This window comes from Sutcliffiella horikoshii (assembly GCF_020524325.1).
Lineage (GTDB): Bacteria > Bacillota > Bacilli > Bacillales > Bacillaceae_I > Sutcliffiella_A > Sutcliffiella_A horikoshii_D.
This window is the reverse complement of the sequence record NZ_JAIVKY010000006.1, coordinates 286,134-392,406: the sequence shown is the minus strand read 5'-3', so window position 1 is coordinate 392,406 and position 106,273 is coordinate 286,134. Positions and strand designations below refer to the sequence as shown.

General features: G+C 39.4%; 110 protein-coding genes (1 of these 110 running past the window's edge). 91 read left to right on the top strand and 19 right to left on the bottom strand.

Features of this window, described 5'->3' with window-relative positions:
• The first annotated feature begins 568 nt into the window (after window positions 1-568).
• The 14 genes from LC091_RS08995 to LC091_RS08930 all read left to right on the top strand — a co-directional run bounded on the left by LC091_RS08995 (window position 569) and on the right by LC091_RS08930 (window position 12,669).
• The gene (locus tag LC091_RS08995; RefSeq protein WP_226681681.1) at window positions 569-1,198 is read left to right on the top strand and encodes an HD domain-containing protein; all 630 of its coding nucleotides are present in this window, start codon (window positions 569-571) and stop codon (window positions 1,196-1,198) included.
• Between the two features lie 4 nt (window positions 1,199-1,202).
• Complete coding sequence (locus LC091_RS08990; RefSeq protein ID WP_226681680.1) at window positions 1,203-3,110, top strand: ABC-F family ATP-binding cassette domain-containing protein; 1,908 nt, start codon at window positions 1,203-1,205, stop codon at window positions 3,108-3,110.
• 21 nt (window positions 3,111-3,131) lie between these two features.
• On the top strand, window positions 3,132-4,253 hold the full coding sequence (locus LC091_RS08985) for a conserved virulence factor C family protein (protein ID WP_226681679.1): 1,122 nt from the start codon (window positions 3,132-3,134) through the stop codon (window positions 4,251-4,253).
• A 174-nt stretch (window positions 4,254-4,427) separates the two neighbouring features.
• Window positions 4,428-4,862, top strand: a complete 435-nt coding sequence (locus LC091_RS08980; protein WP_226681678.1) for a BrxA/BrxB family bacilliredoxin — start codon at window positions 4,428-4,430, stop codon at window positions 4,860-4,862.
• Between the two features lie 58 nt (window positions 4,863-4,920).
• Window positions 4,921-5,694 carry a class I SAM-dependent methyltransferase gene (locus tag LC091_RS08975; protein WP_226681677.1) on the top strand — a complete coding sequence of 258 codons (774 nt, stop codon included), beginning with the start codon at window positions 4,921-4,923 and terminating at the stop codon, window positions 5,692-5,694.
• Between the two features lie 404 nt (window positions 5,695-6,098).
• The gene (locus LC091_RS08970; protein ID WP_226681699.1) at window positions 6,099-6,680 is read left to right on the top strand and encodes a YpjP family protein; all 582 of its coding nucleotides are present in this window, start codon (window positions 6,099-6,101) and stop codon (window positions 6,678-6,680) included.
• 19 nt (window positions 6,681-6,699) lie between these two features.
• On the top strand, window positions 6,700-7,230 hold the full coding sequence (locus tag LC091_RS08965) for a phosphatidylglycerophosphatase A family protein (RefSeq protein WP_223489464.1): 531 nt from the start codon (window positions 6,700-6,702) through the stop codon (window positions 7,228-7,230).
• 516 nt (window positions 7,231-7,746) lie between these two features.
• On the top strand, window positions 7,747-8,496 hold the full coding sequence (locus LC091_RS08960) for an anthrax toxin lethal factor-related metalloendopeptidase (protein ID WP_226681676.1): 750 nt from the start codon (window positions 7,747-7,749) through the stop codon (window positions 8,494-8,496).
• 103 nt (window positions 8,497-8,599) lie between these two features.
• Window positions 8,600-9,394: a thymidylate synthase gene (locus tag LC091_RS08955; protein WP_226681675.1), complete on the top strand. Its 795-nt coding sequence runs from the start codon at window positions 8,600-8,602 to the stop codon at window positions 9,392-9,394.
• Complete coding sequence (locus LC091_RS08950) at window positions 9,391-9,873, top strand: dihydrofolate reductase (RefSeq protein WP_226681674.1); 483 nt, start codon at window positions 9,391-9,393, stop codon at window positions 9,871-9,873. Before LC091_RS08955 ends, LC091_RS08950 begins: the two co-directional genes overlap by 4 nt.
• A 36-nt stretch (window positions 9,874-9,909) precedes the next feature.
• Window positions 9,910-10,617, top strand: a complete 708-nt coding sequence (locus tag LC091_RS08945; protein ID WP_226681673.1) for a lysophospholipid acyltransferase family protein — start codon at window positions 9,910-9,912, stop codon at window positions 10,615-10,617.
• Between the two features lie 78 nt (window positions 10,618-10,695).
• Window positions 10,696-11,361 (top strand): SOS response-associated peptidase, encoded by a 666-nt coding sequence (locus LC091_RS08940; RefSeq protein ID WP_226681672.1) that lies wholly within the window; start codon window positions 10,696-10,698, stop codon window positions 11,359-11,361.
• Between the two features lie 91 nt (window positions 11,362-11,452).
• On the top strand, window positions 11,453-11,704 hold the full coding sequence (locus LC091_RS08935) for a DUF2535 family protein (protein ID WP_226681671.1): 252 nt from the start codon (window positions 11,453-11,455) through the stop codon (window positions 11,702-11,704).
• Between the two features lie 122 nt (window positions 11,705-11,826).
• Window positions 11,827-12,669 (top strand): DegV family protein, encoded by an 843-nt coding sequence (locus tag LC091_RS08930; protein ID WP_226681670.1) that lies wholly within the window; start codon window positions 11,827-11,829, stop codon window positions 12,667-12,669.
• 45 nt (window positions 12,670-12,714) lie between these two features.
• Here the strand turns inward: LC091_RS08930 and LC091_RS08925 are convergent, their stop codons facing one another.
• Window positions 12,715-13,230 carry a PCYCGC domain-containing protein gene (locus tag LC091_RS08925; protein ID WP_226681669.1) on the bottom strand — a complete coding sequence of 172 codons (516 nt, stop codon included), beginning with the start codon at window positions 13,228-13,230 and terminating at the stop codon, window positions 12,715-12,717.
• A gap of 124 nt (window positions 13,231-13,354) precedes the next feature.
• On the bottom strand, window positions 13,355-13,615 hold the full coding sequence (locus tag LC091_RS08920; protein ID WP_226681668.1) for a hypothetical protein: 261 nt from the start codon (window positions 13,613-13,615) through the stop codon (window positions 13,355-13,357).
• 132 nt (window positions 13,616-13,747) lie between these two features.
• Between LC091_RS08920 and LC091_RS08915 the strand changes: the two genes are divergently transcribed.
• The 12 genes from LC091_RS08915 to LC091_RS08860 all read left to right on the top strand — a co-directional run bounded on the left by LC091_RS08915 (window position 13,748) and on the right by LC091_RS08860 (window position 30,927).
• On the top strand, window positions 13,748-14,728 hold the full coding sequence (locus LC091_RS08915; protein WP_226681667.1) for a nucleoside hydrolase: 981 nt from the start codon (window positions 13,748-13,750) through the stop codon (window positions 14,726-14,728).
• 108 nt (window positions 14,729-14,836) lie between these two features.
• Window positions 14,837-16,309, top strand: a complete 1,473-nt coding sequence (locus LC091_RS08910) for a spore germination protein (protein ID WP_226681666.1) — start codon at window positions 14,837-14,839, stop codon at window positions 16,307-16,309.
• Window positions 16,310-16,318: 9 nt separating this feature from the next.
• Window positions 16,319-17,425 (top strand): GerAB/ArcD/ProY family transporter, encoded by a 1,107-nt coding sequence (locus LC091_RS08905; RefSeq protein WP_226681665.1) that lies wholly within the window; start codon window positions 16,319-16,321, stop codon window positions 17,423-17,425.
• Window positions 17,422-18,546, top strand: coding sequence for a Ger(x)C family spore germination protein (locus LC091_RS08900; RefSeq protein WP_226681664.1), 1,125 nt, complete (start codon window positions 17,422-17,424; stop codon window positions 18,544-18,546). Before LC091_RS08905 ends, LC091_RS08900 begins: the two co-directional genes overlap by 4 nt.
• A gap of 127 nt (window positions 18,547-18,673) precedes the next feature.
• A complete protein-coding gene (locus LC091_RS08895; RefSeq protein WP_226681663.1) occupies window positions 18,674-21,115 on the top strand; it encodes a hypothetical protein in 2,442 nt (813 codons plus the stop codon).
• Complete coding sequence (locus LC091_RS08890; protein WP_226681662.1) at window positions 21,112-22,044, top strand: ABC transporter ATP-binding protein; 933 nt, start codon at window positions 21,112-21,114, stop codon at window positions 22,042-22,044. Before LC091_RS08895 ends, LC091_RS08890 begins: the two co-directional genes overlap by 4 nt.
• Window positions 22,044-22,889 (top strand): ABC transporter permease, encoded by an 846-nt coding sequence (locus LC091_RS08885; protein WP_226681661.1) that lies wholly within the window; start codon window positions 22,044-22,046, stop codon window positions 22,887-22,889. Before LC091_RS08890 ends, LC091_RS08885 begins: the two co-directional genes overlap by 1 nt.
• Window positions 22,890-22,935: 46 nt before the next feature.
• Window positions 22,936-24,489 (top strand): AAA family ATPase, encoded by a 1,554-nt coding sequence (locus tag LC091_RS08880; protein WP_226681660.1) that lies wholly within the window; start codon window positions 22,936-22,938, stop codon window positions 24,487-24,489.
• Window positions 24,490-25,497 carry an AAA family ATPase gene (locus LC091_RS08875; RefSeq protein WP_226681659.1) on the top strand — a complete coding sequence of 336 codons (1,008 nt, stop codon included), beginning with the start codon at window positions 24,490-24,492 and terminating at the stop codon, window positions 25,495-25,497.
• A 6-nt stretch (window positions 25,498-25,503) separates the two neighbouring features.
• A complete protein-coding gene (locus LC091_RS08870; protein WP_226681658.1) occupies window positions 25,504-26,367 on the top strand; it encodes a DUF58 domain-containing protein in 864 nt (287 codons plus the stop codon).
• A gap of 5 nt (window positions 26,368-26,372) precedes the next feature.
• Window positions 26,373-28,178, top strand: a complete 1,806-nt coding sequence (locus LC091_RS08865; RefSeq protein WP_226681657.1) for a vWA domain-containing protein — start codon at window positions 26,373-26,375, stop codon at window positions 28,176-28,178.
• On the top strand, window positions 28,162-30,927 hold the full coding sequence (locus tag LC091_RS08860; RefSeq protein ID WP_226681656.1) for a VWA domain-containing protein: 2,766 nt from the start codon (window positions 28,162-28,164) through the stop codon (window positions 30,925-30,927). Before LC091_RS08865 ends, LC091_RS08860 begins: the two co-directional genes overlap by 17 nt.
• 22 nt (window positions 30,928-30,949) lie before the next feature.
• On the opposite strand, the gene LC091_RS08855 is transcribed toward LC091_RS08860, so the two are convergent.
• Window positions 30,950-32,218 carry an MFS transporter gene (locus tag LC091_RS08855; RefSeq protein WP_226681655.1) on the bottom strand — a complete coding sequence of 423 codons (1,269 nt, stop codon included), beginning with the start codon at window positions 32,216-32,218 and terminating at the stop codon, window positions 30,950-30,952.
• Between the two features lie 129 nt (window positions 32,219-32,347).
• Here LC091_RS08855 and LC091_RS08850 point away from each other — a divergent pair, with 129 nt between their 5' ends.
• Window positions 32,348-32,923: an SCO family protein gene (locus LC091_RS08850; protein WP_404819674.1), complete on the top strand. Its 576-nt coding sequence runs from the start codon at window positions 32,348-32,350 to the stop codon at window positions 32,921-32,923.
• Window positions 32,924-32,949: 26 nt separating this feature from the next.
• Here LC091_RS08850 and LC091_RS08845 read toward each other — a convergent pair whose 3' ends face one another.
• Entirely contained in the window at window positions 32,950-33,096 is a 147-nt protein-coding gene (locus LC091_RS08845) for a hypothetical protein (RefSeq protein WP_226681653.1), read from the bottom strand.
• Between the two features lie 119 nt (window positions 33,097-33,215).
• Here LC091_RS08845 and LC091_RS08840 point away from each other — a divergent pair, with 119 nt between their 5' ends.
• From LC091_RS08840 to LC091_RS08825, 4 genes are all read left to right on the top strand, one after another.
• Window positions 33,216-34,118 carry an SGNH/GDSL hydrolase family protein gene (locus LC091_RS08840; RefSeq protein WP_226681652.1) on the top strand — a complete coding sequence of 301 codons (903 nt, stop codon included), beginning with the start codon at window positions 33,216-33,218 and terminating at the stop codon, window positions 34,116-34,118.
• Window positions 34,119-34,129: 11 nt separating this feature from the next.
• Window positions 34,130-34,717 (top strand): YpmS family protein, encoded by a 588-nt coding sequence (locus LC091_RS08835; protein WP_226681651.1) that lies wholly within the window; start codon window positions 34,130-34,132, stop codon window positions 34,715-34,717.
• A 619-nt stretch (window positions 34,718-35,336) separates the two neighbouring features.
• On the top strand, window positions 35,337-35,429 hold the full coding sequence (locus LC091_RS08830) for a YjcZ family sporulation protein (protein WP_010193868.1): 93 nt from the start codon (window positions 35,337-35,339) through the stop codon (window positions 35,427-35,429).
• Window positions 35,430-35,472: 43 nt separating this feature from the next.
• Complete coding sequence (locus tag LC091_RS08825; RefSeq protein ID WP_082380721.1) at window positions 35,473-35,601, top strand: YjcZ family sporulation protein; 129 nt, start codon at window positions 35,473-35,475, stop codon at window positions 35,599-35,601.
• A 587-nt stretch (window positions 35,602-36,188) separates the two neighbouring features.
• Here LC091_RS08825 and LC091_RS08820 read toward each other — a convergent pair.
• The 6 genes from LC091_RS08820 to LC091_RS08795 form a co-directional block, all read right to left on the bottom strand.
• Window positions 36,189-36,929, bottom strand: coding sequence for a DUF4397 domain-containing protein (locus LC091_RS08820; RefSeq protein ID WP_226681650.1), 741 nt, complete (start codon window positions 36,927-36,929; stop codon window positions 36,189-36,191).
• Window positions 36,930-37,043: 114 nt separating this feature from the next.
• Window positions 37,044-37,292 (bottom strand): hypothetical protein, encoded by a 249-nt coding sequence (locus LC091_RS08815; RefSeq protein WP_010193873.1) that lies wholly within the window; start codon window positions 37,290-37,292, stop codon window positions 37,044-37,046.
• Window positions 37,293-37,387: 95 nt separating this feature from the next.
• A complete protein-coding gene (locus tag LC091_RS08810; RefSeq protein WP_226681649.1) occupies window positions 37,388-38,839 on the bottom strand; it encodes a carbon starvation CstA family protein in 1,452 nt (483 codons plus the stop codon).
• A gap of 122 nt (window positions 38,840-38,961) precedes the next feature.
• Window positions 38,962-39,690, bottom strand: coding sequence for a LytR/AlgR family response regulator transcription factor (locus LC091_RS08805; protein ID WP_226681648.1), 729 nt, complete (start codon window positions 39,688-39,690; stop codon window positions 38,962-38,964).
• Window positions 39,677-41,443: a sensor histidine kinase gene (locus tag LC091_RS08800; protein ID WP_226681647.1), complete on the bottom strand. Its 1,767-nt coding sequence runs from the start codon at window positions 41,441-41,443 to the stop codon at window positions 39,677-39,679. Before LC091_RS08800 ends, LC091_RS08805 begins: the two co-directional genes overlap by 14 nt.
• 117 nt (window positions 41,444-41,560) lie before the next feature.
• Entirely contained in the window at window positions 41,561-41,884 is a 324-nt protein-coding gene (locus LC091_RS08795; protein WP_010193881.1) for a MerR family transcriptional regulator, read from the bottom strand.
• 189 nt (window positions 41,885-42,073) lie between these two features.
• Here LC091_RS08795 and LC091_RS08790 point away from each other — a divergent pair, with 189 nt between their 5' ends.
• Window positions 42,074-42,235: a Fur-regulated basic protein FbpA gene (locus LC091_RS08790; protein ID WP_226681646.1), complete on the top strand. Its 162-nt coding sequence runs from the start codon at window positions 42,074-42,076 to the stop codon at window positions 42,233-42,235.
• 183 nt (window positions 42,236-42,418) lie between these two features.
• Here the strand turns inward: LC091_RS08790 and LC091_RS08785 are convergent, their stop codons facing one another.
• Window positions 42,419-43,264, bottom strand: a complete 846-nt coding sequence (locus LC091_RS08785; protein ID WP_226681645.1) for a protein-glutamine gamma-glutamyltransferase — start codon at window positions 43,262-43,264, stop codon at window positions 42,419-42,421.
• 129 nt (window positions 43,265-43,393) lie between these two features.
• On the bottom strand, window positions 43,394-44,320 hold the full coding sequence (locus LC091_RS08780; protein ID WP_226681644.1) for a CobW family GTP-binding protein: 927 nt from the start codon (window positions 44,318-44,320) through the stop codon (window positions 43,394-43,396).
• Window positions 44,321-44,457: 137 nt separating this feature from the next.
• Between LC091_RS08780 and msrA the strand changes: the two genes are divergently transcribed.
• The 18 genes from msrA (at window position 44,458) to LC091_RS08690 (ending at window position 62,512) form a co-directional block, all read left to right on the top strand.
• Window positions 44,458-45,414, top strand: a complete 957-nt coding sequence (gene msrA / locus LC091_RS08775; RefSeq protein ID WP_226681643.1) for a peptide-methionine (S)-S-oxide reductase MsrA — start codon at window positions 44,458-44,460, stop codon at window positions 45,412-45,414.
• Between the two features lie 515 nt (window positions 45,415-45,929).
• A complete protein-coding gene (locus LC091_RS08770; protein WP_226681642.1) occupies window positions 45,930-46,079 on the top strand; it encodes a hypothetical protein in 150 nt (49 codons plus the stop codon).
• Between the two features lie 186 nt (window positions 46,080-46,265).
• Window positions 46,266-47,750: a methyl-accepting chemotaxis protein gene (locus LC091_RS08765; protein ID WP_226681641.1), complete on the top strand. Its 1,485-nt coding sequence runs from the start codon at window positions 46,266-46,268 to the stop codon at window positions 47,748-47,750.
• An 86-nt stretch (window positions 47,751-47,836) separates the two neighbouring features.
• Window positions 47,837-47,980, top strand: a complete 144-nt coding sequence (locus LC091_RS08760; RefSeq protein ID WP_168865651.1) for a YjcZ family sporulation protein — start codon at window positions 47,837-47,839, stop codon at window positions 47,978-47,980.
• Window positions 47,981-48,515: 535 nt separating this feature from the next.
• Window positions 48,516-49,847 (top strand): aspartate aminotransferase family protein, encoded by a 1,332-nt coding sequence (locus LC091_RS08755; RefSeq protein WP_226681640.1) that lies wholly within the window; start codon window positions 48,516-48,518, stop codon window positions 49,845-49,847.
• 13 nt (window positions 49,848-49,860) lie between these two features.
• A complete protein-coding gene (locus LC091_RS08750) occupies window positions 49,861-50,577 on the top strand; it encodes a CoA transferase subunit A (RefSeq protein WP_226681639.1) in 717 nt (238 codons plus the stop codon).
• Entirely contained in the window at window positions 50,547-51,197 is a 651-nt protein-coding gene (locus tag LC091_RS08745; RefSeq protein ID WP_226681638.1) for a 3-oxoacid CoA-transferase subunit B, read from the top strand. Before LC091_RS08750 ends, LC091_RS08745 begins: the two co-directional genes overlap by 31 nt.
• A gap of 22 nt (window positions 51,198-51,219) precedes the next feature.
• A complete protein-coding gene (locus LC091_RS08740; RefSeq protein WP_226681637.1) occupies window positions 51,220-52,488 on the top strand; it encodes a peptidase in 1,269 nt (422 codons plus the stop codon).
• A gap of 304 nt (window positions 52,489-52,792) precedes the next feature.
• Entirely contained in the window at window positions 52,793-53,032 is a 240-nt protein-coding gene (locus tag LC091_RS08735) for a hypothetical protein (protein ID WP_226681636.1), read from the top strand.
• Window positions 53,022-54,149, top strand: a complete 1,128-nt coding sequence (locus LC091_RS08730) for a GerAB/ArcD/ProY family transporter (RefSeq protein WP_226681635.1) — start codon at window positions 53,022-53,024, stop codon at window positions 54,147-54,149. Before LC091_RS08735 ends, LC091_RS08730 begins: the two co-directional genes overlap by 11 nt.
• Window positions 54,137-55,729 (top strand): spore germination protein, encoded by a 1,593-nt coding sequence (locus LC091_RS08725; RefSeq protein WP_226681634.1) that lies wholly within the window; start codon window positions 54,137-54,139, stop codon window positions 55,727-55,729. The genes LC091_RS08730 and LC091_RS08725 overlap by 13 nt, the downstream gene beginning before the upstream one ends.
• Complete coding sequence (locus LC091_RS08720) at window positions 55,726-56,937, top strand: Ger(x)C family spore germination protein (protein ID WP_226681633.1); 1,212 nt, start codon at window positions 55,726-55,728, stop codon at window positions 56,935-56,937. Before LC091_RS08725 ends, LC091_RS08720 begins: the two co-directional genes overlap by 4 nt.
• A gap of 60 nt (window positions 56,938-56,997) precedes the next feature.
• A complete protein-coding gene (gene ablB / locus LC091_RS08715; protein WP_226681632.1) occupies window positions 56,998-57,885 on the top strand; it encodes a putative beta-lysine N-acetyltransferase in 888 nt (295 codons plus the stop codon).
• Between the two features lie 12 nt (window positions 57,886-57,897).
• Complete coding sequence (locus LC091_RS08710) at window positions 57,898-59,310, top strand: sigma-54 interaction domain-containing protein (RefSeq protein ID WP_226681631.1); 1,413 nt, start codon at window positions 57,898-57,900, stop codon at window positions 59,308-59,310.
• Between the two features lie 96 nt (window positions 59,311-59,406).
• Window positions 59,407-60,828 carry a lysine 2,3-aminomutase gene (kamA, locus tag LC091_RS08705; protein ID WP_226681630.1) on the top strand — a complete coding sequence of 474 codons (1,422 nt, stop codon included), beginning with the start codon at window positions 59,407-59,409 and terminating at the stop codon, window positions 60,826-60,828.
• A gap of 11 nt (window positions 60,829-60,839) precedes the next feature.
• Window positions 60,840-61,118, top strand: a complete 279-nt coding sequence (locus LC091_RS08700) for a YokU family protein (protein WP_226681629.1) — start codon at window positions 60,840-60,842, stop codon at window positions 61,116-61,118.
• A gap of 62 nt (window positions 61,119-61,180) precedes the next feature.
• On the top strand, window positions 61,181-61,399 hold the full coding sequence (locus tag LC091_RS08695) for a YozE family protein (protein ID WP_226681628.1): 219 nt from the start codon (window positions 61,181-61,183) through the stop codon (window positions 61,397-61,399).
• Between the two features lie 405 nt (window positions 61,400-61,804).
• On the top strand, window positions 61,805-62,512 hold the full coding sequence (locus LC091_RS08690) for a hypothetical protein (RefSeq protein WP_226681627.1): 708 nt from the start codon (window positions 61,805-61,807) through the stop codon (window positions 62,510-62,512).
• Here LC091_RS08690 and LC091_RS08685 read toward each other — a convergent pair.
• The gene (locus LC091_RS08685; RefSeq protein ID WP_226681626.1) at window positions 62,501-62,659 is read right to left on the bottom strand and encodes a hypothetical protein; all 159 of its coding nucleotides are present in this window, start codon (window positions 62,657-62,659) and stop codon (window positions 62,501-62,503) included. The two genes, LC091_RS08690 and LC091_RS08685, sit on opposite strands and share 12 nt — an antisense overlap.
• Before the next feature lie 188 nt (window positions 62,660-62,847).
• Here LC091_RS08685 and LC091_RS08680 point away from each other — a divergent pair, with 188 nt between their 5' ends.
• The gene (locus LC091_RS08680; protein ID WP_226681625.1) at window positions 62,848-63,015 is read left to right on the top strand and encodes a YozD family protein; all 168 of its coding nucleotides are present in this window, start codon (window positions 62,848-62,850) and stop codon (window positions 63,013-63,015) included.
• Between the two features lie 418 nt (window positions 63,016-63,433).
• Here LC091_RS08680 and LC091_RS08675 read toward each other — a convergent pair whose 3' ends face one another.
• Window positions 63,434-64,501, bottom strand: a complete 1,068-nt coding sequence (locus LC091_RS08675) for a DUF2515 family protein (protein WP_226681624.1) — start codon at window positions 64,499-64,501, stop codon at window positions 63,434-63,436.
• A gap of 227 nt (window positions 64,502-64,728) precedes the next feature.
• Here LC091_RS08675 and LC091_RS08670 point away from each other — a divergent pair, with 227 nt between their 5' ends.
• A complete protein-coding gene (locus LC091_RS08670) occupies window positions 64,729-65,043 on the top strand; it encodes a YodL domain-containing protein (RefSeq protein ID WP_226681623.1) in 315 nt (104 codons plus the stop codon).
• Window positions 65,044-65,082: 39 nt separating this feature from the next.
• Here LC091_RS08670 and LC091_RS08665 read toward each other — a convergent pair whose 3' ends face one another.
• Window positions 65,083-65,226 (bottom strand): hypothetical protein, encoded by a 144-nt coding sequence (locus LC091_RS08665; protein WP_187443865.1) that lies wholly within the window; start codon window positions 65,224-65,226, stop codon window positions 65,083-65,085.
• Between the two features lie 165 nt (window positions 65,227-65,391).
• On the opposite strand from LC091_RS08665, the gene deoD reads away from it, so the two are divergent.
• From deoD to LC091_RS08650, 3 genes are all read left to right on the top strand, one after another.
• Complete coding sequence (gene deoD / locus LC091_RS08660) at window positions 65,392-66,096, top strand: purine-nucleoside phosphorylase (protein ID WP_226681622.1); 705 nt, start codon at window positions 65,392-65,394, stop codon at window positions 66,094-66,096.
• Window positions 66,097-66,623: 527 nt separating this feature from the next.
• Window positions 66,624-67,031, top strand: coding sequence for a secondary thiamine-phosphate synthase enzyme YjbQ (locus LC091_RS08655; protein WP_226681621.1), 408 nt, complete (start codon window positions 66,624-66,626; stop codon window positions 67,029-67,031).
• Window positions 67,032-67,211: 180 nt separating this feature from the next.
• Entirely contained in the window at window positions 67,212-68,066 is an 855-nt protein-coding gene (locus LC091_RS08650) for a M15 family metallopeptidase (protein WP_226681620.1), read from the top strand.
• A 39-nt stretch (window positions 68,067-68,105) separates the two neighbouring features.
• On the opposite strand, the gene LC091_RS08645 is transcribed toward LC091_RS08650, so the two are convergent.
• Window positions 68,106-68,837, bottom strand: coding sequence for a ZIP family metal transporter (locus LC091_RS08645; RefSeq protein ID WP_226681698.1), 732 nt, complete (start codon window positions 68,835-68,837; stop codon window positions 68,106-68,108).
• A gap of 127 nt (window positions 68,838-68,964) precedes the next feature.
• On the opposite strand from LC091_RS08645, the gene LC091_RS08640 reads away from it, so the two are divergent.
• Window positions 68,965-70,092 carry a hypothetical protein gene (locus LC091_RS08640; RefSeq protein ID WP_226681619.1) on the top strand — a complete coding sequence of 376 codons (1,128 nt, stop codon included), beginning with the start codon at window positions 68,965-68,967 and terminating at the stop codon, window positions 70,090-70,092.
• Window positions 70,093-70,133: 41 nt separating this feature from the next.
• Here LC091_RS08640 and LC091_RS08635 read toward each other — a convergent pair whose 3' ends face one another.
• Complete coding sequence (locus tag LC091_RS08635; protein ID WP_226681618.1) at window positions 70,134-70,637, bottom strand: Hsp20/alpha crystallin family protein; 504 nt, start codon at window positions 70,635-70,637, stop codon at window positions 70,134-70,136.
• 149 nt (window positions 70,638-70,786) lie between these two features.
• Between LC091_RS08635 and LC091_RS08630 the strand changes: the two genes are divergently transcribed.
• The 16 genes from LC091_RS08630 (at window position 70,787) to paaX (ending at window position 85,124) form a co-directional block, all read left to right on the top strand.
• Entirely contained in the window at window positions 70,787-71,383 is a 597-nt protein-coding gene (locus tag LC091_RS08630; protein ID WP_226681617.1) for an alpha/beta hydrolase, read from the top strand.
• 131 nt (window positions 71,384-71,514) lie between these two features.
• A complete protein-coding gene (locus LC091_RS08625; RefSeq protein ID WP_226681616.1) occupies window positions 71,515-71,856 on the top strand; it encodes a YojF family protein in 342 nt (113 codons plus the stop codon).
• An 18-nt stretch (window positions 71,857-71,874) separates the two neighbouring features.
• Entirely contained in the window at window positions 71,875-72,540 is a 666-nt protein-coding gene (gene bshB2 / locus LC091_RS08620) for a bacillithiol biosynthesis deacetylase BshB2 (protein ID WP_226681615.1), read from the top strand.
• Window positions 72,541-72,996: 456 nt separating this feature from the next.
• A complete protein-coding gene (locus tag LC091_RS08615; RefSeq protein WP_226681614.1) occupies window positions 72,997-74,181 on the top strand; it encodes a DUF2812 domain-containing protein in 1,185 nt (394 codons plus the stop codon).
• 150 nt (window positions 74,182-74,331) lie between these two features.
• Entirely contained in the window at window positions 74,332-75,651 is a 1,320-nt protein-coding gene (locus LC091_RS08610; RefSeq protein ID WP_226681613.1) for a phenylacetate--CoA ligase family protein, read from the top strand.
• An 89-nt stretch (window positions 75,652-75,740) separates the two neighbouring features.
• Window positions 75,741-76,709, top strand: a complete 969-nt coding sequence (gene paaA, locus LC091_RS08605; RefSeq protein ID WP_226681612.1) for a 1,2-phenylacetyl-CoA epoxidase subunit PaaA — start codon at window positions 75,741-75,743, stop codon at window positions 76,707-76,709.
• A 17-nt stretch (window positions 76,710-76,726) separates the two neighbouring features.
• Window positions 76,727-77,074: a 1,2-phenylacetyl-CoA epoxidase subunit PaaB gene (paaB, locus tag LC091_RS08600; protein WP_226681611.1), complete on the top strand. Its 348-nt coding sequence runs from the start codon at window positions 76,727-76,729 to the stop codon at window positions 77,072-77,074.
• A complete protein-coding gene (gene paaC / locus LC091_RS08595) occupies window positions 77,071-77,892 on the top strand; it encodes a 1,2-phenylacetyl-CoA epoxidase subunit PaaC (RefSeq protein ID WP_226681610.1) in 822 nt (273 codons plus the stop codon). The genes paaB and paaC overlap by 4 nt, the downstream gene beginning before the upstream one ends.
• A gap of 41 nt (window positions 77,893-77,933) precedes the next feature.
• The gene (paaD, locus tag LC091_RS08590) at window positions 77,934-78,425 is read left to right on the top strand and encodes a 1,2-phenylacetyl-CoA epoxidase subunit PaaD (RefSeq protein WP_226681609.1); all 492 of its coding nucleotides are present in this window, start codon (window positions 77,934-77,936) and stop codon (window positions 78,423-78,425) included.
• 106 nt (window positions 78,426-78,531) lie between these two features.
• A complete protein-coding gene (locus LC091_RS08585) occupies window positions 78,532-78,840 on the top strand; it encodes an EthD family reductase (protein ID WP_169290693.1) in 309 nt (102 codons plus the stop codon).
• On the top strand, window positions 78,833-79,612 hold the full coding sequence (locus LC091_RS08580; RefSeq protein WP_226681608.1) for an enoyl-CoA hydratase/isomerase family protein: 780 nt from the start codon (window positions 78,833-78,835) through the stop codon (window positions 79,610-79,612). The genes LC091_RS08585 and LC091_RS08580 overlap by 8 nt, the downstream gene beginning before the upstream one ends.
• An 11-nt stretch (window positions 79,613-79,623) precedes the next feature.
• A complete protein-coding gene (locus tag LC091_RS08575; protein WP_226681607.1) occupies window positions 79,624-80,397 on the top strand; it encodes an enoyl-CoA hydratase-related protein in 774 nt (257 codons plus the stop codon).
• A 25-nt stretch (window positions 80,398-80,422) separates the two neighbouring features.
• A complete protein-coding gene (locus LC091_RS08570; RefSeq protein ID WP_226681606.1) occupies window positions 80,423-81,940 on the top strand; it encodes an aldehyde dehydrogenase family protein in 1,518 nt (505 codons plus the stop codon).
• An 81-nt stretch (window positions 81,941-82,021) separates the two neighbouring features.
• On the top strand, window positions 82,022-82,867 hold the full coding sequence (locus LC091_RS08565; protein ID WP_226681605.1) for a 3-hydroxyacyl-CoA dehydrogenase: 846 nt from the start codon (window positions 82,022-82,024) through the stop codon (window positions 82,865-82,867).
• A 23-nt stretch (window positions 82,868-82,890) separates the two neighbouring features.
• On the top strand, window positions 82,891-84,102 hold the full coding sequence (locus tag LC091_RS08560) for a 3-oxoadipyl-CoA thiolase (protein ID WP_226681604.1): 1,212 nt from the start codon (window positions 82,891-82,893) through the stop codon (window positions 84,100-84,102).
• A gap of 146 nt (window positions 84,103-84,248) precedes the next feature.
• A complete protein-coding gene (gene paaX, locus LC091_RS08555; protein ID WP_226681603.1) occupies window positions 84,249-85,124 on the top strand; it encodes a phenylacetic acid degradation operon negative regulatory protein PaaX in 876 nt (291 codons plus the stop codon).
• A gap of 735 nt (window positions 85,125-85,859) precedes the next feature.
• On the opposite strand, the gene LC091_RS08550 is transcribed toward paaX, so the two are convergent.
• On the bottom strand, window positions 85,860-86,378 hold the full coding sequence (locus tag LC091_RS08550) for a gamma carbonic anhydrase family protein (RefSeq protein ID WP_226681602.1): 519 nt from the start codon (window positions 86,376-86,378) through the stop codon (window positions 85,860-85,862).
• Window positions 86,379-86,457: 79 nt separating this feature from the next.
• Between LC091_RS08550 and LC091_RS08545 the strand changes: the two genes are divergently transcribed.
• The 18 genes from LC091_RS08545 to LC091_RS08460 all read left to right on the top strand — a co-directional run bounded on the left by LC091_RS08545 (window position 86,458) and on the right by LC091_RS08460 (window position 104,864).
• The gene (locus tag LC091_RS08545; RefSeq protein ID WP_226681697.1) at window positions 86,458-87,405 is read left to right on the top strand and encodes an NAD(P)H-dependent flavin oxidoreductase; all 948 of its coding nucleotides are present in this window, start codon (window positions 86,458-86,460) and stop codon (window positions 87,403-87,405) included.
• Window positions 87,406-87,671: 266 nt separating this feature from the next.
• Window positions 87,672-88,670, top strand: a complete 999-nt coding sequence (locus LC091_RS08540) for an ABC transporter substrate-binding protein (RefSeq protein ID WP_226681601.1) — start codon at window positions 87,672-87,674, stop codon at window positions 88,668-88,670.
• Window positions 88,671-88,703: 33 nt separating this feature from the next.
• Window positions 88,704-89,726, top strand: a complete 1,023-nt coding sequence (locus tag LC091_RS08535; RefSeq protein WP_226681600.1) for an ABC transporter permease — start codon at window positions 88,704-88,706, stop codon at window positions 89,724-89,726.
• Entirely contained in the window at window positions 89,704-90,498 is a 795-nt protein-coding gene (locus tag LC091_RS08530; protein WP_226681599.1) for an ABC transporter ATP-binding protein, read from the top strand. The genes LC091_RS08535 and LC091_RS08530 overlap by 23 nt, the downstream gene beginning before the upstream one ends.
• 359 nt (window positions 90,499-90,857) lie before the next feature.
• Window positions 90,858-91,004, top strand: a complete 147-nt coding sequence (locus tag LC091_RS08525; RefSeq protein ID WP_226681598.1) for a hypothetical protein — start codon at window positions 90,858-90,860, stop codon at window positions 91,002-91,004.
• Between the two features lie 96 nt (window positions 91,005-91,100).
• Window positions 91,101-91,484, top strand: a complete 384-nt coding sequence (locus LC091_RS08520) for a thioesterase family protein (protein WP_226681597.1) — start codon at window positions 91,101-91,103, stop codon at window positions 91,482-91,484.
• A 36-nt stretch (window positions 91,485-91,520) separates the two neighbouring features.
• On the top strand, window positions 91,521-92,657 hold the full coding sequence (locus tag LC091_RS08515) for a Leu/Phe/Val dehydrogenase (protein WP_010193997.1): 1,137 nt from the start codon (window positions 91,521-91,523) through the stop codon (window positions 92,655-92,657).
• 16 nt (window positions 92,658-92,673) lie between these two features.
• A complete protein-coding gene (pdhA, locus tag LC091_RS08510) occupies window positions 92,674-93,738 on the top strand; it encodes a pyruvate dehydrogenase (acetyl-transferring) E1 component subunit alpha (protein WP_226681596.1) in 1,065 nt (354 codons plus the stop codon).
• A 32-nt stretch (window positions 93,739-93,770) separates the two neighbouring features.
• Complete coding sequence (locus LC091_RS08505; protein ID WP_264179271.1) at window positions 93,771-94,733, top strand: alpha-ketoacid dehydrogenase subunit beta; 963 nt, start codon at window positions 93,771-93,773, stop codon at window positions 94,731-94,733.
• A gap of 18 nt (window positions 94,734-94,751) precedes the next feature.
• Window positions 94,752-95,996: a dihydrolipoamide acetyltransferase family protein gene (locus LC091_RS08500; RefSeq protein ID WP_226681594.1), complete on the top strand. Its 1,245-nt coding sequence runs from the start codon at window positions 94,752-94,754 to the stop codon at window positions 95,994-95,996.
• Window positions 95,997-97,433, top strand: coding sequence for a dihydrolipoyl dehydrogenase (gene lpdA, locus LC091_RS08495; protein WP_226681593.1), 1,437 nt, complete (start codon window positions 95,997-95,999; stop codon window positions 97,431-97,433). It abuts the gene before it with no gap.
• Window positions 97,434-97,552: 119 nt separating this feature from the next.
• Window positions 97,553-98,671, top strand: a complete 1,119-nt coding sequence (gene hppD, locus LC091_RS08490) for a 4-hydroxyphenylpyruvate dioxygenase (protein WP_226681592.1) — start codon at window positions 97,553-97,555, stop codon at window positions 98,669-98,671.
• Between the two features lie 58 nt (window positions 98,672-98,729).
• The gene (gene hisC / locus LC091_RS08485; protein WP_226681591.1) at window positions 98,730-99,818 is read left to right on the top strand and encodes a histidinol-phosphate transaminase; all 1,089 of its coding nucleotides are present in this window, start codon (window positions 98,730-98,732) and stop codon (window positions 99,816-99,818) included.
• A 19-nt stretch (window positions 99,819-99,837) separates the two neighbouring features.
• On the top strand, window positions 99,838-100,446 hold the full coding sequence (locus LC091_RS08480; RefSeq protein WP_226681590.1) for a flavin reductase family protein: 609 nt from the start codon (window positions 99,838-99,840) through the stop codon (window positions 100,444-100,446).
• 19 nt (window positions 100,447-100,465) lie between these two features.
• Window positions 100,466-101,377, top strand: a complete 912-nt coding sequence (locus LC091_RS08475; protein WP_226681589.1) for a fumarylacetoacetate hydrolase family protein — start codon at window positions 100,466-100,468, stop codon at window positions 101,375-101,377.
• A gap of 204 nt (window positions 101,378-101,581) precedes the next feature.
• Window positions 101,582-102,733 (top strand): homogentisate 1,2-dioxygenase, encoded by a 1,152-nt coding sequence (locus LC091_RS08470; RefSeq protein ID WP_226681588.1) that lies wholly within the window; start codon window positions 101,582-101,584, stop codon window positions 102,731-102,733.
• Window positions 102,734-103,112: 379 nt separating this feature from the next.
• Window positions 103,113-103,964: a CAP domain-containing protein gene (locus LC091_RS08465; protein WP_226681587.1), complete on the top strand. Its 852-nt coding sequence runs from the start codon at window positions 103,113-103,115 to the stop codon at window positions 103,962-103,964.
• A gap of 336 nt (window positions 103,965-104,300) precedes the next feature.
• Window positions 104,301-104,864: a cell wall hydrolase gene (locus LC091_RS08460; protein ID WP_226681586.1), complete on the top strand. Its 564-nt coding sequence runs from the start codon at window positions 104,301-104,303 to the stop codon at window positions 104,862-104,864.
• 37 nt (window positions 104,865-104,901) lie between these two features.
• Here the strand turns inward: LC091_RS08460 and LC091_RS08455 are convergent, their stop codons facing one another.
• Complete coding sequence (locus LC091_RS08455; protein WP_226681585.1) at window positions 104,902-105,618, bottom strand: hypothetical protein; 717 nt, start codon at window positions 105,616-105,618, stop codon at window positions 104,902-104,904.
• A gap of 250 nt (window positions 105,619-105,868) precedes the next feature.
• On the opposite strand from LC091_RS08455, the gene LC091_RS08450 reads away from it, so the two are divergent.
• Window positions 105,869-106,273: the 5' portion of a recombinase family protein gene (locus tag LC091_RS08450; protein WP_319003648.1), read on the top strand. Its footprint extends 168 nt past the window's final position; 405 of the gene's 573 nt are visible here — the first part of the coding sequence; its start codon is at window positions 105,869-105,871; its stop codon lies beyond the right edge, outside the window.

The window sequence follows — 106,273 nt, the reverse complement described above, 5'->3', positions numbered from 1 at the left end:
AACTAGCTCCTTCCGTAATGTAGCTCTGATTTGGTTTGTTTTTTTCAGTAAACATTCTAACCAAATTAACCTACGATTTTACGAGTAAGGAGCTAGTTTCGTTCATGATAACTCGGCTTGCGCCTGTGGGGTCTCACCTGTCCCTTCCTCCCGCGGGCGTCTACGCGCCTTCCACTCCAATCAACAAAGTGATCTCATTTGTTGAGAGGTTTAGAAAAAAGCATTTTATAAGAGTTAACTGATGAAGTATTAACATTTAGCTCCAATAATTTCTAGCTGTAGATTGGAGCAAATGGCAAAGACTCCAGCGGGGGAGTAACGGTAGATTGAGACCCCGCAACGAAGTGAGGAGGCTCAAGCACCGTCCCGCGGAAAGCGAAGCCATTTGCGGAAATCAACAGCGGTGTACAACCAATAACTAAAATAAAAATGAAGACTCAGCCCATTTTATGAAAGTAATAACCCATATGTTACACTTAAGACATGACATCCATTGCGAAATGGTATAGATATTGACTTTAACATGTTAAAATGAAGAGGAATCAAATCAAAAAGGGAGTTACATTTAGTGATACATAAAGTAGAAGAATACGTAGAGAGTATTTTCAACAACGACAGTACAGGACATGACTGGTTTCATATCCAAAGAGTCAGAAGACTTGCCTTACATATTGGCCAAGAAGAAAAAGCCAACCTTTTAATGGTGGAAATTATAGCACTTTTGCATGATGTACTAGATGACAAAATAACTGCAAACAAGGACAAGGCCAAAGAAGAAATAGCCGCACTCTTGTCTGAACTGCCATTAACCAAATTACATATAGATGAAATTCTTTATACAATAGAAAACATTGGATTCAAAGGTGGCAATGGGATAGTCCTAGAATCGCTTGAGGGGAAAATTGTCCAAGATGCGGACAGACTGGATGCATTAGGTGCTATCGGGGCTGCTCGTACTTTCATGTACTCAGGAGCAAAAGGACAGGCGATGTATGATCCACGAATAGAGGCCAGAACAAATATGACCTATGAGCAGTATCGTGGTGAAAAATCTACCGCTATTAATCACTTCCATGAAAAGTTGTTTCTATTAAAAGATACACTTCAAACGGAAGAAGCGAAAAAGATAGCGTTAGAACGTCATGAATTCATGACGAAATTTGTAGATCAATTTATGAAAGAATGGAATGAGATATAACAAGATGAAAATGTTGATTGGGGAAGATTTATCAAAAACATATGTGGAAAAAGTCCTGCTCGGTAATGCTTCTTTCAGTATACAAGAAAAAGAAAGAGTCGGTCTTATAGGTGTAAATGGTACCGGGAAATCAACCTTATTAAAGATCATTGCTGGACAAGAAACACCTGATGCAGGAACCATCACTACTTCTAATGACTATACAATTGGATTTCTGTCTCAACAGCCCGAATTGAATGAGTCTTTTTCCGTGATGGAACAAATTTTTAGCAAAGAGTCTAATACAAACAATGTTATTAGACAATATGAAAAGTGCTTATTGCAAATCCAAGCTGACCCTCTAAATGAAACACTTCAGGATCAACTTGCTAAACTGCAATCACAAATGGACCAACTTCAAGCATGGGATGCAAGCTCAAATGCTAAGGCCATACTCAATAAACTTGGCATTACGGATCCCAACCAACAAATATCTAACCTCTCGGGCGGTCAGAAAAAACGTGTCGCCTTATCTCAAACATTAGTGGAAGCAGCTGATCTACTTATTTTAGATGAGCCTACCAACCATCTTGATTTTGAGGCTATTGAATGGCTCGAAGACTATCTTGGTAAATACCAAGGAGCGGTACTACTTGTAACGCATGACCGCTATTTTCTTGATAAGGTAACAAATAAAATATTTGAATTGCATAACGGATCCATTTATACTTATTCGGGAAATTATGGAGATTACTTGGAAGCAAAAGCAATCAGGCAGGAAGAAGAGCTAAAAGTGGAAGCAAAACAGAAAAGCCTTTACCGTCAAGAGTTAGAATGGATGCGAAAAGGAGCTAAAGCCAGAACAACAAAACAAAAAGCAAGAATTAAGCGTTTTGAGGATTTGGATGAGAAAGTTTCCTCTTCAACGTCTGCAGGTGAATTAGAACTTCTAACTGGCTCTGCGAGACTTGGAAAAAAAGTCATGGAAATAGAAGATGTTTCACTTCAATTTGGAAGCAAGGTAATTTTAAAAAATGTTAGCTTATTGATTAAGCAGAAAGATAGAGTGGGGATTGTCGGACCAAATGGAGTTGGGAAGTCTACTCTCTTAAATATCTTTGCTCAAAAAATTTCACCTGACCAAGGGAAAGTGGATGTAGGATTGACGGTTAAACTTGGTTACTACACCCAAGAGCAGCAGGAAATGAATCTTGACCAAAGAATGATAGAATATATTAAAGAGGAAGCTGAAGTAATTAAAGGCGAAGACGGGCAACACATCAGTGCTTCACAGTTACTCGAGCGCTTTCTTTTTCCTCCGCATTCCCACGGTACTCCGATACGCAAGCTTTCAGGGGGAGAAAGAAAAAGGTTATACTTATTAAGAATACTCATGTCCCAGCCAAATGTATTGCTCCTTGATGAACCGACAAATGATTTGGATACGGAGACATTGACCATTTTAGAAGGATATTTGGAAGAATTCCCTGGTGTTGTAATAACAGTTTCCCATGATCGATATTTTTTAGATAAAGTCGTAGATGAACTGTTTATCCTTGAAGGTGACGGAAATGTAAAAAGGATTTTTGGCGAATACTCAGACTATGTTCAAGATCAACAACTAAAGCGTAAAGAGCAAAAACAGATAGAGCAAGCAAGAAAAGAAACACAGACTGCATCACGACAAAAGCATAAAACCTTGAAATTGACTTACCAGGAGCAAAAAGACTGGGAGACGATAGAAGAACGAATTATGGAGCTTGAGGAAAAGCTTGAAACCATCGAGACAAAGATTGCAAATGCAGGAAGCGACTATGAAAAGGTCAGCAAGTGGCTTTCAGAACAAGACCAAAACAACCAATTGTTGGAAGAGGCAATGAACAGATGGGAAGAACTATCTGAAAAAGTAGAAAAAATTAAAGAGCAATCATAAGTAATGAAGGGGTGTTTTTTCTTGAATATACAATCTATTGAACCAACTCCAAGTCCTAATACCATGAAAGTTATACTTAGTGAGGAATTGCCGGCAGGTTCAAGAAACAATTATACAAAGGACAACAGCGATCAGGCACCTGAAATCATCCAGGACATACTGGGAATAGAAGGTGTAAAAGGGGTTTATCACGTAGCGGATTTCCTGGCCGTAGAAAGAAATGCCCGCTTTGATTGGAAAGGTATTCTTTCAGAAGTAAGGGCTGCTTTTGGAGAAACGGAAGAAAATCAAGACACAGAAGATCAAAGGTCACTAGAAGGTTTTGGAGAAGTGAAAGTCTTTGTTCAAATGTTCCAAGGAATTCCTATGCAAGTGAAACTAACGGACGGCGATCAGGAAAAGCGTGTTGGGTTACCCGAAAGGTTCATGAAAGCAATTCTTTCCGTACAAGAAAAGCAAGATAATGTGGTGCTTGAACGTGAATGGAAGGAACATGGTGTCCGCTATGGTGATTTGGAGGCTGTTGGGGTAGAGATAGTGGAAGAGCTTTCTGCCACATTTACAGACGAACGTTTAGAAAAAATGTTAAATCAAGAAGATAATAAGGATAAATCGAATACAATAAAATCGAAAGAACGTTATAAAGTGACAGCTGATATGCTAGATGACCCTGATTGGTCTAAACGCTTTGCTGCTCTTGATCAAATGGATCCAAAGCCAGAGGATATTCCTGTTCTGGCTAAGGCATTAGAAGATGAAAAAGGATCTATACGCAGGTTGGCAACGGTTTATTTTGGAATGCTTGAAGAATCAGACATTTTACCATACTTGTCCAAAGCATTGAAAGATAAATCTGTTACAGTTAGAAGAACAGCTGGAGACTGTATGTCAGACCTTGGTGATAAAGCAGCGATGCCAGCTATGATAGAAGCATTGAAAGATAAAAACAAATTAGTTCGTTGGAGAGCTGCCATGTTCCTATACGAAGTTGGTGACGAATCTGCGCTTCCTGCACTCCGAGAAGCAGATAACGACCCAGAATTTGAAGTAAGCATGCAAGTAAAAATGGCCATCCAACGCATAGAAGGCGGAGAAGAAGCAAAAGGCTCTGTCTGGAAACAAATGACCGAAAGAAATAACTAAGTAATTTTTGTACCATAGCGGTTGATTGGAGCAAAAGGTGAAGACTCCTGAGGGAGATAGCGCTAGGTGGAGACCCCGCAACGAAGTGAGGAGGCTCCACCAGCGCCCCTAGGAAAGCGAAGCCATTTGCGGAAATCAACTGCGGTGTACGAGTCATAAAAGGAGGAAATTAACATGTCGATGGCATATGAAGAATATATGAAACAAATAGTAAAACCGATGAGAGATGAACTAACAAGAGCAGGATTTCAAGAACTAACAACAAGCGATGAAGTCGAGGAATACTTCAATAAGGTAGAAGGAACAACACTAGTAGTAGTGAACTCCGTTTGCGGTTGTGCAGCAGGATTGGCGCGCCCAGCAGCGACTCAAAGCATTATCCAAGCCGACAAAACACCAGATCATCTTGTAACGGTTTTCGCTGGCCAAGATAAAGAAGCTACTTCTAAGATGAGGGAAATATTCGGTGATATCCCGCCATCTTCCCCTTCCATGGCGCTATTAAAAGGGAACGAAGTCGTACACTTCATCCATCGCCATGATATTGAATCCAACACAATGGAAAACATCATGACCAACCTTCAAGGAGCTTTTCATCAATACTGTTAATTGGCAAGGATGTGTGTAGGTATGAAACTACGCACATCCTTTTATAAAGGAGAAAATTATGATTGTAACCACCGCGGGGAGAACTAATGAAGAAATGATTCAAACTGCAAAGCAAATTGCACAAGACCTTGGGTGTATGTACATACAAAGAAATAAAAAATCAATTCTTTCTTTATCAAAAGAATATAATCAAGATGTCTTAGTAATAGGGAAAGACCGTTATGAATGGTATGGGGAGAATGCTACAGAACCTGTTTTCTTTCATCCAAATACCGCCGGCTTTCGAGTTAAAAGATGGCTGCAAGGAGAAACAGAGCCATTTTTAGAAGCAACAGCTTTAGTAGAAGGAATGAGTTTTCTTGATTGCACACTTGGGCTCGCATCTGACAGTATCATGGCAAGCTTGGCAACAGGGGAAAAGGGAAAAGTTTGGGGCATTGAGGGAAATGAGGTTCTAGCTTATCTTGTGAAAAAAGGGCTCTCAGCATGGGAATCAGAAAATAGTATGGTAAACGACGCAATGAGACGCATCGAAGTATTACAGGCCATGCATCAAGATTTTCTATCAGCCCTGCAAGATGATAGCTTTGATGTTGTGTACTTTGACCCTATGTTTGATATAGAGATTCAAGAATCTAATGGGATAGCTCCCCTTAGAAACATAGCAGTAAAAGAAGCATTTAATAAACAGACACTTGTAGAAGCGATGAGGGTTGCCAAAAAGAGAGTTGTATTAAAAGATCACTGGCAAAGCGAAAAGTTTGCTCAATATGGATTTACCGTCATGAAACGAAAAACAGCAAAGTTCCATTTTGGCTATATAGAATGTTAGTTAGTTATTATATAAAAAAACTCGTGTTGAGCATAATCTCAACACGAGTTTTTATTTTCATCACATCAGTCAGCAAAACATAAATAAATTAATGCACCTAAAGTAACAAAGCTTGATACCAAAATCGCAATATCTGCCATGATATTAACCTCCAATATGTACTATTCATTAATATTAACAAAAAAACACAAATAAATGAATCATTTTGTAAATCATTTTTACTAATTTCAAGCGATTATTACTGATTCCGTAACAAACAACAACTGGATGAAAGACGTGCAAGGTGCGAAATGAAAAGTTAACATATAATTGATAAAATTTTCTTACTTTTGTGATATACTAGTTTTACATAATAATAGAGAAAATAATAGAATGGGGTTTAACAGATGGAAAGGAAGACTGTCATGCCGAAATGGCTCAAGAAATCGTTAGTCGTATTAATTACAGCGCTCACGTTCGGTACAGTATCACCACCTGCCTATTTGACGATAGACGATCAAAAGGATGATTCGTCGTTTGGCGATGTAACAAACAAAGATTTTTCAAATGAATTTATAGAACCCTTTGAACAAGGGATGTCCAAGGATTCATTCCTGTCTTTAGCAACCGAACAGGCTGAACTACAAAGCTTTGCAAAATTCGGCTCAAGAATTGGACCTAAAATACAAGATGAATTTAAAGATGTTATTTTCCCGAAAATGGAACAAGTGTTGCAAGATCTTGCAGAAGAGCATCCTGAAGAGGAACTCAGTAATTTAACTATTTCTGAAAACCCGACAGGCGGAGATAGCGAAAAGATCTTTCACATTTATCATGCAATAACAGGAAAAGACCTCATTCGTTTTCATGTAAGGAAGGATCGTCCGCCACTTGATGGGTATTATTTTAACTTTCATTATCATACCTATCATGATGATTTTAATGGGCACCATGCTTTAGGATCTATTTTCTGGGCGAAGAACACACCACCTAAATGGTTGAGCTAAAGAGAAAGAGGGGGGCCAAATGAGAAAATACACGTTAAAAGAGATGAGAGAAACAACAAAAAAGATGTTAGAAGACAGAGGCGTCACTATACAGGATATCGCCGAAATCGTTCTTCTTCTTCAAAAAAAGTATATAAGTAATGTCACTCTCGAAGATTGTGTACATAACGTCGAGAAGGTCTTGGAGAAAAGGGAAATAGTTCATGCAGTTTTAACAGGGCTGTCTCTTGATATTCTAGCAGAAAAAAAACTGCTTCCAGATCCTCTTCAATATCTGGTTGAAACAGACGAACCCTTATATGGGATAGACGAAATCATCCCTTTATCGATTGTAAACGTGTATGGTTCCATTGGATTGACAAACTTTGGCTTTCTCGATAAAGAGAAATTTGGAATCATCAAGAGATTGGACGAACACGAAGGGGAAGAAGTTCATACCTTTATGGATGACATAGTTTGTGCTCTTGCAGCAGCGGCAGCAAGTCGGATTGCCCACAGATCCAGAGACATTGAAGAAGCTGAATTAAGCGAAGAAGAAGTAATCGTATAAGCGAACTCGTGAAAAGAGTGGTTCTGTTACAGAATTGCTCTTTTTTCTTGTTGTTTAAGAAATTATTAAATAATTGTAGGGTAGATAGTCTCCATGAAGTCTTCATCATCGTAATTAAGACCTCAGTGACGGTGAATAAGGAGTACAAAAGTCTTCATCGCTGTTATGAAGACTCGGGTGACGGTAAAAAAGGAGAAGAGAAGTCTTCATCACCGTTATGAAGACCTGAGTGACGAGAAAAAAGGAGAAGAGAAGTCCTCATCGCGGGTATGAAGACCTGAGTGACGAGAAAGAAGGAGAAGAGAAGTCCTCATCGCCATGATGAAGACTTTACCCGAAGATAAGTGCTTTTTTGTTAAGTAAGATGGAAAAAATTAATCACACATATTAAGAAGAGATTACAAAAATGTCATTCCAATTAAAGCCTCAGATGTTATAATACTAGTATAATAGAATTGAATTTTCTGATAAATTAACACTCAACAAGAACAGGACAACTAGTGAAGGTGAACAAAGATGAAGAAACGTTTATTTGCTATAGTACTATTGATTACCATAACAATAATCCCAATATATTGGAAAGCCTATGCCAGCTTGGACGCTATCTCGCTTCAACAGTATAGATCTTCTGAAATGGATACCCACCTTAGTGATATAACTAACCGAGAATCTTTAAATCAACTTATCTATCTTCCTCCAGGTAATTTTTCTGAAGAAGAAGCGGCAATTATGATCCATCATATTTCCCATATACCGTCCCACATACTAGAAGTATTGGTGCAACAAAATGTTCATTTGTATCTTTTTAATGGGAAACTTACCGAGGTGGAAGGATTTGAACATTTGCATGGGCTAAAGCCTAGGGGATATAGTGAAAAGGGCTCTAACTGGGAAGATGTTCCAGGAATTGGAGGTTCTAAGCTTGTACTGGCGAAAATCGGTCACAGCAAAAACGGGATGGGGCATGGTTCTGTAAATTTAGAACTTCATGAACTTGCACATTCTATTGACCATTATGTCTTAGGTAATGTTCGTTATAACGAGACTTTTATTAAAGCTTGGAAAAGTGAGGTTTCTTCCTTATTTCCAAATAGAAACTATTTTCACACATTCCCAGAAGAATATTTCGCAGAGACGTTTGCCATGTACTATTTAAATGATGTGTCTAGATTCGAATTGGCTAAACGAGCACCACACACATTTTTATTTTTTCAAAACATGGAAAAACTTCCGGTAACCAGAAACCTTATATCCAACACTTATTAGAAAAGCATTCCTAGGAATGTTTTTTCTTTTTGCCTTAGTAGTAAATTCGTATTTTATGATAGAATGTACTAAGAATAAAGACAGTCCAAGAGGTGAAGAGAGAATGAAACAATATCTGGATTTATGCAAACATATATTACATAACGGCACTGAGAAAGAAGACCGGACAGGCACGGGAACAATTAGCACTTTTGGCTATCAAATGAGATTTGATCTCCAAGAAGGGTTTCCATTGGTAACAACCAAAAAACTACACTTGAAATCAATTATTCATGAATTACTGTGGTTCTTAAAAGGAGATACAAATATAAAATATTTGCAAGAAAATGGCGTAAGAATCTGGAATGAATGGGCAGATGAAAACGGAGACCTAGGCCCGGTATATGGATATCAATGGAGGTCATGGCCAACACCAGATGGAGAGAGCATCGATCAAATAGCCAACCTGATTGAACAAATTAAACATAACCCAGATTCAAGAAGACTGATCGTCTCTGCTTGGAATGTGGCGAATGTCGACTCTATGGCATTACCGCCTTGTCACACCATGTTTCAATTTTACGTAGCTAACGGTAAATTATCTTGTCAATTATATCAAAGGTCGGCAGATGTATTCCTAGGCGTTCCTTTTAATATTGCTTCCTATGCGTTACTCACCATGATGGTCGCGCAAGTATGTGACTTAGAGCCAGGTGAATTCATTCATACTCTAGGTGATGCACATATTTATTCCAACCATATTGAACAAGTTAATTTACAATTAGAGCGTGAACCAAAAAAACTACCGAAAATGAAATTAAACAAAGAAGTAACATCTATTTTTGATTTCAAATATGAAGATTTTACACTTGTGGATTATGAAGCACACCCTCATATTAAAGGGGTCGTCAGTGTATGATATCCATTATTGTAGCTACAGATAGAAACAATTTAATAGGTAAAGACAATGATCTTCCATGGAGAATTCCAGCAGATTTAGCTTACTTTAAAAAGATCACCATGGGCAGCACCATTGTGATGGGGAGGAAGACGTATGAGTCCATCGGAAAACCATTGCCAAATAGAAGGAATATCATTTTATCCAGGCAAGAGTTTCATGCAGATGGTTGTGAAACGTTTCATTCTTTAGAGGAAGTTCAGCGTTTGAATAAAGACGATGAAGAGCTCTTTATTATAGGCGGAGCGCATATTTTTAAGGAAGCACTCCCTATCGCAGACTTATTATATTTAACATATATAGATGAAGAATTTGAAGGAGACACGTATTTTCCAGAAGTAAATGAGCATGATTGGGAATTGATCTCTACCGAAAAAGGTATAAAGGATAAAAAAAATCCTTATGATTATTACTTTAAAAAGTATAAGAGAATAGGTTAATCAGACAAATAGATGTGGTTTTAGGGAGAGAAGGAAATGTTACGTACGATATGGTGGTTTGCTTATTTTTTCGGCTATTTAATTTACAGTTTGCCGACAATTAAAAAAGTCCAAAAAATAGACACTCCGATGACAGTGGAAGAAAAAGATATTCTAATGCATCAAAAGCCCAAACACTGGGCAAAGACTTTGGTGAAACTTACTGGTTCAAAAGTAGAGGTTATTGGCCAAGAGAAAATTCCTCAGGGGCCTGTACTTTTTGTCAGTAACCATCAAGGAAACTTTGATGTGCCCATTTTAATTGGCTTTTTAGAAAAGCCACTTGGTTTCATTTCCAAGGTGGAAGTAAAAAAGATTCCGCTCATACCAAGATGGATGGAAGCAATGAACTGTGTGTTCATCGATCGTAAGGATAGAAGAAAAGCAGTCCAGTCTATAAAAGATGGAATTGCGACTTTGAAAAAGGGACATTCATTGGTCATTTTTCCTGAAGGAACGAGAAGCAAAGGGGACGAAATGGGGGAATTCAAAAAAGGTGGTTTACGTCTGGCAACAGACAGCAAAGTACCCGTTGTTCCTATCACGATTTCAGGATCCTATAAAATAATGGAAGAAAGCAAATTCGGTTTCCGACCTGCTAAAGTCAAAGTAACGGTACACGATCCTATTTATCTGCCACAAGACGAAAAAGTCGACGGCAATCAGTTAGGCATAGAAATTCAAGAGAAAATCAAACAGGGATGACAATTAACTGAAGCCACTACAAAAGTAGTGGTTTTTCTTGTAAAATGAAAACACCAATTTAAAGGAAGTGTTCGAATAATGTGTGGCAGATTTTCCTTAACAACAGAACTACATAAATTAGAAGAACGCTTTTTTCTTGAAAATGCAAACAACCTTGCATATCAAATAAGCTACAATATTGCTCCAGGTCAGCCCATATTGGCTATAGTACAAGGGGAATTCAAAAACAGAGCAGGCTATCTTCACTGGGGGTTGGTGCCGAGTTTTGCTAAAGACAAAAAAATTGGGTACAAAATGATTAATGCCCGTGCAGAAACACTACATGAAAAAGTAAGTTTTAAAAAGTTGTTAGATAGAAAAAGATGTATCATACCAGCAGATGGGTTCTATGAATGGAAAAAGCACAACGGTGAAAAGAAACCCATAAGGTTCACACAAACTAATGATCAGCCTTTCGCATTTGCTGGACTATGGGACCGATGGGTTACTAAGGATGAAGAAATCGTGAGCTGTACATTAGTAACCACAAAGCCAAATAAACTTGTCGAAGGTGTCCATGATAGAATGCCTGTGATATTAAAAGAAGAACATGAAAAAATTTGGCTTTCTAGGCAAGAGCTCACTAGGAGTGAGATAAGCGCTATGTTGCAACCATTTGAGGTCGATCATATGCGAGCTTATGAAGTTTCCACTGTTGTTAACTCTCCAAAAAACAATGGGCCTGAATGTGTAGTGCCTATCTAAATTTGTTCTATTTTGTCTAATGAAAGTTGAGACTTATTTCAATATTTAGGGTATAATAATCATAAACGGGTGAAAAAAGAGGATTGATATTTTGCTATGGAAAAGCCTAGAGTTCACGATTAATGAGGGACAGAAGGTAAAAGTCATTGAAATTCCAGTATTGGAGGACGATAGCACATATCATTTTATGGTTCGAGTCAGATTGGAAAGATTTATAAAAACAATCCTTTCTGAAAAGGAACCAAAGGAAATTTATTCCTTCAAGGATTACTTACGAACAGTGTTGAAATGGCCTGATTATTGTAAAGTTGTCAAAACAGATATATTAAAAAATAATGCTTAAACATACGTTAATATGATAATATTAATACAGGGCCAACACCCTGTATTTTTTTTGTTTAAGTTTGAACAAGCCCTGTGGGAAGGTATAATAGTAAAAAGGATATAATTGGGGAAGTGAATTTAATGACAAATGTAAAGATAGTGACAGATTCGACCGTTGATATTGATCAGTCCATCATTGAAGAACTAAACATAGAAATTGTTCCGTTATCCATTACGATTGACGGGGAATCATACATAGACCGATTTGGAATTAAACCTGATGAATTTATGGATAAAATGAAACATTCTACTGAACTTCCGAAAAGTTCCCAACCAGCTGTGGGTACTTTTGTAGATGTGTACAACCGGTTAGGGGAAGATGGAAGCAAAATTCTATCCATTCATATGACAGGAGGCATGAGTGGGACTGTTGGTTCAGCTGAAAGTGCTGCTGGTATTAGCGAAAGTGATGTTACAGTAGTGGATTCAAGATTCATTTCTTTTGCCTTATCTTTCCAGGTGGTGGCTGCAGCAAAAATGGCCAAAGAAGGTAAGGACCTGCAGGAAATTATGAACAAGCTAGATGAGGTTCGGTCCAATACAGATCTATTCATAATGGTAGATACATTAGACAATTTAGTGAAGGGTGGCCGAATAGGAAGAGGTAAAGCACTGATTGGTTCATTGTTGAATATCAAACCAATCGCTTCCTTGGCAGACGGGGTCTACACGCCGGTTACGAAAGTAAGAAGCCAGTCACAAGTAATTAAGTTTTTCACCAAGCAATTCAAGGAAGATATTGCAGGTAAAGTGGTAAAAGGTGTAGGAATTGCTCATGCCGGATCATTAAAACAAGCACAAGCTTTAAAAGAGGCTCTTTATGAAGCTTCAGGGTTTGAAAATATCCAAATAGCTTATACTACCCCTGTAATTTCGACACATACAGGGCCAGGTGCTATGGCTTTAATGTATTATGCTGAATAGAAAAAAAGGTTACGGAAATGTCGACATTTCCGTAACCTTTTTATATTATCCGTTCTCTGGTTCTGGTGTTGGAGTAGGTGTTGAAAAACCTTCTTTATAGGCCTCGTCAATCATATCCCTAATTTCTTTAACACTCTTTCCTTTGCTATACTCCATTACGGAAGTAGCAGCAATCTCTAAGCATACTCCGCATCTTGTACCATGGTCATCCCATGTAAGTGAACCATTTTCATTATTTTCATACACAAAGCAATTATAACTGCTTTTATGTCCTGCAGAAGTGCCACACCCACAATAACACGGAATATATTCAAGTAATTCCTTATGCTGTGCTGCAGCAGAATAGATAAGTTGCATATCTTCAGGCTTGTCCTTCAGAAAAGAAGGCAGAACTTCCACAGAAGCTGTTTCTTCCCTTAAATCTCCTTGGAAAAATGATGGTTTTTCATTATGATGATGTTGTTCTTCACTATGTTGTGCAGCGTTATTTTGTGTTTCTGTATTGGAACAACCTACGGAAAAAACCAACATACAAGAAACAGTAAATGCCAATTTTTTCATAAAATACACCTCGTTCACATAAACTGTACTACTATACTATATCATAGTGGAGTACAGAAAAATCTAACACAATTGTGAACGAGGGTGAACAGATTTTTTGGGAAAATCCATTATAATAATATTTTTACCAGAATAATAGACCGCCTAAAACGACACCTGTTACGAATGCAAGAGGAACTGCTACCGGATTGTATCCATATCCTCCGTAATATCCACCCCATAATCCCATGCCATATCCATTGAATCTATTTCCGCCCGTTGGTTGAATGTATACATGGCTTGGAGATACTCTTACGATTCGTCCACGATGTGATGAACCGTCACGACATCTTACAGTGACCATTTGTCCTTGGTAACGACGACACTGATTGTAAAATTGAGACATATTTTCTTCCTCCTATCCTAATTAATCACTAGTAGACTATTCGTTCCTAGTCCCTTGTGCCTGTATGTTTGTCTTGGTTTGTCTTAATTCTGGAAAAATATTAGTTTTTCCCTACATATAGGAGGGATACTCTTGAAAAAAAAAGTATTATTGTTTGCCGACTTTGGGATTGATGATATAATGGCGATCATTTATGCCTATTATGAAAAACATGTGGAGATTGTGGGAGTTGTAGCTGAATATGGAAATGTAGACAAAAGTACAGCTATCCGTAATGCTAGATATTTACAAAGGAATACTGGAAGATATGATATCCCCCTTATCGGAGGGGCTGAAAGATCCATGACAGGCGAACCGCCAATATATTACCCTGAAGTTCATGGTCCCGAAGGATTTGGTGGCTATGTTTTACCTGAGGATTTTGAGTCCGAAGACAATATTTTTGAAAACTTTCACCAGATTTATGATATTATCGAAAAATATGATGGTGAACTAACAATGGTCTGTGTGGGGAGACTTACGTCCTTAGCTACTTCCTTTATCCTTTATCCTGAAACAGTGGCAAAAGTAAGTGAGATATATGTGATGGGAGGAGCATTTAATTTTCCCGGGAATGTCACTCCTGTAGCGGAAGCAAATATATTTGGTGACCCATATGCAGCCAACATTGTCATCAATTATGCTAAGAATTTGACCATTTTCCCCCTCAACGTCACTCAAAAAGCTATTTTGACATCAGAAATGGTGAATGAAATCAATCGAATAAATAAGAGTAAAAACAATCAACTTGGATTAATTATAAAACCGATGATGGACTACTATTGGCAATTCTATAAATCACAGATACCCGCTATCCCTGGAGCTCCATTACATGATGTTGTCACATTATGGGGGGTTTTTAATGAAAACGAAATTATGTATGAGATTAAACCGGTCAAGGTTGTGACATCTAAAGGGGCAGCATTTGGGCAAACAATTGGTGATCTTCGTGATTTCGTTCAATTGGCTGAATATCCCGTTCATCGAATTGCGATGGAATTTAATTATAATGCATTTATTAAGCGAGTCGTCGAAGTATTGACATTAGAAATAAACAACCACGAAATCACGTAAGCCTTCCGTTATAGGTCAGGCTTATTTTTTATGTCCATACAATTTCATAAAATCTTTTATTTTGGTAAGCATACAATTATATGGGAGTAAAATGGAAGGGCGGTTAAAATGGAAAGAAAAAATCTGGCAACATATGATATATGTGAACTTCAAGAACACTTTAAAAAGACCTTTCATGATAGTCCAGATTTGTATTTCTATGAGATGAAAAGAAATGATTCTTCTATACTTTTTGTTTATTTGAAAAACCTTGTTGATTTTAATGTGCTAAATCAAACAATATTACCAACCATAATAGATAAAACTGAGGACTGCAATGTGAATTTTGATGAATTGATTTCTCAATTACCAACTACACTATCCTCGTTGACAGGTAAATTAGATGAAGTGACCATAAAATTGTTAGAGGGTTATGTTTTTTTATTCTATCCTATGGCTGATAGAGGTTTATTAATAAACATAGGGAAAAAAGTGGAACGAAGCTTAGAAAAAGCGGAAACTGAATCATTGGTTTTCGGCCCGAAAATTTCCTTTACCGAATCTCTTAGTACAAATATAAGTATTATTAGGCAAAATATAGTTTCGGAAGACCTTTGTACCGAAAAAATGTCGGTGGGGAAAAAGAACGAAACAGAAATAAGATTAGTTTACTTAAAGGGGATGGCAGATGAGGAAATAGTTCAATCGATTAGGGACAAAGTAAATTCATTACAAGTGGATGATATCCTAGATACCTCAGTGCTTGCTCAATTAATTGAAGACAACAGCTACTCCATTTTCCCACAATATGTTCAAACAGAATTGCCAGATAGGGTGACTTACAGTGTGGAAAGAGGAATGGTGGCAATTTTTGTAGACAGAAGTCCTATGGTTTTGCTTGGACCTGCTTCACTTTTTAATTTCTTTGAATCAACAGAAGATGTTTATATGCGTTGGAATATGGGAAGTTTTATTAGATTTTTACGTTATTTAACTATGTTTCTTTCTGTTCTTTTGACTCCAGCATATGTTGCTATCATAACGTATCATTATGAAATGATTCCTTCTACTTTATTGGTCTCACTTGGGGAATCAAGATCAAAAGTACCCTTCACTCCTATTTTTGAAGCTTTATTATTGGAAGTTATGATTGAATTACTTAGAGAAGCAGGTGCAAGACTGCCAACTAAAGTGGGACAAACAATGGGTATTGTAGGAGGGATTGTGTTAGGACAGGCAGCAGTAGAAGCAGGATTCACGAGCAACATACTCATCATTGTCGTAGCATTGAGTGCTCTTGGCTCCTTTACAGCTCCAAGTTATTTAATGGGAACTGCCGTTAGGGTAATAAGGTTTCCAATCTTGATACTAGCGGGAATATGGGGAGGAATTGGTATAAGTTTTGGTTTGTGCTTTTTATTAATTCACTTAATTCGTTTGACAAGCATTGGAGTACCGTATCTTAAACCGATATATCCCTTTAATAAAGAGCATGCAATTAATACTGTTTTTCGTATGCCCATCCATTTGATCAGAAATAATCCGGATAAGAGAGGATTTTTTTCCATTCGTCATCATAAATCTCAAGACATAGATGAATAAGGTGAAGAAATGAAAAGTACTGTGAAGAAAAATTCTGTTGTATTGTCTGCATACTTGGTGTTCTTTATTGTTCATACAAGTCAAAATGGCGTAGGGATTGCTGGTGTACAACGAATAATCTTTCTTGAGGCTGGTCAGGATGCCTGGATTTCTATCATTATAAGCTATTTGGGAATGGCTGTTGTAGTCTATGCAATGTGTTATATTCTCAAGTCATTTGAAACGAAGGATTTATTTCAAATTCATCAGCTGCTTTTTGGAAAGTGGGTTGGGAATGGTTTAAATTTTATAATGGTTCTCTATTTATTAGCTGGCCTTATGTCCATTCTCTTAGGTTATACGGAAATTGTCCAAGCTTGGATTTTTCCAGATTTAAAGACATGGGCGATTGTTTTACTGTTACTATTAATATCCATATATGGCGTATATGGAGGGATAAAAACAATCGTTGGGGTCAGTTTTTTAGGGTTCTTTTTAACAATTTGGCTTATTTTTATGCTTGTAGTTCCTTTGAGATATATGGAATGGACAAATTTTTTACCGTTTATGGAAGCATCTCCAAAAGAAATGCTGATGGGGGCGTACAAGACATCTTTCACGGTTTTAGGGTTGGAGATTTTGTTGTTCGTTTATCCGTATATTCGTGATAAGGAAAGAGTGCATAGATACGCACAATTAGGAGTGTTCTTTACATTTTTGTTGATTTTTTCAGTAACTTTTGTAGCGCTTGGTTATTATAGTGGTGAACAACTTGAAAAAACAATTTGGGCAACATTATCGATGTTTAAGATCGTCCAATTTCCGAATCTAGAGAGATTTGAATTTCTTGCTGTATCCTTATGGCTTGTTATCATTCTTCCTAATACTCTTTTTATGCTGTGGGCAGCTTCAAAAGGATTGAAGAGATTATTTAATGGAAGACAAAAAAGCTACGTTATTATATGTAGTGTATTTGTCTTTATCTGTTCTTGCTTTTTTCAAAAACGCATCCAAATCAATGAGTTTGTTGATATTGTAGGGTTGTTTGGTTTTTATACTATCTTCCTATATCCCCTTGCACTTGCTATTGTAGTATTCTTCCGGAACAAAATGAAAGGCAGGGGTCAACAAATATGAACATGCGAATATGGATTTGTTTATTTATCATCTTAAGTGGCTGTGTCGCTCAAAAACCACTTGAAGAACTCGGTTTAGTGACTGCCGTTGGATATGATTATGAAGGTGGGATGTTGAAAGGGTCTATCATCTATTATGAATTCGATCCTTTGCACCCAAATAATACGAAAATGGTTACCTCTTTAGCGCATACAAGCAAAGGAGTCCGTCAAAAGGAGAATCTTGCTTCGAGTAGAAGATTAGTATCCGGACAACTGAGAGTAGCAATATATGGAGAAGAGTTAGCAAAGGGTGGAATAATTTCCATTATTGATACCTTATCCAGAGATGCGGAAGTAGGAACCATGTCCTATCTTGCAGTAAGCAGACCACAAGCACATGAGTTACTGCAACTCTCTCAGGAATCAGAAGATGTAACAAATGCGGGGACTTTCCTTTATGATTTGATTACCCAAAACGTAGAAGGGGATTCGCTGCTTTCACCGACCTTGCATGAATTTATGCAGAGCTATTACAGTGAGGGACGTGATCCAATTTTACCTTTAGTAAACTTTAAAGAAGATACCATTGTTATAGAAGGAGTATCCTTATTTCAAGAAGATAAAGTTGTCGGTGAATTAGTAAGTAAAGACTTTTTCTTTGTAAAGCTGCTGCTTGACCCATTTGAAGCGGGCAGTACGGAGATCACCCTGCCTAAAGAACAATTACAAGAATATATTCTTACTAGCAACAATAAACAAGCGGAAAGTGTATTTGTTTCCCTAGATCACCTCCGAAGTACTACTGATATTACTTTAGAGGACAAAGACATACCGTCATACTCAATTGAAGTCGATGTGAAAACACGCATGCAAGAGATATCAGAAAACTATGATCTTGGTAATCCTGAAGCCATTAAAAGAATAGAAAAAGTTATTGGACAGGACATGGAAAAACAATTAATGGAGGTATTGGAAAAATGTAAGGAGATGGGTGCTGACCCTATTGGCTTTGGCAATTATTATCGGGCAAAAGTGGGGTATGACTCTTTCAGCAAAGAAGAATGGAAAAAGCTGTACCAGAACGCGGAGTTTAAAGTGAATATTAATGTGGAAATATTGCGAACGGGAGTAATGGACTAAAAGAAGGGGGAAATACCCTTCTTTTTTATTTTTTATATGAATTTGAAACTTTTTCCTAAAGTGTTACGTCTTAGATATAGTTATTTAAAAATATAAAGAGAGATTGTCACATTTAGGGGGAAAAAAAGTGAAAGCATGGTTGTTAGTAAAAAAATGTTTGTTATTGATGGTTATCGGTTTATTTGTATACCCGTCACTGTCGAGTGCGGAAACAAACTTGGAAGTGAAGGTGGAATTTGGTGTTGATAATAAAGTTCAAATGGGCAAGGGGCATCCGATAAAAATTGAATTGGTGAACAAAGGTGATGCAATTAAAGGTGATATCGTCGTATTTTCTAGCCCTACATATAATATGGCCGGAAGTTATGTCATTCCGGTCGAGATAGAAGCAGGAGGTTCCAAAACGTTGGAACTAGCAGTAAAAGGGACTTCTGATCATATGTCCTATAACTACTCCGGGACTCGTAATGACTTTGTCAGTTTTTATGAAGGTGGAGTAGAAAAAGGAAAAGAAGTAAAGCTAAAGGGCAATGCAAATGCTCAACCAAGATATATTGGGGATAACAGAGTTGTACTAGGAGTACTAAGCAATAATCATGATGCAGTGAACTTCTTGAAATTAGTAAAATATCAAAATGAAAGTATGGAATTGTTAAACATCGGTGGTGATAACATCCCCACGGAATCATATGGACTGGAAATGTTTGATATTCTTTTAGTTCATGATTTTCCATTGGCCACACTTACATCTCAGCAGCAACAGGCTATTAAAGACTGGGTAAATAACGGTGGTTCTTTGATGTTTGATACAAAGGTAGGATTAAGTCAAGATTTAGGAGAATTGCATGAATTTCAGCTACTAGACCCGACGAATGAAACATCCCTTTTAAAATTGAATAAGGAAAGTAATTTTCCAGATCTTCCTGTATTCACTGGTAATCAATTAATAGAGGATGCCACTGTTTTGACAAAGGATGGAGATACGCCCATCGCACTTATGATGAATGCAGGCACGGGAACAGTGACCCAAATCACAAGTAACTTGGCTTCCCCTCTTTTTGGAGAGTGGAGTGAAATAAACACGTGGTGGAGTAGTGTGCTTCAAAAAGTTACTTCAAAGAGCCCGAATTATTATAAGGTGCCTGTTATGGAGGAACTATCTCACCAATTAAGCCCAATTGGTGAAGCGTTTCCGGGATCTATCGTTTCGGTTCCACTTTTAATAGGAGCCTTTGCAGTATATTTAATTTTAGTAATTCCAGTATTGTATATTATTTTGAAGAGAACGGACAAACGAGAACAAGCGTGGTGGATCATTCCAACTGTAGCCATCTTGACAAGTATTGCTGTATTCGGAATTGGCGCGAAAGACAGAATATCAGGAACACAAGTAAATGAAGCCAGCATTCTCCTCTTGGACAATGATACACAAACTGCCAGCGGTTATGGAGTAGCCAGCATCCTTACCAATAGTGGCGGAGATTATAAAATGGAGACAGGGGAAGATACTACTCTTTTCCCAATGACATACGGATATAACGACAATTTTGAATTGATGAAGAACTATGCATATGTCAGTTCTTTATCTAAAGGAACAGAGATCACATACAATAATGTAGAGTATTGGTCAACTCGTACAAGTATTGGTAACGTAAATGCCTTGCCACTCGGGAAAATGGAGCATGCCCTTTCTATAAAAGACGGTAAAGTACAGGGGACAATATCCAATCAGATGCAATATGAGTTAAAGGACGCTTTTCTGCTATCAGGACGCGACTCTAAAGCTCTTGGAGATATTAAAGCAGGGGAATCTGTAAATGTGGAATATGAGGTATCTGGGGGCAACATAGCAAATGCTTTGACTGCACCAAGCAGCTCATCTGCTACTAAGGCATTCCCGAATTTCCAAAGTTATTATAATCAGGGACCTGGAGCAAATCAAATTGAAAAAGATGAACTGGAAGACTATAAAAAGTTTCAAATGCTGGATTTACTCGTAAATAGAAAAGATATCTTCTCTATAGCCTCTCAACCTATTCTAGTTGGTTATGTTACAGAAGGGATTATGGGGACAAAAGTAGATGGGAAGTCCGGAAAATCGAATGCATCTCATCTTGTTGTGTTACCAGTTACCATCACTCACTCAGGTGGAGGAAGCTTCAGTTTTACAGAAGAACATTTATCTCCTAAACTAGCAGTGACAGAAGGTGAAACAGGCATGGTTCACCATAACGGACTGGATTTCGGAGAGCCATATGTCTACCTCGGTGGGGGGACTTATGACTTTAGCTACAATCTTCCGGATATGGTGGATATGACAAAAGATGAATTAAAGGAAGTAAAACTAAAACTGCGTACAAGAAACGGAAGTGTAGAGTATTTTATAGTTAACCAGAAGACAGGCGAAGCGGAACTGCTTGAAAATAAATCATCTGTCACGTTAGAGGGAAAACTTTCTGATTATTTCAATGAACAGGGAAGCATAACAGTTCGTGTAACGATACCAAATAATTATGACACAGATATTCAAGTACCGGGCGTACAGGTAGAGGGAGCGGTAAAAGAATGATAGAGACCATTAATCTTACGAAAAAATATGGAAAATTTACAGCGTTGGATTCATTAAATTTAAAGGTAGAAAAAGGAACAGTATTTGGTTTTGTAGGACATAATGGAGCAGGGAAATCTACAACGTTTTCCATACTTTCTACCCTTCTTGCACCTACATCCGGAACTGCTTTTGTAAACGGATATGATGTTACCAAATATCCCAAAATGGTTAGGAAGTATATTGGATATATGCCTGACTTCTTTGGAGTTTATGATCAGTTTAAAACAGATGAATATCTGGACTTTTATGGAGCAAGTTATGGCATTCCCTTGGAAGAAAGGAAGAAGCTGATTCCTCAGCTTCTAGAGCTTGTAAATCTGACAGATAAGAGAGATGCTTACGTAGATGTATTATCAAGGGGGATGAAGCAGCGTCTTTGTCTAGCAAGAGCATTAATACATGACCCAGAAGTATTAATTTTGGATGAACCAGCATCGGGGTTGGATCCAAGGGCTAGAATTGAAATGAGGGAAATATTGAGGGAATTGAAAAGTATGGGCAAAACCATCATGATTTCTTCTCATATCCTGCCAGAACTTGCGGAAATGTGTGATGAAATTGGCGTAATCAACGGTGGTAAGCTTGTTGCTACAGGAAGAGTAGAAGAAATCCACCAACAGTTACAAGCCAATAAAGTATTGAAAGTACTTATACTTAAAGATATTGATAAAGCCATTAAATTTTTCGAGGATATACCTAGTGTTTCAAACATTCAGCTAAGCGAACAACGCGCCAATCTCTTGTCCTTCTCATTTGAAGGTACGGACGAAGAACAAGTTGAATTGCTTAAAAAAGCATTAGATTCCGGTGTGATGATTCTATCGTTAAGCCAAGAAGAATCTAACCTAGAAGATATCTTCTTAGAAATTACAAAGGGTGTGGAATAATGAAAGCTCAACTAATCAACCCCATGTTAAATAAAGAGTTCAAGTTACGCTTCAGGAGTTTCAAAAGCTTCTTGGGAATACTATTCTATCTAGGAGTTTTAGGCTTAATTGCCTTATTCTATATCTATATGGAGACTAGGTTTAATACGATGGGTATGTTCCGAGCAGAAAATAGTAAGAACATGTTCATGATCTTAGCCTTTGTCCAGCTTGCTCTAATTTTCTTTATGACTCCTGGATTGACCGCAGGGATTATCAGCAGTGAGCGGGAAAAACAGACATTAAATATTCTTTTAACAACACAGCAATCTTCAACAAGTATTATTGTTAGCAAGTTGGTGTCATCCCTGTCATTTTTATTATTAATTGTAATATCAAGCTTGCCGTTATATAGCATCGTATTTTTATTTGGTGGGATTTCACCAAAGCTGCTGCTATTGACATTCGGAGTATATTTGCTATCAATGGCTACTTTGGGAAGTATCGGTGTTTTCTTCTCCACTCTTATCCGTAAAACGATTGTAGCGATGGTGTGTACGTACGGTGTTGCCTTTTTCCTTGCCGCTGGGACAGCAATTATTACGATGTTCACAATTAGCTTTACGCAATATGGGGCAACTGGACCACAGGCAAACCCAATCCCATACTTTATTGCGATGTTTAATCCCTTTGGTGTAATGCTTGCACTGTTTGAGCCTGGTGCAGCAATGGAATTGAAGAATGTGACAGGAATAGATATGCACCTTGGTGTGGGGTTAATCATTTCCTATCTCATCATTTCTATTATCTTGATTTTACTTAGTATTAAAAAGTTACGCCCAAATATGAGATCACGAAAAGGGTAGATGACCTATGAAGGAAAACGATCAAATAGTCAGGTTTCTCATTTCCGTGAGAAGAAAGCTCCGGTTTCAACGCATTTCTAAACAGGCGCAATTTGCCATCTTGGCATTTTGCGTCAGCTTTTTGAGTGTGCTCATTGTTGCTAGAATTGTGGTGACTCCGTATTTAATGGAAAAAGCTCTTTGGGTAGGAGGAATCGTCTGTTTAGCGGTATTCATACTCTATTGGAGAAATAGACCTTCGACATGGGATGCAGCAAAATATTCAGATGGATTTCTGGAAGAGGATAGATTAACTACGTCTCTCGATTACGTCAACGATAATTCCTTGGTCGCACAATTACAGCGAAAAGAGGCTTACAGCCATCTCAAGCGAAAAGAAAATGACATTAAAGAAGCGAAATTAAAACATTTTCAACCAAAAATATTATTAATGACCTTCTTAACCGCCTGCGCTATCACATTATTGATTTTGTTTCCAAATACCAAAATGCAGGAGGCACAGGCGGTAGAGGCGGAACGTGAAATTGTAGAGGAAACACTTGAAAAGGTAAAAAAAGATACCGAGGATTTGAAAGATAATGAAGGCATTAAGGAAGAGTTAGATGAGCTTAAAGAACTTAAAAATGAAAAAGATGCAGATGAGCTCCTGAAAGAACTAATGGAAAAAGAAAATAACTTAGCTGAAAAGATGAAAGAGCTTCAAGAGAAGGAAGAGAGCTTAAAAGAACTAGCAAAAGATCAACCAGATAACTCCATAGCGAACCTTGCTTTAAATAAAAAAAATGAGGAACTTGAAAAACTTCTAAATGAAATGAAGAAAAATATCGGTTCCTTATCTGATAAAGAGAAAGAAGAGTTGTCGGAACTTTCGGAAAGTCTTTTGGGTCAAACAAATATGGATATGGATGAAATGTCTGAGGAGGAATTAGAAGCATTGTTAGAACAACTAGAAGAACTGTTGCAGGACATTTCGGCACTGTCAGATATGGAAGCATTACAAAATGCTCTTCAAACAGCAGCTTCTAATCAACACGGGAAAATGTCGCAAGCAGGTTTGAATCCTTCTAAGCTGACTTTATCCAATTCTAACAATCCTACTTCAAATCAAACCGCGCAAAACCAAAATCCAGGCCAAGGACAGAGTCAAGGGCAAGGTCAGGGACAAGGACAAGGCCAGGGACAAGGACAAGGTCAGGGACAAGGACAAGGTCAGGGACAAGGCCAGGGACAAGGCCAGGGACAAGGCCAAGGTCAAGGTCAAGGTGCAGGAGGAGGCAGCCAAGGCCAAGGCCAAGGTCCAGCAGGTGGCGGCCTTGGGGCTGGTGTTGGTGTAGGTGAACAAACCTTTACCGTTCCCTCCAACATCCAAAGCGATATCCAAAATGAAACGGATGGCGGTCCAACAGGGGAAGGACAATCCCAATACGAAGATGCTCCAGATTCTCCGACCTTAAGAGGGGAAGCAAGACCGTATGGAGAGGTATTCTCTTCCTATGAAAAGTCCTACAGGGAATCACTTGATAGAATGCAATTGCCATCAAGGTTAGAAAATGTCGTCAAAGAATACTTTAGTGAAGTGGATCCGAAGGGAGCAGATTAAGTGATCAGTCTGGAAGAGAAAGAAAAGGAACTCAAATATTATCAAGATACATTGCAAGAGGTGAAACAAGAAATTGGAAAGGTGATTGTTGGACAGGAGGAAGTGATTGAACAACTGATTTGGGCGATGGTGTCAGATGGCCATGCATTGCTTGAAGGGATGCCAGGTGTGGGAAAAACGATGCTTATTCGCACCGTATCAGAAGTTTTAAGCTTCGACTTCTCAAGAATCCAGTTTACACCTGACTTAATGCCTTCAGATATTACCGGTACGAAAATGATTGAAATCCATGAAAATGGGAAACAGTCCTTCGTGTTTCATGAAGGTCCTATATTTTCAAATATTGTTCTGGCGGATGAAATAAACCGGGCAACTCCTAAAACACAGAGTTCACTTTTAGAGGCGATGGCAGAAAAGACGGTAACCATCATGGGCGAAACGCGAAAGGTTTCCTCCCCATTCTTTGTGCTGGCTACACAGAACCCAATTGATATGGAAGGAACGTATCCTCTGCCTGAAGCGCAGATGGACCGTTTTCTATTAAAAATTAACATGGGCTATCCAAAGAAAGAAGAGCTATATGAAATTATAAAAAGGACAACAGGCACGGAATCCTATCATGTTCAGAAGCTCTTAGATACAGAAAAGATGCAAAAGATTCAATTGGCAGTAAAGGAAATACTAGTTTCACAGGAGTTGTTAGACTACACGGTACAGCTTATCATGGCAACTCATCCTGAAGAAGAGCATGCTAGTGAGCTTGTTAAAAAATATGTCCGATACGGTGTGGGGCCGCGTGGAGTTCAAAGCTTAATTAAGGTTGCAAAAGCAAGAGCATTTTGCTCAGGGCGCTTTCATGTTTCCAAAGGGGATATTAAACATGCTGCCATCCCTGTCCTTCGTCATCGGTTGTTCTTAAATTTTGAAGGAGAGGCTTCTGGGATTAGAGAAGATCTTATTCTAGAAGATGCCATTCAGTACACTGATAAAGTATTGAATGTAAGGTAGATTAGTATGCTGAATTCTATCATTACAAAGCAGCTACAGGCCCATACACTTCAGGCAGGAAAGCTCAAGAGAAGCTGGCATAAAGGAACAAGAAAGTCGAATAGGTTCGGAGCATCTCATGATTTCTCTGATTATCGCGTATATGAACAAGGGGACGACCTTAGGCAAGTGGACTGGAATATCTTTGCACGTACCCAAAAGCACTATATAAAACGGTATCTAGATGAACAAGAGCTATCTGCTTCCATTTATCTGGATTGTACAAATTCCATGGCAAGTTCCCCCGCCAAATGGAACCTTGCCAAAACACTTGCAGCGTCATTTGCCTATATTGGGCTTAGTCAGGATGATCGAATATCCATTATTGATGTTCATGGGGAGCAGGCCCCTTATTTATATCGCAAAGGAAAAGGACACCTCCATCAGATGCTTCAATATGTCGAGGAGATAAAAGCCAAAGAGTCCTCGTTGCTATTCTCTGAGGCAGTTTTAAACCATGTTCAAAGAAAAAGCAGTGTGTCCTTCGTTATCAGCGATTTATTGGAACCTCTTGACTCGGTCATCCACACATTGAAAATTATACAAGCGAATCGACAGCAAATCTATTTGCTGCAAGTGTTAGAAGAGGATGAAGTAGATCCAAGTTTCGATGGTGATTTTATGCTGGTTGACAGTGAAACCAATCAGGAAGTTAATGTAACAGTTTCTGATTTTGCTAGAAAGAATTATAAAGAAAAAATGCAACAAAGGATGGAGATGCTAGAGGGTTTTTGTTTTGAAAGGGGTATCTCTTACCTTATGTGCCATGCAGGAGAAAAAGTGGAAGATATTTTATTCAAAAGGATGACCTCTAAAGGTTGGATTAGGTGATGGGAATGGGTTTTACAGCACCAATATATTTTTTGTTCAGTGCATTTTTACTTTTAGTTATTTTGATGTATTTTTTTCGAAAGCAGTATGAAAAGAAAGAAATTCCTTCTGTCTTATTATGGCAGGAATGGATGAACGAATTTGAAGCCCAAGCTTGGTGGAGGAAGCTGCAGCACCATCTGCTGTTATACCTTCAGTTATTGGCGCTGTTGTTTCTAATTTTCACTTTGACTCAGCCGTTCTTTGAGAAGGAAGGCATTGAGGGAGATCATATCATTTTCATTGTGGATACATCCGCATCTATGATTGCAATGGAAGGGGAAAAGTCCCGCCTGGAGTTGGCCAAGGAGAAAATGGTGCAGACACTTGATAAAGTGGATCATCAAGAAATGACTGTTATCGTGGCCAAGGAAACTCCCGAAATTCTACTGGAAAGGTCTCAATCCCATAAAGAAGTAGTCGACCTTGTGGAAAGCTTGGGACCTTCTTACGCTTCAGCAAACGTGAGAGATTCCATCAATATGGCGAAAAGTCTTTTAGGAGAAGAAAACGGAAACATACAGCTTTTAACCGATAATTATTCCAAAGAAGCAACACTGGAGCTTCATGAGAACACCACCTTTTTTGCACATAACATGGGGAATTCCCACCAGAATTTAGCAGTTGAAACATTTGGGGTAACCATGCGTGAAAACAAAGTAGTTGGGGTAGTTACGGTGAAAAATGAAGGAGACGATTCAAAGGACTTTGAATTATCTATCTTTAATGATGGAGAGGAAGTCTTACAACAAGTTACTGAAACAGTGAAAGGGAACAAAGTAAAGACTATTTACCTTGAAGACCTGCCACCTGCGACGATGTATAGAGCTGTCGTCAGTGGTGATAAGCAATATAAGTTAGACAATGAACAATTCGCTTTTCTGGGACAGCAACAAGACCCTACAGTTTACGTTCATAAAGACATACATCCATTTGCAAGAAAGGCTGTAGAAATAGCAAGCACCAATGTCATCCACCTTTCCTCCGATTCAGCGGAGGAAGATAAATTTGATGGTGCTCACCTCATTAAAGGCGTGGAAAGAAGCGACTGGCCGACTGGTCCTAAGCTAGTGTTCCTGTCAGGTGAAGATGGAGAAGAAGAAGTGGAGCTTTCTGGTAAAGTTTCGGCAAGTATGGCAGATCCATTAATGCAATCAGTAGAAATGGAGAATGTTTATGTGGAAAAGGCTTTTACTTCAAAAGAATTTTCCTCATTAGATGTAGTGGCAAGCCGTGGAGAAACACCGCTGATTCTTTCAGGAACATACGATGGATATCCGATTATTGTGGTAACTTTTGAACTTGGTTCCAGTGATTGGCCACTTCATGCGGGATTCCCTTTATTCATGTTCCATTCTATACAGGAATTGACACAGAAGAAGGGGATGTTGGGTTATTTCTATCCTGGTCAGACGATGGATTATTTTCCAGCTTCCGATGTTAGAAAAGCGGAAATCCTCAATAGGGATGGTAAGGTTGTCTTCACTTATGAAACCTTTGAACAACCAATGGAACTCCCTCTAGCTCCAGGTTTGTATACTCTAAAAGAGACAAAGGACCAAATGGAAGAATCAAGGGCTTTTACCATCATGTTAGAGGATTCAGAAAAGTCGATTCATACAGAAGAGAGCTTTGCCGTTTCAGCTGTTTCTTCGGTCGATCAAGAAGAGGAGACTACAACCAGCAAAAACATCTCATATTTGTTTTTGATGCTTGCTCTTGTCGTACTATTGGTAGAATGGGAGGTTTACAGACGTGGAATTTCAAATTGAATACCCTCTCATGCTTTTATTTCTTATCCCGGTCCTAATCAGTCTTGTTCTGTTCTGGCGTAAGAAGAAAACAAAGCGAAAAAAGGAGTATATCATCCTCTCCTTGCGAAGCATTATCTATTTGTTACTTATATTTGGGTTATGTATGCCATCCTTTTTTTCTCCAGTAAAAGGAGTTCATACCGTTTTTCTTGTCGATCAGTCCGACAGTGTAAAGAGGATGGAAGGGGAAATTCTTTCCTCTATTAATGAGGCGATCAAGCAAAAGAAAGAAGAAGATAGTTTTAGCATAGTAACTTTTTCAGAAAAGCCAAAACTTGAACGCTCCTTTACCAATCAAGCAGAAATGATTCAACAACTTTCCGTAAATGACAGCCCTCAATTCACAAATTTAGAAGATGGTTTGAAGTTCGCTGCAAATTACATCCCGGAGGATCGTAAAGGCAGAATTGTTTTAATGACGGATGGAGTAGAAACAAACGGCAATAGTGCCAAACAATCCACTTTTTATTCAGGAAGAAATATAGAGATGGATGCAATGGCTTTTCAATCACCATATGTGGAAGATGTGTCGCTTCAATCCTTTCATACGCCACAATCAAGCTTTGAAGGGGAAGCGGTCCCATTTCAAGTAGGATTAGAGGCCAATGTAGACACAACAGCCACTTTGCATATTACCCAGAATAATGAAACCATTATTAAAGAAGAAATTGTCGTGGCAAAAGGATCGAATAATTATTCCTATTCCATACCTTTAATAGATCCAGGATTGTACACATTCAAAGCAGAGATTTTTCCTAAAGTAGATAAAATTGTGGAGAACAATATATCTCACTCTTTAACACAAGTTTCGGGAGAGCCTAAAGTACTTATGGTCGACCAAGAGGGTGAGGGGGATAATGTGTTCCGCGCACTAGATGCAAGCGGCTGGAAGATTGATCGCATCCACCCGAGCCTGCTGCCGACGACACTCAGCGGTTTCCTGGCATATGAAAGTATTATTTTCCATAATGTGTCGGGTCACCTTTTAAGTGGTAATCAGATGGAACTCATTGAAACAGCAGTGAGGGACTTTGGTGTAGGTTTTACGATGACAGGCGGCAATGAATCTTATGGTCTCGGTGGTTATTTCCAGACTCCCATTGAAAAAATACTTCCGGTGGATATGGATGTAAAAGGGAAAAAGGAAATCCCCTCACTTGGTTTAATCATTGTATTGGACCGTTCCGGAAGTATGATGGGGGAAAAATTTGATCTAGCGAAAGAAGCTGCAGCACGTTCTGTGGAACTGTTAAAAGAAGAGGACACATTTGGCTTCATTGCCTTTGACACGGAGCCTTGGACAGTCGTAGAAACAGAGCCGATCAAAAATAAAGAAGAGGTTATTGAAACAATTCGTTCAACTGCATTGGGTGGTGGAACAGATATCTTTCCAGCTTTAGATAGGGCTTATGAGCAATTGAATGAGATGGACTTAAAACGCAAGCATATTATTTTATTAACGGATGGACAATCCAATGATGGACCTTATGAAGAAATCATTGAAGAAGGTTTAACGAACAATGTAACATTATCCACCGTAGCAATCGGTGGGGATGCAGATACTTCCCTGCTGGAAGAACTGGCAGAAATAGGGACAGGTAGATTTTACGAAGTATATGAGGCAAGTGCGGTCCCGAGTATTCTTTCAAGAGAAACCGCCCTTACCACCCAAACATATATTGAAGACAATCCACATGTACCGACTGTCTATGCAGGGTATGATTGGTCTAAAAGGTTTGAAAGTGGGACACCGTTTCTTAATACTTATATTGCAACTACTCTGAAATCTAGGGCTGAGCAGATTATTTCAAGTGAAAAAGAGGATCCGATCCTCGCTCGAATGAATTATGGTCTGGGGAGGACGATCGCTTGGACCTCCGATGTTTCCGGAGTTTGGAGTGGTGGATTCCCTTCTTGGGAAGAATGGACCTCTTTTTGGAACGAGATGGTGACATGGTCATTGCCATCTTATGAACAAGGAGCTTATGACATAACAACCTCTGTAGATGGAGGAAAAGCATCTGTAAAGGTGGAAGCGGTTGAGGATATATTAATGCCGGTTTCTATATCTGTTTCAAACAATAAGGGGCAGATTATAGAAGACGCGAAAAGTAAGATGGTGGGACCTGGACAATATGAAGTGGAATTTGCAGCCATACCCGATATTTACTTTCTCAATATTACACAAGAAGAGGAAGGGGAGATAGTCTCCACCTATACAAGCGGAATGGTTGTCCCTTTTTCCACAGAATTTGAACAAAGGCCGGTAAATTTGGAGTTGCTTGAAAGTATTGCAGCCAACCAAAATGGAATGCTGATAGAAGACCCAAAAGATGCCTTCCGTTCCTATCATAAAAATGTTTACCAATCTCAGACGGTGTGGCTGCCTTTTATCATCCTTGCATTTTTCTTACTGATTATTGAGATTTTTATTAGAAGGTTTGGTTTGATATCATTTGCTTTCTGGAAAAAAGGAAAGGAGAAAAATGAAAAGGACCAGTCAGAGAAAAAATGGAAGACACCGGTCATTAAAAGAAATAAAGCGCCACTAAAATCGAATCAGTCTGTAAAAAGGGAAGAACCGAAAATAAAAGAAATGAAAGAGTTTAAACCACGAAAAGATACAGAAGATAAGCCGAAAGAAACAAAAGCAACTGAGGATCGTATGAATCAATTGCTAAAAGCAAAGAACAGGAAAAGAAGATAAATGATAGAGGTTGACAATTAAGTCAGCCTCTTTGTTTTTTTCTTGATGGAAATTGAAATATGGAAAACCAGTTCATCACGGCACTAAACGAGATGTTTTTATCTTTCTTACCTAAATAAAAGAAGCAAAGGATGGCTTGAATTAAACAGAGCGAAGAAGATAAAACAAAAATCGTGGAAATAGAGAAATCCATAAAATAGCCAAATACAATTGGTCCAAGTGCTATCCCAACAAATCGGACCGACCCGTACAAGGCGGTGACAAATCCTCGTGCTTCTTTTTTTACAGAATTAACAATAATAACATTCATACATGGTAGAACAATACCAATGGATGTGCTAATCAAAGATATGATTAAAATTGTCCACCAAAGGCTGTCATAAAGCAAAATCCCTATTAGAAAAAGGCTCAGAAGCAAAAAATTCACAATAAGAATTCGATTTATGTAGCTGCTGAACTTTCCAATTACATTTCCAGTAATATAAGAAGCAACCGTCAAAAACAGAAGTGGGAAAGAGAGTATAACGCCATTCATAAATCCATGCGTCTCAAACTGACTCTCCAAAAGATCTGAAGAATAAAACAGAATGCCAAAAAGCAGGTAAAGACAAAGGGCACCTGCATTATAACTTGTAAGTAAATAAAACTTATTTTCTTTTATAACCTCTGCTAAATGGCTTACATATTTCTTGAAAACCAATTTTTCAGAAGATGACTCCTCGTTTTTTACATATAAATAGAACAAAATAGACAATATGCTACAAGCTAGCGGGAAGACAAAGAAAATATAATGCCACATGATTAACGCTATAAAACCCCCAATCAAAGGCGAAACAACTTTCCCCAGACTGTTGGTTGTCTCCATTAGACTCAAAACCTTCAACTGTTTATTTCCTGAAAATAAATCTGCCACGAGCGCCATGGCGATTGGAGCTGTCCCGGCTGACCCTATCCCTTGAAGAATCCTCCCAATAATGATTACTTCAAAAGATAAAGATGTTTGAAGGATAGAAGCTATACCAGAAACCAACCCGCCGATACCATAAAGCAAAAGAGAGGCAAGTATAATGTGCTTCCGAGAAAACCTGTCTGATAAATATCCGATAAAAGGAATGGTAACTGCTCCTGCTATGGAAAATATTGATAGGATAAGGCTAGCTTGTACTTGTGACAGCTGTAAATCATGACGGATTTCAGGCAATACTGGTATGAGCATCGAGTTTCCAAGCACAAGAATAAACGAAGTAGACGTAATGGAAATAATACTAATACTCTCGGATTCTCTTCGCATCCCTTGTCCTCCATCTTGGTAAATGTGTTATTTTTATGAATTTGATGAGCGGTGCCTTTTATATCCCTGTGAGAAATGGTACGATTTGATTGAAAAATGGAAAATAACAAGTGAAAAAAGGTGAAGCACGTGTTAAATTACAGTAAAATACTGCTGATTGGATTGTGTGCAGTCATTCTGGCCGCATGTAGCGGTGAGATTCCAGATACTACTGATTGGAAACTGGCAAATTTTCAGTACATAAATCAAGATAACGAGCAAGTTAGTTTAGAGGACTTGAAAGGTGAAGTCACAGTGGCAAATATGGTCTTTACTAACTGCACAACTGTTTGTCCTCCTATGACGGCAAACATGGCCAGGTTGCAAAGAATGGCCGATGAAGAACAAATAGATGTTCAATTTGTATCTTTTTCTGTTGATCCTGAAGTTGATAGTCCTGAAGTACTTAAGGAGTTTGGAAATAACTTTGAAGCGGATTATTCCTCTTGGGACTTTTTAACAGGCTATACCCAGAAAGAGATAGAAGAGTTTGGAATGGAAAACTTCAAAACAATTGTTGCTAAACCCAAAAACGGGGGAGAAGTTGTCCATGGAACCAGTTTTTATTTAATTGACCAGGAAGGTACGATTATTAAAAGCTATGATGGATTGGATGTTCCTTACGAAGAAATATTGGAGCATGTAGAAATTCTTTTAAGCAATTAGTAAAGTAGTTAGGATCACTCCTTTTATTAGGAGTGATCCTTTTGATTATGTACAAGCTCGAGCTCTTCTTCTCTGCTGGCACTTAATCCGTCAGTGACTATTACATGTAATTCCTTTGAAAATAACTCCTTAGATACTTCTTCGTTGCACGCAAGTATTTCTTTTTCCTTCATTTCAATGGCCTCCTAACCTTTTCTTTTTTGAAAAATACATTAGAGTATGTTATAAAAAGTGTACTGTCGTATAATGTAAGGGACGAATTAAATCCTTAACAAAATAAGGAGAATGCCTGATGGTTAAATTTTGGAAAATAGCCTTGCTGGGCCTTATAATAATTAGTATGGTTAGTTGTTCTGCAGAAAATTCTTCCAGTTACGTTTTGGAAAAAGCAAAAGAACGAAGAGAAAGCCAAAGTGAGAGAAAACTTTTTAAAGATTTCTTTAAAGAAGAGTCTGCTGAGAATCAGAGCAAAATAATGAATATTGAAGAAAAAGAGGATGTTACAGAAGAGTTCTTTGACAGATCATTTAAGCTGGTCTTTTTTGGGGACTCCCTTACACAAGGGGTTGGAGATGAGTCCAAAAACGGCGGATTTACTTCCATTGTTAAACAACATTATGAAGCAAAACCATATATAGATAATGTAAGTGTCACGAATCTAGGTGTCAGGGGAAACCGTACAAACCATCTCTTAAAAAGACTGGAAGACCCAGAGGTACAAAAGGCTCTTACTGAAGCAGATGTCATTTTCATGACTGTCGGTGGTAATGATTTAATGAAGGTTATCCGTGAGAATTTCTTAGATTTAACATTTTCTCTCTTTGATAAAGAGCAAGAATTGTACGCTAAAAGGCTGAATAGCGTCCTTGAGGAAGTGAGAAAACATAATGACTCCAGTAGAATTTACCTTGTAGGCCTATTCAATCCTTTTTATCACTTCTTTCAAGAAATAGAAGAAATGAATGAGGTAGTAACTAATTGGAATGAACAAACCATTTCCGTCCTTGATGAATATCCTAATACAGCCTATGTCCCAATACAAGACATATTTATTGACCCTGAAGAGAATTTGCTTGATGATGATCAGTTTCATCCAAACCAAAAGGGGTATCAATTAATAGGGAATAACATCGTAAAGGAAATAAGACGATTTAATGAGGAGACTTCATTGGAAGAGATGTTAGAAGAAGAGTAGTGGAGAGGATTATGGTGAAAAAAGTCATAAATTGGAAAACGGCATTTCTAAGCCTGCTAGTGTTAAATATTTTAATTGCGGGAATAGCTATCTTTTTGGTGCTGCTGCCAAAAAATTCGAAATTCAACCTAAATAGCAGGGACGATGATCGAAAAAGGGTTGCATTTACAATTCAGTCTGATAAAGAAGACTTAAATGAACTTATACGATATTATTTAGAAAAAGAAACACGGCGACCTTTGAATTATGAAGTGGTACTGACCGACAGAGTGGAACTCAGGGGTGAAATGACAGTCTTTGAAAGAGACATCCCCCTAACCATGACGTTTATTCCTGAAGTTCAGGAAAACGGCGATGTTGTGTTAAAACAAGATTCCATGTCGATTGGAAGGTTGCAAGTACCTGTATCGATGGTTTTAAAGTATGTAGGTGATAATTATCCCTTACCATCATGGGTGAAAATCATACCGAACGAGCAGAGCATTTATGTTGCTTTGCAAGAACTCGAGCTTCAGAGTGATACAAAAGTGGAATTCACAAAATTTGATGTCGAACGCGATGACATTGAATTCAAACTATTAGTTCCGGTTGAAGACTAACTCTTTGAAGGATCAGGCATAAACTGCCTGGTCCTTTTTAAATGAGTAAACTTTAGCTTTTTGGTTAAACGCGGCTGTTCCTTTCCGCATATGGCTTCGCTTTCCGCGGGACGGTGCCTTGAGCCTCCTCACTTCGTTGCGGGGTCTCAACCTACCGTTACTCCCCCGCTGGAGTCTACGCCATTTGCTCCAATCCACAGCTAGAAAATACGTTGACGAATTGTTAGTGCTTATACAATTTACTCAGTTAGATAACTTTTCACAAATCCCTAAGTGAAATAAGTAACTTTGTTGATTGGAGTGGAAGGCGCGCAGACGCCCGCGGGAGGAAGGGACAGGTGAGACCCCGGAAGGCGAAGCCTGAGGAGGCTCACGGACCGCCCGCAGGCAAGCTAAGCGCCTGGAACGGAAATCAACGGTATTATATTATTTCCAATTTTTAAAAATGCATGGTAAGAATTCACTGTGCATTTTTATTTTTTAGATATTTGTTTGCGCTACAGCGCCAAGGGGCTTAGTGATAAAATCCACCCAATTTTTTTGGAACTGGGCATATGCCTTTACCATTACGCTCTACATGAATACATTATGTATTAGGAAAGAGGGGGAGGTGTAGAGCATGGGTGGTTCTGGTTATGGATCAGGATTCGCGTTAATAGTTGTTCTGTTTATCTTATTGGTGATTGTTGGTGCGGGAGTCCTCCACTATTAATTACTAAACTTGGATAGATACCTTTGTAGAGGAGGTGACAGCTATGAGTTGGTGTGGTTGCGGTTACGGTCAAGTAGCAGGAGCAGGATACCCAGGTGGTTACGGAAGCTCTTTCGTATTAATCGTAGTATTGTTTATTCTTTTAATCATCGTTGGTGCTGCTTGGTGCTAATGAAATAGAACAGGGTGCTCAATCACTAGTTGATTGAGCATTTTATATTGTTTAAGAATTTGTAAAAAATTCGAATTGTCCCCTCGTGATGAGGGAGGACCTGAGTGACCAGGAAAAAAGGAAGAGTGAAGTCGTAATAGCTGTTATGAAGACCTCAATGACGGGAAAAGAGGGGGAGAGAAGTCCTCATCGTCGATATGAAGACCTCGGTGACTGGAAAATAGGAAGAGAGAAGTCCTCATAGCCGATATGAAGACCTTAGTGAAGAGAAAAGAGGGGTAGAGAAGTCCTCATCGTTGATATGAAGACCTCGGTGACGAGAATAGAGGGGTAGAGAAGTCCTCATCGTTGATATGAAGACCTTGGTGACGGGAAAAGAGGTGGAGCCAGGTTCTCATGGTCAGTATGAAGCCTAGAAGACGAGGAAAAAGGAGGAGAGAGGCCGATTAGAACTTGGTGACAAGGAAATAAACCAAGAGAAGCTTTTATTTTTTAGAAGAAAATATCAAAGGATCTGGTACTAAGATTTCATTTTGACTGTTACCAGAGTGTATGTGCTATACCATTTGACTTTCTTTTTCTTTGTTTTACGGAACCAAAAATACAGCTTCCAAAGGTGGATCATTTTTGACAAGTCCGACAGCCACAATGGTATACGCAACATCAGGTTTTAAGCTTACTCTATTAAGGGGGAGTGCGATATCCTTTGTCCCTGCAACCCTTATCTCTAAATCCACTGTCATCGGAGTAATGCCAAGATAATCTGAAATTCCCGAATATGGAATATCAGAAAAAACTACATCTCCTTTCTTGACGGCAAAATCAACAGAAGGTGCATCTGGAGATAAGTGCCAAAAACGAAGCTTTGATTCACTTTGGGGAACGGAAGAGTCATCTTCAACAGGTATTAGCACCAAGTTTTCCATTGTTCCTGCAATTGCAACAGTGTAAGAATTCCCTATGTTTGCCTGAAGTGTACCTTCAAGTAGTTTTTGACCATTATGATAAATTTCAATTTTATTGTTTAGTGGTTTTATATCTACATAACTACTGCTGTTTGTATAACGGAGATCTTTCCAGACAGGATTGTTATTTACATGTACATCCACTGCCATCATTCCTGGGGATGCATGAAGTACCCTTATTCGCGAACTGTCACTATCATTTGCGTTCCTTTTAGGTGCCGCCTGTATAGATTTCACCCATTGCTGAAGATGTTGGTAATGCATATTATAAAAATAAACATGACGCTGAGGATCCTTATATTTATAATAGTCAGCCAGCATTTGATACTGTCCTGCGAGGTAATAATTTTCATCGTAGCCCATATTTGCAAACACCCTCCATTTATTCCTGATGCTAAATGGATATGCAAAGAAAAGTGAAATAGTATTGATTTTTAAGGGGACATAGAAAAAAGGATAAAAGGCGACATAGGCCTGTTATCCTTTTTGATATTCCGCATGCTTGATGAAAGTAATCTCCTCATCAACATTGCCACAAGTGGCACATTGGATTTTTTGTGAAGGCCCTTTATAAGGAATATGAAAAGGGTCCATGGTGCCGGATGTATATTCCTCTACAACCTCACCTGATTGAGGATTTAACTTCACGGACTTTGCTACTTGTTCGATAATGTTAAAACGTGAGCGGTTCGTTTTGCAATTTGGGCATAGATAAGGGGATGCCATATCAAATCCGCCTCCTTTGATAATAGCTTTTTCTGAACAGATAACTTTTATGCAAAACAAAAAACGGTCCTACAGAAGTAGAACCGTTTGAGAGATTATGCTGCTTTATCACTTGAGATATCAATTGCATCAAGTTCGAAGTCTGTCTTTCTTGCTGCTATAGCTTTTACATAGAACAAGCCAATGATAATGATCGTAAACATAGCTGCCCCAATATAAGATGCTTCAATCGGTAAGCGAAAGCCAATTGGAGCATTTAATATATATGTCGTTGTTGCCATAGTCATAAATATTGCTGGTATCATCGCAATGTAATACTGTTTCCTAGCGATGAATAGATACATGGCACCGACCCATAATGCAATAACGGCCGTGGACTGATTTGCCCAAGAGAAGTATCTCCATAATAGTTCAAAATCAATTTTTGTCAGTACGAAGGAAATGACAAACAAAGGAGCTGCAATCCAAAGGCGGCTGATAATTTTCTTTTGTGAAATATTGAAGTAATCAGCAATAATCATACGAGCACTTCGGAATGCCGTATCACCAGAAGTAATAGGAAGGATAATTACCCCGATGACCGCCATTGTTCCACCAATAGCTCCTAGCATTGTTACAGAAACTTCACTTACAACTGCACCAGGACCGCCATTTGCTAAGATTTCGCTCAATCCTGCCGACCCATTGAACAGACTCATTCCTGCTGCTGCCCAGATCATAGCAATGATACCTTCTGCAATCATCATGCCGTAGAAAATTCGGCGGCCTTGCTTTTCATTCTCAGTAGTTCTTGAAATAATAGGTGTTTGCGTTGCATGGAAACCAGAAAGTGCTCCACATGAGATAGTTAAGAACAGTAATGGGAAGATAGGCACGTTATCTGGGTGCATATTTGTGAAACTTAATTCAGGGATAGGAGCTCCTGTAACAACTAAGGATACACCAACACCTAAAGCACTTATCAGTAATAGCGCTCCAAAAATAGGATATAAACGACCGATGACCTTATCGATTGGTAACATCGTTGCAAATATATAATAGATGAAAATAGCTAAAATAATAATACTTAGTGCCACTTTACCTTCTGCTAACGTATGAATTAAACCTGCCGGTGCCGTCACGAAAACGGTTCCAACTAAAAGTAAAAGCAAAATAGCAAATGCATTGACTGTATGTTTCATGAATTTTCCGAGGAACTTACCTGCAAGTTCAGGCAAGTGTGCACCGCGGTTACGAATGGATATCATACCAGTCAAATAATCATGAACCGCCCCGGCAAAAATACACCCTAAGACAATCCATAAAAATGCCACAGGTCCATATAGGGCACCTAAAATCGGTCCGAATATTGGCCCGACACCTGCTATGTTTAATAGCTGTATCAATGAATTTTTATTTTGACCTAACGGAAGATAATCAACCCCGTCTTGATTGGAATAAGCGGGTGTTTTACGAGAATCTTTTATACCGAAAACCTTTTCTACAAATCTACCATAAACAAAATAACCTACTATTAATAAGGCAATACCTATTAAGAATGTATACAAAATGAAGACCCCTTTCTCTTTATGGAGTAACCTCATTATAAATGAAAAGGCTTACATTTGGTGTTTGAGTGGTCAAGATGTACAAAAACATAAATAACATGTCAGTATCGAATACTGACATGTTATAGTTCGAGTTTTTTTCTTAATGCTTTAACATAATTACGGCTAACAGAGAGCTTTTCGGAGCTGCCTGTAAGCTCCAGCATATAGGCACCATTGAACCAAGGAGTCAATTTCGTCACATAATTTAAATTAACAAGATAGCTTTTATGGATCCGGAAAAATGGGTAGTCTTGTAATCTTTCCTCCAAGTCCTTTAATGCAAGCTTTGACTCGAAATTGCGGGTGTTTGTATGTATCCGTGAAATCCGGTCATCTCTACTGATATAAAGGATGTCAAGTGGTTCTATATAATAAATTTCATTTTCAAATTCCACTGCAAGCTTAGAGGAAGTAGGTAGTTGTTGAGTTTCCTTATCTGGAGTTAAATGTTTAATAAGCCGGCACACGGTTTGGGACAATTGTTCCTCATCAAAGGGCTTTAATAGATAATCCACCGCTTCGTGTCGGAAAGCATCCACCGCAAAGTTAGGAAACGCAGTCGCAAAAACAATAAGAGGTGATTTTTTTAATTCTTTTAAATGCTTGGCAACATCCAAGCCATTCATTTTTGGCATTTCTATATCTAGAAAGACGACATCCGGTTGATGTTGCATGCAGAGTAAAAGAGCGTCTTCACCTGTTGATGCTTGTCCGATTACTTGCAGGCAATCATGCTCTTCTAATAAATGCTTTAATTCATCACGGCTATATGGTTCATCATCCACTATGAGCGTTTTAATATTTTCCATATGTAGGATCATCCTTAGTTAATTTTTTGGCAATGGTAAATGACACAGTGGTACCAATGCTTGCTTCACTATTAAAGTGCAATTTTGCTTGATTGCCAAACATCATTATAAGTCTTTTATTAATATTGTAAAGCCCAACGCCCGTACCGGTGGAGGAAGAGACTTGATCCCGGCCAAGCTCACTTATCCGATCACTTGTCATGCCTACTCCATTGTCGCTTATGGAAATGAAAATATCGGAAGTGCGCTCTTTTATTTCGATGATTAATTGTGCATTTTCTTCCCGGTCTCTAAGCCCGTGTTTCACTCCATTTTCCACTATTGGCTGCAAGGAAAGAGGAGGAACAAGATAGGAAAGAGCCGATTCATCAACATGATAGGTTACAGTTAAACGATCCGAAAACCTTGCTTCCTCAACCGATAGGTATGCTTGTACATGTTTTAGCTCTTCTTGGACGGTGGTCCATTTCGCAGTGGTCGCCGTAAGGTTTTGTCTAAAGAAATGCGATAGTGAAACCAATAGTTTCCTTGCTTTTTTTGGATCCGTGCGTATTAATGAAACAATTACATTTAAAGAATTAAATAGAAAATGAGGGCTGATTTGAGCTTGAAGCGCTTTGATTTCGGCTTCTTTCACTAGCTTGGATGCATTTTCTGCTTCTGATATTTCCAACTGATGACTCATAAGCGAGCTAAGCCCGGTGATTAACTGGATGACGACATTATCTATTTCTTTATCGGAAGAAAAGTAAAATTTAAGAGTGCCTACCGTTTCCTCCCGCTTCTTTAACGGAGCGATAACCACCGCACCAAGGGGACAAGACGGTTCCTGACACTGAATGTCTTTTTTTCCTGCTACCAATAAATTTCCGTATTTTAGTACTTGTTTAGTGCTATGTGTTTGGATGGGAGATAGAGGTTTATGATGATTATTTCCCATTCCGACATGCGCTAGAATCTTCTCCATATCTGTTATGGCTACAGCACTAGCATTTACTTCCCGGTAAATTATTTTGCACGTTTCTGCAGCAGACTCTAGCGATAATCCTTTTCTAAGGTGTGTCAATGTATTCTCTGCTAACGACAAGGCCTTTTGGGCTTGAACGGCTCCTACTTTTTCCTCTTCGTTAATCACGGTTAAGATTATGAGGAAAAAGAGAGCAGATCCAACTCCGTTAGCAAAAATCATGGGAAGGCCTATACTCTCCACAAGCGCGAGAGCCTGCGAAAATGGTTGTGAAGTAAGGAGGATAATACCCATTTGAATCGATTCTGCTAATGCGCCAGTAAGAAGAGCCACTGCAACACTAATTCTTTTTCCCTTATATTTGCTTCGGATGAAACCTGCCAAAAGGCCTGCTACTATAGCAGAAAAGCCGCAAGAAAAAGCAGTAAATCCACCAAGACTCATGCGATGTATTCCAGCAATTAACCCTGCGCCAACCCCTACTTTATATCCACCGAGCAGACCTGCCATCACAATCCCGATCACACGTGAATTGGCGATCGCTTCAGATTCATTTAATTCCGTTATCCAACGGTTAAAACCTAACGTTTCCGTACTAAAAGCAAGACCTGTATATGTACCGATAATGCCGAAAAAGCCAAAAAACAGAATAGCATATGCTTGCTGTTTTCGATCAATTTGCTGGCGGTTGATCAACTGTCTGAAAAAAGATAGCCTAGTCATGATAAAGGCAACAGTGACAATGATGCCAAGACGCTCTAACATGGTTAATAATAATTCAAACATACGTCACTCTCCACTTAAATCCTGATGTGCTAATGGTAGCATAACCAAACATTTCCGTTAAGATTAAATTCAGTTACAGAAAAAAAGCATAATTTCCTCCAAGAGAGATAATTATGCTTAGTTTCTATTTTGTTTGAAATGTGCTTGGATTTGCCCTTTTAACATCTGTTTTTTCCAATTTTCATTCTCTTTTTCTTTCTTTTTCCACTCTCTGCGTATTTCATGAGTTTGTACGCCTTCTTCCATCTGATTGGCAATTTCCATGAGCCTTTCTACATCTGAGAAGGAATACTTGCGGATGCCTGAACCTGATCTTGCAGGAAAAATCAATTTTCTTTCCTCGTAATATCTAATCTGTCTTTCGGATAAACCTGTTAGATCGCGTACCGTGCCGATTGAAATGACTTTTCTCTCTTTCAAAGATGGATCCTCATGTGTCATAGCCATTCACATCCTATTCTAGAGCTCTTACTGTTATTATAGTACATTTCTTACGTTTATTCCTGTGCGTTTGTAAGAAATCCTTACAGTCAAATGAAGTTGATTGTAATTTCCATGTGATAACTCCTGACAAAAACAAAGAATTTAAGCTAATTTTTTACTAAACTGATAGTAAGAGAGGTGAGTGGAATGGCGAAAATTTTAGAAAAAGCTATTAGTGATGCAAAAGAGTATTATATTTCCAAACTTGTCAATGCAGGTTTTTTCATGAATCATAGTGTTCTTTCCACCTATACATTAAGTGAATTGAAAAAGGAATATACAAACTTAATTGAAAAAGGGAGGAGATAAACTTGCAGGAAAATCACAATACTGATTCATTTAAACTTGCTTACGATATAATTAAATTAGATTGTCGACGAGATCAGATATGGGAGGAGCTACTTAGAAAAGAAGGTGAGCGTGCTTTGGAAATCTTAAGGTTTGTCCAAAACTATAAATGAAAGAGGCTGGCTCCGACGTCGGAGCTGGCCTTTATTCATTTGATAGGTAAGAGCGATACAAGTAGAACAAATACCGATCAAGGGAAATGGAGTTCTTGCGATGAATAATGACAGGATGTTGGTTTTTGGTTCTTCTGTTTTGTTGCGAAAATAACTTTGCTAAATGCGAAAAAGATGGACGGGCAACATAATCACTCAGATAAGCAGGCTTATTACCATCTGGTTTTCTCGTTCCATTCAAAAACTCAATGATATTCGCTTCATCTTTTATTCCTAGTCCGTGACCAAAATACAAATCGTCACCCATCACCACAGCATTTTCGCCTCTCCACCAATAGGTCAATGGATTGAAATCGGGATTTTTAAAGTAAACAACATCACCTGGGATCGTATAATAAGTATAGACAGACTGCATGACAAGATCTGAATCAAAATGCCAGCTGTAAAGTAATAAATCTTGAAAGAACTCATTAAAAAGTTTTGGTCCGATTGTATTCAAAATGGCGTGATAATAGAGAATTAGGATGGCGGTTGCGCACTCATACGCATAAAATTGACTGTTTTCAAAAATATCAGTTATAGCATCTGATGGATTGACATCATCCCGGATTAAAAAGCCGCCAGCCTCTGTTATATTCCAATACGCAGGGTTGCCTTGTGAACCGGCAAACGTTTCAAAGCGTGCTTCTCCTTGTGCCATTAATGCAGCACTTGCGACAATGTTATACCTTAAAGCAATCTCAAATCTTAATTCCTCCATAGAATCATAAGAATATACCTCTGAATCATTAAGTATGCGTTGGAAAATGGTCTTTTCAAGATCTTCTAGATTAGAAAGAGTACTTTCTGTAATTGATTCTCCGTTTATGACAATCATGTCATCCCTCTTTTCACAAATACAGTATAATCCTCATTACTAATCAACATATTCAAGTGGATGGGATTGATGATTGAATAAAAATGAAAAGAGCTGTACAAATCCTCATGATTTGCACAGCACTTTCAATTATTGCTTGTTTTTCTCTAAAGACTGTAATTGTTCTGTTAATAACTCTACATCCAAGTCTTCTCCGATAATAACAAGATTCAATGGGACTTTAACAAGCTCTTTTAAATACAGAGGCGTACCATATGAATACTGAAACAAGTAAACACTGTTTGAATGCTCGAAAGTAAGGTACCCTTTGATACGATAGACGGAGTCGGGAAGATTTCTAAGCCAGTCTTCAAACTCATCTAAATCAATTTTAGAGGTAAATTGATAGACAAAAGTTTTCAAGTGAAGGGACTCTTTAACATGCGCACTGGAATGGCTTCCTTTTTCTAACTGTTTTGTTCTTTTCCAGCTGTTTTCCGGAATCTTAGCGTAGGTGGTTAGAAGAGGCGAAGCATGTGGATTTAGGGATTGCAATTCAAACAAAATGCTAGAAACTTCTGCTTCACTTACTAAGTCTGTCTTGTTTAAAATAAGCATATCTGCATGCTTCACTTGTTCTCTTATCAACTGTTTGACTTGAATAGATAAGTTGTCACGGTCTTTCCATCGTAAAACATCTAATAGGGTGATAATCCTAGCTTCAGAAAACTTGTTGGCGAATATAGGGGAAAGAACCGTGTCCAGCACTTCTATTGGATGTGCTGCACCGGTCGTCTCAATGTAAATGGCATCCAAATCTTTATCAAGTAAAAGCCCTTGCATAGTTGATTCCAATTTCTCTTGAATGGTACAACAAATACAGCCATCAAATAGTTCAGATAGTGGGGTTTCATCAGGTATGGAATCAGAGTCAATGGAGACTTTTCCAAGCTCGTTCATGACCACCGCCACTTTTCTATTTTCTGCTTGTTCTTGTTTCAGCATTTGGGTCAAAAGAGTAGTCTTCCCGCTCCCAAGAAACCCAGCTAATATATAAACTTCAACTTTTTTACTCATAAATGGAACCTCCTGATATATGTACCCCTCATTTTACCATACCTATAATCTTTCTGTAACAAGAGCATACCATTAGGAAATACTCTTTGATATTGCTATAATTCACGTAAATATATTTTTAAAAAGGTGGGTAATACATGATGAACATATTAGAAAAAGCAACGTTTGCCGGAGGTTGTTTTTGGTGCATGGTTAAACCTTTTGACGAACAGGATGGCATTGAAGAAGTAGTCTCAGGCTATACAGGTGGACATAAAGAAAACCCTACATATAAAGAGGTATGTTCAGAAACCACAGGTCATTATGAAGCGGTACAAATTACTTTTAACCCTCAAATATTCCCATATGAAAAATTACTAGACGTTTTCTGGAGCCAAATTGATCCCACGGATGCCGGCGGACAATTCCACGACCGAGGAGATTCATATCGTACGGCCATTTTCTATCATTCCGATGAACAAAGGGAAATCGCCTTAAAATCCAAGCATGACTTAGCCCAAAGTGGAAGATTTAAAGATCCAATCGTAACAGAAATCCTTCCTGCAAAGCCATTTTATGCTGCGGAAGAGTATCATCAAGATTATTACAAGAAAAATCCTTTCCGCTATAAGATGTACCAAACAGGATCTGGGAGGGCTGCCTTTATTAAAGAGAATTGGAAAAAAGAAAACCATGCAGATTTGAAAAAGAAGCTAACACCGATGCAGTATGAGGTCACGCAAAATAATGGTACGGAACCACCTTTTAAAAATGAGTTCTGGAACCATACAGAAGAAGGCATATATGTTGACATAGTTTCCGGGGAGCCACTGTTCTCTTCCCTTGATAAATATGATGCAGGTTGCGGATGGCCAAGCTTTACCAAGCCAATAAACAAAGAACAAATCAAAGAAGAGATGGATGTAACTCACAGAATGGTAAGGACGGAAGTTAGAAGCAAAGAGGGAGATTCTCATCTTGGACACGTATTTGAGGACGGCCCTGTAGATAAAGGCGGTCTTAGGTATTGTATCAACTCTGCTGCCCTTCGCTTTATTCCGGTTGGCCAACTAGAAAAAGAGGGCTATGGAGAATACAGCAAGTTATTTTCATAAAAAATTATCGGAGTGTACATCACACTCCGTTTTTTTTTGAATTAGAAAAACCTGCTGATTTCCGTTCCAGGCGCTCACTTGCCTGCGGGCGGTCCGTGAGCCTCCTCGCTACGCTGGAAGCCACTGAAGAACCGAAATCTCACGTAAATTGTGAATTCTAGCTGTTGATTGGAGCAAAAGGCGAAGACTCCTGAGGGAGATAGCGCTAGGTGGAGACCCCACAGGCGCAGCCGAGGAGGCTCCAGCAGCGCCACTAGGAAAGCGAAGCCGTTTGCGGATATCAACAGCGGTGGCAAAATAATATCTAAAATCAATGACTTTTTCAGTGGCCTCCTATGCTGTGGGGTCGTCTCCCCTGTCCCTTCCTCCCGCGGGCGTCTTCGCGCCTTCCACTCCAATCAACAAGGGTATATCATTCTCCAGTTGATAAAAAATGCGGTTTACTTCAGTAATATAAGGTATATTATACTTGGTGAATAGATTCTCTTTAATAATAATAAAAGTAGGTGAACCAAGTGGGGAAATATCAATTGGATAACAAAGGTAAGGTAGCTGTGGCAAAGTTTCATGAAAAACAGACACCTGCAAAATTTGATAAAAAGCAGCAACTTGAAAAATTGCGTGCGGAATATTTGAAAAAGAAGCAAAAGCAAAAAGATAAATAATATGTATTAAAACATAGGAAGACTAAATCTCAATTGCCGGGCAATTACTGCCTGGTTTTTTTTCTGTCAAAATTCAACAAAATAACAGAATTATTGCAGGATAACAGAAAGAACATGAAGAATTAATAGTTATAAAAGAAAAAAGCAACAGAAGCAACAAAGGACGATGGAGTGGGGGATTATGTAATGTCAGCGGTAAGTGTAAAAGAATTAAAGTTTCAAGATTTAATCAACAAAAATAAGCTTATGTTTTTCGTGATTTTTATCTCGTATGGTGCAGGACTTCTAGTGAATTTCTTTGTACCGGCGGCAACCGTTATAACCGTGACCTTATTAGTTGCCTTATGCTTAGGGGTAGTTTTATTTGTACTAACTAGATGGAATTATTGGTTCCACTATTTAGTTCCATACTTTACAGTAGGAGTAACATTTTTAGTATTTTTTATCATTTTAGTAAACCGCGGGGCATCTTTATCAGGATTCATTCTGCCTTTTTTTGTTTTGATGCTTGCAACCGTTTACTTTAATAGAAATGTCTTTATTGTTGGAGGCTTTGGGAGTTTAATTTTATTTTCTTATTCACTTTGGTCCTTTCTAAACGGAAACCTTATGGTAGACGGACAGTTAGGAAATATTGTACTGTTATTCTTTTTGTTGTTTGTCATTACATTTGTGCAAGTGAAAATAGGGAAGAAATTGTTTGCTCAATTTGAAGGCATAGTAGACACGATGAAAGCTGCAAGTGAAGACCGTCAAATAAAGCAAGAAGCCTTTCAGCGGGATGCCATGACATTAATTGATCAAGTCAATAAAGTCTATGAGCGCCTAAATTTAAATATACAATCCCAAAAAGAGGTGTCGCTAACCATACAGGAGCTTTCTGTGGGAAGTTCAAAACAAGCAGATCATATTGGTGGAATAGCAGAACAGACGAATGATGTATCCATCTTGATGGACAATGTTGTCGATAAATCAAATAGTTTATATCAAACAACCAATACAACAAAATCCACAGCTGATCAAGGGAAAGTGCTGGCAGTAGAACTTCAGGAAAATATGAAAAGCTTTTCGCAGGATGTAGCGGAAATGGATGCTGTATTCCAGGTTCTTACGGAGAAGATTGATGAAACAAACATATTAACTCAACACATAAAAAATATTACGGATCAGACGAACTTGCTGGCTCTTAATGCTTCCATTGAAGCTGCTAGAGCAGGGGAAGCTGGGAGAGGGTTTGCTGTAGTAGCAGAAGAGATTCGCAAGCTCGCCACATCCACTGGAGAAACGACAAAAGAAATTACAGAAAACCTTTCCTCTCTTCACCAAACAAAAGAAGAGGTATTACAACAGCTGCAACTCAACATTACAAAAATGGGGAAAAACCTTGAAGCAACAAATCAGGTCAACCAATCCTTCCAGCAGATTAGTGAAACACTGAAAACATTATTAACGGATGCACAACAATTCCGTGATTTTGCAGGAACAGTAAAAGAAAAAACGGCAAATACTGACTCCTATACGAGTGAATTTGCCGCATTGATGGAAGAAGCGACTGCCGGCCTTGAGGAAATTAGTGCGACAGTCGAACAAGTTACAGAGGATAACACGCACATAGAAGAGACACTAGAGAGCATGGTCAAAATTATTGATAAAATGGAGAAACATAAATAGATTTTTGAAAAATGGGCATATGCACATACGGGACAGCCACCTATATCATAGTGTAGAAGTGTAAATATTAAACAGGAGTGATGACCATGCACGATTACTGTTACTACACATGTGGACCATGCGGCTACCCATCCCAAGTTGCCCCGGCATACGGCTGTGGAAATACATTCGTTTTGATCGTAGTTCTATTCATTTTGTTAATCATTGTCGGAGCTTGCTATTGCAAATAAGATAAGTTTAAGAAGTATCACTCAGATAATGGGAGTGATGCTTTTTTTTTGAGTTTAGATGTCATCAAATACTGTTGATTTCCGTTCGAGGCGCTTCGCTTGCCTGCGGGCGTCTTCGCGCCTTCCACTTCAATCAACAAGGAGACTCCATTCAACTTAAGGCAAAAAAAAATATCTAACGAGTTACTGAAAAGCCAATAAAATTACTTTTATGTAATTTCCTGCTGTGGATTGGAGCAAATGGCGGATACTCCAGCGGGGGAGTAACGGTAGCTTGAGACCCCACAGCGCAGCGAGGAGGCTCAAGCACCGTCCCGCGGAAAGCGAAGCCATTTGCGGAAAGGAACAGCGTCGATACACAAACAACTAAGACTGTTTATTTATCCATAAATTGAACGAAAGATTTCATTCTATTGAACATAGAATGGAAGTAAGCTAGCTTAACGACTGCCAGGATTTACCCTGCCTCTTGATTAGAGGGGCAACCATTGCTAGTAAACGGTTACAGGACAGTTGTGGAAAGGAGTAATCGTTTATGGATCAATCCTATCTTATCAAGCCTTTATTAGATAAAGAGTATCCGGTGATTAGCCACGGAAACGGAGTTTATCTGTATGATGTCACTGGGAAGAAGTATTTGGATGGATCTTCTGGTGCTGTCACGGCAAGCATTGGTCATCATGTACAAGCTGTAATAGATGCGATGGCTGATCAGGCAAGCAAAGTATCATTTGTATATCGTTCGCAGTTTAGCAGTGTTCCAGCAGAAAAACTGGCAACAAAATTAAGTTCCATTACACCAGGAGATATTAATTGGTCGTTTTTTGTTAACAGTGGTACAGAAGCTGTGGAAACGGCGATGAAGATATCCATCCAATATTGGCAAGAGGTAGGAAAACCCGACAAAAACCAAATTATCTCCCGCTGGAAAAGTTACCACGGTATTACAATAGGGGCATTGTCTTTATCGGGACACGCAGATCGCAGGAAGAGGTTTGAGCCTTTATTGGAAAAATCGCCTGTTGTAGAGCCGCCTTATTGTTACCGTTGTCCGTTTAATTTGGATTACCCTTCATGTGGTTTGAAATGTGCAGAGGACCTAGAGCGTGCCATCCTGGAAATTGGGGAAGAGAATATCGCAGCTTTTGTAGCGGAGCCGGTAATCGGTGCAGCAGCTGGAGCTATATGTCCGCCTGATGGGTATTATCAAAAGATCTCAGGGATATGTAAAAAGCATGACATTCTTTTTATTGCAGACGAAGTAATGACAGGCATCGGAAGAACCGGGAAAATGTTTGCCATGGAACATTGGAACGTGACGCCGGACATCATCTGTATTGGCAAAGGCATGAGTGCAGGTTATACACCTATTGCAGCAACACTTGTCAGTGAAAGGATAGTTGAAAGTATTCTAAAAGGTTCAAAGGTAATTATGAGTGGGCATACGTACAGTGCCAATCCTCAATCGGCAGCAGTCGCATTGGCTGTTTTAGAATACATCGAAAGCCAAAACCTTGTAAGTAATGGCGAACAATTGGGAGATTATTTGTTGCAGAAATTAAATCAATTAAAACAAACGTACACCTTTATTGGCGACGTTAGAGGTAAGGGACTTTTGCTTGGAATAGAAATAGTTGCAGATCTTGCGACTAAGTATCCCTACTCACATGAAAAAGCGGTCACAACAAGGTTTGTAGAGTTAGCCCAGAAGAATGGTTTGCTCATCTATCCTGCCTCTGCAGGTATTGAAGGGGTAGGAGGAGATGCAGTCATTATTGCACCGCCGCTTTCAATCAACCAACAGGAAATGGATGAACTGATTACCATCCTAGAGCTGACACTAAACGAACTTCAAGCAGAATTGTAAGGAGTGGACCGGGATGGTGAAAGTGGAAAATACATTCAATAAAATTGTTGAGCTGGCAGTGGTCCGTCATCTGTTTTTTGATGGAATGACCTTGATGTTTGGCGGGTTTGGCGGAGTAGGGACACCTCCAAAGCTGGTTAATACACTCTTAGAATCTAGTGTCAAAAACCTGACACTAATCGGAAATGATGCAGGGTTTCCAACGATAGGTATTGGAAAAGTTGTTTGTGCAGGAAAGGCAAAAAAATTAATCGCTTCCCATATTGGCTCTAATCCCGTTGCAGGCAAAATGATGACCAATAATGAATTGGAAGTCGAGTTCAGTCCGCAGGGAACATTAGCGGAAAGAATCAGAGCTGGTGGGGTCGGGTTAGGCGGCATCCTAGTAGACGTTGGGATTACGAGTGACATAGTAACAAAAAACAAGAAAATTCTTACATCAGATGGAAAAGAATATATTCTCGAAACGGCGTTGACGGCAGATCTTTCCATAGTCTTTGCAAAAAAAGCAGATCCATATGGAAATCTTATTTTTGACAAAAGTGCCAGGAACACCAATCCACTTGTGGCGATGGCAGGAACAAAGACTATTGTGGAAGTAGAAGAATTCGTTCCCTTAGGAGAATTGGATCCAGAAGAAATCGTCGTGCCTGGAGTATATGTGGATTATATGGTTCAAAGTGAGGGGGTGAACTGGACATGGGTATGGGAGGAAACATACGGAACTTGATTGCCAAAAGAGCAGCGAAAGAAATAGAAAATGGTATGGTCGTAAATTTAGGAATAGGCATTCCTTCTTTAGTTCCCAATCACTTGCCTGAAAATACTCATGTCTTTTTCCAAGCCGAAAATGGTGTGTTAGGGATGGGATCGACTCCATTGCCAGGAGAAGAGGATGAGAATCTTTGCAATGCAGCAGGGTTTCCGGTATCTATCCAGCCAGGTGCTTCCTACTTTGATAGTGCGCTAGCATTTGGAATGATCAGAAGAGGAAAACTTGATATTACGATTTTAGGATCATTGCAAGTGTCTGAAAAAGGTGATCTGGCAAACTGGATTGTACCGGGCAAAAGGGTTCCGGGTATGGGCGGGGCCATGGAACTTTCACAGAAAGCTAAAAAAGTGATTGTATTGATGAGTCATACTGATAAATATGGAAACTCAAAAGTTGTTAAGTCATGCAGTTTACCTGTAACAACACCAAATTGTGTGAACATGATTATAACCGATTTAGCAGTTTTTGAGATTAAGAAAGATGGAATGATGCTCACGGAGTTGATGCCAGGTGTTAGCTTGGAGTTCGTAAAAGAGAAAACAGAGGCTTCTTTTACACTATCACCTTCGATTTAATAAAAGGTGAAGGGGGGATGGGATGAAACAGAAAATGATTAAGGAATGGTTGGGTAAAAATAGGGGAAATGCTGTTAAGCTCCTAAGAAAGCTTATTCAAGAAAGAAGTATCCAGGGGCGTGAAAGTTCCGCGCAAGCAGTGGTAGTCGAAACGTGCCGGGAACTGGGCTTGGAAATAGATATTTGGGAACCCAATATAAAGGAATTGAGTGATCATGAAAATTTTGTTTCAACGCGCGAGAATTTTGAGGATTCCCCTAATGTAGTAGCAATTTGGAGAGGAACTGGGGGTGGCCGCTCCATTATTTTGAACGGTCATATCGATGTGGTTCCTGAAGGAGACTTGCTGCAGTGGGAATGTGACCCATACGAAGGTAAAGTGGAAGATGGGAAAGTATACGGTCGGGGGAGTACCGATATGAAAGGAGGAAACGTCTCCTTACTTCTTGCTTTAAATGCATTGAAATCAACCGGAGTAAAACTTAAAGGGGATGTTATTTTCCAAAGTGTCATTGAAGAAGAGAGTGGAGGGGCCGGAACGTTGGCTGCAATCCTCCGGGGGTATTCTGCAGATGCGGTATTAATCCCCGAACCTACTAATATGAAAATATTCCCTAAACAACAAGGTTCCATGTGGTTTCGACTAAAAGTAAAGGGCCGGTCTGCACATGGAGGTACGAGGTATGAAGGGGTGAGTGCTCTTGAAAAGAGCATCTTTGTTATCGAGAAAATCCAAGAGTTAGAAACGAAAAGAAATGAAAGAGTAGATGACCCTTTATTTAAAGGTATTCCGATTCCACTTCCAATAAATATTGGAAAAGTAGAAGGAGGAAGTTGGCCTTCCTCTGTACCAGATATGGTCGTGTTGGAAGGAAGGATAGGAGTAGGGCCGGAAGAGAATTTAATAGATGTAAAACAGGAACTTGCAGCGTGGATGAATGATTTAAGTGAAACCGATCCGTGGTTTAAAGATCATCCTGTTGAGGTTGAATGGTTTGGTGCACAGTGGGTTCCAGGCTCAGTAGAGTTAGATCATCCTTTTGTTAAAAAGTTGGAAAAGGCGTATACAGAAGTGAAAAAGAAGCAACCGATTTTAGAAGCATCACCTTGGGGGACAGATGGAGGATTATTCACTCAAATTACAGGTATCCCTACTGTAGTATGCGGGCCTGGAACAACGGAGGTAGCGCATTATCCTAATGAGTATATTTCTATTGAAGAAATGATGAAGGCAGCGGAGATTTTTGCCCTGCTGTTAATGGACTGGTGTGAAATTTCCGATGAAGCATAGATGAATGGATCTCTTTTTATAGAGATTCTTTTTTTATGTTGATTTCAGCGGTCGAGGGCGAATATTGTTGAATAATGTCAATTTCTTGATATTAGTTGTTTTTTCTTGATATATCTTCAAAATTCTTGATATATCTCGAGATTTATTGATATATCCCAAAACTTATTGATATATTGATTTTTTTCTTGATATCCCGTCTCTCCCATTACATAAACTGACTTTCCTTCTCAGCATTTCACACTTTTTACATATCCTGTGCTAATTAGAAAATACTATCAAGTATATAAAGACCGGAGGCAACTTGATGGTGACATTTTTTACTATCTTACTATTTATAAGTTTGGTGCTTTTCACGACAATGTTGGATTGTTATTACTATGACAGTAATGTTTTAGATTGTTTTACACGTTTGTTCATTTTTGATCCAGGGTTACGAGAGTGGATGGTTTACTTGACATTTTTATTTGGAATATCGATTGCTATCATTCAGGATTTACGTTTCAAAAATAATAAAGGCAGGGGTAAAGGTGCTAATGGGAAATAAAGAAACAATTTCATTATGGCAACTTTTTATCTTATTGCTCATTTTTGAAATGGGCAGCGCCACTGTCGTAGGTATAGGGGATGGGGCTAAGCAAAATGTCTGGATTGCCATCAGCCTGGCTGGATTAATAGGGGTAGGGTATATTTATGTATTGCATTTCATGCTCGGTAGAAAAAAGGGCTATAATCTATTTGCTCTAATAGAATTCTGCCTGGGCAAGTGGTTAGGAGGAGCAGTAAGTTTCCTATATATCGTGTATTTCATCTATATTTCCTCAAGGGTTTTGCGGGATTTTGGCGAATTAATTGTGTCCACCATTTTTATCTATACGCCAATTGAAATTATCAGCATCACCATTATTCTGACGATTATTTACATGTTGAACTCGGGCATAGAAGTAATGGCAAGAACCTCGGAGATATTTTTTCCTTATGTGTTCTCTTTTACATTTTTAGTAGGGATTTTTATATTAATGTCTGGAGAGATCGAATTTGAGAATATGAGGCCTTTCCTTGATGAGGGAATAAAACCAATTTTTCATGCAATCGTCCCCGGGCTGTTGACCTTTCCATATGGAGAGCTTATTGCTTTTACGGTTGTATTACCACTAGTAACAAAATATAAGAAGGCAAAAGGCTTTGCTATAGCAAGTGTTATTCTCAGTACATTGGTACTGGTTTATTCATCTGTCATTCAAGTGATGACGCTTGGACATGAAATGAAAGAACGGTCAAATTTTCCTCTCCTTTCCGCAGCACGTGAAATCTCGTTATTGGATTTTATTGAACGGGTGGATATAGCGGTTGTGTTTGTGGTCATGTTCGGGATTATCGTCAAAATTGGAGTATTCTTTTTTGGTGCAATAAAAGGTTTAGAACAGCTATCAAAAAGGGAGTATCGGACTTATCTCTTTCCTGTTGGTTCCATCATTTGTCTGTCTTCAATCATCATAACTGATAATTTCGCTGAACATATTGAGGAAGGGTTACAGATTGTCCCATATTATGTCCACCTTCCTTTTCAGTTTGCATTGCCTCTTTTATTACTTGTAATCGTGCTATTCAGAACAAGAAAAAAAAGTGGTAAGAAAAGGAGTGAAATAGAATGGGAAAGCTAAAAAATTTTCTATTAGGGGAAAATGAGAATATCAGTTCTACAGATAAAGAGCTATATTCCGAGGAAGAAACGCCCAAACCACTACTGAAATCGTTAAAAGATAATGACGAAATTATACAAAAAGAATTTTCACTTTCCATTGATTTTCATTTTTCTACATTAATTGTAGGAAAAAGAGATGCCATCGTTTATTTTTTTGACACCTTAATTGCTAAAGAAAGATTGACAGAAGAGATATTCGAACCTCTAGTTGCTGCAGAAGGGTCTGATAGTGTTTTGCAGACTGGGGATTTAGAAGAATTTAGAAAAGAGTACTTTGCTTCTGTTCCTTATAAATTTGCAGAAAGTTATCACCAAATATTCTGGAAGCTTCTAAATGGTTATGCTGTCATAGTGATTGATGGAATTGAGCAAGCTTTATGCATTAACTTGGGAAGTATTGAGAAGAGAAGCGTGACCGAGCCTAGTACGCAAACCATCATTAGGGGACCAAAAGATAGCTTTACGGAAACAATGAACACGAATATTAGTTTGATCAGAAGAAGGATTCGAAACCCCAACTTGTGTTTTGAGCAATACCGTGTAGGCCAAGATACAAAAACAGCGGTTGTAATAGGGTACATAAAGAATATTACCAACCATGACCTTGTACAAGAAGTAAAAAGTCGAATAGAAAAGGTAAATGTAGTTGGTCTTTTTGATAGTGGAAACATCGAGGAATACCTGACTGACAAAACACTGACACCTTTTCCTCTTACATATAACACAGAAAGACCAGATAATATTGCGGCAAATCTTATAGAAGGAAAGGTTGCAGTGTTAGTTGATGGCAGCCCTTTTGCCTTGAGTGTGCCAACGGTTTTTACGGATTTTTTTATTTCAACAGAAGATTACTACCAACCATTTTTCATGGCTTCTTTCATCAGGGTTATCCGTTATGTTTCTTTTATGCTTTCGTTGTTGCTGCCATCCTTGTATGTAGCTATATCTACCTATCATCACGAACTGATTCCCACTTCCCTATTAATTAGTGTCCAAGCTCAAAGGGAGGGAGTGCCTTTTCCGGCAGTAATTGAAATATTGCTGATGGAACTTACTTTTGAAGTGTTAAGGGAAGCAGGTGTCAGAATGCCAAGGGCTGTTGGTCAGACTGTTTCCATTGTTGGTGCATTGGTAATTGGACAAGCAGCTGTTGAGGCCGGTTTGGTTTCTAGTGTTTTAATTATTATTGTGGCTTTAACGGCAATCGCAAGCTTTGTCTCCCCTATTTATAACTTTTCCATTGCTACGAGGATTCTCAGGTTTGCATTTATATTAATGGGCGCATTGATTGGGCTTTACGGCGTTCTCCTTTTGGTTGTCATCATGGTCATCCACTTAACGGGTTTACGCTCATATGGTGTACCATATCTGGCACCAGTGGCACCGCTTCTCCTGGAAGATCAGAAGGATGTCTTTGTCAGAATGCCTGTTTGGGATAATATCACTCGGCCATCCTATTTAAAACCCAAACATACGAAGAAAACATCTGATAACGCGAACAACAGTGGTCCATCACAAGATAAGGGGAATTTTTCATGAGGAAATGGCTATGTATTTGCTCCGTCTTAGTATTACTGACAGGATGCTGGGACAAAGTAGAGCTCAATGAAATTTCCATCGTTACCGGAATTGCAATAGAAAAAGGGGAAGATGCAAAGTTCAAGGTCACAGTTGAGACAATAAACGCCCCACAACTTTCTGCTGCTCAGCCAGGTAGCGGAACACCTGTTATAACTTTTCAAGAAGAAGGGAATTCGCTGGCGGAACTCTCAGAAAGAATGAATGTAGGACTCTCTAGAAAACTAATCTATTCCCACACTAGAATCATTGTTATTGATGAAGTACTAGCTAAAGAGGGGGTGGGAGACGTTTTGGATTTCTTAGAAAGGACGGGAGAATTCCGTAATGACTTTAACATCCTTATTTCTAAAGGAACAAAAGCATCTGATATTGTAAAAACTACCTATCCTTTAGAATTGGTGCCTTCTATCAAGATTCATAAACAAATTGAGGTATATTTGGAAGAATGGGGAGGCGACCCTTATGTTCGCCTCACAGATTTCATTTCCTCGCTGACTTCAAAGGGCCGACATCCGGTGACAAGTGCCGTCTCAATAGAAGGAAAGCCTGAAGCTGGGAAAAGTATAGAACAAAATTCCAAAACAGAACTGGATGCCACGGTCGTTATTTCTGGACTGTCCATCTTTAAAAAAGATAAATTGATCGGATTTTTATCTCGCGAAGAAGCAAGAGACTATCTTTGGACACAAGGGCTTAGCAGGACAAGTCTAACTGTACCTTGCTATATGGAAGGGAACGAGGAGGAAAATAACTTTTTAGATATCCGCATCATCCATTCCCATTCAGATGTGAAGACGACGGAAGATGCGACCGGTGTGAAAATCAAAGTGAACATTAGTGGAGAAGCGAAAATACAAGGAACACAATGCCATCAAAATCTAGAAAAAATACAAACATACGAAAATCATGAAGATGCTTTAAATAAGTATATAGAAGAGAAGATTTTGGCAACCATTAAAAAAATGCAGGATGAATATAAAACAGATATCTTTGGGTTTGGGGAGGTATTTTACCGTACATCTCCAAGGAAGTTTAAAAAGATTGAAGACGAGTGGGACGATGTTTTTGCAGAAGCAGAAGTGGAGGTCATATCAGATTACCGCATTAAACGTTCGGGAATAAGGAATAAAAGCTTTTTGACCGATGATCCGGTTTCTGGTCAATAAAAATAAATTAATGGGGGAATTTCCTGTTCTATAGCGAATTGAATTAGGAGGGGGGATACAATGAGTACAAAAACAGGTAAAACCTTATTGATTAAGAACGAAACGATTTATGTGGATGCTTATGAAGATCATTATAATAAAAGACTAAAAATAGAAGATTTCAGGGGAAATATAAAGCAAATCATCGAAAGTATAGAGGAATGGAGCAAACAGCCATTTACAGAGAAAGTAATTATTAAATCAAGACCGGAACATGTTAGAGCCCTTATGGAAAGAGGATTTCTGCTGGAGGCTTCAATTCCTGGATATTTCCTTGGTAGTGAAGGTTTTTTCTTATGTAAATATAAAGAGATTAATCGTTATAACAGTGATAAATGGTGTGAAGAAGATAGTATCCTTAATTCGGTCTGGCAGAAGAGGGAACAAAAGGATGTGCTGCTTGACCCTAACCTAACGTTACGTGTGGCAAAGATATCCGATGCCAAAAAACTATCCAGCTTTTACAAGGATGTCTTTCCAATCTATCCCGTGCCAATTGAAGATCCGAATTATATTGTAGAACAAATCCAAAGTAAAACAATCTTTATGCTTTTGGAGGAACACGGAGAAATAATTGCCGCAGCATCAGCCGATATGAATGAAACATATCGGAATGCTGAAATAACGGACTGTGCCACCTCGCCTACAAAACGTAAAGGCGGATATATGAATGTACTTATTCGGGAACTTGAAGCTGAATTAGTGAAAAGACAAATTTATTGCAGCTACTCCATTGCAAGGGCTCTTTCGTTCGGGATGAATGCTGTATTGCACAATTTAGACTACACCTATAAAGGAAGACTGAAAAATAACTGTTATATCTTCGATAAGATAGAAGATATGAACGTGTGGAGTAAAGACCTATCACAAATGGATGCCCAAAAACCGGCACCGATTGCCGAGAAATAGGCGGTGCTGTATATGCAAACACATACACTATCAAAAGAGATGCTGATCGCTATTTTAGAAGGAATTGATGAAGCAATTCACGCCGTAGATAAAGACGGATTTACCATCTATTATAACAAGGTGGCAGCAAGCTATGATGGTATGAAAGTGGAGGAAGTGTTAGGAAAACATCTCTTGCATGTTTTCCCTTCCTTGACCGAGGAAACCAGTACGTTGCTGAAAGTATTGAAAACGAAAAAGCCGATTTATCATGAAAATCAACGATATGAGAATAGAAAAGGGCAGCTGCTTGAAACAGTGAATACCACGATCCCAATCTTGAATGGTAATCATTTATTGGGAGCAGTGGAAATTGCCAAAAATTATGGCCACTTAAACACGCTATCTAATAAACTAATGGACTTGCAAGCTAAAATAAATAGCTCAGGAGGATCAAAGAAGATCTCTTCATTCCAATCATCCTACACTTTAGTTGATTTCATTACTGATGATGCCGAATGTGTAACTATGCTCCAAGACGCCATGTTATTTGCATCCTCCATATTACCTGTTGTTATTTGGGGGGAAACAGGGACAGGAAAAGAAATCATTGCGCAAGGCATTCACCATCAGTCTCCTAGAAAACAAGGACCTTTCGTTGCACAAAATTGTGGTGCGATACCTGCTAGCTTACTAGAAAGCATTCTGTTTGGAACGGAAAAAGGCAGTTACACAGGTGCGGTTGACCGCAAGGGACTTTTTGAGCTGGCAACAGGTGGAACGTTATTTCTGGATGAGATGAACTCCATGCCATTAGAACTTCAAGCGAAACTGCTGCGTGTTCTTGAAGATGGATCCATAAGAAGAGTAGGTGGCACCTCTACGATTAAAGTCGATGTCAGGATCATCACTGCAATGAATGAACCTCCCGAAAAATGTGTAGAAAAAGGATCCTTTAGAGCAGACTTGTATTATCGACTGAACACATGCCCGATCTATATTCCACCATTAAGGGAACGACCTCATGACATTCGCCTCCTTTTGGAAAAGAAACTGCAATCTCGATTATCTTACCAATTGCCTAACGTCATTAAAGACATGTTTCAATCTTATCAATGGCCAGGGAATGTAAGGGAATTAATTAATACGATAGAATATGTTCTTTTAAAATCAAAACAAGAAACCATTTCCACTAAACATCTTCCACTAAAGTTGAACAGAATGAATCAACAATCGGTGAATCCCAAAAATACCGGATCATTGAGGACGGAATTACAGAAAACCGAAGAAGTAATGATCAAAAATGCCATGTATCAGTCAGAGGGGAATGTAATGAAAGCAGCAAAAATGTTAGACATACCTCGTCAAACCCTTCAATACAAGCTTGCTAAAATAGAAGGGAACTCCAAAACTCCTGAAGTGCTGAAAATTCGGCACAACGATTAATAACAAGTTTCTCCTATTCTACATATATAAGTAATAACTGGGCATCTGCATAGTTGGCACGGTTATTGCATGATGTAGAACAGGGAGGAGATAGAGATGAAAATGGATCTATATAAGCCCACACGGCACTGGAGTGAATTTGAACTTTGGAAAGATGTAACCGAAGAACAATGGAATGATTGGATATGGCAGTTAACCAATACAATCCGAACACTTGAGGATTTAAAGAAAGTGATCAACTTAACGCCGGAAGAAGAGGAAGGGGTAAAAATCTCCACCAAAACCATTCCTTTAAATATAACGCCATATTATGCTTCGCTGATGAATCCAGATGATCCTAGATGTCCCATCCGGATGCAATCTGTGCCAATATCAAAAGAAATTTATAAAACGAAGTACGACCTCGAAGATCCTCTTCATGAGGATGAAGATTCACCAGTTCCAGGCCTTACGCATCGCTATCCAGATAGGGTATTGTTTTTAGTTACCAACCAGTGCTCCATGTATTGCCGGTACTGTACACGTAGAAGGTTCTCTGGCCAGATCGGAATGGGAGTACCAAAAAAACAATTGGATGCTGCCATTGCTTATATTGCGGCCAATGACCAAATCAGAGATTGTTTAATTTCAGGAGGAGACGGTCTACTGATCAATGATCAAATCCTTGAATACATCTTAAAAAACCTGCGAGCCATTCCACATCTTGAAATTATCAGGATTGGAACAAGGGCACCGGTTGTTTTTCCTCAACGGATTACAGAGAACCTCTGCAATATTTTAAAGAAATATCATCCTGTCTGGTTAAATACTCACTTTAATACTTCTATAGAAATTACAGAAGAGTCTAAGCTTGCTTGTGAAATGCTTGTGAATGCAGGAGTACCTGTAGGGAATCAAGCTGTTATCTTGGCAGGCATCAATGACAGTGTGCCAATCATGAAAAAATTAATGCACGACTTAGTGAAAATTCGTGTCAGACCTTACTACATTTATCAATGTGACCTTTCAGAAGGAATCGGCCATTTTAGGGCTCCTATTTCCAAAGGACTAGAAATTATTGAAGGGTTACGTGGACATACAAGTGGATATGCTGTACCTACATTTGTGGTGGATGCTCCCGGCGGTGGGGGTAAAATAGCCGTTCAACCAAATTATATTATCTCCCAAAGTGCGAATAAAGTCGTGTTACGAAATTTTGAAGGGGTTATCACAACTTATCCAGAACCGGAAAATTATGTCCCTGGAAGAGCGGAAGCATATTTTGGGGAAATTTATTCAAACATGGAGGATAAGCGTTCAAATATAGGAATTGCAGCACTAATGAATGATTCACAATTCAATCTCGTTCCAGAAGGATTAAATCGTTTGAATCGACGCAAGGACTACGAAACAAACCCAGAACATTCTTCTTTAAAGGATAAACGTGACAAGCGTGATGAATTAAAAGAAAAGAAATTCCAGGCCCAGCAGAAAAAATATATTGTTGGAGAAGAAGAAAACAAGAGTGAATCAAGTTAGGAGGGTGCTTGATGAAATGTAATTGGTGTGAAAGCTCACAAGCAACATCTTCATCAGGTACAGTATATTGGGAACTGCCGGATGGTACCAAAGCAGTCACCATAACGGAAACCCCTTCTGTAACCTGTGGAGACTGCGGAATGGAATATCAAGAAGACGCGGTTGTGAAGGAAATTGAGGATCAATTGTTTCTAATCAATACAAAGGAATTGGAAGCAGAACTAAGCTACAATGAGTTGATGGCCAAACCGCGACTATTAAAGCGAAACTACTTTGACTTTTCAAGCTAATGGTTGTCCTTTACCCTCATTCTGATGTAGAATGAGGGTAAAAAAATGGGTGTGGATGCAGTTTGAGAAAGTCGTTTTACCATTATTTAATGAAGTTCCGTCATGCTTTGAAAAAAGATGACATTAGTATATTTGCCAATCATGCATACGACGATCATAGTTTCCCAAAAAATTCAGAGGACTACCATGAAATCAGCGGCTATCTAGAAATGAACGGCCAATACCTAGACAGCATGTCTACCTTTGACAAAGCCTGGGAGCTATATGAAGAAGAAGCTTAATAATTAGCTATCTAAAGTGCACCTGTTATGAGGGTGCATTTTTATTTTGAGATAAGTATAAATTTTGTTGATTTCCGTTCCAGGCGCTTCTAGCTGTGGATTGGAGCAAATGGCGGAGACTCCAGCGGGGGAATAACGGTAGATTGAGACCCCACAGCGCAGCGAGGAGGCTCAAGCACCGTCCCGCGGAAAGCGAAGCCATTTGCGGAAAGGAACAGCGTAGTTTAGGCAATCAACACAAATTTTTATTATTTCCTATATTATTAGAGTAAGAGAATAATAGGGACAGCCGCCTATTAACACATCGGTACAACCACTTTTTGCCCTAACGCTTTGGCGAGTTGGCATCTTGCTGCATATAATACATTACTATCAAAGCCACAGTGACAAATGGGGAGAAATTATATGGGGAAGAACAAAAAACCAAACAAACCGAAATATAAAGTCGGCGACATAGTCGTCATCACCATCTATGGAACTGTCGGTAAAGTGACGGACATGAAGCAAATTGATGGTGCGTATGTATATGAAGTAAATTCAAGTGAAGGCCTATATCAAGAAGAGACACTTGCCTTTGTATCTGAATACGAGGGGAAAGTACTGGTCACCGAACGTCTTGATATCAAGTACATGTATTTTATCGGTGATATTGTCCATGTTGCAGGTTATGGGAAAGAATTATTTAAAATTGTCGGTTTTCGCACGGAAATATGGCGTTACAAAGAAGATTCATGGGAAGACATCATTTATGAATTGACTCGATTATCTGATGGGGAATGGTTGGAAGCGGGAGAGGAAGAATTGACAATGGTTGTCCATCACGAACATGCTGAAATTCTTATCCACAAACTTGGATTGTCCTATATGTTCAACAAAGAAAATACAAGCTTGGAGTTGTATAATCCGATGACTGGATCAAACAAACATTTCAAAAAAGAAGAATACAACAAGGAATATCAAAGAATAATTGATGGACTTCTTGATGTCTATAATGATTATAAAGTGTTATATGATATCTTCGGTGATGAGGAATACATGGAAGTGATGAATCTGGTCATGAAAAATTTGAAAAAATACATGGATGGCAAGAAACATAGTCAACTAGAAAAATAGTATGGAGAATTGAAAGATCATATAGATAAAAAACGGACCTCCAATGATTGCAGTAGCCAATACCAGTTTGTCCGAAATTTTATCTAGCAGTGGCAATAAGACTTCCTCTTCTCCTAATCTTTCTAAGCTTGCTAAATAGTTCTTCATAATAATTTCCTCCTTTTTTGTGACTGCTTGTCCTTATGTCCCCAATGTATGCACACTTGAACGTTGATATGCACTTTTTTGAAATTTTTGAAAACAAAGATAGCATTTGTCCAACCTGATGGATTAATATAGAGAGTAAGACATATATCTTTAAAGACGTACATAAACCTTTAAAAAGGGGTGATATTGTGAAAGAAATCGAAGTGGTCATTGACACAGAAGAAATAGCCGAGTTCTTTTACAATGAGCTGGTAAGGCGGGGGTATGTTCCAGCTGAAAGCGAGATAGAAGAGTTGGCGGATATCATGTTTGATTATTTACTAGAGAAATGCATTATTGATGAAGAGGTAGAATAGGAACTGATAAGATAAAATAAAGATTGCTGCTTTTTAGGTGAGGTTGTTGCCTAAGGGGTAGCTTTTTTAGTTTTGTTGCCGGGCAATTATGGCGGAAGTCTACTTTCTAATGCTTTTTTGATGAAAATCAATCAAAAATAAGCAAGTTAAGAGGGCTCTGAAACCGTTCGGACAAATTATGAAGTGGTTCGGTCAATTGAATCATTCGGATAGAGGGTGTTCGGACATTTCTAATTAGGCTTTGGACATAAATAAGTGAGGTTCGGTCATTTGAAAAATTCGTTCGGTCAACTTTTGGGAAACTTCGGTCAAAATCACGAAATCTTCGGTCAGCTTTCAAAAATCTTCGGCCAACTATGGAAAATATTCGGACATTTACAATTTTCACCGTCCCCACTAATCTAAATATTGATTAACCTTATAAATCCTTTCTATCAAAAAATACCCCATGAAGCTCAGAAATCCCAGTTAGCTTTATCAAATTATATAGATGTGTTTTCTCCATATCAGCGGGCACTATACTTGCAGGGAGATGGAAAAACTTCGTCGCTCCGTGAATATCTTTAAACCAATCAACGGGCATAATGGACTGGTGGTCGAAATCTGTCCAAGCTACTTCAATGGTCGGACTATATATTTTTCGAGAATTAGCCTTAGATGAAAAAACGGCAGGAAGGTAATCTTCCCTAGATCCGGTATGAGAACTCTCCCTGCTAAACCGCAAAGCCCCATGCAGGACATCCTCGTTTTTAAACAATAGGACATAGAGCTTTTTCCCTATTTCAATGCGGTTGGCAAGGTTGGAAAATTGCTGTACTCCAAGACCAGTTAAAAGAGTGCTTGACCCCTTCCGATAAGGAAATAACACTAAAGTAAAACCCAGTTTTTCCTGTAGTTGATAGGTTAAACTCGATAATACTTTTTGCTGAAAATATGGATTCTTTAGGAGGTTATATTCAATAAAATTCTGTTCATTAATTATCAAGGAAACGGTAAGTAGTTCTTTTTTATTGTTATTTTCCCAAAAAAGGGACCATATCGGATTCATAAAATGGGAAACATGAAATTCGGAGAGTAGATAAAATAGAGGTTTGCCAGCCTTTTTGCTTTCTGCATATAGGAGTAGTTGTGGGTAGGCATCTTGAAAAATGAGGTGGTTGGCTTTCTCCAGAAAACGAAATAAGATGGAGGACTTCTCATAGGAAAGCAAGGTGGAAATGTGACTAGCTTTAAGATCTGTCATATTCCAGCCTCCATTTCTAGAAACCATGTGGGCCAAGAAGCTCCAATGTACTTCTGGGTGCTTTAGATAAAAATCCAAGTAGGCTTGCGTTCGTGTAACATTGTTACGGTTGAGTGTTGCAGTCTTGCTGCGAATATTCATCAACAAAGCTTGGTCTTTTAAGGAGAGTGAGTGGTTAACGGGGGAAATTGACCATTCTTTTTTTACTTGATTTTCATCTGAATGGGACCATATATCCAACAAATTTTCGCTTTTTGTCTTAGCTGCTGTCCCTGTAAACCACTTCCCAAACATTAAATCACCTCGGATTATCATATGAGAAATGTGGTGATTTCATGATTCACTGAACAGTCACACTATATAATTGCAAATTTTTATTCCATTCGACAAAACTTTTTATAATTTGATGAAGGATTCGACACCCCTTATTGCTAATTAGTATATATAGAAATGGTTGAGGGGTGAAAAGGATGTTGGCTCTTAAAAGAATGATGAAAATGGGTACTGGGGAATATGATGTGACCATTATGCAAACACCAAATTATGGAGAATCCAAAGGGTACACTCCCATTTTCCGATTAACCATGGAGGGAAGTAGTCATCAGGAGATTGTGGATAGAGTATATAAAAAATTCAATGTGACAGACTCCATACCTCGTGATTATGAAGGCAGGTTCATTGCTACTGGAGATATTATCATGATTGATGAAGGGACATTGGGGATTACCTATTACCGGTTGGAATTTGGAGGCTGGAAGAAAATAAATCGTGTGTCTGTAAGATAAATAAGGAAGGGGCAAAGGTCAAACTTTGCCCTTTTTATTTTATATATGGTTTCCAGGACCGTTTTTACGGCCGTTAGGAGAATGTTCTTTTTTGTGGGCGGTATGTTCCGCTTCAATTGCATCTGGACTGATATGATTGTTCTTCTTTTGACCATTAATTCTGTTTCGGTGTTTCTTTCCCATTTATTTCAGCTCCTTTTTCACTGAATAGTTACAACTATATTTTCTACCTCAATTGTAAAAGAATGCGCTTTTTTAGGGAGAGATTCTTTTGAAACATGGGTAATATATGGTATAGTAGTCATTGTTGTAGAGTAACAATGGCAAGAGTTATTAGGAGGTAACATAATGAGTGTACATATTGGAGCAAAACAAGGTGAGATAGCGGAAACGATCCTACTACCGGGAGATCCGTTACGTGCAAAATACATCGCAGAAACATTCCTTGAGGATGCAGTCTGCTACAACGAAGTAAGAGGAATGTTAGGTTATACAGGTACTTATAAGGGTGAAAGAATCTCTGTTCAAGGTACTGGTATGGGAGTTCCATCTATTTCTATTTATATTAATGAACTGATGAATGAATATAACGTGCAAAATTTAATTCGCGTAGGTACATGCGGAGCTATCCAAAAAGATGTAAAAGTTCGCGATGTAATCCTTGCAATGAGTGCATCTACTGACTCTCAAATGAACCGTTTAACATTTGGAGGAGTGGATTATGCTCCGACTGCTAACTTCGACCTTTTGAAAAAAGCTTATGATGTCGGAGTGGAAAAAGGCCTTAATTTGAAAGTCGGAAATGTCTTCACGGCTGACATGTTCTACAATGATAACGGCGAGCTTGAGAAATGGGCGAAGTATGGAATTCTAGCAATCGAAATGGAATCCGCTGCACTTTACACTTTAGCTGCTAAATACGGCAGAAATGCGTTGTCTGTTCTAACTGTAAGCGACCATATCCTTACTGGGGAAGAAACAACATCAGAAGAGCGTCAATCCACATTCAGCGATATGATGGAAGTGGCATTGGAAGCTGTAACAAAAAAATAATACACACTAAGCCCTTGGGAATCCACTCAAGGGTTTTTTTTATAAATTTAGAAAAGTTTTAATCAGTTGATTTTCGTTCCAGGCGCATCGCTTGCCTGCGGGCGGTCCGTGAGCCTCCTCGGCTTGCGCCTGTGGGGTCTTCACCTGTCCCTTCCTCCCGCGGGCGTCTTCGCGCCTTCCACTACAATCAACAGGGTGATTCCATTCATCTAAGTAAATAAAGCTATCTAACGGACTTCCTGAAAGACCAATACTTATATTTATAGTAGTTTATAGCTGTGTATTGGAGCAAATGGCGGAGACTCCTCGAAAATGCTACGCATTTTCTTCGTGCGAAGTATCGCTGCCGGAGCCTTCCTTGTCGTACGGGGAAGTAGCGGCAATGTTGAGACCCCGCAGGCTTGCCGAGGAGGCTCAAGGTCGCCCGTTGGAAAGCGCAGCCATTTGCGGAAAGGAACAGCGATTTAACCAATCAACAAAAGTAACTATGTTTACTATAATTCAAAATACAAGAAAGGATGAACTTTATGCTACAAACTTTAAATCTCCAAACACATAAGAGGGACGAGTGGCAGGACATCACGTCTGAGGTAGAGAGTCTTGTTATAAAAACTGGGGTGAAAGAGGGTCATGTGATGGTATATTGTCCGCATACAACTGCTGGAATTACTATTAATGAGAATGCAGATCCTGATGTAGTAAAGGATGTAATCATGCGATTGGATGAAGTTTATCCATGGGAACATCCTAAATACCGGCATATGGAAGGCAATACAGCAGCACACCTAAAAGCAATGACACTTGGGAACTCTCAGCAGGTAATTATCCAAAATGGAGAGCTTGTTCTTGGAACTTGGCAAGGGATTTTTTTCTGTGAATTTGATGGCCCCCGTTATAGAGAAATATATATTAAAGTGTTCAAAGATGTTGAATAACTGCATAATGTGTAGATAGTGACTTTTTTCTTATCTTCTATTTTAGCAAGGAAATCTTTTTACGGCGTTATGGATTAATGGTACACTGTTTAGGTATGTTTCGCAGAAGTGATACTTTTATTGTTAGAAACTAACCAACACATAATGATTATATTAGAATAGTAAAAAGGTGATTATTTTATGAAAAAGAAACATTTCTCTGTTTTGGTAATATTACTCTTGTTATCAGGTTGTTCCAATCAATTGGATGATGTCAACTGGAAGTTTTGGGAGTATTTTACCAAAGATACAGCAGAAGAGGTTGTAGAGGAGACACCGATCGAAGAAGAACCGGTGGAGGAAGAAGAACAACCGGAAGAAAGCCCACAGACGGAGGCACCACCTGAAACAAATGAGAACCAATACGTACTTGAAGAACCCTTTTTCACCGTTTTGAATGAGGAAAAGGTGATTGAAAATACGGAGAACCTTTTAGTGCTGGTAAATAAAAATCAGTCTCTTCCAGCTGATTATGTTCCAAGCGATTTGACCATTCCAGAGGTCCCATTCTCCTTTGAAGGTGACTATGAGAAAAAATATCTTAGGGAAGCAGCTGCACGTGCATTGGAAGAGCTTTTTGCTGCTGCAGAAGCTGAGAATGTAGAGATTTTCGCTGTATCGGGTTATCGTTCCTATGAAACGCAGTATGGTATCTATAATACCTATTTGAAAAAGTGGGGAGAAGAGAAAACCAATGCCGTTTCTGCAATACCAGGACATAGTGAACACCAAACAGGCCTTGCAATGGACATTTCAAGCAGATCTGCAGCGCTTGACTTAACAGAGGAATTTGGAAACACTCCTGAAGGAAAATGGGTGAAAGAACATGCAAGTGAGCATGGTTTCATTATCCGCTACCCACAGGATGGGGAAGTGATTACAGGTTATCAATATGAGCCTTGGCATCTTCGTTATGTAGGTAAAGAGGTTGCTGCTTATATGGATGAGCATGATCTTACCTTGGAAGAATTTTTCGATCGTGCGATAAAACAATAGCCAATAAAAACCTCAACCATTCAAAAAGGTTGAGGTTTTTTATAATTTTCCGCTTGAGAGGACGTAGGAACAGAGTAGGCCTAGTGCTGATAGGAGGCCTACGATGGGGCCGCCTTCTTCAAATGCTTCAGGCATCATGGTGGAAGCGACCATCGCAATGATTCCGCCTGCTGCAAGTCCACTTACAAGATATATATATAGTTCATTTAATTCTTTAAAAACAACAAAACCAAAGACAGAACTTAATGTGGTTAAAATAAAGACGATTGTCCAAAGAAACAATATTTTTCTTCTTGAATAACCATCTTTTCTAAGACCTACCGAACTTGACAATGCTTCAGGAATATTACTGATAAAAATAGCTAGTACAATAACCCAGCTAACCGTATTGGATTTAATTAAGCTTACCCCAATAATGACGGATTCAGGAATAGAGTCCATGATTGAACCGATGAAAATAGCCATGCCAGAATGTCCTTCGCTTTTTTCCTTCGAACGTTTGCGTTCTTTACCACCTTTTTTTATAATCACCATTTCTAGAAGTGTGAACAGAGTGGCCCCAATCAGAAAACCAAAAATGACATAGCTATGTCCTCTTTCCGCTTCGACTTCCCCCATAAGTTCAAATGATGCTGCTCCAATAAGAACGCCGGTTCCAAAAGCCATAATAAATCCAGTTAATTTTCGAGGAATTGGAATATATAATCCTACAATTGCTCCAAGCAATAAAGCTCCGCCTGCAACTGCTCCCCATAACAAAGCCCCTGTCATAAATTTCACCCGTCTCGTCCTTGAAGTTTTTATATTACTAATGTGTACGAAAAAAAATACAACATACTTTATTTGTGTTTTTGACAAAATACAAAGGTACTTGGTTCAATTGTTAGGAGGAATGAATGTGAAAAGGTTTTATCCTTTTGTCTTGATAACAGCTGTCATTAGTTTATTTTTGCTTAGTATGAGCATACCGGGCTATGTATCTGCCTTTGGGGAAAAGGGAGGAACAGCACGATATTATGCCCAGACATCGCTTAATTCTGCATATATCTCCGAAATGCCAGTTCCAAAGACGGTTATTAAAGCAATAAAAAAAGGGGATTGGGTTGAAATTAGCCACCCTGTTCCTCCGACAGATGTATACATTAATATTGATAAAGATCATAAATACGCGATTGATCATCAAATGAATATATATGACCTAAGGGAAAACAAAGCCATTTTGGAATTGCCTGATAAAGCAGTTCATCAATTAACAAAAGACATGAAGAAACTTTATAAAATACATTATGGAGATCTAATTACATGGAATGAAGCGAATAGCGCATTGCCTCGTTATAGCAGTTTTACCGTATTGGATTTAGATACAGGAAGGACTTTTGAAGTTCAAAGGAGAGCAGGCTCTTATCATGCAGATGTACAACCTTTAACAAACAAAGATACGAAAATAATGAAAGAAATATACAGGGGAACATGGAGCTGGGACCGCAGGGCGATTCTCATTCTATCCCAAGACCATAAATACGCAGCCTCTATGCATGGAATGCCTCATGGTAAAGGAGCCTTGCAGAATGGCTTTCCTGGTCATTTCTGTATACACTTCCAAGATAGCATCACCCATAAATCACGTAAAATGGATCATGCACATTCTATAATGATAAAGAAGGCTGCAGGTGAGTGGTTAGATCATACCGAAAAATTGTCTCCAGCAGAAATTGTGGATGCAACCGTTTTATCCATCCACCAACATGACTGGTTTATTCTTGCATCCGTTCTTGATGATAAAAACAGGGTCTTGTTGAATGAAAAAATTAAGTTTTTGGAAGAAATTGATCTAGTAAAACGGCTTTCTGACTTGCCTTCCGATCGTGATTATGATTCAAAGCTTTATTATCCAATAACCGTTAAGCTGTATATCCATAGGGATACAAGCGGTACCGAATCAAGACAAGTCACCTTTCAACTTTACAGAGGTTCTATTGAAGAGCCGTGGACAGTGGATTTAGACAACTTGATTCAGCAGCTATAAAAAATGGTGGGGAGGCTCCTGTACTGTCTGGAAGCCTCCCACTATTTTTTCGGTTTTGGCTTAATAATTTCAATTGGAACCTTGGTTAAGGGGATCGATGTTTCTTTTTGTATTCTTATTTCTACAACTCCATCTTGATATTTCGCCTTTGAGCTATTCCCTTTTACCATGCATGGTAGGGGAATGCTCTGCTTGCTTCCTGGAGTAGGGATATTATCTATAAATAAGGTAGTTGTATTATGAGAAGTTTTGATCTGGGACAATTGCTCTTCAGATGCAACTGGAAAACGGACATATACTTCTTCGTGCGTTTCAAATACTTTTGCCTCAAATGCAGGTTTTTTCTTTTTGTTCCTTTTAGCTTGAGCAGACCTCAATAGGTCGAACGACTGTGCAAAAAAATCTGTGGAACCAAATGTCTGTGGATTTGGTGGCAACTTTCCTTGCATTGCTTTTGACATCCAGTTTTCCACATCTGTTTGCTTAAATATATCCTGTTTCATGTAATCCTTCGGAAATGGAAACATTTTGTTCCAAGGTAGCATGTTGAGTCCCTCCAATAAGACTTTTCTTACTTTAGACTATTCTCCTTTAGTGAAATATGTTAGAACCAATTGTTTGACGTTCAGCAGTTTTTTTACTATACTAAATTAATCTCGAATTCAAGATATTATCAGATGAGGAGTGCCTGATTATGAAGCATATATTTAAAAAAGGATCCAATAACCGAGTGTTACTTTTGTTGCATGGAACTGGAGGAACCGAGCAGGACCTTCTTCCCTTAGCGGAAATGATTGACTCTCAAGCTTCTGTCCTAAGTGTAAGAGGAAATGTTTCCGAAAATGGTATGCCGCGTTTCTTTAGACGTTTGTCTGAAGGGGTATTTGACGAAGAAGACTTAATTTTTCGTACGAAAGAACTCCATGACTTTTTAAATGAAGCAGCGGAAAAGTATGAATTTGATCGTAATAATGTCATAGCCGTCGGATACTCCAATGGTGCAAATATTGCTGGAAGCCTGCTTTTCCATTATAAAAACACGCTAAAAGCGGCTGTATTGTATCATCCAATGGTCCCAAGAAGAGGAGTCGAACTTCCTGATTTAAGCGAAACTCCTATATTTATCGGAGCTGGGAAAAACGATCCGATTTGTCCTGCAACAGAAACGGAAGAACTAAGCAAGCTGTTAGTAACTGCAGGATCCAAGGTTGAGGTTCATTGGGAATATCAAGGACATCAATTAACCCACTCAGAAGTCCAGGCATCAAAAAAATGGTATGATTCCATCTGAAAAATGCGGAGTGAAAGGGAAATTTCACTCCGTTTTCTTATTAATAAATGAGCAAACCATTTTCTTTCCATTGCTTCATATATTAAACTGAAGGAAGAAATAAAATCTGTACATACCTTTGGAGGAACAGAATGAAGATTATTGACCAAAAACATGTGCAAGCCGAATTAGACAAACAAATAAATGTGGAAGTATTCGTTCATTTGGAAACGACTAACGGGGCCTATGCCGGCCACCACAATACTGGTCAAGCAGTGGGTGCATTCATACGCAATGTCCCATTGAAATATGAGCGAGCTAAAATAGTTGGAAACGGACCTTATAGAATTGGACTGAAGCTTCAACACGGCTGGGTCTATGCAGAAGGTGTGACACATTATGAAGTGGATGATAAAGATCGTCTGTTGTTGGCTGGCTTAAATCCTGAAGGAAAACTTGCTGTGGCTTTGCAAATTAGCCGGGAGCCATTTTAAGGGAAGGGAGAGAGAAGAATGGAAGCAGAAAAACACGTACTAGTAGTTTTCCCACATCCAGATGATGAAGCATTTAGCTCTTCTGGCACCATCAAACAGTTTACCCAAAGCGGAGTTCCTGTTACCTATTTGTGCGGAACACTTGGGCAAATGGGACGAAATCTTGGCAATCCAATGTTTGCCAACCGTGAGACACTTCCTGAAGTGCGCAGAAAAGAATTATTGGATGCGTGTAAAGTCATGGGAATAGATGATTTGCGTATGCTTGGCCTTCATGATAAAACGTTGGAGTTTGAGGATGAAGAATACCTCGCTGACATTGTTCATGAAGCACTGTTGGAGTTGAACCCAAGCTTGGTACTTACTTTTTACCCAGAGCACGGCGTTCATCCTGACCATGATGCCATGAGCAATGCGGTCGCCATCGCAGTGAAAAGACTTCCTGAACAGGACAGACCAACTGTTTATGGAAAAGCCATTCTGAAAAACAGTGTAGAACTACTAGGCGCACCGGATGTGACGATTGATATTCGATCCGTTGCAGAAGAAAAGCTGAAAGCCATCAAAGCACACAAATCCCAAACAAGCGGCTGGGTGGAGCTGATGGAAAAACAATTGAAAGAAAATGCACCAGAAATAGAGGATTGGTTATACCGAGAAACATTCTGGACGTATAAAGTGTAAGAGAAATCAGGGGATTAGGTCTCCTGTTTTTTTTGTTGTTGTGATGAAGACCTCGGTGACGGCGGAGAAGGAGGAGTGAGGTCCTCATCGAAGGTATGAAGACATGAGTGACGAGGAAAACGGAGAAGAGAAGTCCTCATCGGTGGTATGAAGACATGAGTGACGAGGAAAACGGAGAAGAGAAGTCCTCATCGGTGGTATGAAGACATGAGTGACGAGGAAAAAGGAGGAGAGAAGTCCTCATCGGAGGTATGAAGACCTGAGTGATGAGGAAAAAGGAGTAGAGGAGTCCTCATGGCAGGTATGAAGACCTTTGTGACGAGAAAAAAAGAGAATAGAAGTCCTCATACCCGATTAACCAACCACTTTTTTTGAAAATATTCCCTTTACCCCCAAATCATTCTAATATAATATTAAGGTTAGAGCAAAGATCGGTTTGGGAAGGATGACTAGTATTTGAAAACAAAGAAAAAGATCTTATGGTTGGACCTATGGCAAATAGCCGAGCAAGAAGCATGGCTCTCTGAAATGGCTGCAAAAGGCTGGAAACTTACTAAGATGACCAGGATGACGGCTCATTTTAGGAAAGCCGAGCCTCAGAATATTATTTATAAAACAGACATTTTCAAAGAACCAATCAGCCAAAATCTCAAACGATTGGAACGATACGAAAAAGAAGGATGGAAACATGTTGCGTCAAGAGGTCACCTGCATTTCTTTCATAACCATGCCGAAAGATCCCTAAAAGAAATACATATAGCTCCAATCCATCAAGCAGAAACTGTAAAATTATTAAAAAATAGTTTAAAGACAAGAGCTTATTTCATTGCTTTACTCACATTGATAGGGATCGCTTTAAGTGTATTCATGCTTTCATTAGATCCTGTTAGTAACTACCTCAATGATGAATTTTTGTCTCCCATCATACAAATCTTTTTCTTCATAGGTATCAATTTGTTAATTCTAAAGGGACTAATCCACTTAAATAAGTTAATAAAAATACTCCATTTCAACAAAAGAATCCAGCCAGCACCTGATTTCCGAAAAAAATATTGGATAAATAAGATAATAGGATTATGCATCATTACTTTTTTTACAGTCTTTTTCATATATGAATTTAGTAAAGCAGGCAATACAACTTTGGCAAATAGTTTTCCGCCTATTCCGAAAGAGGAACTACCAGTCATCCAAATGCAGGATTTTACAGATAGCACCAAACATGAGCCCTATTTTTATGAAGAAGATGTTAATCGTGACAATTATTACTCTGTAAATTCTAGCATCCTTGTGCCCAAGCAATTTGAACTAAATCAAGTTGTCGAGGTAGAAGGAGAGCAGTGGGGAAATAGAAATCGACCTTATCGCCCTTCCTTGACTTCTCGGAAATATATTGTCCTAAACGAATTTTTAGCTAAAAGGCTATTCCAACATTTAATAGATTGGGAAAAAGAACTCCGTAGAGGAGATGCTACAGTCTACAAGACAGCTGACTTTGATGAAATGGTTGTTTTGGAGAATTCTGTTCTCTCCAGAAAAGACCATACCATCTATTATGTAACCTATTACGGCAAAGAACCAGTGGAGAAGATAGTAAATGAGTTAGAATTATTGATAAAGGAAGATAAGCAGAGGAGCAATTGACCTCTGTATTTTTTGTGAAAATAGAATCTTCAGAATTATCAGTTGACATTTCTTCCCTTCAAGGTTATTTTTATGATGTTGAGCAATATTACATATTGTATGATGTCGGAATAATTTCGTTATATTAAAAAAGTGAAAGGGGAAATATCGATGATCTTACATGATTCTGAAACCCTATCTTTATCAGAGATGCAACTCCTTCAATCCTCCAGGTTGAGAGACACGGTACAGAAAGTCTTTCAACATGTTCCTTTTTACAGACAAAAAATTTCTAACTTAACGATCACACCTTCTGATGTTCAAACCATCCATGACATTCACAAACTTCCTTTTACCACTAAAAAAGAACTGCGCGAAAACTATCCGTTCGGACTATTTGCTATCCCGAGAAGCCAAATAACAAGGCTTCATGCCTCATCAGGAACCAGCGGGAAGCCTACAGTTGTTGCCTACTCCCAAGAAGATATCAATATGTGGAGTGAAATTGCAGCACGTGCCATTTCAATGGCTGGGGGCCAGAAAGGAGACATCCTTCATAATGCATACGGGTATGGACTTTTCACAGGAGGACTCGGGCTGCATTATGGTAGTGAAAGGCTTGGGATGATCACCGTTCCGGTTTCTGGAGGGAACACAGATAGGCAAATCCAATTAATACAGGATTTTCAGCCAACAGTGATCTGTGGGACACCTTCTTATGTACTTAACATTGCTGACAGAATGGTAGATTTAGGGGTTAATCCAAAAGAGACTTCTTTACAGTATGGAATTTTTGGAGCAGAGCCTTGGTCGGAAGAGATGAGAAGAACATTAGAAGATAAATTAGCGATCAAAGCATGCGATATATACGGATTAAGTGAAGTAATCGGTCCTGGAGTGGCAATGGAATGTCATGAGGCGCAGGATGGTCTGCATATTGCAGAAGATCATTTTTATGTAGAAGTAATTGACCCAAAGACCATGGAAATACTGCCAGAGGGTGAAGTAGGGGAGCTTGTGTTTACAAGTCTTACAAAGCAAGCCATGCCAATCATTCGTTATAGAACCGGCGATATTGCTTCTTTAAAAAGAGAAAAATGTGTTTGCGGACGTACGACAATAAAAATGTCGAGAGTCAAAGGAAGAGTCGACGATATGTTAATCATAAGAGGGGTTAATATCTTTCCTTCTGAAATTGAACATACCTTGCTTCAAATAAAAGATTTAGCACCACATTATCAGTTGTTCGTCTCTCGTGAGAAAAACTTAGATTGTGTAGAGGTCCATGTAGAAATGCAAGCGCATACATTTCAGCAAACAGACCCAGCAAAAAGGCAGGAAGAAATGAAGATCCTCGCACAAAAGGTGGAATATGATTTAAAGTCCAAATGCTTGATTAATGTAAAAGCAAGCGTTGTTGAACCGCGAACAATCCCACGTTCTGAAGGGAAAGCGGTGCGTATTGTCGACACAAGGTTTTCTCATGCTTAAAAAAGCTCAGAACTTTCTGTGTTGAAAAACGTATGACATTATATTATAATGACGTTAAATAAACGTTATAGAAATAGGAGGCGGCGAAAATGACCAACTCATTATCGTTTGACCGCTTGACGGAAGAAGAGAAACATGAGCATTTTATGCAACGTATCCAGGCTGGGGAAAAGATTGAAGCAGACGATTGGATGCCGGAAGAATATCGTAAAACATTAATTAAACTAATCTCGATGCATGCAATCAGCGAAATAATGGGAGCGCTTCCAGAAAAGGAATGGGTACCAAAAGCACCGACTTTAAAAAGAAAGCTCGGGATCATGGCAAAAGTCCAGGATGAAATGGGACATGGACAGCTTTTATTGCGAGTGGCAGAAGATTTAATGGAACCTTATGGGAAGTCACGGGAAGAAATTATGCAAGATTTATTTTCAGGAGATTTAAAGTTTCATAATGTGTTTCATATGGAAGCTCCAACATGGGGCGATGCAGGCCTGATCGGATGGCTGGTTGACGGTGCAGCCATCATATCCCAGACAAATATGCTAGATGCATCTTATGGACCTTATGCAAGAGCGCTAAAGCGAATATGTGCAGAAGAAGTCTTTCATGCTCAACACGGTGAAGCAATTATTATGGCGCTTGCAGAAGGAACCGAAGAACAAAGAGAAATGATACAAGACTCGATCAATCGCTGGTGGGAAGCTTTGTTAATGTTCTTTGGACCAGCAGATGCCTCGACAACTGGTACATCAAAGCAAGATATTACCATGAAATATAATATCCGCACGAAGAGCAATGAAGAACTTCGTCAGGACTTTTTCACGAAATACATCCCAAGGGTGTTATCACTTGGCTTAACTTTGCCGGATGAAACAATGCATTATGATGAAGAAGAAGAAAAATGGATCTACAAACAGCCAAATTGGAACAACTTTAAAGATATTATCAGAAATAAAGGTCCTAAATCACAGGATCGCTTGAGATTGAGAATAATAGCACACGAAAATAATGCATGGGTTCGTGAAGCGTTAAGCTCCGAAACATCAGCAGGGTGAGGGGAGGAGCTTAAAAATTGAGTACAAAAGGCTTTTATAAAGAATTTGAAGTGTTTAGTAAGAGAACCCATACAGCTCCGATGCAATATCAGTTCAGTCTACTTGCTCCAAACGAAGAGATTGCGCTTGTCATGGCACAAGAAAACTTTATGAGGCGGGAACCTGCCGTGGATATTTGGGTGGTGCAACGCGGAGATATTCGGAAGATGTCTCAAGAAGAGCGTCAATCCTTGCAGAGAATTGACAATAAGGACTACCGAAACACAAAAGGCTATGGATATTTAAAGAAAAAATGGCGCCACTATGAACAGGGCATGCTTGATGAGCAGGAAATCATGTCTTGGGGAGGGAAGAAAAAAGGATGAATATTGCAACGATAGAAGAAGCCAAAAGGGATGCATCCTACTACAAGGCCCTTACAGCGTTATTATATCAACTGGCCGACGACGATTTCATTATTGCCTACAGGGGATCGGAATGGCTGGGCCTTGCCCCGCATATTGAAGAGGACGTTGCTTTTTCTTCCATAAATCAAGATACAATGGGGCATGCTGCCATGTACTACCAGTTGCTTGAGGATTTAGGCGAAGGGGATATGGATGCACTTGCACATGGAAGAAAAGCAACAGATAGAGTGAATGCAGTTCTTTTGGAAAAAGTGAATGGATCCGGTACTTATCTCACGGAACCTAAATATGATTGGGCTTACACAGTCGTAAGGCATTATTTTTACACACAGGCCAAGAAAATTAAAGTGGAGGCATTGAAAAATTCCTCCTATGAACCTCTGAAACATGTAGCAGTAAAAGTGAATATGGAACTTTATTACCACTTGTTGCACTGGAGAACTTGGTTTAGACAGTTGTGCACCGCAAATGGAGAAGCTAAGACCAGGATGAAAGCAGCGATTGATAGAGTGGTAGAAGAGTTTGATGGTGTACTGACATTGGGGTCGAGTGGTGTTCTAATCACACAGCACCAACTAATTGATTCAGAAGAAAATATCCGACATCGCTTTACAGAAGAAATGACGAATATGTTTGAAAAAGTGGGAATGACTTTTCCTAGTAGTATGGGAATGAAAAGTGGGAACGGCAGACAAGGTGAACATACCAAGGATTTAGATGATGCACTCTTAACGTTAGGCGAAGTCTATAATAGCAATCCAGCAGCAGTGTGGTAATCTATACACCTTTTAGCCCAACAAAAAGGAATGATGACATCATGCAGGAAGAAGTAAATATCATGAAGGTTTGGGATGCCCTGCAGCATGTAAAAGATCCTGAAATAGATTCTGTCAGTGTGGTCGATCTCGGTATGGTGGAAGCAATTGATGTAAAAGATCAGGAAGTGACTATTCAAATGTTGCCTACATTCATGGGGTGTCCAGCCCTGGACATTATCAAAAAGAATGTAGAAAACGAGATTCATAACTTAGCATTATTCAAGAAGGTGGAAGTTCAATTCATCTACCAGCCACCATGGACATCTGACCGCATTACTGCACAAGGTAGAATCCATTTACAAGAGTTTGGAATTGCTCCACCGCCGACACTGGATGACACCGGGGAATGGCATGTGGATTGCCCTTACTGTGGATCGACTTATACAACATTAGATAACATCTTTGGCCCGACCGCCTGTAGAAGCATTCTTTACTGCAAAGGATGCAAAAACCCTTTCGAAGCAATGAAACCTGTATCAACCATGATGTAAGTACCACTGCCTTACAGAAAAAACTTCTGTCAGGCAATTACATAAATAACTGGCCTGATAAAACCCTAGCGGTTTAATAAGAGCCCATAAAAAGGAGAGATTTAGAATGGTAAAATTAATCGCGCTTTACAAACACCCAGAAAACAAGGAAGCTTTCGATCAGCACTACTTTGACACGCATGCACCTATCACTGCTAAGATCCCTGGTTTACGAAAGATGGAAGTAACGAAAGTGGTAGGCAGTCCAATGGGCGGAGAAGGCAAGTACTATTTAATGTGTGAAATGTACTACGATAGCCATGATGCGTTAAAACAAGCGATGAGAACGGATGAAGCGAAAGCATCTGGAAAGGATTTAATGAGCTTCGCCGGCGATCTTGTCACCTTGATGATTGGTGAAGAAGTGAATGAGTAAAACGTACGAATATATCGAAGTTTCCATTGAAAGCTCGATAGGTATCGTCAAACTCAATAGACCAAAAGTGCTGAACGCAATCAATCGCCCTATGGTTACAGAAATTGTGACCGTGTTAGAGGAATTTGACCGTAATGATGAAGTCAAAGCCATCGTACTGGCTGGAAACGGACGCGCATTTGCAGCGGGAGCAGATATCGATGAAATGGCAGAAGCAACAGCGATCGAGCTTGAAATGTTAAATCAATTCACCGAATGGGACCGCCTTGCTTGGGTAAAGAAGCCTATTATCGGTGCAGTTCAAGGGTTTGCCCTTGGGGGAGGCTTTGAATTAGCTCTGTGCTGTGACATTTTATTTGCCGCACAAGATGCCGAGTTCGGCTTTCCTGAAATTAGCCTTGGGGTCATGCCTGGGGCTGGGGGAACCCAGAGATTGACGAAACTAATGGGCAAATCCAAAGCAATGGAGTGGCTGCTCACTGGTGACAGAATGACTGCAAAAGAAGCCTTGCACTATGGAGTAATCAACCGTGTTATTCCGAAAGAACTATTAATGGAAGAAACGATGACTTTTGCACAAAAAATAGCCAAACAACCACCTCTTTCCCTTCGTTTGATCAAAGAATCTGTCCATAAGGCAGTGGACTATTCTGTCTATGAAGGGATGCAATACGAGCGAAAGAATTTTTATCTTTTGTTTGCATCCAACGATCAAAAAGAAGGCATGCGTGCATTTAAAGAAAAGCGCAAGCCTAAATTTGAAGGGGAATAGGGGGAGACATCGTGTTTGAAACGATTAAATATGAAGTAATAAACCAGGTTGCTTGGATCATCATGAACCGACCGGATAAATTGAATGCGTTTACAGAGCAGGTGAATAAAGAAATTACGAAAGCGTTAAAGCAGGCAAGTGGAGATGAAGGCGTTCGAGCTATCGTTATAACTGGGGAAGGCAGAGCATTCTCCTCTGGTCAGGATCTTGCAGAAGTGGATGAAAATATGGACCATGGGCATGTCTTGCGTACAAGGTACGGCCCGATGATGAAGCAGTTAGCCCGTTGTGAAAAGCCTGTCATTGCAGCGATTAATGGAGTTGCAGCAGGCGCAGGGTTCAGCCTTGCCTTAGCATGTGATTTTCGCATTGCCTCTGAGAAAGCAAGCTTTGTTCAAGCATTTATACATGTCGGGTTAATTCCTGACTCAGGTAATCTGTATTTTCTCCCTAAGTTAGTAGGAAATGCAAAAGCATTGGAGCTAGCTATATTGGGAGAGAAAATTAAGGCAGATCAAGCAAAAGACCTTGGGCTTGTTACGAAAGTAGTTCCAGTAGACAGTTGGAACGAAGAAGTGGAAGCTTTTGCGAATAAACTTGCTAACATGCCTACACAAGCAATTGGACTCATTAAACGATCCATACAAGCAAGTTGGAATGTTACGTATGAAGAATACTTGGAGCAAGAAGCATATGCTCAGCGAATTGCCGGTCTAACAGAAGACCATAAAGAGGGAGTAACTTCTTTTATAGAAAAAAGAAAGCCGGAATTTAAAGGAAGATAATAAAAAGCTTGAAGGAGATGAGAGTATGTCTACAGTTAAAGAGCAAAAGATGGAACAACTTGATATGAAACGAGACACTTATCAACTTATTATCGCAGGTCAACGCATGGACAGTTCCACAGGAGAAACGTTTACAACTTACAATCCTGCAACAGGAGAAGCAGTAGCAACAATCGCGAAAGCTTCTAAGGAAGATGCAGAAAAAGCGGTCCAAGCAGCTCGTCAAGCATTCGACAAAGGAAAGTGGAAGCTCTTCCCTTTAAACAAGCGTGCAAGAACATTAAATAAAATTGCCTCTATCATGCGCTCCCGTTTCAATGAGCTGGTAGAGTTAGAGATTTTAGATACTGGAAAGTCCCTTGCAGCAGCACAAGGGCAAGTTATGCAAGCAATTGAAGACTTTGAATTCTATGCAGGAGCTATCGTTGGCCACCGTGGATCAGTTAATAATGTTCCAGGACAATTCCACAACTTCACAGAAAAAGAACCTGTAGGTGTTTGTGCACAAATCATTCCATGGAACTATCCATTAATGATGGCAGCATGGAAGATTGCCCCGGCAATAGCAGTAGGTTGTTCCGTTGTCGTAAAACCAGCTACCCTAACTCCGCTGACTGCCATTGTCTTAGGTGAAATCTGCGTAGAGGCAGGAGTTCCTGAGGGAGTTGTTAACATCATCCCTGGTGCCGGTTCTGAAGTTGGAAACTACTTGGTTGAGCATCCTCAAGTCGACAAAGTAGCATTCACAGGTTCTACTCCAATCGGAAAAGACATCATGGAAAAAGCTTCTCAAACACTTAAACGAGTAACATTGGAGCTTGGAGGAAAGTCTCCTAATCTAGTATTTGAAGATGCAGATATTGATGCAGCTGTAGACGGATCTTTGTTTGGAATTTTCTATAACACAGGTCAATCTTGTGAAGCGCGTTCCCGTTTATATGTTCATGAAAATATTTATGACGCGTTTATGGAGAAATTCGTAGAAAAAGCGAAAAAGCTTTCTCTTGGTAATCCTTTTGCAAAAGAAACCCATATTGGTGCCATCATCAATCAAGGTCAATTAGATGTCATTGACGGATATGTTCAATCTGCCAAAGAAGAAGGAGCAAATATCGTTTTAGGTGGAAAAGTGGCGAAAGTGGAAGGCTATGAAAATGGTTTCTGGTATGAGCCAACCATCATCACAGGTGTTACGCACGAAATGAAAGTGGTAAAAGAAGAAATTTTCGGACCTGTTGTGGTTGTTATGCCATTTAGTGATGAGAAAGAAGCGGTTAAGCTTGCGAATGACAGCGAATACGGACTTGGTTCAGCCATCTGGACAAAAGACCATGGCCGTGCAACCCGTGTTGCAAAACAGATTCAAGCTGGAATCGTGATGGTAAACTGCCCATTCTCCGCATTCCCTGGAACACCATTCGGTGGATACAAGCAATCAGGTTTCGGCCGTGAGCTATGCATTGAAACACTTGATCTTTACACAGAAACGAAGAGCATCATTTCCTATTTTGGAAACCGTCCGCTCAATCCGTTTGGTGTATAAATAGAATAAATCTTAATTTTGGAGCAAAGGGGCATGGTCCTCTTTGCTTTTTTTACAGCATGATGAAGGAGGAGAGTCTAGATGGAAAAAGTAGTGGTTATCGGTTCAGGAGTCATGGGTCGTGGAATTGCATATGTAAGCGCGCTAGGCGGCTACCATACAACCTTAATTGATGTAAAAGAAGAACAACTTGCAGGAGCTAGAAACGAAATAGAAACCATCATCTCCAAAGGATTGGAAAAAGGGAAATTAACAGATCAAGCAGCAGGGGAATTAAGGGATAGCCTCTTTTACTCCACAGAACTTGAGGAAGCAGTTAAGGAAGCCAAGCTCGTTATTGAAGCGGTACCTGAAAACATGGAAATCAAAAAATCCGTCTACGAAAAGTTAGACAAGAGTGCACCTGCGGATTGTTATTTTGCTTCCAATACCTCTACCATGAGCCCAACTGAAATAGGAAGCTTCACATCAAGACCGGAAAAAGTTATCGCGATGCACTTTTTTAATCCAGTACATAAAATGAAGCTTGTGGAAATTGTCCGTGGTTTGGAAACAAGCGATGAAACGGCAGACTATATCCGAAATGTAGCAGAAAAAATGGGAAAAGAAACAGTTGTTGTCAATGAGTTTCCTGGCTTTGTGACTAGCAGAATCAGTGCCCTTGTAGGAAACGAAGCCTTTTACATGCTCCAAGAAGGGGTAGGTACCCCAGAAGAAATCGATAAGGCAATCAAACTTGGGCTCAACTATCCAATGGGACCATTTGAACTAGGAGACCTGGTGGGATTGGATACACGTTTGAATAACCTGAAATATCTTCATGAAAAGTTAGGCGAAAAGTATCGGCCGGCACCTCTTTTAGAAAAGTATGTGAAAGCCGGAAGATTGGGCAGGAAAAGTGGAAAAGGAGTTTATGACTACCAATAAACAACGGGAGAGGTGTGTCCATTATGAAGGAAGTTGTAATTGTAGATGCTTGCCGAACGCCGATTGGGAGGTATAAAGGTGCTTTAAAGGCCGTCCGACCGGATGATCTTGGGGCGATTGTAATCAAGGCCCTAGTAGAAAGAAACCCTGGTGTGCCAGTTAATGAAATCGAAGAAGTCGTGTTCGGCAATGCCAATCAAGCGGGAGAAGATAACCGCAATGTCGCAAGGATGAGTGCTCTATTGGCTGGTCTTCCGGTAGAGGTGGCCGGCACCACGATCAACCGTTTATGCGGATCCGGTCTGGATGCGGTGAATTATGCGGCACGTGCAATTATGGTAGGAGAAGGCGACATTTTCATCGCAGGCGGAACCGAGAGCATGACAAGGGCTCCGTTTGTCATGGCAAAGCCGGAAATGGACTATCCACGCGGAAACATGGAACTCATGGATACAACGATCGGCTGGAGATTTACTAACAGCAAACTTGAAAAAATGTACGGAGTGGACACCATGCCGCAAACGGCCGAAAACGTAGCAAGAGAATTCTCCGTTTCCCGAGATGATCAAGACGTATTTGCCTATGAAAGCCAGCAAAAAGCAAAAATGGCCATGGAATCCGGCCGCTTTAAAGAAGAAATGGTGCCAGTCACGATTGTGGATAGAAAAGGTAAAGAAACAATTGTAGACTGCGACGAGCATCCTCGTCCTGAGACAACTTTGGAGAAACTGAACAACTTGAATCCTATTTTTGGCGAAGGTACGACAATCACTGCCGGCAATGCGTCCGGTGTGAATGACGGCGCATCTGCACTGCTTTTGATGAGTGCAGAAAAAGCGAAAGAGCTAGGCTTAAAGCCATTAGCAAGGTATGTCACGTCTGCCGCTGCAGGGCTAACTCCTTCTATTATGGGAATTGGGCCGATATACGCTACCAGAAAGGCACTCTCGCGGGCAGGGTTGTCTGTTGACGATATTGAACTCATTGAGTTAAATGAAGCATTTGCATCCCAATCGCTTGAATGTATGCGTCAACTAGAATTAGACCCTAGCAGAGTCAATGTTAACGGTGGGGCGATTGCGTTTGGCCATCCTCTTGGTGCCAGCGGGGCGAGGATCTTAACTACGCTTGTACATGAAATGAACAAGCGGGATGTGCGATATGGCCTTGCGACAATGTGTGTAGGGGTTGGTCAGGGAATTGCAACAATAGTAGAGAGACCACAAGAATCATAGAGCTTGATGCTTTATGATTCTTTGGGGTGGATATTGGAGTATGGGTGCGTTTCCATTTCCATCTTTTCTATAACGCGTTACTCTGTTAAAATAAAATTACTGTAATATAGCGATTTATTTTATGTGGTAGAAAGAGGATGCAGGAAATGAATACAAGATCAATGATTTTTACTTTATATGGTGATTATGTTAGGCATTATGGCAATAAAATTTGGATAGGAAGCTTAATCAAATTACTAAATGAATTTGGGCACAATGATCAAGCGGTGCGTGCAGCGATATCACGTATGAATAAGCAGGGATGGGTCCAATCGGAGAAAAAGGGAAACAAAAGTTATTATTTTTTAACAGAACGCGGCGTGAAAAGAATTGACGAAGCGGCTAAACGTATTTTCAAGCTGAAGACGGATAGCTGGGATGGGAAATGGCGTATGCTGATGTACACCATTCCAGAAGAAATAAGAAGTGTTCGAGATGAGTTGCGTAAAGAATTGGTGTGGAGTGGCTTTGGTACATTATCAAATAGCTGTTGGATTTCGCCCAACTCACTAGAAAAACAAGTACAAGACCTTATTACTAAATACGAAATAGAAGAGTATGTAGACTTTTTCATCTCTGAATATCATGGACCATACGAAAATGAACGACTTGTTATGAAAAGTTGGGATTTGAATGAAATTAATGGCAGATATCAACAATTCATTCAAGAATACAGTCAGAAGTATATCATCGATAAAAATAAGATCGGGAAAGGTCAAATGACAGACGCTGAATGTTTCGTGGAGCGGACCAAACTTGTCCATGAATACAGAAAGTTCTTGTTCGTTGATCCGGGACTGCCAGAAGAGTTGTTGCCGGATATGTGGCTGGGCAGTCATGCAGCTTCTTTATTTAGTGAATATTATAAAGAGTTGGCAGAGCCGGCTTCCCGATTCTTTGAAGAGGTCTTTGAGGACGGTAATGAGTTGGAATTGAAGGATAAGAAGTATGATGTGATGAATCACCCGTATATTATGGAGTGATGGGAGCATTTCCACTAAGTAGTTGGTGGGAGTGCTTTTTTAGATTGTTTTCGGGTGGTGGGTGTTTGAGATAGTTGTTTACATAACATTATTATGGGAGATGTAATTGTTGTCGATTATTGCTGAAAGGTAGAAGGTCGGCTGGAAAGTGTAGAAGGTTTGTTCTTTGTTGTAGAAGGTCCTTAAGAAAGTGTAGAAGGTTCATATTTTAATGTAGAAGATCAATATAAAGTTGTAGAACCTAGCAAGCTCAATCTAAAAAGACAGAACCAATAGATCAATCAATTCATCAAACATCGAATCAAATTAAAAAGCACCTTTATGAAGACCGCTCTACTACTATTTTCTCGTCACCGGAGTCTTCATCACCCCCATGAGAACCTCTCTATCCCTATTTTCTCGTCACCAGAGTCTTCATCACGTCCATGAGAACCTCTCTATCCCTATTTTCTCACCACCGAAGTCTTCATCACGTCCATGAGAACCTCTCTATCCCTATTTTCTCGTCATCGAAGTCTTCATCACGTCCATGAGAACCTCTCTATCCCTATTTTCCCGTCATCGAAGTCTTCATCACGTCTATGAGAACCTCTCAATCCCTATCATCTCATCACTGAAGTCTTCATCATGCTCATGAAGACCTCTCTCCTCTTTAATCCTTCTCAGAAAGGTCCTTATCACCACAAACAAAAAACCGAGCCATCAACCCAGCCCGGTTCCTACCTAAACTACCGTCTATCTATCTCCTAATTCCTCCTGATAATCCTTCCCTTTTTGCACATATGTATCAATGGACAACTGTATGAGCTCCAAATCCCTGTCAGTTAATTCGCGAATAACCTTACCTGGGGACCCTACAACCAACGAACGTGGAGGAATTTTTTTTCCCGAAGGAATTAAAGTATTGGCACCAATGATACTTTCTTCCCCAATATCAGCACCGTCCAAGATCGTGGAACCCATTCCTACAATACATCGTTTTCTAACCGTACAACCATGTAGAATGGCAGTATGTCCTACTGTTACCTCATCCTCAACCACCAATGGAAATCCTTCATATAAATGCGCAGTTACGTTATCCTGGATGCTGCATCTTTTCCCAATTGTTATTGGTCCTTCATCCCCACGAAGAACGGCGTTGAACCAAACGGTCGATTCTTCCCCAATCGTAACGTCACCAATAATTCGTGCTCCTGGTGCTACAAATACAGAATCATGAAGTTGAGGTTTTTTTCCACCAAAAGGATAAATCATTCATCACTCACTCCCCAAATATTATTGTCTAAATATAAAAATTAGTATAACATTATTTTTACGAGGGGTGAAATAATTGATGAATAAAATACAAGAAATTCTAAAAATAAACTTTCCGATTATTCAAGGCGGAATGGGAAATATCAGTAATGCTCCATTAACTGCAGCTGTCTCCAACGCAGGTGGTCTCGGTACAATAGGGGCAGGTACGATGAAGGCGGAAGAAGTGGAAGAAATCATCATAAAAACCAAACAACTTACGGAAAAACCTTTTGCAGTGAATGTTGCGTTGTCGGTTTCTCCGTACACAAAAGAAGTTTTGAAGCTCCTTATTAAACATCAGGTACAGGTGGTCTCCCTGTCAGCAGGGAACCCGGCTCCTTATATTCCTAAGCTAAAAGAACACGGCATTACGGTCATTTGTGTGGTGGCTTCACCTAAGCAGGCAATAAAAGCAGAAAATGCTGGCGCTGACATTATTGTAGCAGAAGGTTATGAAGCTGCCGGCATCAATTCAAACCTTGAAACAACCACTATGACATTGATTCCACAAGTGGTAGAGGCTGTGTCCATTCCTGTTCTTGCAGCAGGGGGAATTGGGAATGGAAAAGGGCTTGCTGCAGCTATCGCTCTTGGTGCCTCTGGAGTACAAATGGGTACAAGGTTAATTGCTACGAAAGAAGCCCCTTTTCACAACCATTATAAAAACTCCATCTTAGCTGCTGACGATCAGGGTACTGTCATAGTAGGCAGAACTGTTGGGAGAGTAAGAAGGGTCATTCGCACTCCGTATGCAGATTTGCTCCTTAAAAGAGAGCAGGAAGGGATTTCGCTTGAAGAGTTTAATTTGTTAACTACGGAGGATCACCATATTAAAGGGGCAGTAGAGGGTGAGCTAGAACAAGGGTTTATTAACGGTGGTCAAATATCAAGTATTATTAATACGATCCCAAGTGTAAGTGAACTTTTTGAAGAGATGATTACGGAAGCAAAAGAGCAACTTCATAAAGCCATGGCGCAATTCTAAATAGCAAGAAACCTCTTAACCATCCAGAGGTTTCTTTTTTATTTACAAAAAGAAAAAGGGTTTTAGGGAAAAATGGCGTATTTATTGTAAAATAATATATTTATTTAAATTTTTCGAATATATTGACACTATTTGTTTATTGGTGTTAATATAACGTTGAAAAAACGAATAACGTTTTGTCCATCATAGACAACAACGGAATGTAAACGGTTTCAAAAGCTTACATAATTATATGTAGCTTAAAAACATATATAAGGGGGATATCTATGAAAAAGTTCAAGATGAAATCTATTTTGGCAAGTATGGCATGCGCAGCTTTACTAGTCGGCTGTAGTTCCGATTCAACTAGTGGTGATGGAGAGGATCAAGTGGTTATTGGTGTGACTCAAATCGCTGAACATCCTTCTTTGGATGCTGCGTTTGAAGGGTTTAAAAAGGCGCTAGAAGACAATGGCTACAAAGAAGGCGAGAATGTAAAATATGATGTTCAAAATGCTCAAGGTGACCCGAATAACAACAAGCCGATTGCAGACAAGTTTGTAGCAGATGAAGTGGACATGATTTTTGCTAACTCCACTCCAAGTGCACAAAGTGCTTTGCAGGCTACAAAAGATATTCCTATCATTTTTACATCTGTAACAGACCCTGTTGGTGCTGAACTTGTAGAATCATTTGAAAAGCCAGGTGAAAACATCACAGGTACTTCAGATACACACCCTGATGCCATTGCCACTACTATCAACTTCATGGTAGACGAGCTTGGTGCGAAAAACATTGGAGTTATCTATAATACTGGGGAACAAAACTCTGTTGTGCAGGTGGAAGCCGTGAAAAGTCTTGTTGAGGAAAAAGGTGGATCTCTTGTAGAAGCTTCCGTTTCTACATCTGCAGAGGTTCAACAAGCTGCAGAATCTTTAATTGGAAGAGTAGATGCTATCTATATGCCAACAGATAACACGGTTGTTTCAGCTATTCAATCACTTATTACAGTTGCATCGAATGAAAAGATCCCTTTGTTTGCAGGAGATCTTGATTCCATGGAAGCTGGGGCAGTCGCGGCTAGTGGATTTAACTATTATGACCTAGGTTATGAAACTGGCTTAATGGCTGTTCAAGTTCTTAAAGGGGAAAAAGACCCTTCTGAAATTCCAGTATCTTATCCTCAGAGCTTGAAGTTAACTATCAATACAAACGCTGCTGAAGCTCAAGGTTTGGAAGTGCAAGATGCTTGGACTGAGTTTGCTGAGTTCTATGATGAAAAATAAGAAATTTTAAGACAACGAGGAGATGATTCTGACATGATAACAGCAATTTTTGGTTCAGTCGAATTGGGAATCATCTACGCAATCATGGCCCTAGGGGTATATCTTTCCTTTAGGGTCCTTGATTTTCCCGATTTGACGGTAGATGGTAGCTTTGTAACTGGTGCTGCAGTTGCTGCGACAATGATTGTCAGTGGCTATAGTCCTGTCACAGCTACAGTGGTAGCGATGTTTGCAGGATTTATCGCAGGCTGCATTACTGGTTCCTTACATACGTTCGGAAAGATTAATCCACTTTTATCAGGTATTTTAATGATGATTGCTCTTTATTCTATCAATTTGCGAATTATGGGAAGATCGAATGTGCCATTATTAAATAGTGATACTTTTTTCACCAACATCCGTACTTGGTGGGGAAGTACTGGAATAGACGAATTTTTGAATAATATGTTTTCAACGATTGGATTAGGAGCTTTTGTACCTAGAACATGGGGAATCATCTTCATCATGTTGATTGTCACGTTTGCAATAAAAATCCTAACCGATCTATTCTTAAAAACAGAAATCGGCTTGGCAATCAGAGCGACGGGTGATAATAAGCGAATGATTCGAAGCCTTTCTGCGAATACTAGCGGACTGGTTATTCTTGGTTTAGGGATTTCCAATGCCATGGTTGCATTTTCAGGTGCATTGATTGCACAGCATGGTGGGTATGCAGATGTCGGAATGGGGATCGGGATGATTATCATTGGATTGGCTTCTGTTATTATCGGAGAGGCCATTTTTGGTACTAGAACGATTGCATGGACGACTTTTGCCGTTATCGGTGGCGCCATCATCTATCGAATAGTCGTGACGCTTGCATTAAGGGTGGAATTCCTAGAAACTGGTGACTTGAAAGCCATTACTGCAACGATTGTTATCTTAGCCCTTATCACCCCTAAATTAATTGATAGCTACAAAGATCGCAAGAGGAAAAAACAGAAGATGCTAAAACTGGGATCTTTACAATCTGCCAATGAAAAGGGGGATCAGCGTGCTACATTTAACACAGATTAACAAAATCTTCAACGAAGGAACTTTAGATGAAAAAAATGCGCTTGATACCATCAACCTTTCTTTGAAAAAAGGAGATTTCGTCACCATTATTGGTAGTAATGGTGCAGGGAAGTCCACCTTGATGAATATGATTTCTGGTGTGCTGACCCCTGATACCGGGCAAGTAGAGATTGATGGCCGCAATGTCACTTATATGGCAGAGCACAAAAGAGCCAAATATATCGGGAGGGTGTTCCAGGACCCTATGGCAGGAACGGCTCCTACGATGACGATTGAAGAGAATCTGGCAATGGCCTATTCACGAAATAAAAATCGCACATTAAAGATGGGCGTGACAAAAAAGAGAAAAACCTATTTCAAAGAGGTGCTGGAAACACTGCACCTTGGTTTGGAAAATAGATTGAGCGCAAAAGTTGGTTTGCTTTCAGGTGGGGAAAGGCAAGCATTGTCACTTTTGATGGCAACATTCACAGAACCTGATATTCTGCTTTTGGATGAGCATACAGCCGCACTTGATCCATCTCGTGCAGAATTGATTACCAACATCACAAAAGAAATTGTTGCAGATAAAGGGTTGACGACATTGATGGTAACCCACAACATGCAGCAGGCTTTGGATCTTGGGAATCGATTGATTATGATGGACAAGGGACAAATCATTCTTGAAGTAGGAGAAGAAGAAAAGAAATCTCTAACCATTGAACGTTTGTTAGCTGAATTCCAGCGAATACGCGGTCAAGCAATGACCAACGACAGAGCATTGTTAAGTTGAATATGTAAGAGGGGAGGATGCCATGAGCAGCTTCCTCTTTTTTATTGTTTAAGAAGATTGTCTTCAGTGTAATTCTTGATTGTCTGGATGAAGACATCAGTGATAAGAAATCTTGAGGAGAGGTGTCGTCATCACCGTTATGAAGACATCAGTGACAAGGAATCTTGAGGAGAGATGTCCTCATCACCGTTATGAAGACATCAGTGACAAGGAATCTTGAGGAGAGATGTCCTCATCACCGTTATGAAGACATTAGTGATAAGAAATCTTGAGGAGAGATGTCCTCATCAACGGTATGAAGACATTAGTGATAAGAAATCAAGAGAAGAGGTGTCGTCATCGCCCGTGTGAAGACATCAGTGGCAAGAAATCAAGGGAAGAGATGTCCTCATCACCGTTATGAAGACATCAGTGACCGAGAAATCAGGAGAAGAGATGTCCTCATCCCCAAGGAAAGGAACAGCGGCGATAAATCACCAATCTACTTAACTTCTCGCTATTTTTAATTGACTATTTATAAAATTTCTACAATTTATTGACGGTTCATTTAACGAAATGTTATTATAGCGTTGAATAAACGTTATACGTTTTGAGGTGAACACATGAAGCCGGAACTAACCATAGGTACAAAACATTCCATTCAAATCACCGTTACCAACAAAATGTTTGCTCAGTTTGAAGGGAAACTAGTGCATCCCGTGTATTCCACAGCAATGATGGTCTATCACATGGAGTGGGTTTCACGGCAAATAATTTTAGGGGTTTTGAAAGAGACAGAAGAAGGAATGGGTGCAGAAGTAAAAGTGAAGCACTTGGCACCGGCAACAGAAGGAACCATCTTAACATTAGAAGCAACGGTAGTCGGGCTTAAGAAAAACTTCATCATCACAAAAGTCCTAATATTTTCTGAAGATGGCATAATGGGCGAAGGGGAAGTCACGCAAGTTATCTTACCAAAAAGTAAAATCAAAACAATGATAGACTAAAAGAATATTAGAAAAAGGGTGGTTGCTTTGACAAATATGAAAACGCTTACTTCTGAAGTTGGAGGAATGGAAATGTTCGATAAGATTCAACAACACCAACAAGTAGTATTCTGTAATGATCCAGATACAGGATTAAAAGCTATTATTGCGATACATAACACAACGTTAGGGCCAGCATTAGGCGGATGCCGCATGCAACCTTATCAATCAGTGGATGCCGCTTTATATGATGTTCTTCGACTTTCAAAAGGGATGACATATAAATGTGCAGCTGCTGATGTGGATTTTGGCGGAGGGAAGGCGGTCATCATTGGTGACCCTAATAAAGACAAAACACCTGAACTATTTAGGGCGTTTGGTCAATTTGTTGAATCATTAAATGGACGTTTTTATACTGGCACTGATATGGGAACTTCACCTGAAGATTTTGTGCATGCCTTAAAAGAAACAAATTGTATCGTGGGTGTAGATGAGGTGTATGGCGGAAGTGGGGATTCCTCCGTTCCTACAGCTCAAGGAGTTATCTACGGAATTGAAGCAACCAACCTTACACTATGGGGGTCTAAAAACCTTTACGGAAAAAGTTATGCAATCCAAGGCCTTGGAAAGGTTGGAGCTAAAGTGGCAGAGCAGCTAATGCATGCTGGAGCTGATATTTATGTGTCTGACATCAATGAATTCGCCATTAACCAACTGGTGTCCAAAGCAAAAGAAATTGGAGCAGGTATTAAAGTGGTTGGCGGAGATGAAATCTATTCTGTTGATGCAGATGTATTTGTACCGTGCGCCCTTGGTGGAATCATTAATGATCAAACGATAGAACAGTTGAAGGTAAAAGCGGTAGTAGGTTCTGCCAATAACCAGCTGATCGAAAATCATCACTGTGCAATGCTGCAGGAAAAAGGAATTCTTTATGCTCCAGATTACATCGTCAATGCCGGTGGACTGATTCAAGTGGCAGATGAATTATATGAACCAAACAAAGAGCGTGTTCTTCGCAAAACAATGGCTATATATAACTCTTTAATGGATGTATATAAAGAAGCAGAGAAAATGAATATTACGACAGTGGAAGCGGCAAATAACTTCTGTGAACAGAGATTAGTAGACAGAAGCAGGAGAAACAGCTTCTTTACCCATTCCAAGCGACCAAAATGGTCAGTACGAGTTTAATAGAGGGGGAAATAAGTTGAACGATCAATTTCCTATCATTCAGATAATTGATAATCAGGGCAATTTCCTTGATAAAACGTATGAAGAAAGAATCACGGAAGATCTTGCAAAGTCTATGTATCGACATTTACTGAGAATTCGCACCTTTGACAAAAAATGTATAAGTCTTCAACGCCAAGGCCGTATCGGGACATATGCACCTTATGAGGGGCAAGAGGCTTCACAAGTCGGCAGTGCGATGGCTCTGAATGAAGATGACTGGCTGTTTCCTTCCTACAGGGATCACGGGGCAACCATGACATTCGGTCACTCCCTCCGCAACATACTTCTTTTTTGGAACGGGAGAAATGAAGGGTGTATTCCTGCTAATGGAAAGAAAGTATTTCCACCGGGTATACCAATTGCTACACAGCTTCCGCATGCTGTAGGCGCAGCCTATGCAGAAAAAAGAAAAGGAACGAACAATGCAAGTATTGTTTATTTCGGGGATGGAGCAACTTCTGAAGGGGACTTTCATGAAGGATTAAACTTTGCAAGCGTTCTTAAGGCGCCGGTTGTGTTTTTTAACCAGAACAATCATTTTGCCATTTCGGTACCTTTATCCAAACAAATGAATACCGAGACAATTGCGCAGAAAGCCCTTGCTTATAATATGAGAAGTGTCCGGATTGACGGAAATGATGTATTTTCCGTTTATTTCCATACGTTGGATTCATTAGCACAAGCAAGAAATGATGAGGGGCCAACATTAATTGAAGCGGTAACATGGAGATATGGTGCCCATACCACTGCGGATGATCCAACCAAATATCGCGACCAATCTGAAAACGAGAAAAGACGCGAGAATGACCCGATTCTACGTTTGGAACGGTTTATGAAAAATCAAGGCTGGTTTAAAGAAGACTGGAAAGAATCAATGTTAGTGGAACTTTCTCAAGAAGTAGATAAGGCTATTGAAGAAATGGAGAGTTTTCCAAAAGCAGACCCTGCAGACATGTTCGACTACGTGTTTGAAAAACCGACATGGGGAATTGAGCAGCAGAAAAAGGAACTTCTTCAACTGATGAGGGGTGAAGCATAGTGGAAACGGCATTGAAAACAAAGACATTGACTATGGTTCAAGCGATTACCGATGGACTGGATACGATGCTTCGGGAAAACGAACATGTACTTCTAATGGGAGAAGACATTGGCGTAAACGGCGGTGTTTTCCGGGCTACAGAAGGCCTGCAAAAAAAATACGGGGAAGACCGAGTCTTAGATACCCCGTTAAGTGAAGCTGGGTTCATCGGAGCTGCAATCGGAATGGCGATAAATGGTTTCCGTCCGGTTACAGAGATACAATTTCTTGGATTTATTTATCCTGCCTACGAACAAATCATGACGCATGCTTCACGAATCAGGGCGAGAACGATGGGGCATTATACCGTCCCTATGGTCATTCGGGCACCATATGGGGCTGGAGTGAGGGCGCCTGAAATTCATTCAGATAGTACAGAGGCGATTTTTACCCATATGCCGGGTATCAAAGTGGTTTGCCCGTCAAACCCATATGACGCCAAAGGTTTATTGATTGCTGCCATCGAGGATCCAGATCCTGTACTATTTTTGGAGCCGATGCGTTGTTATCGATCTGTAAGAGAAGAAGTGCCTGAAGGAAAATATACAGTTGAAATCGGAAAAGGAAAGATTTGCAGGGAAGGGGAGGATGTCACCATTATCGCGTGGGGAGCGATGGTTCCTGTTGCCCTTCAATCAGCAAAAAAACTAGAATCTGAGGGTGTAAGTTGCGAAGTAATCGACCTGAGGAGCCTCTACCCAATTGACAAGGATATTATTGCAGAATCTGTCCAGAAAACTGGTAGAACGGTCATTGTGCACGAAGCCCATGCGGCAACAAGTGTGAGCGGAGATGTTCTTGCCATCATCAATGAAACATCGTTCCTCTATCAAAAGGCACCAGTCGAGCGAGTGACAGGGTTTGACGTTCCTGTTCCTTATTTTGGATTTGAAGACTATTACCTGCCAACTACTGACAGAGTCGTTGCGGCAGTAAATAAAGTGATGAAGTTTTAGTGAAAGGGGGTTCAACATATGATCGAGGTCAAACTTCATGATATTGGCGAAGGCATGACACAGGCTGATATTTTATCTTTCTTTGTTAAAAAAGGAGATAAGGTAAAGCCTGATGAGCCTCTAGTTGAGGTGCAAACAGATAAAATGACTGCTGAAATACCAGCACCAAATGCAGGAGTGATTAAAGAAATATTGGTGAAAGAAGGGGAGACCATTCCTGTTGGGACCACCTTATTTCTATTAGAAGCTCAATCAGCTGGGAAGGAATCCATCACTACTCCCAACCCAGCACATACAAACACTTCCACAAAAACTGTTGAAACAACAAGAGAGCATCAACCTTCAACAAAGTTACATTCATTTAGAATCATGGCAGCCCCTTATACAAGAAAAATTGCAAGGGACGCCGGGGTTGATATTGAACAAATCGAAGGAACCGGTCCTGCTGGTAGAATCACAGATGAAGATGTATATAGATTCATAGAAAGTAAAAAGCAGCCTGCACCGAAAGTGGAAGTAAAGGAACAGCCAGTTCAAACAAAAACAGAATCTACTAAACATCAAGAACCTGCAACGACCATACCATTCAGAGGCCGAAGAAAACAAATAGGCAAAAAAATGTCACAGTCCCTGCTTACCATCCCGCATTGCACTCATTTTGAAGAAGTTGATGTAACCAATATATTAGAACTAAGAGAAATATGGAAAAAAAGCAATCAAAGCATATCAGCAACTGCTCTATTTTTAAAAGCCATATCCATCGCCCTGAAAGATTATCCAATATTTAATGCAAGATTGAACGAACAGGAAGAGACAATCGAGCTGGTAAAGGAACATCATATTGGAATCGCCACAGATACAGAAGACGGTTTAATTGTCCCTGTGATTCGTAATGTGGAAAATAAGTCATTAAAAGAAATCCATGCCAATTTAAAAGAATTAACTAAAAAGGCCCAGGAAAATAAGCTTTCCATGAAAGAATTGACTGGGGGCAGTTTTACTATCAGTAATGTTGGTCCTCTTGGTGGAAGTATTGGCGCCACACCGATTATCAACCAACCTGAAGTAGGCTTGATCTCCTTTCATAAAACCAAAAAGCGTCCAGTTGTAAATGAGCAGGAGGAGATTGTGATAAGGTCTATCATGAACATCTCCATGTCATTTGATCATCGTGTGGCAGATGGAGCTACAGCGGTCGCGTTTACCAACAGGTTGACTCAACTTTTAGAAGAACCAAAATTATTAATGCTGGAGCTGGTTTAAATGGTTGTAGGCGAACTTACTCAAGAACGTGATGTAATGGTCATTGGCGGCGGGCCGGGTGGTTATCACGCTGCAATTAGAGCGGCTCAGTTAGGTCGTCAGGTAACCATCATTGAGAAAAACAAGCTTGGCGGCGTCTGCTTAAATGAAGGATGCATCCCATCCAAAGTACATACTGCAGCAGCTCAGGTCTTCCAACGGATGAAACCTTTTCAGCAGCTCGGGCTGGATACTAGCGGAGTTACATTCGATTTGCCAAGTTTACAAGAACACAAACAAAAGATAGTGGAGCAACTGCTTCAAGGTGTTGTGGCATTATGCAAAGCAAATAAAATCGAGATCATTGAAGGAGAAGCCTCCTTTATATCTGCCAGTAAAATAGGGGTGGAGAATGGGCATCAATACGATACTTTCACTTTTAACGATGTCATTATTGCAACAGGGTGCAATAAGAAGCCAATTGCTGAAATAAAGCCTCAAGCTCTAACACCAACATCCATATGGAATCTGGAAGAATTGCCAAGTGAGCTTATTTTATATGGAAACGACGATTTCACTCTTGAAGCTGCAACCACGTTTAACAGTTTAGGTTCTAAAGTGACATTAATTCTTCCGCCAGAACAGCATGAATTTACATTTGACTCATCCATAAATAAAGAACTGCAGAGACAATTAAAGAAGCAAAAAATAAAACTCTTTAAGGCTGAAATAACTCCCGAGTTTAGGTTCGAGGAGAACCAATGGGAAGTGACGTTTGAGGATGGTAAGAATGAATCAGTAATTCTACAAAGTTCACATCTTTATTGTGCGGAAGAAAGAAAACCGTCAACGGATTCACTTGGTGTTCAGCGTGCAGGCATTCATTTGACCGACGAAGGTTTTATTAAAATAAATGAAGCATGCCGTACAAATGTATCATCCATTTATGCAATTGGTGATATTACAGAAGGTCCTGCCTTGGCAGTTAAAGCGATTAAACAAGGAAAAGTGGCGGCGGAAAACATGGCAGGCCAACATTCCGAATGCGATTTTACGTTTCTTCCTAGAATCGTTCAGACCATCCCCCCAATTGCATCAGTCGGAATGACGGAAACAGATGCTGTTGAAAATGGTTTTGAAGTGAAGGTAGGGGAGAGCACGCTCCAAACGAATGGGTATGCAAGTATTCTTGGACAAAAGGAAGGCTTCAGTAAGACGGTAACGGATGCAAAAACAGATTTAGTATTGGGTATGCATATGTTGGGAGCCCAAGCGGTAGAGATGATTAGTACCGGGACGCTTGCTTTAGAAATGGTTGCAAGACAAGAGGATATGCTGTTCCCTTCCTATCCGCACCCAAGTGTAAATGAAAGTATGTGGGAGTCAGTGGAGGATCTCGATGGAATAGCAATTCATAAGGCCCCGAAAGTGACAAAACAAAAAGTAACATCCTCATGACACGGTGTCGCGTCAAAGCATTCTAGCTTTAAACGGGACTCTTGCAGACTATGAAAATTTTAGATTATATTATATTCAGAATAATAATATTTTTTAGATAAAAATCAGGAGGGGTATTTATGAACGTAGAAAAAACGATGCAAGTAAAAGATCAAGCAGAAGAAGTATTTCCAGTTAAAGATGTTGACTATTTGGAGATTTACACAGGCAACGCTAAACAAGCTTCTCACTTTTTTGCTACCACATTCGGTTTTCAACCTATCGCCTATTCTGGTTTAGAGACAGGCAACAGAGAGACGGTTTCCTATGTGTTAAAACAACGTAATGTACGATTGGTCATTACAGGTTCACTTAAACAGGATACAAAAATTTCTGATTTTGTTAAAAAGCATGGTGACGGAGTAAAGGATATTGCACTTGTCGTGGAAGATGTTGAAAGTGCTTACAACGGAGCGGTAGAAAGAGGAGCAATTGCCATTCAGCCTCCACAAGAACTGACAGACGAGCACGGAACATTGAAAAAAGCAGTAATTGGTACATACGGAGATACCATTCACACATTGGTTGAACGTAAAAATTATAGTGGAGTATTCATGCCTGGATTCAAAGCATACACGAATTCCACTCCAGTTAGAGATGCAGGAATTATTGGCATCGATCATGTGGTAGGAAACGTAGAGCAAATGGAAGAATGGGTTGCTTATTATGAAAAAGTAATGGGCTTTAAAGAAATGACTCACTTTACAGATAAAGATATAAACACAGAATATTCCGCGCTAATGTCAAAAGTAATGCACAATGGCGGCAGAATCAAATTCCCAATTAATGAACCGGCAGAAGGAAAAAGAAAATCACAAATTGAAGAATACTTGGAGTTCTATAATGGCGCAGGTGTTCAGCATATTGCGATTTTGACGGAAGATATTGTGCAGACAGTAAGCAAATTAAAAGAAAATGGTGTTGAGTTCCTTAATACTCCAGATACTTACTATGAAATGTTGTCAGAAAGAGTTGGGGAAATTGATGAGGAGATTGCAAAGCTTCGCGAGCTGAGCATTCTTGTTGACCGAGACGATGAGGGATATCTACTTCAGATCTTTACAAAACCTATCGTAGACAGACCAACTCTTTTCATTGAAGTGATCCAACGTAAAGGTGCAAAAGGCTTTGGGGAAGGAAACTTTAAAGCGCTATTTGAATCCATTGAAAGAGAGCAAGAATTAAGAGGGAATTTGTAAGCAAGTCAGGAGGGGGAGGACCAGTTTCCTCCCTTTTTTATAGGAGGTAGATTAAAACATGGCGGTAAAAGTAAAAAGCCGAGATATTCTCCAGCATATTGCTGCCTACCCTTTAGGGAAAAGCTTGCAGGATATACAGTCGGAATTAGGTATCGCAAATATAAGAAACATGTCTGAAATTGAAAATGTGTTTGGATGTTCGCCGCTTGTAAAAAAACAATTAATGCAAAGGCTGGATTATTTATTTACATACCCTGATGGTTCGGCAAGAGCTCTCTCAACAAAATTGGGGGACTTTTTAGGAGTAGCACAAAATCAGTTGTTCATTGGGAATGGTTCAGATGAAATAATCAGGCTGCTGATCCGAGCTTTTCTGAATACGGAAGAAGAAGCCATTATGGCTGACATTACATTCCCGAGATATAAAACCAACGTGTCCATTGAAGGCGGCAGGCCCGTAATCGTTCCATTAATAAATGGCGTGCATGATTTGGCTGCCATGCTAGCTAATATTACTGAACAGACAAAAATGATTTTTGTCTGCAATCCTAACAATCCAACAGGAACCATTGTAAATAAAGATGAACTTATTTCCTTCATTGAAAAAATACCAGAGCATATCTTGATTGTGTTGGACGAGGCGTACTATGAATATGCAACAAGTGAAGAATACCTTCAATCAATCCCATTATTAGAGAAACATGCCAATCTTGTTATTTTAAGAACGTTTTCTAAAGTATATGGCCTGGCTGGATTAAGAATTGGGTATGGCATCATGGATCCTTCCATATCAGCAGAATTAAACAAAGTGAAAGAGGTTTTCAATGTTAATCAGCTTGGTCAAGCAGCTGCAATGGAAGCCATTATGGATCAGGAATTTAGAAAAGAGTGTATCCTTCGTAATGAACAAGGTAGAGCGTACTTGGAAGCCGAGCTAGAGAAATTAGGTTATACCTATTTCCCTACACAAGCAAATTTCATGATGATACATATCGGCAAAGATGGAAATGAAATCACTCAACAACTACTAACAAAAGGGATCATGGTTAAGTCAGGAGCAGCATTGGGGTATCCAAACAGTATAAGGGTCACGATTTGCTCTATGGAAGATAATCGTTATTTTATAGAGACATTAAAAAATTTGTAGCAAAGTGCAGGTGACAAATATGGATATTCAACCAAGCAATCTTGCCTGGAAAGATGCATACAAGCTGATGGTGGGTTCTATCTTGCCAAGACCCATTGCACTAGTTTCTTCTATTAATAAGGAAGGAGTTGCAAACATCGCTCCTTTCAGTTTTTTTACAGCCATCAGTGCAGAACCGATGCTTGTCTGCTTTTCTCCTATGCGAAGAGGCACTGACGGTTCGAAAAAGGATACCTTATTGAATATTGAAAGTACAAAGGAGTTTGTCATCAATATTGTCAGTGAGGAAATAGTGGAGCAAATGAATATCACAGCAACTGAATTCCCAAGCGATGTGGATGAATTTGAAGAATCAGGTTTTACAAAAGAACCTAGTTCTGTGGTTACACCGCCGCGGGTAAAGGAAAGCCTTGTCCAAATGGAATGCTCTCTGCATGAAGTACTGCATTTCGGTGATGTTCCTGGTTCAGGCAGCCTTGTTATCGGAAAAGTAGAGAGTTTCCACATATCCGATGATCTTTATTTTGATGGGAAAATTGATACAAAGAAACTGAACCCTGTAGGAAGAATGGCAGGAAGTATGTATACCAAGGCCATAAGTGATATGTTCGAACTTCAACGTAAATAAGGAAATGTGAGGGGTTGTCATGAAATATATTACCTTTAGAAATAGCTCTGGTGAGATAAAAGCCGGCTGGATCAATCATGACATGGTTGTTGACATGAACGAAGCATCAGATGGTCTATTACCAAGTGACCTTCTTACATTGATAAATCAATATGAGAAATATAGAGATATCGTAACTCTTCATTTAGACAGTGATATTACAAAAGGTAGATACAAAAGTGAGGAAGTAACACTTCTTGCACCTTTACCTAGACCTGTAAGCATTCGTGATTTTTACGCGTTTGAGGAACATGTTAAGACTGCGCGCGCCAGAAGAGGGCTGGATGTAATTCCGGAATGGTACGAGATTCCTGTTTTTTATTTTACCAACCACTTGGCCATTAAAGGACCTGAGGAATGGATCGACAAACCATCAACTTGCGAGTGGCTCGATTATGAGCTGGAAATTGCCTGCATCATTGGAAAAGAAGGCAGAAATATAAAAGCCCAGGATGCCGAGGAGTACATTTTTGGCTATTGCATCATGAATGACTGGAGTGCAAGGGATCTGCAAGCAAAAGAGATGAAGGTTGGCTTGGGCCCAGCAAAGGGAAAAGATTTTGCGACATCCTTAGGACCTGTCATTGTGACACCTGAAGAACTTGAATCATTTAAAACAAGTAAAGGCTATGACTTAGAAATGACTGCTTCTGTTAATGGAAGTTTACTTTCTAAAGGGAATTTCGAGCAGATTCACTATACATTTGCTCAAATGATAGAAAGAGCATCAGCCGATGTTACATTATACCCTGGAGAAGTGATAGGTTCTGGAACGGTTGGTACCGGCTGCATCCTCGAACTCGGAACTGAAGTACACCGCTGGCTACAACCCGGTGATGAAGTAGAACTAACCATCACAGGTCTAGGCACATTGAAAAACACAATAAAATAAGTGTGTTGTTGCAGAAAGTAATATCCAGCATTTAGTGGATTGGAGCGGAAGGCACTCGACTCCGGCGGGAGGTAGCGGTAGACTTGAGACCCCGCAACGAAGTGAGGAGGCTCAAGCACCGCCCCGCGGAAAGCGAGTGCCTGCAGCGAAAAGGAACGATCAAACTTTAAGTAACAACAACTAAACATATAATGAGGTGAGCTCATGTATTATCGTAAAATGGGAGAAATACCACATAAACGCCACACGATGTTCAAAAAAGAAGACGGCACATTATATAGAGAACAGGTAATGGGGACCAAAGGTTTTTCAGGTACACAATCCATCCTCTATCATCACTACCTTCCGACAGAAGTGGTAAAATCCACGGTACTTGGCAGCTATATGCCGGAATACGAAGAACAAGAAGCCTTGAATCATCGCCACCTACTAACCACGTCACTAGAGACCAAAGGAAACGCACTAGATGCCAGAGAGTATTTATTAGGAAACAGTGATCTCTTAATAGGAACAGCACTGGTCACGGAGAAAATGGAGAATTATTACCGAAATGGAGACGGAGACGAACTTCTATTCATCCATTACGGTTCAGGTAAAGTAGAAACCATGTTTGGGACGATTACTTACCGCCCGGGAGATTATGTGACCATCCCAATTGGTACGATCTACCGTGTCGTTCCGAATGAAGAAACAAAAATTCTCTTCATTGAATCTTTTAGTCAACTAACCACACCTAGAAGGTATCGCAATGAATATGGTCAGATGTTGGAACACAGTCCATTTTGCGAACGTGACTTCAGAGGGCCTGAAGCGTTAGAAACATTTACAGATAAAGGCGAGTATGAGGTAATCACCAAAACAAGGGGATATTTGCATTCACACGTACTAGGGCATCACCCGCTTGATGTTGTGGGGTGGGACGGTTATCTCTATCCCTGGGTATTTAATATAGAAGATTTTGAGCCAATAACAGGAAGGGTTCATCAGCCACCTCCAGTCCACCAGACGTTTGAAGGTCATAACTTTGTTGTTTGTTCTTTCGTGCCAAGATTATACGATTATCACCCAGAAGCAATACCGGCTCCGTATTATCATAGTAACGTGAACAGTGATGAACTTCTCTATTATGTGGCAGGAAACTTCATGAGCCGCAAAGGAATAGAGGAAGGATCCATCACGTTACATCCTTCAGGAATCCCACATGGCCCGCATCCTGGTACCACTGAGGCTAGTATCGGCAAGAAGGAGACCTTGGAGCTTGCAGTCATGATAGATACCTTCAAACCTTTGAAGGTGGTAAAAAAAGCTCACGGTATTGAAGATAAAAAGTATATGTTCACTTGGATAGAAAAATAATTTTGTGTGAAACACCAAGCTTACCAAAAAGCTTGGTGTTTTTATGGTTTTTTTATCCATAAAAGTAAGATTTCCTGTAAATAATGTAACATAACAGTACTATCTTGTAATAAAATGGACGGTATTAAAACTTGTCAACACCATTTTTTTAGTATAATTTTAATCTGTTTCATTTTACTGGAAAAACACTTAAAATATATTGATTTAAACATTCTATGAAATCCGTTGATACATAAAGATTCTTGTAGTATATGGATATTTATAGAAAATTAACATTTTCAATATCCACATTATTCCTCTAATATTACACAAAACCCATGATATGATTTTCGTGTAGCAAGAAAGCAACACAAAAAACTTTCAAGGGGGAAACACACCTATGAAAATCAACAAAAAGTCAATCATCACTGCTGTAACTACTGCAGCTGTATTAACAGCAGCACCATTCGGAATGAATGCAAAGGCAGAATCAAACGCACCAACTAAACCAACATGTGACTTAACAAACAAAGTCACTTCATTTAATAGTAATAAAGCATTCACTAACCAAGAAGATGCAAAAGCATTCTTAGACGGTTATGTAAAAGAACTAGAAGAAAAATACGGCGTAAAAGTAAACTTAAATGGCGCACCATCTGCTGAAGCGGCTGAAAAGGAAGCTCCAAAGCAAGAAGCACCAAAACAAGCTGAGCAGAAGCCTGCTGAAAAAGTAGAAGCTCCTAAAGAAGAAAAAGCGGAAGCTCCTGCTGAAGCACCTAAACAAGAAGCACCTAAGCAAGAAGCTCAAGCACCACAACAACAAGCTCCACAGCAAAACACTGAAAAACCAGCAACTGAACAAACTGCTGGCGCTGTAAGTGAATTTGAAAAGAAAGTTGTAGAATTAACAAACGCTGAGCGTGAAAAACAAGGTCTAGCTCCACTTGAGTTAGATGTAGAATTAAGCAAAGTGGCAAAGGATAAGTCCAAAGATATGCAACAAAACAATTATTTCTCTCATAACAGCCCGACTCACGGATCTCCATTTGATATGATGAAGAAATATGGAATTCAGTACAACGCTGCTGGTGAAAACATTGCACAAGGTCAACAAAGCCCTGAAGAAGTTGTAAATGCTTGGATGAATTCTGAAGGTCACCGTGCAAATATCATGAACGAAAACTTCACTCACATTGGTGTAGGTCATGTGGAAGAAGGTAACTATTGGACTCAAATGTTCATCGGAAAATAATATAGGCACTAAATAAAAGGCAGCCACTCGGCTGCCTTTTTCCTATATCTGGGGTACCGCCAACATTTTGACATAAAACCCACGCTAATACAATTGTGGAAATATTATATTGATTTCGCCTACTCTAAGGGGGAAATGAAGATTGTTAGTAGCTAAATAGTCAGTAAGGATGTTGGTAAATTGAAATCATGTATCTACTAAATAATGTCTAAAAATGCAAGAAAATAGAGAAAAATAATTTTCCAATTCAAGGATATTTAGGGAGGAATTGTAATATAACAGGCTGAATTATTAATTAGTAACAATATTAAATGGGAGAAAGGGAGATTACTTAGAATGTACAAGTTATTTTTATTAACCTTTGCTTGTTTTGTTGGGATTTTAATTTTCAGTTTAGCCTCTCCGGCATCTGCATCTGCAGCAGGTGCATGTTTGACCGATAAAAGTGGTTTAACAGAATTTCAAGGTTTAACTAGTACAGATTTATTAGCTCGTCTAATATATTCTGAAGCAGAAGGTGAGTCGCTTACAGGAAAACGGGGTGTTGCTTATGTTGTCAAAAATAGAATAAATAAAAATTTATCTGTCTTTGGCGGTAATACATACTCAGGAGTAATATTAAAGCAGGGAGAATTTCAAGGTATGACAACAAGCAGAGCGCGTTGTCCACAGACAAGTACCCAAGCATGGAAAGATAGCTTAAGTATTGCAACTAATTCGGGAACTAATCCAGTAGGTAAAACATTATGGTTTAATACTAATAGCGTATACAAAGCAAGGAGCTTTCCTTTTCCTGGATGGTTAGATGGCTATACTTTTGATGGGGGAATATCGTACTCAGAAGTTGTTGAGAAAGTTATTGTTGGAAATCACACGTTTTTTAGGGTTTACCCATATTAAACCTACAAAAGCATCCGTCCTAGTGACGGATGCTTTATTAATTTGCAATAGGTTTAAAATCGATTTTATCTAATCTGTATTTATCATCTTTGTATCTATAGGTTATAATAAAATCACCAATATAACCTCCTACAGGAGCTACTTGGGCACCAATTATAGCAGTGAGTTTATTATTTATAACATCATATCTAATTAAGTTAGCTGTTACAACTGATGAAAACAAATCCTTAGTATCTATCCCCAAGTTTTTTATATCCATTTTAACTTGTTTTTCCTCATGTATGGTTATTATAACTTGAGATGGAGTTATCTTTGTTTTCACATTTTTTTCTATAATTTCTTTAGGGTTTTGAACAGGTATTTCATATATATGTTCTCCATCATCATGCAAAACATGTACTTCTTGTTCAATTACCCCTGTACCATAACCTAAGGTCAATATTATTACTAAATCTTTTAAACCATCGCTATTTAAGTCTGAATAAAACAACTTAGGGTAATATGTTTGATTAGAAACATTTTTCCATGATGGAAACTTTAATCTTTGTTCATCAAAGTTAAGTTGAAAATTTTTAAGATAATCTCCCTTAACATCTGCATATAATTTTATGTTTGCTTCCTCGATCTCACCAACATTTACTCCAATGTTACTTACTAATAATTCTTTAATCTCTAATTGCTGAGCACTGGATTGCGGTGAAAAATAAGCACAGAGTAGTATGCAAACAGTATATAATATCATAACTTTTCTCATAATTAACCTCCAATTTTATTTTATTTTTTGTTTTAAAGCCTAAGTTTATTCATAAGGTCAAAATGTCTTTAACATGAGACTAAAACTTATAAAAATCCCAAAAACGAACGTTTTAGGGAAAAATTCAATCCTTCTATAATTAACTTGAATTTTGTTGTTTTAAACTCCCTAAACTATTCCCTTTATCATCCTCCCTAAAATTGACTTATTAACCGAATTAGGGAATGATTATTTCATGGGAGGGAATTTCATGGGGAAAATTTTTGGATATGCCCGTGTTTCTACACAAGATCAAAATTTAAATCTTCAAATTGACGCTTTAGAGAAAGCAGGCGCAGTTGTTATTTACAAAGAGAAAATGACCGGAGCGAAAAAAGAACGCCCAGAATTAGAGCAACTCCTGAAGGCGATAAGTGAAAGTGATTCTGTGGTGGTTTATAAATTGGACCGTATTTCAAGATCCACAAAGCACCTTATCGAGTTGGCCGAAACGTTTGAAGAAAAAAAGGTCAATTTTATTTCTATACAAGATAGTATTGATACCTCAACAGCTATGGGACGTTTTTTCTTCCGAACTATGGCAAGTATCGCTGAATTAGAGCGAGATATTATAAGTGAACGTACAAAATCAGGATTACAATCTGCAAGAATGAGG

Excerpts from the sequence above, each read along its gene's own strand:
- LC091_RS08990 (WP_226681680.1), top strand. The coding sequence starts at position 1,203 with ATGAAAATGTTGATTGGGGAAGATTTATCAAAAACATATGTGGAAAAA.
- LC091_RS08950 (WP_226681674.1), top strand. The coding sequence starts at position 9,391 with ATGATATCCATTATTGTAGCTACAGATAGAAACAATTTAATAGGTAAA.
- LC091_RS08925 (WP_226681669.1), bottom strand. The coding sequence starts at position 13,230 with ATGAAAAAATTGGCATTTACTGTTTCTTGTATGTTGGTTTTTTCCGTA.
- LC091_RS08740 (WP_226681637.1), top strand. The coding sequence starts at position 51,220 with ATGAAACAGAAAATGATTAAGGAATGGTTGGGTAAAAATAGGGGAAAT.
- LC091_RS08725 (WP_226681634.1), top strand. The coding sequence starts at position 54,137 with ATGGGAAAGCTAAAAAATTTTCTATTAGGGGAAAATGAGAATATCAGT.
- LC091_RS08865 (WP_226681657.1), top strand. The coding sequence starts at position 26,373 with ATGGGTTTTACAGCACCAATATATTTTTTGTTCAGTGCATTTTTACTT.
- LC091_RS08745 (WP_226681638.1), top strand. The coding sequence starts at position 50,547 with ATGGGTATGGGAGGAAACATACGGAACTTGATTGCCAAAAGAGCAGCG.
- LC091_RS08500 (WP_226681594.1), top strand. The coding sequence starts at position 94,752 with ATGATCGAGGTCAAACTTCATGATATTGGCGAAGGCATGACACAGGCT.
- LC091_RS08535 (WP_226681600.1), top strand. The coding sequence starts at position 88,704 with ATGATAACAGCAATTTTTGGTTCAGTCGAATTGGGAATCATCTACGCA.
- LC091_RS08455 (WP_226681585.1), bottom strand. The coding sequence starts at position 105,618 with ATGAGAAAAGTTATGATATTATATACTGTTTGCATACTACTCTGTGCT.
- LC091_RS08905 (WP_226681665.1), top strand. The coding sequence starts at position 16,319 with ATGAAAAGTACTGTGAAGAAAAATTCTGTTGTATTGTCTGCATACTTG.
- LC091_RS08460 (WP_226681586.1), top strand. The coding sequence starts at position 104,301 with ATGTACAAGTTATTTTTATTAACCTTTGCTTGTTTTGTTGGGATTTTA.
- LC091_RS08910 (WP_226681666.1), top strand. The coding sequence starts at position 14,837 with ATGGAAAGAAAAAATCTGGCAACATATGATATATGTGAACTTCAAGAA.
- LC091_RS08980 (WP_226681678.1), top strand. The coding sequence starts at position 4,428 with ATGTCGATGGCATATGAAGAATATATGAAACAAATAGTAAAACCGATG.
- LC091_RS08820 (WP_226681650.1), bottom strand. The coding sequence starts at position 36,929 with ATGGGCTACGATGAAAATTATTACCTCGCAGGACAGTATCAAATGCTG.
- LC091_RS08635 (WP_226681618.1), bottom strand. The coding sequence starts at position 70,637 with ATGCTACCTTGGAACAAAATGTTTCCATTTCCGAAGGATTACATGAAA.
- LC091_RS08475 (WP_226681589.1), top strand. The coding sequence starts at position 100,466 with ATGAAATATATTACCTTTAGAAATAGCTCTGGTGAGATAAAAGCCGGC.
- LC091_RS08690 (WP_226681627.1), top strand. The coding sequence starts at position 61,805 with ATGGGGAAGAACAAAAAACCAAACAAACCGAAATATAAAGTCGGCGAC.
- LC091_RS08650 (WP_226681620.1), top strand. The coding sequence starts at position 67,212 with ATGAAAAAGAAACATTTCTCTGTTTTGGTAATATTACTCTTGTTATCA.
- LC091_RS08750 (WP_226681639.1), top strand. The coding sequence starts at position 49,861 with ATGGTGAAAGTGGAAAATACATTCAATAAAATTGTTGAGCTGGCAGTG.
- hisC (WP_226681591.1), top strand. The coding sequence starts at position 98,730 with ATGGCGGTAAAAGTAAAAAGCCGAGATATTCTCCAGCATATTGCTGCC.
- LC091_RS08840 (WP_226681652.1), top strand. The coding sequence starts at position 33,216 with ATGGTTAAATTTTGGAAAATAGCCTTGCTGGGCCTTATAATAATTAGT.
- LC091_RS08900 (WP_226681664.1), top strand. The coding sequence starts at position 17,422 with ATGAACATGCGAATATGGATTTGTTTATTTATCATCTTAAGTGGCTGT.
- LC091_RS08795 (WP_010193881.1), bottom strand. The coding sequence starts at position 41,884 with ATGACACATGAGGATCCATCTTTGAAAGAGAGAAAAGTCATTTCAATC.
- LC091_RS08580 (WP_226681608.1), top strand. The coding sequence starts at position 78,833 with ATGAGTAAAACGTACGAATATATCGAAGTTTCCATTGAAAGCTCGATA.
- LC091_RS08645 (WP_226681698.1), bottom strand. The coding sequence starts at position 68,837 with ATGACAGGGGCTTTGTTATGGGGAGCAGTTGCAGGCGGAGCTTTATTG.
- deoD (WP_226681622.1), top strand. The coding sequence starts at position 65,392 with ATGAGTGTACATATTGGAGCAAAACAAGGTGAGATAGCGGAAACGATC.
- LC091_RS08945 (WP_226681673.1), top strand. The coding sequence starts at position 9,910 with ATGTTACGTACGATATGGTGGTTTGCTTATTTTTTCGGCTATTTAATT.
- LC091_RS08700 (WP_226681629.1), top strand. The coding sequence starts at position 60,840 with ATGAAATGTAATTGGTGTGAAAGCTCACAAGCAACATCTTCATCAGGT.
- paaA (WP_226681612.1), top strand. The coding sequence starts at position 75,741 with ATGACCAACTCATTATCGTTTGACCGCTTGACGGAAGAAGAGAAACAT.
- LC091_RS08470 (WP_226681588.1), top strand. The coding sequence starts at position 101,582 with ATGTATTATCGTAAAATGGGAGAAATACCACATAAACGCCACACGATG.
- hppD (WP_226681592.1), top strand. The coding sequence starts at position 97,553 with ATGAACGTAGAAAAAACGATGCAAGTAAAAGATCAAGCAGAAGAAGTA.
- paaC (WP_226681610.1), top strand. The coding sequence starts at position 77,071 with ATGAATATTGCAACGATAGAAGAAGCCAAAAGGGATGCATCCTACTAC.
- LC091_RS08735 (WP_226681636.1), top strand. The coding sequence starts at position 52,793 with ATGGTGACATTTTTTACTATCTTACTATTTATAAGTTTGGTGCTTTTC.
- LC091_RS08760 (WP_168865651.1), top strand. The coding sequence starts at position 47,837 with ATGCACGATTACTGTTACTACACATGTGGACCATGCGGCTACCCATCC.
- LC091_RS08520 (WP_226681597.1), top strand. The coding sequence starts at position 91,101 with ATGAAGCCGGAACTAACCATAGGTACAAAACATTCCATTCAAATCACC.
- LC091_RS08765 (WP_226681641.1), top strand. The coding sequence starts at position 46,266 with ATGTCAGCGGTAAGTGTAAAAGAATTAAAGTTTCAAGATTTAATCAAC.
- LC091_RS08955 (WP_226681675.1), top strand. The coding sequence starts at position 8,600 with ATGAAACAATATCTGGATTTATGCAAACATATATTACATAACGGCACT.
- LC091_RS08885 (WP_226681661.1), top strand. The coding sequence starts at position 22,044 with ATGAAAGCTCAACTAATCAACCCCATGTTAAATAAAGAGTTCAAGTTA.
- LC091_RS08870 (WP_226681658.1), top strand. The coding sequence starts at position 25,504 with ATGCTGAATTCTATCATTACAAAGCAGCTACAGGCCCATACACTTCAG.
- LC091_RS08920 (WP_226681668.1), bottom strand. The coding sequence starts at position 13,615 with ATGTCTCAATTTTACAATCAGTGTCGTCGTTACCAAGGACAAATGGTC.
- LC091_RS08800 (WP_226681647.1), bottom strand. The coding sequence starts at position 41,443 with ATGTTTGAATTATTATTAACCATGTTAGAGCGTCTTGGCATCATTGTC.
- LC091_RS08755 (WP_226681640.1), top strand. The coding sequence starts at position 48,516 with ATGGATCAATCCTATCTTATCAAGCCTTTATTAGATAAAGAGTATCCG.
- paaD (WP_226681609.1), top strand. The coding sequence starts at position 77,934 with ATGCAGGAAGAAGTAAATATCATGAAGGTTTGGGATGCCCTGCAGCAT.
- LC091_RS08965 (WP_223489464.1), top strand. The coding sequence starts at position 6,700 with ATGAGAAAATACACGTTAAAAGAGATGAGAGAAACAACAAAAAAGATG.
- LC091_RS08670 (WP_226681623.1), top strand. The coding sequence starts at position 64,729 with ATGTTGGCTCTTAAAAGAATGATGAAAATGGGTACTGGGGAATATGAT.
- LC091_RS08855 (WP_226681655.1), bottom strand. The coding sequence starts at position 32,218 with ATGCGAAGAGAATCCGAGAGTATTAGTATTATTTCCATTACGTCTACT.
- LC091_RS08960 (WP_226681676.1), top strand. The coding sequence starts at position 7,747 with ATGAAGAAACGTTTATTTGCTATAGTACTATTGATTACCATAACAATA.
- LC091_RS08505 (WP_264179271.1), top strand. The coding sequence starts at position 93,771 with ATGGTTCAAGCGATTACCGATGGACTGGATACGATGCTTCGGGAAAAC.
- LC091_RS08940 (WP_226681672.1), top strand. The coding sequence starts at position 10,696 with ATGTGTGGCAGATTTTCCTTAACAACAGAACTACATAAATTAGAAGAA.
- LC091_RS08585 (WP_169290693.1), top strand. The coding sequence starts at position 78,532 with ATGGTAAAATTAATCGCGCTTTACAAACACCCAGAAAACAAGGAAGCT.
- LC091_RS08685 (WP_226681626.1), bottom strand. The coding sequence starts at position 62,659 with ATGAAGAACTATTTAGCAAGCTTAGAAAGATTAGGAGAAGAGGAAGTC.
- LC091_RS08845 (WP_226681653.1), bottom strand. The coding sequence starts at position 33,096 with ATGAAGGAAAAAGAAATACTTGCGTGCAACGAAGAAGTATCTAAGGAG.
- LC091_RS08890 (WP_226681662.1), top strand. The coding sequence starts at position 21,112 with ATGATAGAGACCATTAATCTTACGAAAAAATATGGAAAATTTACAGCG.
- LC091_RS08790 (WP_226681646.1), top strand. The coding sequence starts at position 42,074 with ATGGCGAAAATTTTAGAAAAAGCTATTAGTGATGCAAAAGAGTATTAT.
- LC091_RS08805 (WP_226681648.1), bottom strand. The coding sequence starts at position 39,690 with ATGGAAAATATTAAAACGCTCATAGTGGATGATGAACCATATAGCCGT.
- LC091_RS08975 (WP_226681677.1), top strand. The coding sequence starts at position 4,921 with ATGATTGTAACCACCGCGGGGAGAACTAATGAAGAAATGATTCAAACT.
- LC091_RS08565 (WP_226681605.1), top strand. The coding sequence starts at position 82,022 with ATGGAAAAAGTAGTGGTTATCGGTTCAGGAGTCATGGGTCGTGGAATT.
- paaX (WP_226681603.1), top strand. The coding sequence starts at position 84,249 with ATGAATACAAGATCAATGATTTTTACTTTATATGGTGATTATGTTAGG.
- LC091_RS08825 (WP_082380721.1), top strand. The coding sequence starts at position 35,473 with ATGAGTTGGTGTGGTTGCGGTTACGGTCAAGTAGCAGGAGCAGGATAC.
- LC091_RS08720 (WP_226681633.1), top strand. The coding sequence starts at position 55,726 with ATGAGGAAATGGCTATGTATTTGCTCCGTCTTAGTATTACTGACAGGA.
- bshB2 (WP_226681615.1), top strand. The coding sequence starts at position 71,875 with ATGGAAGCAGAAAAACACGTACTAGTAGTTTTCCCACATCCAGATGAT.
- LC091_RS08540 (WP_226681601.1), top strand. The coding sequence starts at position 87,672 with ATGAAAAAGTTCAAGATGAAATCTATTTTGGCAAGTATGGCATGCGCA.
- LC091_RS08815 (WP_010193873.1), bottom strand. The coding sequence starts at position 37,292 with ATGGCATCCCCTTATCTATGCCCAAATTGCAAAACGAACCGCTCACGT.
- kamA (WP_226681630.1), top strand. The coding sequence starts at position 59,407 with ATGAAAATGGATCTATATAAGCCCACACGGCACTGGAGTGAATTTGAA.
- LC091_RS08570 (WP_226681606.1), top strand. The coding sequence starts at position 80,423 with ATGTCTACAGTTAAAGAGCAAAAGATGGAACAACTTGATATGAAACGA.
- LC091_RS08970 (WP_226681699.1), top strand. The coding sequence starts at position 6,099 with ATGCCGAAATGGCTCAAGAAATCGTTAGTCGTATTAATTACAGCGCTC.
- ablB (WP_226681632.1), top strand. The coding sequence starts at position 56,998 with ATGAGTACAAAAACAGGTAAAACCTTATTGATTAAGAACGAAACGATT.
- LC091_RS08465 (WP_226681587.1), top strand. The coding sequence starts at position 103,113 with ATGAAAATCAACAAAAAGTCAATCATCACTGCTGTAACTACTGCAGCT.
- LC091_RS08625 (WP_226681616.1), top strand. The coding sequence starts at position 71,515 with ATGAAGATTATTGACCAAAAACATGTGCAAGCCGAATTAGACAAACAA.
- LC091_RS08710 (WP_226681631.1), top strand. The coding sequence starts at position 57,898 with ATGCAAACACATACACTATCAAAAGAGATGCTGATCGCTATTTTAGAA.
- LC091_RS08780 (WP_226681644.1), bottom strand. The coding sequence starts at position 44,320 with ATGAGTAAAAAAGTTGAAGTTTATATATTAGCTGGGTTTCTTGGGAGC.
- LC091_RS08655 (WP_226681621.1), top strand. The coding sequence starts at position 66,624 with ATGCTACAAACTTTAAATCTCCAAACACATAAGAGGGACGAGTGGCAG.
- LC091_RS08610 (WP_226681613.1), top strand. The coding sequence starts at position 74,332 with ATGATCTTACATGATTCTGAAACCCTATCTTTATCAGAGATGCAACTC.
- lpdA (WP_226681593.1), top strand. The coding sequence starts at position 95,997 with ATGGTTGTAGGCGAACTTACTCAAGAACGTGATGTAATGGTCATTGGC.
- LC091_RS08785 (WP_226681645.1), bottom strand. The coding sequence starts at position 43,264 with ATGATTGTCATAAACGGAGAATCAATTACAGAAAGTACTCTTTCTAAT.
- LC091_RS08550 (WP_226681602.1), bottom strand. The coding sequence starts at position 86,378 with ATGATTTATCCTTTTGGTGGAAAAAAACCTCAACTTCATGATTCTGTA.
- LC091_RS08515 (WP_010193997.1), top strand. The coding sequence starts at position 91,521 with ATGAAAACGCTTACTTCTGAAGTTGGAGGAATGGAAATGTTCGATAAG.
- LC091_RS08630 (WP_226681617.1), top strand. The coding sequence starts at position 70,787 with ATGAAGCATATATTTAAAAAAGGATCCAATAACCGAGTGTTACTTTTG.
- LC091_RS08835 (WP_226681651.1), top strand. The coding sequence starts at position 34,130 with ATGGTGAAAAAAGTCATAAATTGGAAAACGGCATTTCTAAGCCTGCTA.
- LC091_RS08930 (WP_226681670.1), top strand. The coding sequence starts at position 11,827 with ATGACAAATGTAAAGATAGTGACAGATTCGACCGTTGATATTGATCAG.
- LC091_RS08730 (WP_226681635.1), top strand. The coding sequence starts at position 53,022 with ATGGGAAATAAAGAAACAATTTCATTATGGCAACTTTTTATCTTATTG.
- LC091_RS08665 (WP_187443865.1), bottom strand. The coding sequence starts at position 65,226 with ATGGGAAAGAAACACCGAAACAGAATTAATGGTCAAAAGAAGAACAAT.
- msrA (WP_226681643.1), top strand. The coding sequence starts at position 44,458 with ATGATGAACATATTAGAAAAAGCAACGTTTGCCGGAGGTTGTTTTTGG.
- LC091_RS08830 (WP_010193868.1), top strand. The coding sequence starts at position 35,337 with ATGGGTGGTTCTGGTTATGGATCAGGATTCGCGTTAATAGTTGTTCTG.
- LC091_RS08545 (WP_226681697.1), top strand. The coding sequence starts at position 86,458 with ATGAATAAAATACAAGAAATTCTAAAAATAAACTTTCCGATTATTCAA.
- LC091_RS08480 (WP_226681590.1), top strand. The coding sequence starts at position 99,838 with ATGGATATTCAACCAAGCAATCTTGCCTGGAAAGATGCATACAAGCTG.
- LC091_RS08560 (WP_226681604.1), top strand. The coding sequence starts at position 82,891 with ATGAAGGAAGTTGTAATTGTAGATGCTTGCCGAACGCCGATTGGGAGG.